The following is a 114,630-nucleotide window of genomic DNA, read 5'->3' as shown; positions in this document are numbered from 1 at the left end:
TCCCGGCCTGGCTCGCCGCGGCGCCGCTGCGCCCCCTGGACTCCTCACTCCCACCACGCCCCACGACGAAAGGCACGACATGATGACATTCGAGGTCGGCGAGACCCTGGTCTACCCGCACCACGGAGCGGTGACGATCACCGGGCTCGAGAAGCGCTCGGTCAAGGGCGTCGAGAAGACGTTCATGACGATGAACGTGCACACCAGCGAGCTCACCATCACCCTCCCCGTCGAAAACGCCGAGCTCGTCGGCGTCCGCGAGATCATCGACGACGCCGGAGTCCAGGCGGTCTACGACGTCCTGCGCAGCGACGTCGCGGAGGAGGCCAGCAACTGGTCCCGCCGCTTCAAGGCCAACCAGGAGAAGATGGCCAGCGGCAGCGTGTACCGCGTCAGCGAGGTCGTCCGCGACCTGTGGCGCCGCGAGCAGGCGGGCGGCGTCTCGGCCGGCGAGAAGCGGATGCTCCTCAAGGCGCGTCAGATCCTCGTGTCGGAGCTCTCGCTCGCCCTGAAGGGCACCGACGAGGAGGCCTCGGCCAAGCTCGACGAGGTCCTCGCCTCGGCGATCTGACCCCGCGTCGCGGCGGGTCGGCTCACTCGGGCCGGCACGCCGCGATGATCCTCGCGGCGACCTCGTCCTGCGAGGCGGAGCCGTCGATCCGCACCAGGAGCTCGCGCTCGTCGTAGACCTCCGCCAGAGGAGCCGTCTCGCGCTCGTAGACCTCGATCCGGTTCCGCACCACCTCGGGGTCGTCGTCGGCGCGGTCCTGCTCCTGCGCCCGCACGTGCAGCCGTTCGAGGACCACGTCCGCGTCGGCCGTCAGCAGCACGACGCACGAGAGCGGCGTGCCCCGCTCCTCGAGGAGCTCCGCCAGCGCGTCCACCTGGGCGAGCGTGCGCGGGTAGCCGTCGAGAATGAACCCGTCCCGGGCGTCCTCCTCGGCGATGCGCTCGGCGACCAGGGCGTTCGTCAGCTCGTCCGGCACGTACTCGCCGGCCTCCACGAGCGCCCTCAGACGCCGTCCGAGGTCGGTGCCGTCGGCGACGTGCGCGCGGAACAGATCGCCGGTGGAGATCGCCGGCACCCCCAGCTCGCGCGACAGCACAGCCGCCTGGGTGCCCTTGCCCACGCCGGGCGGGCCCATCATGATGACGCGCATCGCTCGTCCTCCTCGGTGTCGTCAGGCGATGCTAGCGGTGCGGAGCAGGGTGGCCGGTGCACACCGCGCCCGTAGGCTGGCGGGACGAGCCGAGGAGGAGCGATGCCCGCAGCACCCGGGGCCGAGCAGGCCGCCGCCGATCTGGCCGCGCTCCTGCGCGAGGTCTCCGCCGAGCTCGACGCCCGCGGCATCGCCGACCAGGCCGTCGCCGAGCTGCGGACGCCGCGCGCGATCCTCGGCTTCCGCCGCAAGCCGGTGATGGCGCCGGTGACCCGCGCCTGGCGCCTCGGCGTGGTGCTCCTCGGACGCGAGGGCGAGCTCCTCGCGACGGGATCGGTCACTCGTGCCGTCGCTCCGCTGCACGCCAACAACCAGTCCGAGTCGCAGGAGGCGCGCCGCGAGATCCGGCGCGCCGCCTTCGACGGTCCGTTCCAGGAGGGCGAGATCGTCAACTACGGCTGGCGGCGCCTCGCACTGGACGCCGCAGCGCTCGAGTCGGGCCAGGAGCCGCTGGCCCTGCGCGGCTCCGAGGTGCTCGTGCGCTGGGCGCCCGGTCTGGGCGAGCAGGGACTGATGCCGCTGCGCCGGTACCTGGCCGACCGCCTCGACCTCCTCGAGGCCGACTAGCGCCCGGTCACTCCTCCTCGGCCACCGGGTGGAACCACGGCGGGTAGACGGCGACGCGGGGAGAGGCGTCGATGCCCTCGAAGAGAGCCTTGACGCGGTTGCGGGCGGCGACCGACGCCACGCCGACCGTCGCGACGCCCTCGAGCGGGAAGCGCTCGGGCACGAGCGCCTCGGCGCTGCGCAGGGCCGGCTCGTCGACCAGGAGGCGCGCGAAGGTGCGCACGAGCGCGTCGCCCTCGGTGAAGCGCGTGAGGACGTGGGAGGCGTCGCCGTCGCTCAGGACCGGGGCGGAGGCGAGCGAGCCCACCAGGACGACGTACTGCGAAGCGGTGGTCTCGTGGGCGCTCGGCGACCAGTGCGGAGCGACCCGCTCGCCGCGCAGGTCGGCCCAGAGGGCGGCGTCGGGGGAGAGGAAGAAGGGCACGAAGCCGGCGACGCTGACGCCGTCCTTCACCTGCACGGCACGGCGGTGCTCGCGGGTGGTCTCGGCGCTGACGTCGATCGCGGGGCGCTCCTGGAGCTGCTGGTCCGCCAGGATCGCGCCGGCGGCGACGATCGCCTCGAGGTTGTCGAGGTGGGTGACGTGGTAGATCCGCTGCGCGGCGATGTCGACCTTCGGCAGGGGCTTCTCGCGCGCCGTGCCGCGGGCGGCGGCGCGGGCCGTGGCCGCACGGGAGGTCCCGGGCACGCGCGCGGGGGCGCGGGTGGCACGGCCGACCTGCTCGGGGAGCTTCTTCGGGGTGCAGACGTCGCAGAGCGCGATGTCGAGGCCGTGGATGCATTCGGTGGGCACTCTGGATTCCTTCTGCGCGCGGGCTCGGGGTTCCGCCGCAGGGACGACGTTACGCGACCGGGGCCCCCGCGCGTCCCGGCGGCGGGGATCTGCGGAGCCGCGGCGTCCGGCCGGGCATCCTCTGGGAGGCGCCGGAGCACCGCTCCCCGCCGCGTAGCGTGAGCGGGATGAAGCGCGTGCCGCCCGCCGAGGGCCAGGAATCCGTCTGGGACTACCCGCGACCCCCGAGGGTCGAGACCACCACCGAGCACGTGGTCGTGCGGCTGGGCGGCGTCGTCGTCGCCGAGTCCCGCGACGCTCTCCGCGTCCTCGAGACGAGCCACCCTCCCGTCTACTACCTCCCCGTGTCCTCGTTCGCGCCCGGGGCGCTCGAGCCCGCGCCCGGCCGCAGCATCTGCGAGTTCAAGGGCGCGGCCTCCTACCTGACCGTGCGCGGGGGAGGAGGAGCGGTCGCGGAGGCGGCGGGCTGGACGTACCCCGAGCCGATGGCCGGCTTCGAGGCCCTCGTCGACACCGTCGCCCTCTACCCCGGCCGGATGGACTCCTGCACGGTCGACGGCGAGGCGGTCCAGCCGCAGCCGGGCGACTTCTACGGCGGCTGGATCACCTCGCGCGTGGTCGGTCCGTTCAAGGGCTCGCCGGGCACGATGTTCTGGTGAATCAGACGGGGGAGGGCGGACCGAGCGGATCCTGGACGAGGACCGCTCGTGCGGCGTCGATCCCCGAGGCCTCCAGCGTCCATTCCGGCCGCACCAGGGTCTCCGGTGTGACGCGGAACCGCAGCTCCTCGACCGGCGCACCGTCCGGACCGACGATCCGGTGCGTCCCGTTCGGCCGGTAGCCGAGGGCCTCCGAGACCCGGATCGAGCGGGTGTTCCAGGCGAGAGCGGCGCTCTCGGCGACCTCGGCTCCGAGGTGGTCGAAGGCGAGGAGGAGCACGGCGGCGCGCATCTCCCGCCCGAGGCCGCGGCCCTGTGCCGAGCGGGTGAGCCACGAGCCCGAGGTCAGGGTGCGGGTGGCGGCGAAGGACTCGGCGACCACGTCCTGGCAGCCGACGACCCGGCCGTCCTCGACCACGGCGAACGCGACGCGCCACGACTCCCGCGTCGTCTGCGCGCGCTGCGACCAGTGGAAGCGGGCGAGCTCGCCGGGCAGGCGCTCCGCCGGCGCCTCGGCCCAGGGGGAGGGGAACGGCGAGCGGCCGCTCTCGTGCACGCCCGCGAGGGCTGCCTCGGCGAGAGGGCCGAGGTCGGCGTCGCGGACCGGATGCAGCTCGAGCCGCGGCGTGCGCAGCTCCAGCGAGAACAGGGGCCAGGGGTCGGTGCTCATCCGACGACGCTAGCGAGCGGAGGCGCGCACCGCGCGACCAGGCGGGTACCGGTGGTGGGACTCGAACCCACAAGCCCTCTCGGACAGAGCATTTTGAGTGCCCCGCGTCTGCCATTCCGCCACACCGGCTCATCACCAGCCCGTCGAGAATACCGTAGGCTCATCGGCGTGACTGACCAGGAACCCTCGTCGACCGCACCCCGTCGGGTCGTCGTCGCCGAAGACGAATCCCTCATCCGCCTCGACATCGTGGAGATCCTCCGCGACAACGGCTTCGAGGTCGTCGGCGAGGCCGGCGACGGCGAGACCGCTGTGGCCCTCGCCACCGAGCTGCGCCCCGATCTCGTCATCATGGACGTCAAGATGCCCCAGCTCGACGGCATCTCGGCGGCCGAGCGCCTCTCGAAGGCGCACATCGCGCCCGTCGTCCTGCTCACCGCCTTCAGCCAGAAGGAGCTCGTCGAGCGCGCCAGCGAGGCCGGAGCGCTCGCCTACGTCGTGAAGCCCTTCACGCCCAACGACCTGCTGCCCGCGATCGAGATCGCCCTCTCGCGGTACGCCCAGATCCTCACCCTCGAGGCCGAGGTCGCCGACATGGTCGAGCGCTTCGAGACCCGCAAGCTCGTCGACCGCGCCAAGGGCCTGCTCAACGAGAAGATGGGGCTCACCGAGCCCGAGGCGTTCCGCTGGATCCAGAAGGCCTCCATGGACCGCCGGCTCACCATGCACGACGTCGCGCAGGCGATCATCGAGCAGCTGAGCACGAAGAAGGCCTAGCGCGAGGCCGGGCCCGAGGGCCCACGGCCTCAGGGCCAGAGGCGGGTGCGCTCCCACGGGGAGCCGCCCGCCTCCTTCGTTCCCGGGCGGTACTCGAGACGGGTGTGATCCTGCTCCGGCGCGGTCGAGCCCTGCCAGAACTCGATGCGCCCGGGCACGACGCGGTAGACGGCCCACTCCCGGTCGAGCGTCGCGGGCGAGCAGCCCACGGCGACGCTGGTCTGGAGCGTGACGAGGCCGAAGTCCTGCGCGCTGCGCATCGGCTCGCTCTGGCGTCCGACGAGCAGGGCGGTGCGAGCGGCCTCGGAGCGGCGGCGGAAGTCGTCGGCCGACTCCTGCGCGGAGGCGCGCTCGACCCGGCCCTCGACCCGGACCTGACGGCCCTGGACCGGCCAGAAGAAGGTCAGCGCGGCGTGCGGGTTCTCCACCATGGCGCGTCCCTTGGGGCTGGTGGCATGGGTGGAGAACGCCCAGCCCGCCTCGTCGATCTCGCGCAGCACGAGCACGCGCGCCGAGACCGTGCCGTCGTCGGAGGCGGTGGAGAGCGTGGCGCCGTGGGGGAGGAGCTGGCCAGCGTCCTTCGCCTCCTCGAGCCACTGCGCGAACAGCTCGAGAGGATCGGCCGGAGCCGCCTCCGCATCGAACGAGGGCAGCTCGGAGGGCATGGACGGGAGGCTCTTGAGGAGATGGCGAAGGCTCATCCGCTCAGTGTCGCCCTTCGGGCACCACCGGGCACAGTCGCGCGCCGTCGCTTGACAGTGCCGCTCGCCGCGGTGCCGGGTCCCCGAGCGGCGCGGCCGACCGGTCGATCCCCCGTCGCTCGCAGGCGCGGGCGGTCCCGACGGCGGTCGCGGTCCTGGGCGCGGTCGTCGCCCTCCGCTCCCGCGAGGGGGACCCGTCCGCTCCCGTCAGCGGGCGTCGCGGATGATGTTGGTGATCCGCACGGTGGAGAGGCGGCGCCCCTCCTGGTCGCGCACGACGATCTCGTGGGTGGTGAGGGTGGACCCCAGGTGGATCGCGTCGCAGGTGGCGATCACGAAGCCCGAGTGGACCGAGCGGCTGTGGCTCGCGTTCAGCTCGATGCCCATCGCCAGGCGGCCCGCGCCGGCGTGCACGTTCGCCGCGATCGAGCCCATCGACTCGGCGAGCACGACGTGCGCGCCGCCGTGCAGGATGCCGACCGGCTGCCGGTTGCCCTCGACGGGCATCGAGGCCACCGAGTGCTGCGGGGTGAGCTCGTGCCAGAGGATCCCCATCCGCTCGGCGAGCTCGCCCATGCCGCGGCCGATCCCGGCGACCAGGTCGAGCGCGGGCGGGCGGATCCAGGCGGTCGTGGTGGGGGTCGGCTCGGTCACGTCGCTCCTCGCGCTGGAGCCTCGGAGCGGCCCTGACCGGCGGGCGCGAGCGGGCCGATCCGGTGTCGGAGGCGCTGTGTAGTCTGGCCCTGTGTCAGATCCGGAACAGCCTACCCTCCTGCTCGTCGACGGCCATTCCCTGGCGTTCCGGGCGTTCTACGCGCTCCCGGTCGACAGCTTCCAGACCCGCGAGGGCCAGCACACGAACGCCATCCACGGCTTCCTCTCGATGCTGATCCTGCTGCTGAAGAACGAGAAGCCGACCCACCTCGGCGTCGCGTTCGACATCTCCCGCTACTCGTTCCGCACGCGCGAGTACCCGGAGTACAAGGGCACCCGCGGCGAGACGCCGCCCGAGTTCAAGGGCCAGGTCCCCCTCCTCGAGGAGGCGCTGCACGCCATGAACATCCGGACCGTCTCGAAGGAGGACTTCGAGGCCGACGACATCCTCGCGACGCTCGCCCGCCAGGGGGCCGAGGCCGGCTTCCGCGTGCTGGTCGTCTCGGGCGATCGCGACACCATCCAGCTGGTGACTCCGGACGTCACCCTGCTCTACCCCTCCACCCAGGGCGTCTCGCAGCTCACCCGCTACGACCGCGACAAGGTCTTCGAGAAGTACGGCGTCGAGCCGCACCAGTACCCCGAGATCGCCGCGCTCGTCGGCGAGACCAGCGACAACCTGCCCGGCGTCGACAAGGTCGGCCCCAAGACGGCCGCGAAGTGGGTCAACCAGTACGGCACGGTCGCCGACATCATCGCCCACGCCGACGAGATCAAGGGCGTGGTCGGCGAGAAGCTGCGCGAGCAGAAGGAGAACGCGCTCCGCAACCGCCGCCTCAACCGGCTGGTGACGGACGTCGAGCTCCCCCTCGGGCCGCACGATCTGACGCGCCGTCCGATCGATCCCGACGCGGTCCGCGAGATCTTCAGCCGCCTCGAGTTCAAGACCCTGCAGGAGCGGGTCCTCACGATCGCCGCGGAGGAGGGCGTCGACGGCGCCGCCGCGGCCCTGGCGGGCGACGTGGTCACGACCTCAGCGCCCGCCGTCCGCACCCTGGTCGACGAGGAGCTCGCGCACTGGCTCGACCGCGTGTCGGCGAAGGGCACCGCGCCCGTCGCCGTGCAGGTCCTGCTCGGAGCCGGCGGGCTCGAGGGTGTGGGTCTCGCGGTCGAGAAGGAGACGGCGTTCGTCCCGTGGGCCGCCGAGCGGCCCGACTACACCGCGCTCGAGCAGTGGCTGGCCGGGCCCGCCCCCAAGTACTTCGCCGACGCGAAGCCCCAGATCAAGGCGCTGCGGAGGGCCGGACTCCCCGTCGCGGGGCTCGCGTTCGACACCCGCGTCGCCTCCTGGCTGGTGCAGCCCACCGGGCACCCGGCCACGCTCGCGGCGCAGGTCGCGCAGCACCTCGACGAGACCATGGCGCAGGGCGACCCGAACCAGCTGGTCCCCACCGTCGAGCCGATGGGGCCCGCCACCGAGGCCTGGTACGCGTACCGGCTCGTCGCTCCGCTGCGCGAGCGGCTGGGCGAGGGGATGCTCTCGGTGCTCGTCGACATCGAGCTGCCGATCGTCCAGGTCCTCGCGACGATGGAGCTCACCGGCGTCGCGATCGACGCCGACGTGCTGGCGCGCCTCCGCGCCGAGCTGACCGTCTCGGCCGCCGACCTCGCGAGCCGCGCGTTCGCCGAGATCGGCCACGAGATGAACCTCGGCTCGCCCAAGCAGCTGCAGCAGGTCCTCTTCGAGGAGCTCGACATGCCGCGCACCCGGGCCACGAAGACGGGCTATACCACCGACGCCTCCGCCCTCGCAGACCTGCAGGAGTCGCACCCGCACCCGTTCCTCGGGCTGCTCCTCGAGCACCGCGACGCGACCAAGCTCAAGCAGATCATCGAGACGCTCGAGAAGTCGGTCACCGCCGACGGCCGGATCCACACCAGCTACGACCAGACCGGCACGGCCACCGGCCGGATCTCCTCCAACGACCCGAACCTGCAGAACATCCCCGTCCGCAGCGAGGTGGGCCGCCGCATCCGCACCGCCTTCGTCCACGGAGCGGACGCGAGCACCCTCCTCACTGCCGACTACTCGCAGATCGAGATGCGGATCATGGCGCACCTGTCCGGCGACGCCGGGCTGATCGAGGCCTTCCACTCCGGCGAGGACCTGCACCGCTTCGTCGGGTCGCGGATCTTCGGCGTCGATCCGGGCGACGTCACCTCGGCCATGCGCAACAAGGTCAAGGCGATGTCGTACGGCCTCGCCTACGGCCTGAGCGCCTTCGGCCTGTCGAAGCAGCTGCGCATCTCGAGCGCCGAGGCGAAGCAGCTGATGACCGACTACTTCGTCCGCTTCGGCGCGGTGCGCGACTACCTCCGCAGCGTCGTCGAGCAGGCCCGCGAGACCGGCTACACCGAGACGATCTTCGGTCGCCGGCGTCCCTTCCCCGACCTGCAGAGCGCGAACCGCGTCCTCCGCGACAACGCCGAGCGGGCGGCGCTCAACTCGCCGATCCAGGGCTCGGCCGCCGACATCATGAAGCGGGCGATGATCGGCGTGCAGGCCGACCTCGACGAGCAGGGGCTCGGCTCGCGGATGCTCCTCCAGGTGCACGACGAGCTCATCTTCGACGTCGCCCCCGGCGAGGAGGAGCCGCTCGAGGCCATCGTCCGCGGCCGGATGGCGGGAGCCGCCGACCTGAGCGTCCCGCTCGAGGTGCAGGTGGGCCACGGGTCCGACTGGGACGTCGCCGCGCACTGAGCCGGCCGCAGCGCCTGGCTAGGCTCGGAGGCATGAGCACCGACACCCCCCGCGAGCCCACCGCCGTCGACGCCGTCGCCGAGCGCTGGGTCGACACGCTCGTCGACCTCGACCCCACCCTCGGCACCGCGATCGGACGCAGCGGCGCGAACGGCCGCCTGGGCGACTACTCGCCGGCCGGTCTCGAGCGCGCCCGGGCGGCGACCGCCTCGGCCCTCGCCGAGCTCGAGGCAGCCGACCCCGTGGACGACGTCGACCGCGTCACGGTCGCCGACCTCGGCGCCGAGCTCCGGCTCTCCCTGGAGGGGCACGACGCCGGTCTGCCGCTGCGGGACCTCAACGTGATCGCGTCCCCGGCGCAGGAGCTGCGCGACGTCTTCGACCTGATGCCGACGGACGAGGTCGCCGACTGGGAGGCGGTCGCCGAGCGGCTGCTGGCCGTGCCGGCCGCCCTCGAGGGCTACGCGGAGACCCTGCGCGAGGGGATGCGCACCGGCATCATCCCCGCCCGCCGCCAGGTCGAGCTCGTCGCCGAGCAGGCGCGGAAGATCGCCGCTCCCCGGGGGTTCTTCGCCGAGCTGGCCGCGGAGGCCGCTCCCGCCGCCGGATCCCTGCCCGCGTCGCTCGCTCAGCGACTGGAGGACGGCGCCCGCCGTGCCTCGGCCGCCTACGGGTCGCTCGCGCAGTTCCTCCGGGGCGAGCTCGCCCCCGCCGCGACCGAGCAGGACGCCGTCGGCCGGGAGCTGTACGCGCTGCACTCCCGCCGCTTCCTCGGCGCTGTCGTCGACCTCGACGAGACCTACGAGTGGGGGATCGAGGAGCTGGCCCGCATGACGTCCGAGCAGGAGGCGATCGCGCGCGAGATCCTGCCCGGCGCCTCCGTCGCCGAGGCGATCGCCCACCTCGAGGCGGACCCGGCCCGCACTCTGCACGGCGTCGACGCTCTGCAGGCCTGGATGCAGGAGACCAGCGACCGCTCCGTCCGCGAGCTCGCCGGCACCGCCTTCGACATCCCGGAGGAGGTGCGCCGCCTCGAGTGCAGGATCGCGCCGACCCAGGAGGGCGGCATCTACTACACCGGTCCGAGCGACGACTTCTCGCGCCCGGGGCGGATGTGGTGGTCGGTCCCGGCCGGAGTCACCGAGTTCGCCACCTGGCGGGAGCTGACCACGGTCTACCACGAGGGCGTCCCGGGCCATCACCTGCAGATCGGCCAGGCCGTCCACAACCGCGCCCGCCTCAACACCTGGCGCCGTCAGCTCGCCGGGACCTCCGGCCACGCCGAGGGCTGGGCGCTCTACGCGGAGCGGCTGATGGAGCGCTTCGGCTACCTCGACGACCCGGCCGACCGCCTGGGCATGCTCGACGGCCAGCGGATGCGCGCGGCGCGCGTCGTGCTGGACATCGGCGTGCACCTCCAGAAGCCGATGCCGGGCTCCGGCACCGTCTGGACCGCCGAGTCGGCCCTCGACTTCATGCGGGCCAACGTGAACATGGACGACGCGTTCGTGCGCTTCGAGGTGAACCGGTACCTCGGGTGGCCGGGGCAGGCTCCGTCCTACAAGATCGGGCAGCGGATCTGGGAGCAGCTGCGCGACGAGGCGGAGGTGCGCGAGGGCGCCGCGTTCTCGCTCGCGGCCTTCCACCGGAGGGCGCTCGACCTCGGCGGCGTCGGTCTCGACACCCTCCGCTCCTCCCTCGCCGGCTGACTCCGGAACCCGCGCCTGGACGGGCGCGGCGAGATTGCCGTGCGCCTCCCGGGGCGTCTAAGCTGGGGTGTCACATCTGTGGCGCCGCCGTGCCCGCGGCGCGCGAGGAAGGCCGGTCCTCCGGCCGGCCGAGCGCGGCTCCCGGGCCGGAGGCACATCCCTCACCACCGCAGTGGTCACCACTCCGCCGAGCCGCGAGGCCCGCAGGCGGCCGCCGCCCGAGACCCATCCATCCTGGAGCATCCCTTAATGACAACCGCAACGACCGACAAGGCAACCAAGCAGGTCGCGATCAACGACATCGGGTCTGCTGAAGACTTTCTTGCCGCGGTCGAAAAGACTCTGAAGTTCTTCAACGACGGAGACCTCATCGAAGGCACCGTCGTGAAGATCGACCGCGACGAGGTCCTCCTCGACGTCGGCTACAAGACCGAGGGCGTCATCCCCTCGCGCGAGCTCTCCATCAAGCACGACGTCGACCCCTCCGAGGTCGTCAACGTGGGCGACAGCGTCGAGGCCCTCGTCCTCCAGAAGGAGGACAAGGAGGGTCGCCTGATCCTGTCCAAGAAGCGTGCGCAGTACGAGCGCGCGTGGGGCGACGTCGAGAAGATCAAGGAGTCGGACGGCGTCGTCACCGGCTCGGTCATCGAGGTCGTCAAGGGCGGTCTCATCGTCGACATCGGCCTCCGCGGCTTCCTCCCGGCCTCGCTCATCGAGCTGCGCCGCGTCCGCGACCTCACGCCGTACCTCGGCCAGGAGATCGAGGCGAAGATCCTCGAGCTCGACAAGAACCGCAACAACGTGGTCCTGTCGCGTCGCGCGCTCCTCGAGCAGACCCAGTCCGAGAGCCGCACCACGTTCCTGAACAACCTGCACAAGGGTCAGGTCCGCAAGGGCGTCGTGTCGTCGATCGTCAACTTCGGTGCGTTCGTCGACCTCGGCGGCGTCGACGGTCTCGTCCACGTCTCCGAGCTCTCCTGGAAGCACATCGAGCACGCCTCCGAGGTCGTCGAGGTGGGCCAGGAGGTCACCGTCGAGATCCTCGAGGTCGACCTCGACCGCGAGCGCGTGTCGCTCTCGCTCAAGGCGACCCAGGAGGACCCGTGGCAGGTCTTCGCCCGCACCCACGCGATCGGACAGGTCGCGCCGGGCAAGGTCACGAAGCTGGTCCCGTTCGGTGCCTTCGTCCGCGTCGCGGACGGCATCGAGGGCCTCGTCCACATCTCCGAGCTGTCGGGCAAGCACGTCGAGCTCGCCGAGCAGGTCGTGTCGGTCGGCGAAGAGGTGTTCGTCAAGGTCATCGACATCGACCTCGACCGTCGCCGCATCTCCCTCTCGCTCAAGCAGGCGAACGAGAACGTCGACCCCGAGGGCACCGAGTTCGACCCGGCGCTCTACGGCATGGCCACGGAGTACGACGACCAGGGGAACTACAAGTACCCCGAGGGCTTCGACCCCGAGACCAACGAGTGGCGCGAGGGCTTCGAGTCGCAGCGCGAGGCCTGGGAGCAGGAGTACGCCGCTGCTCAGGCGCGCTGGGAGGCCCACAAGGCCCAGGTGGCCAAGTCGCAGGAGGAGGCGGCCACCGTCTCCGAGGGCGTCTCGGTCGGCGCCGGCTTCACCAGCGAGTCGACCACCGGCGGCACCCTCGCCGACGACGAGTCGCTCGCCGCGCTCCGCGAGAAGCTGTCCTCGAACAACTGATCGCGAGCACATCGCATCGAACGGCCGGTCCCCTCGGGGGCCGGCCGTTCGGCGTTCCGGGCGACGGCGCTGGGTAGGGTGGCCGGGTGCATCTCGTCGCCCTCACCGGAGGCATCGCCTCGGGCAAGTCCACCGTCGCCCGCCGTCTCGCCGAGCACGGAGCGGTGGTGGTCGACGCCGACGTCCTCGCGCGCGAGGTCGTCGAGCCGGGGGAGCCGGCGCTGGCGGCGATCGCCGAGCGCTTCGGCCCGTCCGTGATCGGCGCGGACGGCGCGCTCGACCGCCCGGCGCTCGGCGCGATCGTCTTCTCGGACGCGGCGGCCCGCGCCGACCTCAATGCGATCACCCATCCGGCGGTGACGCTCCGCTCGCAGCGGCTGTTCGCGGAGGCCGCGGCGGCGGACCCGGCAGCGGTGGTCGTCTACGACGTCCCCCTCCTGGCCGAGGGCCGCGGAGCGGGGGAGTTCGACGAGGTGGTCGTCGTGCACGCGCCGCAGCACCTCCGCATCGAGCGTCTCGTCGCCCTCCGGGGACTGACCGAGGAGGAGGCACGTGCGCGGGTCTCGTCGCAGGCGAGCGACGAGGAGCGCCTCGCCCTCGCCGACGTCGTGATCGACTCCTCCGGCACGCTGGAGGAGACGCTCGCTCGGACCGACGCACTGTGGGAGCGTCTCGCCCGCTGACGGTCCGTCCCGGACACCCGCCCTCGTGACCGAGCGGCCCGGCCGGAGAGCGCACCCCCGTTCGCCGCCAGCGCACGCGCCGTCCGGTGTCGGTGGTCGCGGCTACGCTTCGAACCATGGAGCCAACCCGTGCCGTGCACCCGTTCGAGGTCATCAGCGAGTACAAGCCGAGCGGTGACCAGCCCGGCGCGATCGCCGATCTGAGCGCCCGCATCAACGCCGGCGAGACCGATGTCGTCCTGCTGGGCGCCACCGGAACCGGCAAGTCCGCGACCACGGCCTGGCTCGTCGAGGCCGTGCAGCGCCCCACGCTCGTGCTCGCGCACAACAAGACCCTCGCCGCGCAGCTCGCCAACGAGTTCCGCGAGCTGTTCCCCAACAACGCCGTCGAGTACTTCGTCTCGTACTACGACTACTACCAGCCCGAGGCCTACGTCCCGCAGACCGACACCTTCATCGAGAAGGACAGCTCGGTCAACGCCGAGGTCGAGCGGCTGCGCCACTCCACCACGAACTCGCTCCTGAGCCGCCGCGACGTGATCGTGGTGTCGACCGTCTCCTGCATCTACGGCCTCGGCCAGCCCGAGCAGTACCTCGAGGCGATGGTGGCGCTCCAGGTCGGCCAGCGGGTCGACCGGGACCGCCTCATCCGCAAGTTCGTGTCGATGCAGTACGCGCGCAACGACGTCGACTTCGCCCGCGGCACCTTCCGGGTGCGGGGCGACACGATCGAGATCATCCCGATGTACGAGGAGCTCGCGATCCGGATCGAGATGTTCGGCGACGAGATCGAGGCGCTCTACACGCTCCACCCGCTCACCGGCGACATCGTCCGGAAGCTCGACTCCGTGTCGGTCTTCCCCGGCTCGCACTACGTCGCCAGCCAGGACGTCATGCACCGTGCGATCGACACCATCCAGCAGGAGCTCGAGGTGCGCCTGGCCGACCTCGAGAAGCAGAACAAGCTCCTCGAGGCGCAGCGCCTGCGGATGCGCACGACCTTCGATCTCGAGATGATGCAGCAGATCGGATTCTGCTCCGGCATCGAGAACTACTCCCGCCACATCGACGGCCGCGAGTCGGGCGAGGCCCCGCACTGCCTGCTCGACTACTTCCCGGACGACTTCCTCGTCGTGATCGACGAGTCGCACGTGACGGTGCCGCAGATCGGTGCGATGTACGAGGGCGACGCCTCCCGCAAGCGCACGCTGGTCGAGCACGGCTTCCGCCTGCCCTCGGCGATGGACAACCGGCCCCTGAAGTGGGAGGAGTTCAAGTCGCGCGTCGGCCAGACCGTCTACCTCTCGGCGACCCCGGGCCGCTACGAGATGGGCATCGCCGACGGCATCGTCGAGCAGATCATCCGTCCGACCGGCCTGATCGATCCCGAGATCGTCGTCAAGCCGACGAAGGGCCAGATCGACGACCTGCTCGAGGAGATCAAGCGCCGCACCGAGCGCGACGAGCGCGTGCTCGTCACGACGCTGACGAAGCGCATGGCCGAGGAGCTCACCGACTTCCTCACGGAGGCCGGCGTCCGGGTCCGCTACCTGCACTCCGACGTCGACACCCTGCGGCGCGTCGAGCTCCTCTCGGAGCTGCGAGCGGGCGTGTACGACGTCCTGGTCGGCATCAACCTGCTGCGCGAGGGGCTCGACCTGCCCGAGGTCTCGCTCGTGGCGATCCTCGACGCCGACAAGGAGGGCTTCCTCCGCTCGTCCACGTCGCTCATCCAGACGATCGGCCGTGCGGCGCGCAACGTCTCGGGCGAGGTCCACATGTACGCCGACAAGGTGACGGACTCGATGCGGCTCGCGATCGACGAGACCGACCGCCGACGCGAGAAGCAGGTCGCCTACAACCTCGACCACGGCATCGACCCGACGCCGCTGCGGAAGAAGATCGCCGACATCACCGACGCCCTCGCCCGCGAGGGGGCCGACACCGCCAAGCTGCTCGCCGGGCGCGACGCCAAGAAGAAGAGCCCCACGCCGAACCTGCGCCGTCAGGGTCTCGCCGCGAACGGCGGCAACGACCTCGAGGCGATCATCTCCGACCTCAACGGGCAGATGCTCCAGGCGGCGGGCGAGCTCAAGTTCGAGCTCGCGGCCCGGCTGCGGGACGAGGTCCAGGAGCTCAAGCGCGAGCTCCGCCAGATGGAGAAGGCCGGGCACCTGTCCTGATCGGAGGCGCTGATCCGCAAGGGGAGGGGCCCGCGGATCAGCGCCCAGCGAACGCCACGGGCGATGTCGGTGGCTCCGCATACACTTTCGGAGTGTCGATCCTGAACGCCGTTACGGACCCCTCCTCCACCCCCTCTCCCTCCTTCCACCGCTTCGTCTCCTCGCTCGACGAGTCGTCCTCGAAGCTGGTGGTGAGCGGCGCGCGGGTGCACAACCTGCAGAACGTCGACCTCGAGATCCCGCGCGACTCGATGGTGGTGTTCACCGGTCTCTCGGGCTCGGGCAAGTCCTCCCTGGCCTTCGACACGATCTTCGCGGAGGGCCAGCGGCGCTACGTCGAGTCCCTCTCCGCGTACGCCCGCCAGTTCCTCGGGCAGGTGGACCGGCCGGACGTCGACTTCATCGAGGGCCTCAGCCCCGCGGTCTCGATCGACCAGAAGTCGACGAACCGCAACCCGCGCTCGACCGTCGGCACGATCACCGAGATCTTCGACTACATGCGTCTGCTGTGGGCGCGCATCGGCGTCCCGCACTGCCCCATCTGCAGCGAGCGGATCTCCGCGCAGACCGTGCAGCAGATCGCCGACCAGCTGATGGAGCTCGAGACCGGTACCCGCTACCAGATCCTCAGCCCCGTCGTCTCCCAGAAGAAGGGCGAGTTCGTCGACCTCTTCAAGGAGCTGACCGCGGGCGGCTACTCCCGCGCCATGGTGGACGGGAAGCTCGTCCAGCTGAGCGAGCCGCCGGTGCTCAAGAAGCAGTACAAGCACGATATCTCCGTCGTGGTCGACCGGCTCGTGGCCGGCCCCGACATCCTCGGGCGCCTCACCGACTCGCTCGAGACGGCCCTGCGGCTCACCGACGGCATCGTGCAGATCAACTACGTCGACGGCGAGGGCGACGGCGCCTGGACCACCTACTCCGAGAAGCTGTCCTGCCCCAACAACCACCCGATCTCGCTGACCGAGATCGAGCCGCGGACCTTCTCCTTCAACGCGCCCTTCGGCGCCTGCCCGGAGTGCTCGGGCCTCGGCACGCGCATGTCGGTCGACGACGAGCTGCTGCTCGGTGACCCCGACCTGAGCATCGCCGAGGGCGTCATCATCCCCTGGACCACCCAGGGCAAGGGCCTGTTCCAGTACTACGAGAAGCTGCTCGACGGCCTCTCCCGCGACCTCGGCTTCACGCTCACCACCCCGTGGAAGCGCCTCAGCACCGAGGTGCAGCAGGCCGTCCTCCACGGCGACAACTTCGAAGTCAAGGTCAAGTGGAAGAACCGCTACGGCCGCGAGATGAGCTACACCTCGGGCTTCGAGGGCGTCGTGCCCTACATCGAGCGCCAGTTCGTCCAGGCCGAGACCGACGTCCAGCGCACCCGCTGGTCCGAGTTCCTCCGCGAGGTGCCCTGCCCCGTGTGCAAGGGCTCCCGCCTGAAGCCGGAGGTGCTCGCCGTGCTCGTGCACGGGGCGAGCATCGCGGACGTGGCCGACCTCAGCCTCGGCGACGCCCAGGACTTCATGAGCCGGCTCGAGCTGACCGACCGCGAGGCGCACATCGCCGCGCAGGTGCTGCGCGAGATCCGCGCGCGCATCGACTTCCTCATCGAGGTCGGGCTCAACTACCTCAACCTCTCGCGCGCCGCCGCCTCCCTGTCGGGCGGCGAGGCGCAGCGCATCCGCCTGGCGACCCAGATCGGCTCCGGGCTGACCGGCGTGCTCTACGTGCTCGACGAGCCGAGCATCGGCCTGCACCAGCGCGACAACCGCCGCCTGATCGACACCCTCATCAAGCTGCGCGACCTGGGCAACACGCTGATCGTGGTCGAGCACGACGAGGACACCATCCGCACCGCCGACTGGATCGTCGACATCGGCCCGGGCGCCGGGGTCAACGGCGGCAAGGTCGTGCACTCCGGCTCCTACGAGTCGCTGCTCGAGAACACCCACTCGCTGACCGGCGACTACGTCTCGGGCCGCAAGGCGATCGAGGTCCCGAAGAAGCGGCGGAAGATCGACCGCAAGCGGATGATCAAGGTCGTCGGGGCGAACGCCAACAACCTCCGCAAGGTCGACGCGGAGTTCCCGCTCGGCACGTTCGTCGCGGTCACCGGGGTCTCCGGCTCCGGCAAGAGCACCCTCGTCAACGACATCCTCTACCGCGTGCTCGCCAACCAGCTCAACGGCGCCCGCAAGGTGCCGGGCAAGCACACGCGCGTCACCGGCCTCGAGAACCTCGACAAGGTCGTGCACGTCGACCAGAACCCGATCGGCCGCACGCCGCGCTCGAACCCCGCCACCTACACGGGCGTGTTCGACCGCATCCGCAACCTCTTCGCCGAGACCACCGAGGCGAAGGCGCGGGGGTACCTGCCCGGACGCTTCAGCTTCAACGTCAAGGGCGGCCGCTGCGAGGCCTGCTCGGGCGACGGCACCATCAAGATCGAGATGAACTTCCTGCCCGACGTCTACGTGGCGTGCGAGGTCTGCGGGGGAGCGCGCTACAACCGCGACACACTGACCGTGCACTACAAGGGCAAGAACATCGCCGAGGTGCTCGACATGCCGATCGCCGAGGCGGCCGACTTCTTCGAGCCCATCACGGCGATCCACCGCTTCCTCCGCACGCTGGTGGAGGTGGGCCTCGGCTACGTCCGCCTCGGCCAGAGCGCGACCACGCTCTCCGGCGGCGAGGCGCAGCGCGTCAAGCTGGCCACCGAGCTCCAGCGCCGCTCCAACGGCCGCAGCGTCTACGTGCTCGACGAGCCGACGACGGGCCTGCACTTCGAGGACGTCCGCAAGCTCCTCCTCGTCCTCAACGGCCTGGTCGACAAGGGCAACACGGTGATCACCATCGAGCACAACCTCGACGTCATCAAGTCCGCCGACTGGCTGATCGACATGGGTCCCGAGGGCGGCGCCGGCGGCGGACAGGTGGTCGCGGTGGGCACCCCCGAGCACGTGGCGAAGGTCGAGGGCAGCCACACCGGCATGTTCCTCGCCGAGATCCTCGGCTGACGCGAGCGAGAGGCATGGCGCAGACAGTCGACTTCCGGCCGAAGCCGGGCGAAATCCCGACCCTCCCGGGCGTGTACCGCTTCACGGACGCCCGGGGGCGGGTGCTCTACGTGGGTAAGGCCAAGAACCTCCGCGCGCGGCTGAGCAACTACTTCGCCCCGCTGCCGAGCCTGCACGAGCGCACCCGGCGGATGGTCACCTCGGCCTCCGGCGTCGAGTGGACCGTCGTCGGCACCGACGTCGAGGCCCTGCAGCTCGAGTTCACCTGGATCAACGAGTTCGATCCACCCTTCAACGTCAAGTTCCGCGACGACAAGTCCTACCCCTACATGGCGGTGACGCTCGGCGACGAGGCCCCGCGGGTGATGGTCACGCGGAACGCCAAGATCAGGAAGGCCCGCTACTTCGGGCCCTACCCCAAGATCTGGGCGATCCACGAGACGATCGACCTGATGATCAAGGCGTTCCCGATCAGGACCTGCAACGACTCCAACTACAAGCGCGCCATGCAGAGCGGCAAGCCCTGCTTCGCGTCGCAGATCGGCCGCTGCGGCGGGCCCTGCTCCCACCGCGTCACCTTCGCCGAGCACCGCGAGATGGTCGACCGCTTCGTCGCCTTCATGGGCAGCCACGACCGCCGGATGATCGGCGAGCTCGAGAAGGAGATGCGCGAGGCCGCGGCGGCGATGGAGTACGAGCGCGCGGGGAAGCTGCGCGATCAGGCCGCCGCCCTCGACGCGGTCCTCGCCAAGAGCGCGGTCGTGCTCAAGGACAACGTGGACGTCGACCTCTACGCGATCGTCCACGACGAGCTCGCCGCCTCCGTGCAGCAGTTCCGGGTCCGCGGCGGGCGCATCCGCGGCGAGCGGGGCTGGGTCGTCGACAAGGAGCTCGACATGAGCACGGCGGAGCTCGTCGACACGGCACTCCAGGCCGCCTACGAGACCGGCGACGTCCCGCCCCGGGAGGTCGTCGTGCCGGAGCTGCCCGAGGACACCGAGGCGCTCGAGGAGTGGCTGAGCGGACTGCGCGGCACGAACGTGCGCCTCCGAGCGGCCCAGCGCGGAGACAAGGCCGCCCTCCTCGAGACGGCGACGCAGAACGCGAAGCACTCGCTGATGCTGTACAAGACCCGCCGCTCCGCCGACTTCACCGCTCGGACGCAGGCCCTGGAGGACATCCGCGACGCCCTCGGCATGAGCGAGGCGCCGCTCCGGATGGAGTGCTACGACGTCTCCCACCTCAGCGGCACCAACATCGTCGCCTCGATGGTGGTCTTCGAGGACGGGCTCGCGCGGAAGGACCAGTACCGGCGGTTCTCCATCGCGGAGTCGACGGACGACACCGAGTCGCTGCACCAGGTGCTCACCCGCCGCCTCGCGTACCTCCGCGAGCCGGTCGAGCCCGCGGCGGTCGACCCCGAGACCGGCGAGGCCAAGCGGCGCAAGTTCTCGTACCCCCCGCAGCTGCTGATCGTCGACGGCGGCCAGCCGCAGGTCGCAGCCGCGCAGCGCGCGCTCGACGAGTCCGGGGTGACCGGCATCACCCTCTGCGGGATCGCCAAGCGCCTCGAGGAGATCTGGCTGCCGGACTCCGACTTCCCCGTCATCCTGCCGCGCAACAGCGATGCGCTCTTCCTCTTCCAGCGCATCCGCGACGAGGCGCACCGCTTCGCGATCACCCACCAGAGGACGCGTCGCAAGCGCGACATCTCGTCGCAGCTGGCCGAGGTGCCCGGGCTCGGAGGCACGCGCGTCCGCGACCTGCTGAAGCACTTCGGATCCGTCGCCCGGCTCCGCGAGGCGGGCGAGGCCGAGATCGCCGAGGTCAAGGGCATCGGCCCGACGCTGGCGGGCGCGATCCACGCGCACCTGCATCCGGACGGGTCCGCCGTCGGGGGCACGCCCTAGGCTGGAGGCCCGCGCTCCGGGGGAGAGCGGCCGGTGCCCGGCACCGAGGACACGAGCAGACACGAGCACGGAGAGCGCATGAGCACGGAGAGCGAGCAGCAGGACGTGCTGATCGTCACGGGGATGTCCGGAGCGGGCCGGTCCACGGCCGCGAACGCGCTGGAGGACCTCGGCTGGTACGTCGTCGACAACCTGCCGCCGCAGATGCTGCGCCCGCTGGTCGACCTGGCGCAGCGTGCAGGGGACACGCTGCCGAAGATCGCGGCGGTCGTCGACGTCCGCGGACGCGACTTCTTCGAGGACCTCGGCGACATCGTCCGCGAGCTGCGCGCCGGGGTCGACCTCCGAGTGGTGTTCCTCGAGGCCACCGACGCCGCGCTCGTCCGCCGCTTCGAGCAGGTGCGCCGTCCGCACCCGCTGCAGGGCCGGGGGACCCTCCTCGACGGCATCTCCGCCGAGCGGACGCGCCTCGCTCAGCTGCGGGAGTCGGCCGACATCGTCATCGACACCTCGGACCTCAACATCCACCAGCTGGCCACCAGCATCACCGAGCGCTTCGCCGAGGCCGGCCGCGCGGGCCTCCAGGTCACGGTGATGAGCTTCGGCTTCAAGTACGGGCTGCCGACGGACGCCGACATGGTGGCCGACGCGCGGTTCCTGCCGAACCCGTACTGGATCCCGGAGCTGCGTCCGCACACGGGTCTCGACGAAGAGGTGAGAGACTACGTGCTGGCCCAGCAGGGCGCCGAGGAGTTCATCGACTCCTACTCCCGGGCCCTGCGCCCCGTGCTCGACGGCTACCAGCGCGAGAACAAGCGCCACGCGACCATCGCGATCGGCTGCACGGGAGGCAAGCACCGCTCCGTCGCGGTCGCGGGCCGTGTCGCGGCCCGTCTGGCCGAGCTGCCGGGCGTCGCCGTCAACGTGGCGCACCGCGACCTCGGCCGAGAATGATCCCCGCGCGCTCAGCCGCGCACCCGACGTAAGGAAGACTCCGTGGCCCTCACCGCAGACGTCAAGGGCGAACTGGTCGCGATCGTCTCGCGCAAGAACACCGTCCGTGCCGCCGAACTGGCGACCATCCTCCGCTTCTCCGGAGGACTGCACATCATCTCCAACCGCCTCGCGGTCGAGGTCGAGCTCGACTCCGCCCCGCTCGCGACCCGCGTGCGCCGCGACCTCGCCGAGCTGTACGGCGTCCGCAGCGAGGGCAGCATCGTCTCGGCCGGCGGATCCCGGAGGACCACGAGCTGGCTGGTGCGCGTCGTCGAGGGCGGGGACACCCTCGCCCGGCAGACCGGCCTCCTCGACCAGCGGGGCCGGCCCGTCCGCGGCCTGCCCAACCGCCTCACGACCGGCTCCCGCGAGGAGCTCGCCGCCCTGTGGCGCGGCGCCTTCCTCGCCCAGGGCTCGCTGACCGACCCGGGCCGCTCCGCGGCGCTCGAGATCATCTGCCCCGGCAACGAGGCGGCCATGGCGATCGTCGGAGCCGCCGGACGCCTGGGAGTCCAGGCCAAGTCCCGCGAGGTGCGCGGCGTCCACCGGGTCGTCATCCGCGACGGCGAGAGCATCAGCGCGATGCTCACCCTGATGGGCGCGACCGCGACCGTCGCGAGCTGGGAGGAGCTGCGCCAGCGCCGCGAGGTGCGGGCGACCGCGAACCGCCTCGTCAACTTCGACGACGCGAACCTCCGCCGCTCCGCCCAGGCCGCCGTCGCGGCGTGCGCCCGCGTCGAGCGCGCGATGGAGATCCTGGGCGACGACATCCCCGAGCACCTCCGCTACGCCGGGCGCCTGCGCCTCGCGCACCGCGACGCGAGCCTCGACGAGCTCGGCCACCACGCCGATCCGCCGATGACGAAGGACGCCGTCGCCGGCCGCATCCGCCGCCTCCTCGCGATGGCCGACAAGCGCGCGTCCGACCTCGACATCCCGGGCACCGACGCGAACCTCCCGGCAGAGCTGCAGGACCTGTAGGCCCGGCCGCACGGCGCGCCCCGCCCGGCGAACGCTGAGTGTCTCCTGGTCGAACAACGCAAGCCCTCCGAACGCGGAGGGGCCCCCTCGCTAGACTGATCGGGTCGCTCAGGACACTCCCGGCCCTCCTCCTCCGCCTCGCGGAGGACGCCGAGACGCCGGCGGGTCGCACGGGAGCGACGACCACGAACAGGAGATCGCACATGGCTGACTACACGCTCGCCGAACTGCCCTACGACTACTCGGCCCTCGAGCCGAACATCAGTGGGCGGATCATGGAGCTCCACCACGACAAGCACCACGCGACGTACGTGGCCGGGGCGAACACCGCCCTCGCCTCGCTGCAGGAGGCTCGCGACAGCGAGAACCTCGCGAACGTGAACAAGCTCCAGAAGGACCTCGCCTTCAACCTCGCCGGTCACGTGAACCACACCGTGTTCTGGAACAACCTCTCGCCGGACGGCGGCGACAAGCCCGTCGGCGAGCTCGCCGCGGCCATCGACGACAACTTCGGGTCGTTCGACAAGTTCCGCGCCCACTTCACCGCCTCGGCCCTCGGCATCCAGGGCTCCGGCTGGTCGATCCTCGCCTGGGACTCGCTCGGCGAGAAGCTCATCATCGAGCAGCTCTACGACCACCAGGGCAACCTCGCCGCGGCGACCGTCCCGGTCCTCCTCCTCGACATGTGGGAGCACGCCTTCTACCTCGACTACGTCAACGTGAAGGCCGACTACGTCAAGGCGTTCTGGAACATCGTGAACTGGGCCGACGTCTCCGCGCGCTTCGAGAAGGCCCGCGAGAAGACTTCGGGCCTGCTGCTACTGTCGTAGCGATCTCGGCGTCCCGGGCCCCGCGTCCGGGACGCCCTGTCGTCGGCTTCCACCCCTCCACTGCACCGTCGAGGTGCCTTTCCTCACCAGGAGATATCTGTGTCCGTCAAGATCGGCATCAACGGCTTCGGCCGTATCGGCCGTAACTTCTTCCGTGCAGCCCTCGCCAAGGGCAGCGACCTCGAGATCGTCGCGGTCAACGACCTCACCGACAACAAGGCCCTCGCGCACCTCCTGAAGTACGACTCCATCACGGGCCGCCTCGACGCGACCGTCGAGCTCGACGGCGACCGCATCGTCGTCAACGGCAAGCCGATCATCGTCCTCGAGGAGCGCGACCCCGCGAACCTCCCCTGGGGCGAGCTGGGAGTCGACGTCGTCATCGAGTCGACCGGCCGCTTCACCAAGTCGGAGGACGCGCGCAAGCACATCACCGCGGGTGCCAAGAAGGTCATCGTCTCCGCTCCCGCCACCGGCAGCGACGTCGCGACCCTGGTCCTCGGCGTGAACGAGAACACCTACGACCCCGCGACGCACGACATCATCTCGAACGCGTCCTGCACCACGAACTGCCTCGCGCCGCTCGCCAAGGTGCTGCTCGACAACTTCGGCATCGAGCGCGGCCTGATGACCACGGTCCACGCGTACACCGCCGACCAGAACCTCCAGGACGGCCCGCACAGCGACCTGCGTCGCGCCCGCGCCGCCGCCGTCAACATCATCCCGACCTCGACCGGTGCCGCCAAGGCGCTCGGCCTGGTCATCCCGGAGCTCGTCGGCAAGCTCGACGGCTACGCCCTCCGCGTCCCGGTCCCGACCGGCTCGATCACCGACCTCACCGTCGAGCTGACCAAGCCCGCCACCGTCGAGGAGATCAACGCGGCGTACAAGGCGGCCTCCGAGGGAGACCTCAAGGGCATCCTCAAGTACACTGAGGACCCAATCGTCTCGAGCGACATCGTGACCGACCCGCACTCGTCGATCTTCGACGCGGGCCTCACGAAGGTCATCGGCAGCCAGGTCAAGGTCGCCTCCTGGTACGACAACGAGTGGGGCTACTCCAACCGCCTCGTCGACGTCACCGAGTTCGTCGCCGGCAAGCTCTAAGGGCTGCGCGCAGTGACGCTCCGCACTCTGGACTCACTGGGCTCCCTCGCAGGCAAGCGCGTCGTCGTCCGCTGCGATCTGAACGTCCCCCTGAAGGACGGAACGATCACGGACGACGGCCGCGTGCGCGCGTCGGTGCCCACGCTCCAGCGTCTGGTCTCCGAGGGCGCCCGAGTCGTGGTCGTGAGCCACCTCGGGCGCCCCGAGGGGAAGCCCGAGGCGAAGTACAGCCTCGCTCCCGTCGCCGCCCGCCTCGGCGAGCTGCTCGACGCTCCGGTGGCCTTCGCCGAGGACACCGTCGGGGAGGCGGCCTCGGCCGCCGTCGACGCCCTCGAGGACGGCCAGGTCGTCGTCCTCGAGAACCTCCGGTTCAACGCCGGCGAGACGAGCAAGGACGAGGCCGAGCGCCGCACCTTCGCCGAGAAGCTGGCCGCCTATGGTGACGCCTTCGTCTCCGACGGGTTCGGCGTCGTGCACCGCAAGCAGGCGAGCGTCTACGAGCTCGCCGAGCTTCTCCCCAGCGCCGCCGGCACGCTGATCGCGGCCGAGCTCGAGGTGCTGGAGCGGCTCACCGAGAAGCCCGAGCGCCCCTACGCGGTCGTCCTCGGCGGCTCGAAGGTCTCGGACAAGCTCGGCGTGATCGAGCACCTGCTGCCGAAGGTCGACTCGATCCTCATCGGCGGCGGAATGCTCTTCACCTTCCTCAAGGCCCAGGGCCACGAGGTCGGCGCCAGCCTGCTGGAGGCCGACCAGGTCGACACCGTGCTCGGCTACCTCGCCAAGGCGAAGGAGCTGGGTGTGGAGATCGTTCTGCCGACGGACGTCGTCGTGGCGTCGGAGTTCGGCCCCGACGCCGAGCACCAGGTCGCCTCGGCCGACGCGATCGAGGGCACGCCCTTCGGTGAGAAGGGCCTCGGCCTGGACATCGGACCGGACACCGCCACGCACTTCGCCGAGATCATCGCGGCGTCCGAGACGGTGTTCTGGAACGGCCCCATGGGCGTCTTCGAGCTCGAGCCGTTCGCGGCGGGCACCAAGACCGTCGCGCAGGCGCTCACCGAGGTCGACGGTCTCAGCGTCGTCGGCGGAGGCGACTCCGCCGCGGCCGTCCGCGCCCTCGGGTTCCGCGACGACCAGTTCGGCCACATCTCGACGGGAGGCGGAGCGAGCCTCGAATTCCTCGAGGGCAAGCGCCTCCCCGGACTGGAGGTCCTCGGATGGTAGACACCACCGCCCGCACCCCGCTCATCGCCGGCAACTGGAAGATGAACCTGGACCACCTCCAGGCCATCGCCTTCGTGCAGAAGCTGGCGTGGAGCCTCAAGGACGCCGATCACGACTTCGACGGCGTCGAGGTCGCGGTGTTCCCGCCCTTCACGGACCTCCGGCCCGTGCAGATCCTCGTCGACTCGGACAAGCTGCCGCTCAAGTACGGTGCGCAGGACGTCTCGAAGTTCGACAGCGGCGCCTACACCGGCGAGATCTCGGGCCAGTTCCTGAAGCAGCTCGACTGCGACTACGTGATCGTCGGCCACTCGGAGCGTCGCACGCTCCACGGCGAGACGGACGCGGACATCGCCGCCAAGTCGGCTGCGGCCGTCAATCACGGCGTCGCTCCGATCATCTGCGTCGGCGAGACCGCGGAGGACCTCGAGAAGCACGGCCCGTCGGCTGTGCCGGTCGCCCAGCTGAAGGAGGCCCTCACCGGCCTCCCCGCGGACGCCGACCTCGTCGTCGCCTACGAGCCGGTCTGGGCCATCGGCTCCGGACAGGCCGCGACGCCCGAGCAGGCCCAGCAGGTCTGCAAGGCGCTCCGCGGAGTCGTCGCCGACGTCCTCGGCGCCGACACCGCCGCGAAGACCCGCATCCTCTACGGCGGCTCCGTGAAGTCCGGCAACATCGCCGGCTTCATGCGCGAGCCCGACGTCGACGGAGCACTCGTCGGAGGCGCCAGCCTCCAGGTCGACGAGTTCGCGGCGATCGCGCGATTCCGGAAGCACGTCGGGGTCTGAGCTGCTGCGACGAGAGGGCGGGCCCATCGGGCCCGCCCTCTCGTCGTCCACGCCGCTCCCTGCGCGGCGTGGCGCGGTCGGCTTTCCGACGGGGCGCGGCTCGGGGAGCGGGATGCGTTCAGCTACGTCGATCCGCTGGGACGCGGATCACCGGTTCGCCTCGCTGTCGTCCACGCCGCTCCCTGCGCGGCGTGGCGCGGTCGGCTTTCCGACGGGACGCGGTTCCGGGAGCGGGATGCGTTCGGCTACGTCGATCCGCTGGGACGCGGATCGCCTGTTCGCCTCGGAGATCCCACACCGGCATAACGCGTTGGCCGGTCCGGTGCCGTCAGCTCCTCGCGGGGTGCCCTCCGAGAGCGTGGCGCGTTCGGCTCGATCGATCCGAAAGTACGTGGATCACAGGCTCGCGGTCCGGCGACTGGAGAGGTTGTCGAGGGCATCGCGACGAGGCCACCCGCTCCGCCCCTCGACGGACACTCGTATACATCGCCCCGAACACGGGACGACGCATTCCTCGCGGATTCGCAGGCGCCGTTATACTCGTCGGGGCGCGCAACGCGCCAGAACTTCGAAAGGTACCGCGTGGACATCCTCCAGGTCGTGCTCCAGGTCATCCTGGGCATCACGAGCCTCCTGCTCACCATGCTGATCCTGCTCCACAAGGGGCGCGGCGGCGGACTGTCCGACATGTTCGGGGGCGGAGTCACCTCCAACCTCGGCGCGTCGGGCGTCGCCGAGCGCAACCTGAACCGCATCACCGTGATCCTGGGTGTCGTCTGGCTGGCCTGCATCGTGGTGCTCGGACTCATCACCAAGTTCACCACCGGAGCATAGGGGTACTCGCAATGGCATCAGGCGGCAGTGCAATCCGCGGTTCGCGCGTCGGCGCGGGACCCATGGGCGAGCAGGACCGGGGCTTCCACGCGGAGCGCGTCGCGGTCTCCTACTGGGACGCTCTCGGCAACGAGACGGTGCGCCACTTCTCGGCGGCCCTCCCCGAGGACGAGATCCCCGAGGTGATCGACTCGCCGCAGTCCGGTCTCCCCGCGGGCCGCGACCGGGCGAACCCGCCGCAGGTCGCGAAGACCGAGCCCTACAAGACGCACCTCGCCTACGTGAAGGAGCGCCGCACCGAGGCCGAGGCGGCTCAGCTCCTCGAGGAGGCGCTGCAGCAGTTGCGCGCCCGACGAGGCACCGCGACCCCGTCCTGATCCTCACCGGACGACGAACGACGGAAGGCCCGCCCCCTCGGGGGACGGGCCTTCCGTCGTTTCCGGACCGTGCTCAGTAGCTCGGAGCGATGAGCGACTCGGGGACCTCGGCCGCTGCCTCCTGGTCGACGAAGAACACCGTGCGCTTGCGACCGAACGCGCCCGACGCGGGCACCTCGTTCGTGCTGGCACCCGCGAGCGCGAGGCCCAGGGCCGAGGCCTTGTCGGCGCCGGCGAGCACCATCCAGATGCGGTCCGACTGGTTGATCAGCGGCAGCGAGAGGGTGAGGCGTTCGGGCGGCGGCTTCGGCGAGTTGCGGACGGCGAGGACGCCGGGCGTCGTGGAGCGGATCGCGGAGCGCTCGGGGAACAGCGACGCGATGTGCCCGTCCGGCCCGACGCCGAGGAAGGTGATGTCGAAGCGCGGGTAGTCGCGCCCCTCGGAGGCGTGCTCGCGCAGCTCCGCGTCGTAGGCAGCGGCGGCGCCGTCGAGGTCCAGGCCCTCGTCCGAGGCCGGGTAGGAGTGCACGTTCGCCGCCGGCACATCGAGGACGCTGAAGAGGTCCCCGGCCTGGACGTCGTTGCGGTCCTCGTGGCCGCGGGGCACCCAGCGCTCGTCGCCCCACCAGAAGTGCACGCGCGACCAGTCCACGTTGCCGGCGGCGGAGGAGGAGCCGATCTCCTTGAGCGTGGCGGCTCCCATCGTCCCTCCGGTGAGCACGACGTTCGCCGAACCCAGGTCGTCGAGGACGTCGATCGTCTTGGTGAGGAACCGGGCGGCGACCGAGCCGGCGAGGGTCTGCTTGTCGCGGTGGACCAGCACGCGGCGTTCGGTGGTCATCTCAGGGGACTCCTTCGGGTTCGGGTGCCGATCGGCGGGGTTCGGCTCCGTGTCGGGAAGCTCTGAGGTGCGGGCGCCCTGGACGGGCGCCCACACCTCAGGAGGCGCTGCGGGCCTCGGCCTTCTCAGTGAGCATGTCGACCCCGCGCGAGATCACTTCACCGTACAGGTCATCCGGGTCGAGTCGGCGCAGCTCCTCCGCCAGGCAGTCCCGGAGGCTGCGGCGGGGGAGCGAGATGTCGTGGACCGGCTGATCGGGCTGCGTGAGCGTCGCGACGTTGGGCACCGAGCGCTCGAGCTCGATCACTCCGGAGTCGCGGATGAGCCGCACGCCGTGGATCCCGCTGGACCCGGTGGCGCTGATCGTGAGCTCGTGGTCGACGGGGATGTCGAGCTCGAGCTGCAGCCAGGCGGCGAGCAGGATCGTCGAGGGGGAGTCGGGCGCGCCCGAGACCTCGACGGCCGTGATCGGCTCGTAGGGCGGCTGGTCGAGCACGGCGGCGAGCTGCGCGCGCCAGAGGGTGAGTCGGGTCCAGGCGAAGTCGGTGTCGCCGGGGGCGTAGGTGGACGCGAGGTGGTGCAGCGCCTCCGCCGGGTTCGACTGGGCCGACGCGTCGGTGATCCGCCGAGTGGCGATCCGGCCGATCGGGGACGCGGAGGCGTTGTCCGGAGCGCTGTTCGGCCACCAGGCCACGACGGGGGCGTCGGGGAGGAGCAGGCCCGTGACCAGGCTCTCCTCGTCCTCGGCCGCGTCTCCGTAAGGACGGAGCACGACGACCTCGCTCGCGCCGGCGTCGCCTCCGACCCGGATCTGCGCGTCGACCCGCGCCGTCGCGTCGACCGGCACCGTGGTGGTGCCGTCGTCCTTCGAGACCACGATGACGCGCATCGGGTGCTCGCGGGACGCGTCGTTCGCGGCCTCGATGGCCTCCTCCTCGTGACCCCGCGAGGTCGCGATGATGAGGGTGAGGACGCGGCCGAGGGCGACGGCGCCGCCCTCCTCGCGGATCTTGACGAGGGTCTTCGAGACCTCGCTCGTCGTGGTGTCGGGCAGATCGACGATCATGGACGCCTCCAGGTGCGGCCGTCGCGGGCGAGGAGCTCGTCGGCGGAATCGGGGCCCCAGGTTCCGGGGCGGTACTGCTCGGGCTGGCCCTGCGTGGCCCAGAACTCCTCGATCGGGTCGAGGATCTTCCAGGACAGCTCGACCTCCTCGTGCCGTGGGAAGAGCGGCGGCTCGCCCAGGAGGACGTCGAGGATGAGGCGCTCGTAGGCCTCGGGGCTCGCCTCGGTGAACGCGTGACCGTAGCCGAAGTCCATCGTCACGTCGCGCACCTGCATGCCGGCGCCGGGCACCTTCGAGCCGAAGCGCATGGTGACGCCCTCGTCGGGCTGGACGCGGATGACGAGCGCGTTCTGGCCCAGCGACGTGGTCTGGCTCTCGGCGAAGAGCTGCTTCGGTGCCCGCTTGAACACGACCGCGATCTCGGTGACGCGGCGGCCGAGGCGCTTGCCGGCCCGCAGGTAGAACGGCACGCCGGCCCAGCGTCGGGTGCCGATGTCCAGGCGCATGGCGGCGTAGGTCTCGGTGGTCGAGGTGGGGCTCATGCCGTCCTCCTCGAGGAAGCCGAGCACCTTCTCGCCGCCCTGCCAGCCGCCGGCGTACTGCCCGCGGGCGGTAGAAGTGGAGAGGTCGGCGGGGAGGCGGACGGCCGCGAGGACCTTCTCCTTCTCCGCACGGAGGTCGGCCGCGTCGAACGAGATCGGCTCCTCCATGGCGGTCAGGGCGAGCAGCTGCAGCAGGTGGTTCTGGATGACGTCGCGCGCCGCTCCGATGCCGTCGTAGTAGCCCGCGCGCCCGCCCACGCCGATGTCCTCGGCCATGGTGATCTGCACGTGGTCGACGTAGTTCGAGTTCCAGAGCGGCTCGTACATCATGTTGGCGAAGCGGAGGGCCAGGATGTTCTGGACCGTCTCCTTGCCGAGGTAGTGGTCGATCCGGAAGACGGAGTCGGGCGGGAAGACCGACTCGACGACGTCGTTCAGCTCGCGGGCCGTCTTCAGGTCGCTGCCGAACGGCTTCTCGATGACGACGCGGCGCCACTGGCCGTCCTTCTGCTCGGCGAGGCCGGAGCTGCGCAGCTGCTCGGTGACCTGCGGGAAGGACTTCGGGGGGATGGAGAGGTAGAAGGCGAAGTTGCCGTTCGTGCCGCGCTCGCGGTCGAGGTCGTCGACGGTCGTCTTCAGGCGGGCGAACGCCTCGGGGTCGTCGAACTCGCCCTGCACGAACCGGATGCCCTGCGCGAGCTGCGCCCAGACCTCCTCGTGGAACTCGGTGCGGGCGTGCTTCTTCACGGAGTCGTGGACGACCTGCTCGAAGTCCTGGTCGTCCCAGTCGCGCCGGGCGAATCCGACGAGGGCGAAGCCGGGAGGCAGGAGGCCGCGGTTGGCGAGATCGTAGACCGCGGGCATGAGCTTCTTGCGGGAGAGGTCGCCGGTCACGCCGAAGATGACGAGGCCGCTGGGCCCGGCGATCCGGTTCAACCGGCGGTCGAAGCTCAACCTCAACGGGTTGAACTCGGGGGTGATGTCCACAGACATGTGCAGTGTCCTTCTGTGTGCCGGTGGGACCGGCGCACTGCTATCGGTGAGGGAGGGGGAGGAGCGGGCGGACCCGGCTGCTGCCCCGGGAAGTGGTCGCGGGACGACCGCGGGCACGCCGCCGCGCGCTCGAGAGCGCAGCGGCGGCGTGCCCGTCGGATCAGGTGTTGAGGGCCTCGAAGAGCGCCTCGAGGTCGGCCTCGGGGTCGGTCAGCGTGAGGGTCAGCACCGGCCGGCCGTGCTCGGCGAGCACGCTCGCGTCGCCGGCGGCCTGCGCCAGGATGAGCTGGCCGAAGGTGAACGGGCTGTCCGGGATCTCGAGGTCCACGTCGGAGCGCTCGGTGATCTGGAGGAACACGCCGGTCGGCGCCCCGCCCTTGTGGTACTGCCCGGTCGAGTGCAGGAAGCGCGGGCCCCACCCGAAGGTGACGGGGCGCTGGGCCTGCGCGGCGAGGAGGTCGCGCACGCCCTCGAGCTGCGGGAGCGCGAGGCGGTCGACGTACGCCTGGATCGAGACGTAGCCGCCGTCGCCCAGCTGCGCGAGGAGGCGGTCGACAGCGGCGGCGACGGTCGAGACGCCCTCGGTGACGCTGCTGCTGCCGGTGACCTCGATGCCCGCGTCGGTGAACGCGGGCGCCTCGGGCTCGGGGCGCTTCTCGAGCAGGGCCCGGGTCGCGACCTTCGCCGACTCGACGTCGGGCTGGTCGAACGGGTTGATGCCCAGGAGGCGACCCGCGACGGCGACGGCGTACTCCCACGTCAGCATCTGAGCGCCGAGCGAGCCGGAGAGGAGGATCTCGCCCTCGTGGCGGTCGCGCGGGAACAGGTGCAGCGCCGTGGCGTCCTCGACCAGGCGGACGACCTGCACGTCGGGCAGGTCCTCCGAGAGCTCGGGGGCCAGCGTGCCGAGGACGACGGGGAGGATGCCCGTGCCGTCCTTGCCGGTGGACTCGGCGATGAGCTGCTCCGCCCAGTCGGCGAAGCCGACGATGTCGGTCCCGTCGGCGACGATCGCGAGCTTGTCGCGGCGCGGGCTGGTCGCGGCGATCGCCGCTCCGAGGATCAGGCCCGGGTTCTCGGGGGAGTCCACGGCGAGCCCGAGGGAGGCCTCGGCCGCCTCGTCGAGGAGGGCCTCGATGTCGGCGCCGGCGAGCCCGGACGGCACGAGGCCGAACGCGGAGAGCGCCGAGAAGCGCCCGCCGATGTTCGGGTCGGCGTTGAACACACGGTAGCCGGCCTCGCGGGAGGAGGTGTCCAGGGGCGAGCCCGGGTCGGTCACGATGACGATGCGGTCGAGCGGATCGATGCCCGCCTCCGTGAACGCCTTCTCGTAGGCCTTCTTCTGGCTCGCGGTCTCGACGGTCGAGCCGGACTTCGAGGAGATGACGACCGCGGTCGACGCGAGCCGGTCGTTCAGGGCCGCGAGCACCTGGCCGGGCGCCGTCGAGTCGAGCACGGTGAGCTCGACGCCGGCGGTGCGGGTGATGACCTCGGGCGCGAGCGAGGAGCCGCCCATGCCGCCGAGGACGATGTGGTCGACGCCCTTGGCCTGGAACTCCTCGCGCAGGGCGAGGATCTGGGGGATCAGGGGGCGGGAGACGGTGGTCGACTCGGTCCACCCGAGGCGCTTGGCCGCCTCCTCCTCCGCCGCGGCGCCCCACAGGGTGGGGACCTGGGCGGTGATGCCGGACGCGACCTCGTCGGCGACGAGCTCCGGGACGACGCGGTCGACGGCCTTCTCGGCGTCTCCGCTGACGTGGATCTGGATGGCCATGATCAGGCCTGCGCCTTCGCGCCCTCGAGCGCCGCGGTGACGGTGTCGAGCAGCTCGTTCCAGGAGACGATGAACTTCTCCACGCCCTCCTTCTCGAGCAGCTCGGTGACGTCGGCGTACGAGACGCCCTGCGCCGCGACGGCGTCGAGGACGGCGTTCGCGTCGGCGTACGAGCCCGTGACGGTGTCGCCGGTGATGACGCCGTGGTCGAAGGTCGCCTCGAGGGTCTTCTCGGGCATCGTGTTGACCACGCCGGCCGCGACGAGCTCGGTCACGTAGAGGGTGTCGGGGAGGTCGGTCGACTTGACGCCGGTCGAGGCCCAGAGGGGGCGCTGGCGGTTGGCGCCGGACTCCTGGAGCAGCAGGGCGCGCTCGGTGGCGAACGCCTCGACGAAGACCTCGTAGGCCAGCTGCGCGTTGGCGACGCCGGACTTGCTCTTGAGGGCGCGGGCCTCGTCGGTGCCGACGGCCTCGAGGCGCTTGTCGATCTCGGTGTCGACGCGCGAGACGAAGAACGAGGCGACGGAGTGGATGGTCGACAGGTCGATGCCGGCGTCCTTGGCCTTCTCGAGGCCGGCCAGGTACGCGTTGATGACGGCGCGGTAGCGGGCGAGCGAGAAGATCAGGGTGACGTTCACCGAGATGCCGGAGCCGATGACCTCCGTGATGGCCTCGAGGCCCTCGACGGTCGCGGGGATCTTGATCATCGCGTTGGGGCGGTCGACCTTGGCCCAGAGGGCCTTGGCCTGCTCGATGGTGCCCTGGGCGTCGTGCGCCAGGCCGGGCTCGACCTCGATCGACACGCGGCCGTCGTAGCCGTTGGTCGCGTCGTAGATCGGGCGGAAGATGTCGGACGCCGCGGCGACGTCGTCGGTGGTGATCTCGAAGACGGCGTCGGTCACCGAGGTGCCGGCGGAGGCGAGCTCGCGCACCTGGGCGTCGTAGGACTCGCCGTTGGTCAGGGCCGCGGCGAAGATCGTGGGGTTCGTGGTGACTCCGACGACGTTCTTCTCCTCGATGAGCTTCTGCAGCCCTCCGGTGGAGATGCGCGAGCGGGAGAGGTCGTCGAGCCAGATGCTGACGCCGGCGGCGGAGAGCTCTGCGGTGGGGGTGTTCTCGGTCATGTCTCTTCTTCTTCTGCGTAGGTGGTGCGTGGTGTGAGGGGGAGCCGCTGCTCCGACGGCGAAGGCCGCGTCCGTGGTGGACGCGGCCTTCGGGTCAGGAGGCTGCGAGCGACTCCTTGGCGGCGGACAGTGCCGCCTCGGTGGTGATCCCGAACTCGCGGAACAGGGTCTTGTAGTCGGCCGAGGCGCCGAAGTGCTCGATCGAGACGGAGCGGCCGGCGTCGCCGACGTACTTCTGCCAGCCCAGGCTCAGGCCGGCCTCGATCGAGACGCGCGCCTTCACCGAGGAGGGCAGGACCTTCTCGCGGTACTCGGCGTCCTGCTCCTCGAACCACTCGAGGGACGGAGCCGAGACGACGCGGGCGTTGACGCCCTCGCTCCTCAGGGCCTCGCGCGCCTCGACGGCGATCTGGACCTCGGAGCCGGTCGCGATGAAGATCACGTCCGGGGTGCCGCCCGGCGCCTCGGCCAGGATGTAGGCACCACGGGCGACGTTCGCGGCGGAGGCGAAGGTCTCGCCCTCCGCGTCGCCCTCGCCGCGCTCGAACACCGGGATGTTCTGACGGGTGAGCGCGAGGCCGGCGGGGCCCTCGCGGCGCTCGAGGATGGTCTTCCAGGCGTAGGCGACCTCGTTCGCGTCGCCGGGGCGGACGACGTCCAGGCCCGGGATCGCGCGGAGGGTCGACAGCTGCTCGACCGGCTGGTGCGTCGGGCCGTCCTCGCCGAGCGCCACGGAGTCGTGGGTCCAGACGTAGATGGCCGGCGCCTTCATGAGCGCGGCGAGACGGACCGCCGGGCGCATGTAGTCGGAGAAGATCAGGAAGGTGCCGCCGAAGGGGCGGGTGTTGCCGTGCAGGACGATCCCGTTGAGGATCGCGCCCATGGCGTGCTCGCGGATGCCGAAGTGCAGCACGCGGCCGCCCTTCTTCCCGGTCCACTCGTGGGTCGAGAACTCCGTCGGGACGAAGGAGCCGGCTCCCTCGATCGTCGTGTTGTTCGACTCGGCGAGGTCGGCGGAGCCGCCCCACAGCTCGGGGATCACGCCGGCGAGGGCGTTGATGACCTTGCCGGACGCGGCGCGGGTCGAGACCTCCTTGCCGGGCTCGAAGACGGGGAGCGCCTCCTGGACGCCCTCGGGCAGCTCGCCCGAGAGGACCCGGTCGAGCAGCTCCTTCTTCTCGGGGTTCGCGGACGCCCAGGCGGCGAGCTGCTCGTCCCACTCGGCGTGCTGGGCCTGGCCGCGCTCGACGGCCTTGCGGGTGTGCTCGATGACCTCGTCGGCGACGTCGAAGGTCTTCTCGGGGTCGAAGCCGAGCACCTCCTTGAGTCCGCGGAGCTCGTCGGCGCCCAGGGCGGAGCCGTGGATCTTGCCGGTGTTCTGCTTCTTCGGCGACGGCCAGCCGATGATGGTGCGCAGGATGATGAGCGACGGCTTGTCGGTCTCGCCCTTCGCGGCCTCGATCGCGGCGTGCAGCTCGGCGACGTCCTCGTGGTACTCGCCGGTCTTCTTCCAGTCGACGACCTGGACCTGCCAGTCGTAGGCCTCGTAGCGCGCCTTGACGTCCTCGGTGAAGGCGATGTTGGTGTCGTCCTCGATCGAGATCTGGTTGGAGTCGTAGATGACGACCAGGTTGCCGAGCTTCTGGTGGCCGGCCAGCGAGGAGGCCTCGCTGGTGACGCCCTCCTGCAGGTCGCCGTCGCCGGCGATCACGTAGACGAAGTGGTCGAACGGGGAGGTGCCCGCGGCGGCCTCCGGGTCGAACAGGTCGCGCTCGAAGCGCGAGGCGTAGGCGAAGCCCACGGCGGAGGCGAGGCCCTGGCCGAGCGGCCCGGTGGTGATCTCGACGCCGTCGGTGTGGCCGTACTCCGGGTGGCCCGGGGTCTTCGAGCCCCAGGTGCGCAGCGCCTTGAGGTCGTCGAGCTCGAGTCCGTAGCCGCCCAGGTAGAACTGGACGTACTGGGTCAGCGAGGAGTGGCCGACCGACAGGATGAACCGGTCGCGGCCGATCCAGGTCGCGTCGGACGGATCGCGGCGCATGACCTTCTGGAACAGGAGGTAGGCGGCGGGCGCGAGGCTCATGGCGGTTCCGGGATGGCCGTTGCCGACCTTCTCGACCGCATCCGCGGCGAGAACCCTCGCCGTGTCGACTGCCTTCTCGTCAATGGATTCCCATTGCAGTTCTGACACTTGGTACTGACCCTTCTCGAGACGTGGGGCAGACGGGGACCGTCCGCCCTCTCGCATGGTGGAGCACGCCGCATGACGACTTCGACACGATGCTCCGGCGACGGCCCTCTCGGCCCCGTGCCGACGATCGTCGGGCGGGCTCGGGTGCGTGCCGGGCGCTCTGGCGAGCAGTCCCGAGTATACGGAGGGGGGTGCGCCGCCGACCGGGGGTTGCGTGGTCGCATATGTCTGCGTCCGATTGGACAAGCGTGCACGCCGGGCCCGGCTCCCGGACGGGCGCATTACACTCGTTCGGGATCATCGAATCGTTAGAGGAGCAATGGACGCAGTCGTGGAGACCACCGCCGTCGAGCGGGACGGGGCGTCGCCGACGACCCTCTCGCGCAAGGTGAAGGCCTTCGTCGCTCTGACGAAGCCGCGCGTGATCGAGCTGCTCCTCGTGGTGACCGCTCCGACGATGATCCTGGCGCAGGGCGGGATCCCGAACCTGCTGCTGGTCCTCAACGTCCTGATCGGCGGCGCCCTGAGCGCCGGGTCGGCGGGCGCGTTCAACTGCTACTTCGACCGCGACATCGACCGGATCATGAACCGGACGAAGAACCGGCCGCTCGTGACCGGGGAGATCTCGGACCGGTCCGCGCTCGTCTTCGCGACCACGATCGGCGTCCTGTCGATCGTCTGGCTCGGCCTCACGGCCAACTGGCTCTCCGCGGGCCTCTCGCTCGCCGCGATCCTGATCTACGTCGTGTTCTACACGCTCTTCCTCAAGCGCCGGACGCCGCAGAACATCGTGTGGGGCGGCATCGCGGGCTGCATGCCGGTGCTGATCGGCTGGGCGGCGGTCACCGGCTCGCTCGACTGGGCCCCCGTCATCCTCTTCTCCGTCATCTTCCTCTGGACGCCGCCGCACTACTGGCCGCTGTCGATGAAGTACCGGGACGACTACCAGGCCGCCGGCGTGCCGATGCTGGCCGTCGTGCGCGGACGCACGATCGTCGGGCTCCAGGTCATCCTCTACGCCTGGGCCACCGTCGCCTGCTCGCTCCTGCTGATCCCCGTCGCCGGCATGGGGGTGCTCTACACGGTGGTCGCGCTCGGCAGCGGAGTCTGGTTCATCGCCGAGACGCACCGCCTCTACAGCCTCGCGATCCGTCACGAGCACGTCTCGCCGATGCGGGTGTTCCACGGGTCCATCGGATACCTCACCCTGCTCTTCCTCGCCGTCGGCATCGACCCGCTGCTGCCCTTCTGATGGTGACGCCGTTCTCCTTGCTCGCCGAGCGGGTGACCCTCGGTCCGCGCGCACTGCGCTGGGGGACCACCGCGGCGCTCGTCGCGAGCATCCTGATCATCTTCTTCGGGGGCGTCGTCCGGCTGACCGGCTCGGGCCTCGGCTGCCCCACCTGGCCGGCGTGCGAGCCGGGCTCGCTCACCTCGACCCCAGAGCTCGGGATCCACGGCTTCATCGAGTTCACGAACCGCGCGTTCACCGGCGTCCTCGTGGTCGCGGTGGGCTGGGCGATCACGGCCGCGCGCCTGCAGAAGCCGCGCGACCGCACCATGACCCGGCTCGCCTGGTCGCAGTTCTGGCTCGTCGTCGCGAACGCCCTCGCGGGCGGCGCGACCGTGCATTCGGGCCTCAACCCGTACATCGTGGCCGGGCACTTCGTTCTCGCCATCGCCCTCCTCACCACCACCGCACTGACGTGGCACCGCGCCCACCGCTCGCAGTCCGTGGCCTTCGAGCCGGACCGCGCGACGCGGGCGCTCAGCATCGGGCTCGTCGGCCTGACGCTCCTCGTGATCCTCGTGGGGACCCTCGTGACGGGGACCGGTCCGCACGCCGGCGACTCCGCGGAGGTGCCCCGCATGCAGTTCCACTGGGAGAGCGTGACCGTCGTGCACGGCGTGCTCGGCACAGCGGTGCTCGTCGTGGGCGCCGCGCTGCTCCTACGCCTGTCGCGGGCGGCGGGCTCGGAGCTCGCCCGGCGGCGCGTGATCGCCTTCCTCGTGGTCGTCGTGCTGCAGGCGCTGGTCGGGGTGGCGCAGTCGCTCACCGCGCTGCCCGAGACGCTCGTCGCGGTGCACCTCCTCGGCTCGGCGCTCATCTGGGTCGGCGCGGTCCGCGTGCTGCTCGACGTGAACCCGAGGCTGTTCACCGTGCGCGCCCAGCGCCGGGACGCCGCCCAGGAGCTCCAGCCCGCCGCCTGACCGCGGGCTCCGGCTCGGCGGAGAGCAGGTGCCGCCGGAGGCGCAGGAGAACGCGGGGGAGCGCCCGCAGCGGGAGGTCGGCCGCGATCGCGCGGGCGAGAGGGCCGAACGCCCGTGCGGGTCCGGCCGGCAGGCGGGCGCCCACCAGTGCGGTCACGAGTCGGGCGGGGATCGGGGTCGATGCGTTGTTCGTCATGGCGGAACCGAATCACGGACCACCGACATCGGTATGGCCATGCGCGTGTGGAGGTGCGCCGCCGGCGCCCGGCCGACACCCAGGTGAGGAGGTTCCGCTGAACGGCGGACGCCGGTAGAATGAGAAGCTGGTCACGGTTCGACGCACCCTGCGCACGTGATCCGCACACGGCCCGATGGAGCGCCGACGCACACCTCCGGAATCCAGGGACGCACATCATCCGCTCCGCGCATCAGATCGATCGCGCGACCGGCCGGAGAGCACCCGCGGGCCACCCCCGGGGGAATGACTCCGGGACCCGACCGGTTAGCAGTGGGTAGGAAACGAGGTACACATGTCAGACATCCTGATCGACCGCCCCGAGCTCGAGAGCCTGGGCGTCTACGAGTTCGGCTGGTCCGACTCGGACTCCGCCGGAGCCTCCGCACGACGCGGCATCTCGCCCGAGGTCGTCTCCGACATCTCCGCGCTCAAGAACGAGCCCGCCTGGATGCGCGACCGCCGCATGAAGGCCCTGAAGCTCTTCGAGCGCAAGCCCATGCCGACGTGGGGCGCCGACCTGTCGGACATCGACTTCGACAACATCAAGTACTTCGTCCGCTCCACCGAGAAGCAGGCGCAGACCTGGGACGACCTCCCGGACGACATCAAGAACACGTACGAGAAGCTCGGCATCCCGGAGGCGGAGCGCCAGCGCCTCGTCGGCGGTGTCGCGGCCCAGTACGAGTCCGAGGTCGTCTACCACCAGATCCGCGAGGACCTGGAGGAGCAGGGCGTCATCTTCATGGACACCGACACGGCGCTGCGCGAGCACCCCGAGATCTTCGAGGAGTACTTCGGCACCGTCATCCCCGCGGGCGACAACAAGTTCGCGGCGCTGAACACCGCGGTCTGGTCCGGCGGCTCCTTCGTGTACGTCCCCAAGGGCGTCCACGTCGACATCCCGCTGCAGGCCTACTTCCGGATCAACACCGAGAACATGGGCCAGTTCGAGCGGACCCTGATCATCGCGGACGAGGACAGCTACGTCCACTACATCGAGGGCTGCACGGCTCCGATCTACAAGTCGGACTCGCTGCACTCGGCCGTGGTCGAGATCATCGTGAAGAAGAACGCCCGCGTGCGCTACACGACGATCCAGAACTGGTCGAACAACGTCTACAACCTCGTCACCAAGCGCGCGATCGCGCACGAGGGCGCGACGATGGAGTGGATCGACGGCAACATCGGCTCGAAGGTCACGATGAAGTACCCGTCGATCTTCCTGGTCGGCGAGCACGCCAAGGGCGAGACCCTCTCCGTCGCGTTCGCGGGCCCCGGCCAGCACCAGGACGCCGGCGCGAAGATGGTCCACATGGCGCCGTACACGCAGTCGTCGATCGTCTCGAAGTCGATCGCCCGCGGCGGCGGTCGCGCCGGATACCGCGGCGAGGTCCGGGTGGACGCGAACGCGCACCACTCGGCGAACACCGTGCGCTGCGACGCCCTCCTGGTCGACACCATCTCGCGCTCCGACACCTACCCGGCGATCGACATCCGCGTCGACGACGTGCAGCTCGGCCACGAGGCGACGGTGTCGAAGGTCAGCGAGGAGCAGCTCTTCTACCTGATGTCGCGCGGCCTGCCGGAGGACGAGGCGATGGCCATGATCGTCCGCGGCTTCATCGAGCCGATCGCGCGCGAGCTGCCCATGGAGTACGCCCTCGAGCTGAACAAGCTCATCGAGATGGGGATGGAGGGCAGCGTCGGTTGACGCCCGCCTCCCCCCTCGAAGGGGCGCCCGGACGGGGCGCCCCGCACCCATCGAAAGGAACCACCGCCAGATGACGGTCCCCACGAGCGCCGCGACCCCCGAGATCGACGGCACGGCCGCCGCTGAGCGCCTGGGCATCAGCGCCCACTCCGACGGGGCGTTCACGCCCGTGCAGACGCGCTCCGAGCGCTTCGCGTCGGTCGACGTCGAGGCCTTCGAGGCCGTCACCGGCCGCGAGATCGCCTGGAAGCTGACGCCCGTCGCCCGCCTGGGCGATCTCATCGACGGCGCGCTCGACGGCTCGCCCGCCCCGGTCGAGCACACGCCGGTGGACGGTGTCGACGTCTCGTGGGTCGGCCGCGACGACCAGCGGATCGGCACCGCCGGCCTCCCCGAGGACCGCGCCGCCGCGAACGCCTGGTCGAGCTTCGAGAAGGCCCTCGCCGTCCGCGTGACGGGCGAGGACGAGAAGGTCGCCACCCTCGTCCGCTCGGGCCTCGGCTCCGCACCCCGCGCCGCGCACACGATCATCGAGGCGGCGCCCTACGCCCGCGCCGTCGTCGTGCTGCAGAACGAGGGGGAGGCCTCCCTCGCGGAGAACGTGGAGATCCTCGTCGGCGAGGGCGCGCAGCTCACCGTCGTCACCGTGCAGGAGTGGGCGGACGACGCCCGGCACCTGGCCAACCACTTCGTGCGGGTCGGACGCGACGCGAAGGTGAAGCACATCGTGGTCACGCTCGGCGGCTCCATCGTCCGGGTGAACCCCTCGGCGCACCTCGTCGAGCGCGGAGCGGACGGCGAGCTCTTCGGCCTGTACTTCGCCGACGGCGGCCAGCACCTCGAGCAGCAGGTGTACGTCGACCACGACGCCCCCGACACCCGCAGCCGCGTGACCTACAAGGGCGCGCTGCAGGGCGAGGGCGCGCGCACCGTCTGGATCGGCGACGTCCTGATCCGCAACAGCGCCACCGGCACCGACAGCTACGAGCAGAACCGCAACCTGGTCCTCTCGGACGGCACGCGCGCCGACTCCATCCCGAACCTCGAGATCGAGACCGGTGACATCGCCGGAGCGGGGCACGCCTCGGCGACCGGCCGCTTCGACGACGAGCAGCTCTTCTACCTGCAGTCCCGCGGGATCCGCGAGGACGAGGCGCGACGCCTGGTCGTGCGCGGGTTCCTCAGCGAGATCGTGCAGCAGATCAAGGTCGCCGAGCTCGAGGACCGCCTGCAGCTCGCGATCGAGGCGGAGCTCGCCGGGAGCGCCGGCCAGACCGGCTCCTCCCGCGGAGCTGCGGTCAGCGCATGAGCAACGCCGCGATGATCTGCTCGGTCTCCGAGCTGATCCCCAACCAGGCCATGCGTGTCGAGGTCGACGGAGTCGCGATCGCGGTCGTGCAGGACTCCGCCGGCGAGATCCACGCCATCGGCGACACCTGCACCCACGGCGAGATCTCGCTCTCCGAGGGCTTCGTCGAGGGCGACAGCCTCGAGTGCTGGGCGCACGGCTCCCAGTTCTCCCTCCGCACCGGCACCCCGCTGAACCTCCCGGCCTACGAGCCGGTCCCCGTCTTCGTCGTCGAGATCATCGACGGCGACGTCTACATCGACCCGACCGTCACGAAGGAAGTCTGAATGTCCGTTCTCCAGATCAGCGATCTCCACGTCAGTGTCGAGACCGAGCAGGGGACCAAGCAGATCCTCCGCGGTGTCGATCTCACCATCAACCAGGGTGAGATCCACGCGATCATGGGCCCCAACGGGTCCGGCAAGTCCACCCTCGCGTACACGATCGCGGGACACCCCAAGTACCACGTCGACGGCGGCTCGATCACCCTCGACGGCGTCGAGGTCCTCGACATGTCCGTCGACGAGCGCGCCCGCGCGGGACTCTTCCTCGCCATGCAGTACCCGGTCGAGATCCCCGGTGTGACCAACACCAACTTCCTCCGCACCGCCAAGACCGCGATCGCCGGCGAGGCGCCCGCGATCCGCACGTGGACGAAGGACGTCAAGTCGGCGATGGCGAACCTCCGCATGGACTCGTCCTTCGCGGCGCGCAACGTCAACGAGGGCTTCTCGGGCGGCGAGAAGAAGCGCAACGAGATCCTCCAGCTCGAGCTGCTCGCCCCGCAGTTCGCCGTCCTCGACGAGACCGACTCCGGCCTCGACGTCGATGCGCTCAAGATCGTGTCGGAGGGAGTCAACCGCGCCCACCAGAGCACCGGTCTCGGCGTGCTGCTGATCACGCACTACACGCGGATTCTCCGCTACATCCAGCCCGACTTCGTCCACGTCTTCGTCGCCGGCCGCGTCGCCGAGCAGGGCGGCAAGGAGCTCGCCACCCGGCTCGAGGACGAGGGCTACGACCGCTTCCTGACCTCGGCGACGGTCTGATCATGGCGGTCACCACTCTCGAGCCGAAGCTCTTCGACCAGGTCGAGGAGGCCCTCAAGGACGTCATGGACCCCGAGCTCGGGGTCAACGTGGTCGACCTGGGACTCATCTACGACCTGGGCTGGGACGACGAGAACGACGCCCTCGTCATCCACATGACCCTCACCTCGGCGGGCTGCCCGCTGACCGACGTGCTCGAGGAGCAGACCGCCGAGTCGCTCGACGGCATCGTCGAGGCGTTCCGGATCAACTGGGTCTGGATGCCGCCGTGGGGTCCCGACCGGATCACCGAGGACGGGCGCGACATGATGCGCGCACTGGGCTTCTCGATCTAGCCGCTGCACACCGACGCTGAAGGGCCGGGAGGAGTCGTCCTCCCGGCCCTTCGGCGTCTCTGTCGTCTCCAGCCGGTCGCAGTCCGTCGCGGAGTCGGAACGGCCGGACGGGTCGACTCCGGCGTCGAGGGCCGTCGTGGCCCCCGCCGGTCGAGTAGGTGGAGGTGCCCACCGAGGTCGAGCAGGTGGACCGGGCGGCTCGACCTCTGCCGGACGCCCGAAGGGCCGGGAGGAATCGTCCTCCCGGCCCTTCGGCGTCCGTGCGACCGCTCAGCGCGAGCGGCGCGAGAGCATCGCCCAGGTGGTGGGGAGCAGCGCGGCAGCGACCAGCGCCTTGAGCGCGTCGCCGACCAGGAAGGGCACGAGTCCCGCGGAGAGGACGGAGCCGAGGTCGGCTGGCAGCCCCAGCGAGGCGAGGGCGGCGGCCAGCCAGGGCAGGCCGACGAGGTAGATGGTGGCGGTGCCGGCGAGGAAGGTCACCAGCGTGCCGAGGACGCGACGGTCCCACTGCCGCTGGGCGAGCCACCCGGTGACGATCGACGCGAGGACGAAGCCGACGATGTAGCCGCCGGTGGGACCCGCGAGGACCGCCCAGCCGTGCGAGCCCTCGGTGAAGACCGGGGCGCCGAGAGCGCCGACGAGCGCGTACACGAGCATGGACAGCGCGCCGCGGAGTGCGCCGAGCGTCGTGCCGACCAGGAGGACCGCGAAGGTCTGGCCCGTGAAGGGGACCGGCCACATCGGGATGAACAGCTGCGCCATCGCTGCGGTGAGACCCGCACCCGCGAGCACCAGCAGGGCGTCGGTCGCGACGGAGCGGGTGACGAGCCGGTCGGCGAGGACCGGGCGCGGGAGGGCGGAAGAGGAAGGGGACATGGGTGATCTCCGAGAGTCCTGGTCGCCCGAGAGCGAGGAGCGAGCGCGTCCGCGGTGAGCGGACGTGGATCCGCCCCGCGGCTCAGGAAATATACTAGGGGGCTGCCGCATCGCGGCCCCTTGCCCCACTCCTCCCGAACCGAACGCCATTTCTTGGCGGGAACGGACAGCACTGTGCTCAGCGTGCACGACCTCGAACTCCGAGTCGGCGCCCGACTCCTGATGGAGAACGTCTCCTTCCGGGTGGGCGACGGCGACAAGGTCGGCCTCGTCGGCCGCAACGGGGCGGGGAAGACGACGCTGACCAAGGTCCTCGCGGGCGACCTCATCGCCTCGAAGGGCACGGTCGACCGCGGCGGCGAGATCGGCTACCTCCCTCAGGACCCGCGCTCCGGCGACCCGGAGGAGCTCGCGCGCACCCGCATCCTCGACGCCCGCGGGCTGGGGCAGCTGGTGCTCGGCATGCAGGAGGCGACGGTCGCGATGTCGAGCAGCGACACCTCCGTGAGCGAGGCCGGCATGAAGAAGTACGGCAACCTCACGGACCGCTTCCTCTCCCTCGGCGGATACGCGGCTGAGGCGGAGGCCGCGTCGATCGCGAGCAACCTCAACCTCCCCGACCGGATCCTCGACCAGCCGCTCAAGACGCTCTCCGGTGGCCAGCGGCGCCGCATCGAGCTCGCGCGCATCCTCTTCTCCGACGCGAGCACGCTGATCCTCGACGAGCCGACGAACCACCTCGACGCCGACTCCGTCGTCTGGCTCCGCGAGTTCCTCAAGAACTACCGCGGCGGCTTCATCGTGATCAGCCACGACATCGAGCTGGTCGGCGAGACCGTGAACCGCGTCTTCTACCTCGACGCCAACCGCCAGGTCATCGACGTCTACAACATGAACTGGAAGAACTACCAGCGCCAGCGCGCCGCCGACGAGGAGCGCCGCAAGAAGGAGCGGGTCAACGTCGAGAAGAAGGCCGGCGCCCTCCAGCTGCAGGCCGCGAAGTTCGGCGCGAAGGCCTCGAAGGCCGCAGCGGCGCACCAGATGGTCGCGCGTGCCGAGCGCATGCTCAGCGGGCTCGAGGAGGTCCGTGCGGTCGACCGCGTCGCGAAGCTCCGGTTCCCGACCCCGTCCGCCTGCGGTCGCACCCCTCTGCAGGCTCAGAACCTGTCGAAGAGCTACGGCTCACTCGAGATCTTCACCGCCGTCGACCTCGCGATCGACCGCGGCTCCAAGGTCGTCATCCTGGGGCTCAACGGAGCGGGCAAGACGACGCTCCTGCGCATCCTGGGCGGCGTCGACCAGCCCGACACCGGAGTGATCGAGGCCGGGCACGGCCTCCGGATCGGCTACTACGCGCAGGAGCACGAGACGATCGACGTCAAGCGCTCGGTGCTCGAGAACATGGTCTCCTCCAGCCCGAACCTCACCGAGACCGAGGCCCGCCGGGTCCTGGGCTCGTTCCTGTTCACCGGCGACGACTCGCACAAGCCGGCCGGGGTCCTCTCCGGCGGGGAGAAGACCCGTCTCGCCCTGGCGATGATCGTGGTCTCGGGCGCGAACGTGCTCCTGCTCGACGAGCCCACCAACAACCTCGACCCCGCGAGCCGCGAGGAGATCCTCGACGCGCTCGCGCACTACGAGGGCGCGGTCGTCCTGGTCAGCCACGACGAGGGAGCCGTCGAGGCGCTGAACCCCGAGCGCGTCCTGATCATGCCGGAGGGCACCGAGGACCACTGGGCGGCCGACTACCTCGACCTGATCACGCTCGCCTAGCGGGCGTCGAGCAGCTCGTCCTCGACCTCGGAGTCGCTGCGGCCGCGGCGTCGGCGGCGCTCCTCACGCCGCTCCTCGGCCGCCACGACCTCGGGGTCGTCGGCGTTGCGGATGCGGTACTCGTGGCGGATCGCCCATCCGAGCCCGCCGAAGCCCATGACGGCGAACAGCACCCACTGGATGGCGTAGCTGATGTGCAGGCCCTCGTCGGCGACCGGCTTGATCGCGGGCAGCGGTGGAGCGTCTACCGGCGCCGGCGCCTCGGCGACCAGCAGGCCGTACGCCGAGGTCCGCAGGGGCTCGTCCAGCTGCGTCGACAGGTCGTCGAGCTGGATCGTGGCGATCTGGCCGGCCGGTGCGGAGCGTCCGTCGATCCGTCCCTCCGCGGGCTTCAGGCGGGCGACGACGGTCACCTCTCCCTCGGGCGGCGCGGGGATCGCGTCGGGGGAGTCCTGGGTCGAGCCGACGGGGACCCAGCCGCGGTCGACGACGAACACGCTGCCGTCGTCGAGCCGCAGCGGCGTCAGGATCTCGAAGCCGGGGTTGCCGTTGTAGGGCCGGTTGCGGACGAGGGTCTGCCCCTGCGTCTCGTAGACGCCGGTGATCTCGACCGGGCGGTACTCGAGCGCGTCGTCCCACGTGGAGTCGGCGGGGAGCAGGCCGTCGAGCGCCACCGGGTCGGCGGTCCAGTTCGCGGTGACCAGCCGGTTGGTCGAGGCGGCCTGGTCGAGCCGCGCGACCTGCCAGCGTGAGAGCAGCACGCAGGCGACGGCGAAGACGATCGCGAGAGCGAGGTAGCCGAACCAGCGTCGCGAGAAGACGAAGCGCCAGGAGGGACGGGGCGCGTCGCCGCTCATCGTTCCGCTCCGCGATCGACCGTGTAGAGCGGCTTCACCTCGAGCGGGAAGTCGCGGGCGAGGAGGAACTCGCGCAGGAACTCCAGGTGCTCGCCGCAGGCCAGCCAGGTCTTCCGACGGTCCTCCGCGTGGATCCTCGGGTTCCGCCACTCGATCGCGAATGTCGCCGTCCGCGGGCAGCCCGCTCGGGAGCAGGCGTGCGCGTCGGGGACCCGGCCGAGCGGGATCACGGCCGGTCTCCCCGCGGGCGGCGGGACCGGCCGGGAGAGGACGATCGCACCCGGCCGCTCGACATTGCCGCGCTCGCCCGCACTGCCGACGTTGGCCAGCACGACGGCGAAGTAGGGCAGGACCACGGCGCCGATGGCGAAGAACAGCAGCCACCAGCCGTGGGCGAAGAGCAGGCAGATGACGCAGAGCATTCTGATGCCCATGGCGATCGAGTACTTGATCGCGCGGGAGCGCCGCTCGGCGCTCGGCGACGGCGGTAGGGAGGTGAGTGTCTCGCGTGGTTTCACAGCCCTGCAAGCCTACGTCGCGGCGGGCGGGTGCAGGCCGGGAGGGCCTCATCCCGGAATCTGTTGCGCGACGCGCCTCTAGGATGTACGGGTCGCCCGGCGCCGCACGAGCGCCGGCAGGAGGGACACCATGACCACGCCGCGCACCGTCCTCGTCACCGGGGGCAACCGGGGGATCGGCTTCGCCATCGCCCAGGAGTTCGTGGCCGCCGGTCACCGGGTCGCCGTGACCGCGCGCTCGGGCTCCGGCCCGGAGGGCTCCCTCACCGTCGTCGCGGACGTGACCGACTCCGCCTCCATCGACGCCGCGTTCACGCAGGTCGAGGCCGAGCTGGGCCCGGTCGAGATCCTGGTGGCGAACGCGGGCATCACCCGCGACACCCTGCTGCTGCGCATGACGGAGGAGGACTTCACGTCCGTCGTCGACACGAACCTCACCGGGGCGTTCCGCGTCGTCAAGCGCGCATCGAAAGGGATGCTCAAGCAGCGCTTCGGCCGCGTCGTCCTCATCTCCAGCGTGGTCGGCCTCTACGGGTCGCCGGGCCAGATCAACTACTCCTCGTCGAAGGCCGCCCTCGTGGGCTTCGCCCGCTCGCTGACCCGCGAGCTCGGCGCCCGCAACATCACCGCCAACGTCGTCGCTCCCGGCTTCATCGAGACCGACATGACCGCGGAGCTCGCCCCGGAGCAGCAGGCGGAGTACCGGAAGAGCATCCCGCTCGCCCGCTACGGCACCGCTGCCGAGGTCGCGAAGGTCACGCGCTGGCTGGCCGGCGACGAGGCCGCGTACATCTCGGGTGCCGTGATCCCGGTCGACGGCGGCCTCGGGATGGGCCACTGACCGATAAGCCCTGGGCTTATATCCGACGGATATAAGCTCTAGGCTTATGCGATGACCTCCTCTGATGTCGTCGCCGTGCTCCTGGACCTGGTGACCTCCCGCTCCCTCGTCGACCGCGCGGGTGCTCAGCGCGAGATCGAGCGGGGCTTCGCCGAGGTGGAGGCCGCGGTCCCGGCGATCCAGCCCCTGCACCCGACGGTCGGCGACGAGTTCCAGGCGATCTACCCCTCCGTCCACGCCGCGCTCCGGGCGACGCTGCAGGCGCGCCTCTCGCTCCCGGCCGGCGTCGACTGCCGCGCGGGCATCGGCCTGGGCGAGGTCCGGGTGGTCGGATCGGGGATCGCCGGGGACCTCGAGGACGGGTCCGGCTGGTGGCGCGCGCGCGAGGCCATCGATCGCGCCCACGCGCTCGAGGACGGTGCCGTGCCCACGGCCCGCGGATGGTTCGTCGCCGGGGACGCCGACGGGGACTCCGGCGAGGCGGCGGTCAACGCCTACCTCCTCTCCCGCGACGCCCTGGTCGGAGCGCTCAGCGCGCGCGATCGCCGACTCGTGCTGGGGAGCCTGCGCGGAGCGTCGCAGAAGGAGCTGGGCGAGCAGGAGTCGATCTCGCAGCCCGCCGTCTCGCAGGCGCTGCGGCGCGCGGGAGCGGGCGCCCTCCTCGCCGGCGCCCGCCTGCTGGAGGAGACGTGCTGACGGCGCTGCTGCTCGCCGTGATCGGACTCGGCGACCTCGCGCGCACGCACCTCCGCCGCCGTGCGGCCCTCCTCGCGATCCCCGTGCTCGCCGCCGCAGCCGTGACCGCAGCGCTCCTCGTCGGAGCCCCGCCGCTCGGTGCGGCGATCGTCGTCGTCCTGGCCGGAGCCTGGCTGCTGACGACCACGACCGTCGAGAACGCGCGGCCGCCCGGGGGTCTGCGTCCGGCCGTCGCCCTCGTCGCGGCGGTCCTGGTGCTGACCGCTGTCGACCGCGCCGCCGGCGTCCCGACGGGGCCGCTCGCGCCGACCACCGTCGCGAGCACGCTCCCTCCGATCGAGCAGCTCGCTCTGGCGGTCGGAGCCGGGCTCTTCCTGCTGGAGAGCGGCAACGTGATCGTGCGGGCGGCGCTGTTCCGCGAGCTCCCGCAGGCCGAGCCCGCGCCGCGTCCGCGCTGGAGCGAGCGGTTCGCGCGTCGGGAGCCGGCCGACGCCCGCCTGCCGGACCTCCAGGGCGGGCGCACGATCGGACCGCTGGAGCGGCTGCTGATCGCCGGTCTCACGCTCGCCGGAGCGATCGGCCTCGCCGGTGCCGTGCTCGCGGCCAAGGGGATCGTGCGCTTCCCCGAGATCTCCCGCGACGGCGGCAGCGGCGAGAAGGCGGAGTACTTCCTGGTGGGCTCGCTCGTCAGCTGGGCGCTGGCGCTCGGCTGCGCCGGACTCGTCGCGATCGCGGGCCGCTGACCTCCCTGAGGCCGGGGGAGGCGGGCCTCAGCCGCGGAGGCCGAGGACAGGCAGCAGCTGCGACAGGTCGAGGCCGCCGACGACGAGGTCGGCGCGCTCGCGCACCAGGGGCTTGGCGTTGAAGGCGACCGCGAGGGAGGCGACCGCCATCATCTCCAGGTCGTTCGCACCGTCGCCGACGGCGATCGTGCGCTGCGGCGGGACGCCCGAGACCGCCGCCCACTCGCGGAGCGCCTCCGCCTTGGCCGCGGCGTCGATGACCGCCCCGTCGACCGCTCCGGTCAGCAGGCCGTCCCCGCAGCAGAGGCGGTTGGCCCGGACGAAGTCGAGGCCGAGCGCACCGGCGACCGGGTCGAGGACCTCGTGGAACCCTCCGGACACCACACCGATGCGGCCGCCGGCGGCGTGGACGCCGGCCACGAGCTCGGCGGCGCCGGGCGTGACGCGTACGCCCGAGCTCACACCGGGGAGCACCGACTCCGGGACCCCGGCGAGAGTGGCGACCCGCTCGCGGAGGCTCTCGCCGAAGTCGAGCTCGCCGCGCATCGCCCGCTCCGTGACGGCGGCGACGCGCTCCTCGGAGCCGGCGTGCACCGCGAGGAGCTCGATCACCTCGTCCTGGAGGAGGGTGGAGTCCGCGTCGAGGACGACGAGGAATCGGGCAGGCGTCGCAGGACGCTCACTCATGGGCCGGTCCGATCGGTCGGGTGGGCGCGCCGGGGCGCAGAGCTCGACCCGCGGGGGTGCTACGGGTGGACGACGACGCCCTTGCCGACGACGGTGATGCCCGACTCGGTGACGGTGAACCCGCGCTCGCGATCGCGGTCGTGGTCCACGCCGACTCGAGCACCGGGCTCGACGACGACGTCCTTGTCGAGGATAGCGCGGACGACCAGCGCGTCCGGGCCGATGCGGACCTTGTCGAAGACCACCGAGTCGGTGACCGTCGCGTTCGACTCGATGACCGTCCAGGGCCCGACGACGCTGCGCTCGATGTGCGCGCCCGAGATCACGGTGCCGAGCGAGACGACCGAGTCGACCGTCGATCCCATGTTGCCCTTGCCGTCGCGGACGATCTTGGCCGGAGGGGAGTTCAGCTGCGACGAGAAGATCGGCCACTGCTGGTTGTAGAGGTTGAAGACCGGCAGCGCCGAGATGAGGTCCTGGTGGGCCTCGAAGAAGGAGTCGATGGTGCCGACGTCCCGCCAGTAGTAGCGGTCGCGGTCGGTCGAGCCGGGGACGTCGTTGAGCTTGAGGTCGTAGACGCCGGCCTCGCCGCGCGCGACGAAGTCGGGGATGATGTCGCCGCCCATGTCGTGGTCCGACGTGGAGGACTCGCCGTCGCGGATGACCGCGTCGATCAGGGCGTCCGCGTCGAAGACGTAGTTGCCCATGGAGGCGAGGACCTCGTGCGGGGAGTCCGCCAGGCCGACCGCGTCCTTGGGCTTCTCGAGGAACTCGGAGATCATCGTCGGGACGATGCCGTCGCCCGCCTCGTCACCGGCGAGCTGGATGACGCCGAACTGGTCCGCGAGCTCGATCGGCTGGCGGATGGCCGCGACGGTCGCCTTCGCACCGGACGTGATGTGCGCGTCGATCATCTGCGAGAAGTCCATGCGGTAGACGTGGTCGGCGCCGACCACGACGACGATGTCGGGCTTCTCGTCGCGGATCAGGTTGAGGCTCTGCAGGATCGCGTCGGCCGAGCCGCTGAACCAGCGCTTGCCCAGGCGCTGCTGCGCGGGGACCGAGGCGACGTAGGAGTTCAGGAGCCCGGAGAGGCGCCAGGTCTGCGAGACGTGGCGGTCGAGCGAGTGCGACTTGTACTGCGTCAGCACGACGATCTGAGTGAGACCGGAGTTGATCAGGTTGGACAGCGCGAAGTCGATCAGCCGGTACTGCCCGCCGAACGGCACCGCGGGCTTGGCCCGGTCCGCCGTGAGGGGCATGAGGCGCTTTCCCTCGCCGCCGGCGAGGACGATGCCGAAGATCTTCTTTGACTGCATGGCACCACAGTAGGGGCTCGGGCTTCCCCGTGGACCCCGGCTGTCGCCGGGGGAGCGCCCTGTACTACGGTTCGGGGGTGCGAGTCGATCTGCTGACCAAGGAATACCCGCCCGAGGTGTACGGGGGAGCCGGTGTCCACGTGGCCGAGCTCACCAAGGCGCTGCGCAGCGACCTGGAGGTCGTGGTGCGCTGCTTCGGCGCGCCGCGCGAGGAGGAGGGCACGTTCGCGTACTCCGTCCCCGCGGAGCTCGCCGAGGCGAACGGCGCGCTGCAGACCCTCGGGGTCGACCTGCAGATCGCGCAGGACGCGGCGGGGGCCGACCTGGTCCACTCCCACACCTGGTACGCCAACGCCGCGGGGCGTCTCGCCCAGCTCCTGCACGGCATCCCGCACGTGGTCTCGGCGCACAGCCTCGAGCCGCTGCGTCCGTGGAAGGCCGAGCAGCTCGGCGGCGGCTACCGCGTCTCGAGCTGGATCGAGCGGGAGGCGTACGAGAACGCCGACGCCGTGATCGCAGTGTCCGGCGGCATGCGCGAGGACATCCTCCGCTCCTACCCGGCCCTGGACCCGGCGAAGGTCCACGTGGTCTACAACGGCATCGACCTCGACGCCTGGCACCCGGTCGAGGACGAGGCCGTCCTCGCCGAGCTGGGCATCGACCCCTCGCGCCCCTCCGTGGTCTTCGTCGGCCGCATCACCCGGCAGAAGGGCCTGCCCTACCTGCTCCGCGCCGCGGCGACCCTGCCTCCCGAGGTGCAGCTCGTGCTCTGCGCGGGCGCCCCCGACACCCCCGAGATCATGGCCGAGGTCACCTCCCTCGTCCGCAGCCTCCAGGAGGAGCGCACCGGCGTCGTCTGGATCGACCGGCACCTACCGCGCCACCAGCTCTCCGCGGTCCTGACGAACGCGACCACGTTCGTCTGCCCCTCGATCTACGAGCCCCTCGGCATCGTCAACCTCGAGGCGATGGCCTGCGGTGCGGCGGTCGTCGGGACGGCGACCGGCGGCATCCCGGAGGTCGTCGACGACGGCGTGACCGGCCGTCTCGTCCCGATCGAGCAGGTCACCGACGGCACCGGCACCCCCGTGGACCCGGAGCGCTACGTCGCCGACCTGGCCGCCGCCCTCGCCGAGGTCGTCGCCGACCCGGAGACGGCGAAGCGGATGGGCGCCGCGGGCCGCGAGCGCGCGCAGAGCCACTTCAGCTGGACGCAGATCGCGCGGGACACCCGGGCGATCTACGACTCGCTCGTCTGAGCCTCCCGGCCGCCTCCTTTAGAATGGCTCCCATGCCCAGCGTTGTCTCGTTCGTCGATGTGTCCTTCGTCCGGAACGGCAAGCGGATCCTCGACCACGTGTCGTGGGACGTGGCCGAGGACGAGCGCTGGGTGATCCTCGGCCCCAACGGGGCGGGCAAGACCTCGATCCTGCAGATCGCCGCCGCGCAGAACTACCCCTCGACCGGTGCCGCGCACCTGCTCGAGGAGACCCTCGGCCGGGTCGACGTGTTCGAGCTGCGCCCGCGCATCGGCTACGCCTCGACCGCGATGGCGCGCCGCCTCCCGGCCGGCGAGAGCGTGCTCGACGTCGTGATGACCGCCGCCTACGCCGTCACCGGCCGCTGGAACGAGGGCTACGACGCGATCGACGAGCGCCGCGCCCGCCGCGTGCTGTCCGAGTGGAAGCTCGAGCACCTCGCCGAGCGCACCTTCGGGACGCTCTCGGACGGCGAGCAGAAGCGCGTCCAGATCGCCCGCGCGATCATGACCGACCCCGAGCTGCTCCTGCTCGACGAGCCGGCAGCGAGCCTCGACCTCGGCGCCCGCGAGGAGCTCGTCCAGCTGCTGGGCGGCTTCGCGAAGGACCCGGCGTCGCCCGCGATCGTGATGGTGACCCACCACGTCGAGGAGATCCCCGACGGCTTCACCCACGCCCTGCTCCTCCGCGACGGAGCGGTGGTGGCGGCGGGCCCGCTGGCCGAGTCCCTGACCGAGGCGACGCTCGCCGAGACCTTCGGGCTCGACATCGCTCTCACCCGCGAGAACGGGCGCTTCTCGGCCCGCGCCCGCGGCTGACCCCGGCTCCGGGATCCGGGCGCGGCGCGACTTCTGCGCGCGCTGCCGGTCTGGTATTCTCGGTAGCTGGTTCGGGCCCGTTCGCGGTGCGCCCGCCCTCATCCACCCGTTCCCGTCGACGACAGGTGCGGTTCAGGACCATCGACGACAGGACACGACCATGAAGACCGACATCCACCCCGAGTACTCCGCGATCGTCTTCCGCGACCTCGCGTCCGGTGAGACCTTCCTCACCCGCTCGACCGCGAAGAGCAGCAAGACGATCGAGCTCGACGGCGTGACCTACCCCGTCATCGACGTCGAGATCTCCTCCGCCTCGCACCCGTTCTACACGGGCAAGCAGCGCATCATGGACTCGGCCGGCCGCGTCGAGAAGTTCAACAGCCGCTACAAGAACTTCGGCAAGTAGCACTCCTCGAAGGGCCCTCGACCTCACGGTCGGGGGCCCTTCATCGTTCCCGGGGGGCGGTCCTCAGTAGCGGTAGAAGCCCTCTCCGGTGGCCGTTCCGAGGCGGCCGCGATCGAGGTACTCCGTCTTCAGGTGGGCGGCGAAGGCCTGGGAGGCCTCGTCCGGGGCCGCGGCGGCGATGTTGTAGGCGGTCCGCAGACCGACGACGTCGAAGATCTGGAAGGGTCCGAGCGGGGCGCCGGTGCCGATCCTCCAGGTCTTGTCGATGGTCTCGTGGTCGGCGTAGCCGCCCATGAGCAGCCCCGACGCGGCGTTGAGGAGCGGCACCAGCAGCGAGTTCAGGACGTAGCCGGCCTTCTCCTTCTGCAGCCTGATGGGCTCGAGGCCGCTGGAGACGGCGAACTCCACGACGGCGTCGACCACGGCGGGGTCCGTGTCCACCGTCCCCATGATCTCGGCCGTGTTCTGCGCCCAGACGTGGTTGGCGTAGTGCAGCGCGAGGAACCGATCGGGTCGGCCGGTCGAGGCCTTCAGGTCGCTGGGGAGCAGCGTGGACGAGTTGGTCGCGAAGACCGTGCGCTCGGGAGCGAGCGCACCCAGGCGGCCGTACAGCTCCTGCTTCAGGCCCAGGTCCTCGGGGACGGCCTCGATCACGAGGTCGGCGTCGGCGACAGCCTCCGCGAGGTCGGAGGTGAGGCGGAGGGAGTCGAGCGCCTCCTGCGGTCCGCCGGCGACGCCGCCGGGCACCGACTCGTAGACGCCCGCGAGACCGCGGAGCCGCTCGCGCGCCGACTCGAGGACGTCGTCGGAGAGGTCGTAGACGGTGACGGCGAAGCCGTGGAAGGACGACTGGAAGGCGATCTGGGAGCCGAGCACTCCGCTGCCGAGGACGGTGACCGTGCGGATCGTGGGCATGACTTCTCCTTGCGAGAGGGGGGGAGGGGGAACACGTGCTCACCCGATCCCACAGCGCCGCGGTCCGCGGAGCGAGGGCTTGCGCCGACGGGCGGGCCGTGGCCGTCGGGGAGCCGGCGCGGTAGCGTCCCGGCATGGTGTCCTTCGCCGACAAGCCGATCCTGCCGTTCACGACTCCCGAGGAGTGGGACGCCTACCTCCGCGGCGAGCCCGACCCGGACGGAGTCCGGCTGAAGCTGCGGAAGAAGGCCGCCGTGGATCCGGGGATCACCTACGCTGAGGCGCTCGACATCGCGCTCTGCCACGGCTGGATCGACGGTCAGGCGGGAGCCTTCGACGAGCAGTTCAAGCTCCAGGCCTTCACCCCGCGGCGTCGCGCGAGCCCGTGGTCCAAGGTCAACCGCGATCATGTCGCACGGCTGCTGGCGGAGGGTCGGATGCTGCCGGGCGGGCTGGCCGAGGTCGAGCGGGCACGTGCCGACGGGCGCTGGGACGCGGCCTACCGGCAGCGCGATGCGGAGGTGCCGGACGACTTCCAGCGGGCGCTCGACGCGGATCCGCAGGCGCTGGCCTTCTTCGCGACCGTCGGCGGGCAGAAGCGCTTCGCGTTCCTCTTCCGCCTCTCGCAGCTGAAGCGGGCGGCGACGCGGGAGCGGCGGATCGCGGAGTACGTGGCGCTCCTGCGCGAGGGGCGCACGCTGATCTGAGGGGTCAGTGGCGGACCGGCCAGCCCCCGTCGGCGACGAAGGACTCGTCGCGGACGCGGCGCATGTACTCCTGGAAGGACTCGGCCTGGGTGCGGCACCAGTCGACCTGGAGCGCGTGCAGGGCCTCCGCGCCGACTCCGAGCTCGTCCGCGAAGGCGCGGCCCAGCGCCTGGGCGACGCGGCCCGCCGCGATCGCGTCCGCGCCCGCGTCGTGTGCCTCGGTGAGGGCGACGCCGTAGTGCTCGGCTGCGAGGGTCAGGGTGCGCTTGCCCTTGCGGTAGCGGTCCACCGCCTTGTCGATCACGAGCGGATCGACGACGGGGCTCGGGTCGAGCAGCACGGGCACGCCCCAGCGGCGCGCCTCGTGGGCGAGGAGTGAGAGGTCGTAGGGGGCGTTGTAGACGACGACCGGGATGCCGCGGGCGAGGAGCGAGCGCAGCGCCTCGGAGATCTCGGCCACGACCTCGCCGGCGGGGCGGCCGTGCGCGCGGGCGTGCTCGGTGCTGATCCCGTGGACGGCGGAGGCGCCGGCCGGGATCTCGACCCCGGGATCGGCGAGCCAGGTCGTGCCCTCGATCGGCTCGCCCGCCGCGTCGATCACGCCGACGTGCGCGGTGACGATGCGGCTCGTGCGGACGTCGATGCCGGTGGTCTCGAGGTCGAACACGGCCAGCAGATCGAACCACCGCGCCCCCTCGGAGGGGACGAGCTCCTGCTCGGCGTCGTCGAACAGCATCGGCTCGGTCTGCGTCTCGGTCGTTCCGGTGGTGCTCACGCCGACAGCCTAAAGGGGGCCTCCGACATCGGCCGGAGGCCCCTCGGCGTGCTGCCGGGTCAGCGGGCCTCGTGCGCCTTGGCGACGTGGAGCCAGAAGAAGCCCTGCGTGCCGAGTGTCATCGTCAGCGTGCCGTCGTCCGAGAATCCGGGGAAGCGGCCGCCGCCGAACAGGTCGCTGAGCGTCGATCCGGGGTTCTCCGGGTCCGTGATCGTGACCGAGACCGGGTTGTGGTTGAAGCTGAAGACGCAGAGCACCTCCTCGGGCTGGTCGCCCATCTCGGAGCCCGAGCCGGCGTAGTCCCGCACGAAGGCGAGCACCGACTCGTGGTCCGTCTCGAGGACGCGCATCGACCCGAGGCCGAACGCCGGGTGGCCGCGGCGCACGTGCAGGACGTTCCGCATCCAGTGCAGCAGGGAGCGGGACTGCGCCAGCTGCGCCTCCACGTTGACCTGGTTGTAGTGGTAGACGAGCGACTGGACGATCGGCTGCACGAGCTTGCCGGGGTCGGCGGCCGAGAAGCCGGCGTTGCGGTCGGGCGTCCACTGCATCGGCGTGCGCGACGCGTCGCGGTCGTTGAGCCAGATGTTGTCGCCCATGCCGATCTCGTCGCCGTAGTACAGGAACGGGCTGCCGGCGAGGGAGAAGAGCAGGGCGTTGATCAGCTCGAGCTCGGCGCGCGAGTTGTCCAGAAGCGGCGCGAGCCTGCGGCGGATGCCGATGTTGGAGCGCATCCGCGGGTCGTAGGCGTACCAGCCGTACATGGCCTGGCGGTACTCCTCGGACACCATCTCGAGCGTGAGCTCGTCGTGGTTGCGGAGGAACACGCCCCAGGCGGCGCCGCTGGGGATGTCGAACGTCTCGGAGAGCACCTTCTTCAGCTCGTTCGCCGTCTGCGCGCGGAGGGAGTAGAAGATGCGCGGCATGACCGGGAAGTCGAACGCCATGTGACACTCGGGCTCCTCCTCCGTGCCGAAGAACGCGGCGACCTCCCGCGGCCACTGGTTCGCCTCGGCGATCAGGATGCGGCCGGGGTAGTCGCGGTCGACCATGGTGCGGAGGTTCTTGATGAACTCGTGGGTGGGCGGCTCGCCCTCTCCGTTGCCCTCGTCGGACTCGTAGAGGTAGGGGATCGCGTCGAGCCGGATGCCGTCGACGCCGAGGTCGAGCCAGAACTTGACCACGTCGTGGATCGCCTCGTGCACGGCGGGGTTCTCGAAGTTGAGGTCCGGCTGGTGCGAGAAGAAGCGGTGGAAGTAGAACTGGCGGCGCTCGGCGTCGAAGGCCCAGTTCGAGTCCTCGGTGTCGACGAAGATGATGCGGATGTCCGGCCACTTGTCGTCGGTGTCGTTCCAGACGTAGAAGTCGCCGTAGGGGCCCTCGGGGTCGGACCGGGACTGCTGGAACCACTCGTGCTGGTCGCTGGTGTGGTTGAGCGGGAAGTCCATCACGATGCGCATGTTGCGCTCGTGGGCCTTCCGCACGAGGTCGCGGAAGTCCTCCATCGTGCCGAACTCGGGGAGGATCGCCTTGAAGTCGGAGACGTCGTAGCCGCCGTCGCGCAGAGGCGACATGTAGAACGGCGGGAGCCAGAGGGCGTCGATCCCGAGCCACTGCAGGTAGTCGAGCTTGGAGGCGAGCCCGTTGATGTCGCCGGCGCCGTCGCCGTTGGAGTCGTAGTACGACCGGATCATCACCTCGTAGAACACCGCCCGGCGGTACCACTGGGGGTCGAGGGCGAGTCCGGGGAGTTGGATCGGCGACGTGAAGCTCACGGTGCTCCTTCTGCTGCTGCCTGAGCGGATGACCGTCTCGCGAGACGGGTGGGCGGTGCGCCGTGTTGCGAGCGCGTGATCATGCTCCCGGCTCGGATCGAGGCCACGCAAGGCGTTGCGGCCAGATCTTCGACGGGCTTTCCCTACGATAAGGAACGCGATGACCACTCCCTCCCCCTACGCCTCCGATCTCGGCCGTGTCCCCGTCCGCGAGGCCGCGGTGGACGTCGCCGGATCCCGCACCGCCTACTGGACCTACGGCGCTCCGGACGCCTCGACCGTCCTCGTGCTGGTGCACGGGTTCCGCGGCGAGCACCACGGCCTCGAGCCCGTCGTCGCCCGTCTGCTCGCCGGGGGAGCGGACGTGCGGGTCGTCGCTCCCGACCTGCCCGGCTTCGGCGCCTCGACCCCCATGACGCGCCTGCCGCACGACGTGGACGGCTACGCCTCCTGGCTCGGCTCCTTCCTCGACGCGCTGGGGCTCCGCGGTGAGGCGGCCGTCCTCGGCCACTCCTTCGGCTCGATCGTCGCGGCCGCGGCCGTCGCCGACGGGCTGCCCGCTCCGCTCCTGGTGCTGGTCAACCCGATCGGCGCGCCCGCCCTGCAGGGTCCGCGCGGCGTCCTGACCAGGCTCGCCGTCCTCTACTACCGGCTCGGCGCGCTCCTGCCGGGGCCCCTCGGACGCCGCCTGCTCAGCGACCCGCTGATCGTGCGGGTGATGAGCCTGGCGATGGTGAAGACGAAGGAGCCGGCGCTGCGACGCTTCGTGCACGACCAGCACGACCGCTACTTCAGCGCCTTCGCCTCCCGCGACACGGTCCTCGAGGCGTTCCGCGCCTCCGTCTCGCACGACGTCGGCGAGTACGCCTCCCGGATCCGGGTGCCGACGCAGCTGATCGCCGCGGCGCAGGACGACATCACTCCGCTCTCGGCGCAGTACCGCCTGCTCGAGAGGCTGCCGCACGCCCGCCTGCACGTCATCGACGGAGTCGGCCACCTGATCCACTACGAGACGCCGGACGAGGCCGCCGCCGTGCTGCGGACGGCCCTCGAGGAGGGGATCGACCGATGAGGATCGTCGTCGACTGCCGGTACACCCGGCTCGAGCGGCACGACGGGATCAGCCGCTACACCGCGGAGCTCGTCCGCGAGCTCGCGAAGCTGCACGACGTGACCATGCTGATCAGCGACCGCCGCCAGCTCGCGATGCTCCCGTCGCTCCCGTGGGAGCGCGTGACCGGGCCGACCAGCCCGTTCGAGCCGTTCGTCGCGCTGCTGGTGAACCGGCTGCGGCCCGACGTGGTCTTCTCGCCGATGCAGACCATGGGCTCGCTCGGCCGCCGCTACCGGCTCGTCCTGACCGTGCACGACCTCATCTACTACCGCCACCGCACTCCGCCGCGCGACCTGGCCGCTCCCGTGCGCGCGCTCTGGCGGCTCTACCACCTCGCCTGGTGGCCGCAGCGGAGGCTCCTTCAGCGCGCCGACGCGGTCGTCACCGTCTCGGAGACCACCCGCGACCTGATCCGCTCCCACCGCCTCACCATCCGGCCGGTGGTCGTCGTCCCGAACGCGGCGACCGAGCCCGACGAGGCGAGCGCCGCTCTGGCGGGATCGCTGCCGGACCGGTCGGCCGCGCGCTCGCTCGTCTACATGGGCTCGTTCATGCCCTACAAGAACGTCGAGACGCTCGCGCGCGCGATGCGGCTGCTGCCCGACTACGAGCTGCACCTGATGAGCCGGGCGAGCGACGAGACCGTCGAGACGCTCCGGGCCCTGGCGCCGACCGCGAAGCTGGTGTTCCACCAGGGGGCGCCGGACGCGGAGTACCGTGCGGTGCTCGCGCGGGCGACCGCTCTCGTGACGGCGAGCAGGGACGAGGGCTTCGGGATCCCGCTGGTCGAGGCGATGGCGCTCGGGACGCCGGTCGTGGTGAGCGACATCCCGATCTTCCGCGAGATCGCCCAGGACGCCGCCGTGTACGTCGACCCGTCGAGCGCGAAGGGCATCGCGGACGGCGTGCGGTCGCTCGAGGACGGCGCCGTGTGGCGGACGCACTCGGCCCGGGCGAGGGAGCGGGCCGCGGCCTTCTCCTGGCGCGACTCCGCCCGGGTGCTCTTCGGGCTCCTGCAGGACCTCGGCCGGCGCTGACGCGGTCCGGCGATCGGACCGCCTCCGGGAGGCGGGCCGTCAGGCTCCCGGGGCCGGGCTGAGCACGTCGTCGAGGTCGACGTCCGCCACGACCACGTCGCCGGAGTCGTCGACGCCGACGATGCGCAGTGCCCCGTCGACGATCGCGAAGTCGTGCCGGGAGCCGTTGCCGACCGAGACGCCGTGTACGGGGAGGTCCTCGCTGCTGAGCGCGCGGATCAGGCTGCCGATGACCGCACCGTGCGTGGCGACGACGACGGACGCGCCGGGAAGCGCTCGGCCACCTCGCGCAGCGCGGCGGTCGCCCGCTCGACGACCTCGGCGCGGGTCTCGCAGCCGGGGATCGGCGCGCGCTCGATGCCTCCGGGGAAGCGCTCGGCGAGCTCGGGACCGGTCATCCCCTCCGCCTCGCCGTAGGCGCGCTCGGCCAGGCCCGGCACCGCCAGCGGCTCGTCGAGGCCGAGACCGCGCGCGATGATGGCTCCGGTGTCGAAGGCGCGCTGCAGCGGACTGGCGACCACGGCGTCGAAGCGCCGGTCGGCGAGCAGCCGCGCCGCCGCCCGCGCCTGGGCGCGCCCGGTCGCATTGAGCGGGATGTCGCTCCTGCCCTGGATGCGCCGGGCGGCGTTCCAGTCGGTCTGGCCGTGGCGGACGAGGGTGAGCTGGGTCACAGGGGCCTCTCGGGAGGTCGGGTGCGGAGCGGGCGGGAGCTCAGAGGGCGGCGGTGCGGCGCGCGGGCAGGCGCTCGGCGAGCTCGCGGAGCACCTCGCTGGTGCCGCCGTCGATCTTGATGCTCGCGCGCGAGTCGCCCTTGGTGGTGCCGCGGTTGACGATCACGATCGGCATCCGGGCGCGACGGGCGATCTCGAGGAAGCGGATGCCGGAGTTGACCACGAGCGACGAGCCGGCCACGAGCAGCGCGTCGGCGCCCGCGACGATGGCGCGCGCCTCCTCGAACCGCTCGGTCGGGATGAACTCGCCGAAGAAGACGATGTCCGGCTTCAGGATCCCGCCGCAGACCGTGCACTCGGGGACGGTCATCGCCGAGACGTCGTGGACCTCGGCGTCGCCGTCGGGGTTGAGGGAGGAGACGTCGGGGTCGTCGAGCCAGGGGTTGAGCGCCTCGATCCGCTCGGCCACCGCGTCGCGGGCGAAGTACTGGCCGCAGGTCATGCAGCGCACACGGTCCGCCGAGCCGTGCAGATCCACCACGCGGCGCGAGCCGGCTCGGACGTGCAGGCCGTCGACGTTCTGCGTGACGACGCCCGTGAGCAGGCCGCGCTCCTCGAGCCGGGCCAGGGCCCGGTGGCCGTCGTTGGGGAGCGTGCTGGTGAAGCGGCGCCAGCCGAGCTGGCTGCCGGCCCAGTACCGGCGGCGGTAGTCGGGATCGGCGACGAACTGGGAGTAGGTCATCGGGCTGCGCACCGGTGCCCCGGCTCCGCGGTAGTCGGGGATGCCCGAGTCGGTGCTCATGCCCGCGCCGGTGACGGCGGCGATGCGGCGCCCGCTGAGGAGTTCGACGGCCTGCTCGACCGCGAGCGCCTCGGGGCCCTCGGCGACCGGTGTCGGACTCGACTCCATCCGCGCCTCCTTCGAGGGCCGTTCGAGCGGCCCCTGGACGAGTTTAGTCCGCGCCGTGCCCTAGATTGCCGGGATGCCGATCGTGCACATCACCGACCTCGACCACCCGCTCCTCGCCGACTACCACCGCCTCACCGACGTGGCGCTGCGGCGGGTGCTGGAGCCGGAGGGCGGTCTGTACATCGCCGAGTCGGCCAAGGTGATCGAGCGGGCGCTCGACGCCGGGCACCGTCCCCGCTCGGTCCTGGTGCAGGAGAAGCGGCTGCCGGACGCGGCCGGGGTGCTCGAGCGTCATCCCGAGGTGCCGGTCTTCGTGGCGCCGGATCCGCTGATCGAGGAGCTGACCGGGTTCCACCTCCACCGCGGAGCGCTCGCCTCGATGCACCGTCCGCCGCTGCGGCCGATGGCCGAGCTGCTGGAGGGCGCGCGCCTCGTCGTGATCCTGGAGGACCTGGTCGACCACACCAACGTCGGCGCCGTCTTCCGCGCCGCGGCCGGCATGGGCGCGGACGCGGTGCTCGTGACGCCGCGGTGTGCGGACCCCCTGTACCGGCGCAGCGTCCGGGTGAGCATGGGCACGGTCCTGCAGGTGCCGTGGACGCGCACCCCCGAGTGGGCACCGGCCCGCCGCGCTCTGGAGGAGGCCGGGTTCTCGGTCGCCGCGCTGGCGCTCGCTCCGGACGCGGTGCCGCTCGACGAGTACGCGGCGGCTCGCCCCGAGCGCGTCGCGATCGTCCTGGGCGCCGAGGGGGACGGGCTCAGCCGCGCGGCGCTGGACGCCTCGGACACCGTCGTCACCATCCCGATGCTGCACGGCGTCGACTCGCTCAACGTGGCCTCGGCGAGCGCCGTCGCACTGTGGGCGCTGACCCGCGGGCGCTGACCGCCGGGCTCCAGCGCTCGGCGGCCCGGTGGTGACCCGCCGCTGACGCTCGCGACGCGGGATCGGGGTCGGTGCCGCGCGTCACCCGCCGCGTCCGACGACGGGGCGGCGTCCGGGACGGGTGAGAGGCCCGCCCGTACGATGACGGGGTGACCTCCCCGACCCGATCCGACGACGCCCTCGACCTGTTCGGGGAGCCCGCCGCGCCGGAGCCGCGACCGCGTCGACGGCGCGGGGCGGTCGTCGCCGGTCTCGTCGCTGCGACCGTGCTGGTCGGTGGAGGCGGTGCCTACGCGACCAACGCGGCGACCGCGGAGCTGCCGACGGCGAGCGCCGTCGCGGTGGACCCCGTCTCGAGCACCGTCGACGCGCCCGCTCCGGCCTGGCCGGCCTACGGCTCCGGCGCCGTGGCGGCCGTGGGCATCGACGGGACGGAGGAGGACGGGCTGCTCGCCCGCTACGGCTCCACCGGAACCGTGCCGACGGGGAGCATCGCCAAGGTCGTCACCGCTCTCGTCGTCCTCGCGGCGAAGCCGATCGCAGAGGGGACGGACGGGGAGACCATCACCTTCACGAGCGCGGACGTGCAGTACTACAACGACACCCTGGCCGAGAACGGCTCGAACGCTCCGGTCACCGCGGGTCTGCAGCTGACCGAGCGGGAGGCGCTGACCGCCATGATGCTCCCGTCCGCGAACAACTACGCGAAGTCCCTCGCGATCTGGGCGTACGGCTCGGAGGACGCCTTCCTCGCCGCGGCGCGCGGCTGGCTCGACGGGCAGGGGCTCGAGCGGACCTCCCTCGCCGACACCAGCGGGCTCTCGCCGGCGACGGTCAGCACGACGGCCGAGATGGTGCGCCTGGGCGAGCTGCTGATCGCGGACCCGGTGCTCGCTCCGATCGTCGCGACGCCGACCGCGGTCATCCCGGGGGTCGGCGAGGTCGACAACACCAACTCGCTCCTCGGCCGCTCGGGAGTGGACGGTATCAAGACGGGGACGACCGACGAGGCGGGCTCGTGCCTGCTGTTCTCGCTCGACGCGACCGTCGAGGGCCGGCCGGTCACCCTCGTCGGCGTGGTGGTGGGCGCGCGCACGCACCCGCAGCTCGCCGCGGACGTGCTGACCCTCGTCCCGACCGTCGAGGCGGGCTTCCGGACCGTCCCGCTGACCGTCGAGGGCCAGGACTACGGCACCCTCACGAGCGCCTGGGGAGAGACGGCGACGGCCGAGACCGCGGAGGCGCGGTCCGTGCTGGTGTGGGGTGCGGTCTCGACGACGACCACGGTCGCCCTCGATCCGCTCGAGACCGTCGCCGACGGCGAGCGCGTGGGGACCGCGACCGTCGACGTCAACGGCACCCCGTACGAGCTTCCCCTCGTCGCCGACGGGTCGATCGAGGACCCGGGCTTCGCCTGGCGCCTCGGCCACCCGGCCGAGCTGTTCGGCTGAGCGCGGGGCGAGCCGCCGCCTCCCGGGAGCGGATCAGGCCAGGGGATCCGCGGCCCGGTCGTCGATGATCCGCACGCCCGCGGTCGCGATGTCCTCGGCGACCTCCTCCGGCGTCGCGTTGCCCGGCACGACCGAGCCCGGCTCCGAGGCCGCGGGATCGGTGCTCCAGCGCTCGGCGGAGGGCCGCTTGGCGGTGATGAAGTCGCCGGAGGACTGGTGGCGGACGCGGCGCAGCACCCACGGCACGAGGTACTCCCGCGCCCACTGGATGTCCTCCGTGCGGGCGGCACGCCAGGTGCGGGCGTGCAGCGGCTCCGGGGCCAGGGGGCGCAGGTCGTTCTCGACGTTCAGCGACTCGAGGACCATGCGCGCGACCTCGTGGTGGCCGTGCGGGTTGAGGTGCAGGCGGTCCGGCGCCCACATCCGCACGTCCTGGATCTCCTGGAGGGACCACTGGTCGGCGACGATGCAGTCGTACCGCTTGGCCAGCGACCGCAGGTTCTCGTTGTAGATCGCGACCTTCCCGCGGATCCGTCCGAACACGGGGGAGAAGCCCACATCCACTCCGGTGAAGAGGACGACGGTCGCCCCGTCGGAGCGGAGCCGGGCGAGGCCCGACTCGAAGCGGGACGCGATGTCGTCGGGGTCGGTCCCCGGGCGGATGACGTCGTTCCCGCCCGCGGAGATGGTGATGAGGTCGGGGCGCAGCTCCAGGGCGGGCTCGACCTGCTCGTCGACGATCTGCTGCAGGAGGCGGCCGCGGACCGCCAGGTTGGCGTAGGCGAAGTCCTCGTTCTGGCTGCCCAGGACCTCCGCCACGCGGTCCGCCCAGCCGCGGTGCCCGCCGGGGCTGCCGGGCTCGGGATCGCCGATCCCCTCGGTGAAGGAGTCGCCCAGGGCGACGTAGCGGGACCACGGATGACGCTGCTCGACCATCCCTCCATCATGCTCCGCACCCGGCCGCCGGTGGCACGGCGCGACACGCCGTGCGCCTCCCGGCGGGCCGCGGAGACCGAGCCGCTGTCGGAGGCGTCGGCTAGATTCGGTCCACGTGAACAGTCCCTCGAGCTTCGGTCATCAGGTCGGCACCTCCGCCGCTGAGCACCTGTCCCCGTCGTTCCCGGGCAGGGCACCGTGGGGTACCGCGAACAAGCTCCGCGCCTGGCAGGCGGAGGCGCTCGAGGCCTACTTCCAGCACGAGCCGCGCGACTTCCTGGCTGCCGCGACCCCGGGCGCGGGCAAGACCACCTTCGCGCTGCGGCTGGCCGCCGAGCTGCTGCACAACCGCACGGTCGACCGGATCACCGTGGTCGCTCCGACGGAGCACCTCAAGCGCCAGTGGGCCGAGGCCGCGCACCGCGTCGGCATCCGCCTGGACCCGACCTTCACCAACCGCATGGGCCGCCACGCCCGCCACTACCACGGCGTCGCCGTCACCTACGCGCAGGTCGCCGTCCGCGCCGAGCTCCACCGCGAGCTCACCCTGTCCGGCCGCACCCTCGTCATCCTCGACGAGGTGCACCACGCCGGCGACGCCCTCAGCTGGGGCGACGCGGTGCGCGAGGCCTTCGAGCCCGCGGTCCGCCGGCTCTCGCTGACCGGGACGCCGTTCCGCTCGGACACGGCGGCGATCCCGTTCGTCAGCTACCTGCCGGACGAGGAGGGCATCCGCACCTCGCTCACCGACTACGCCTACGGCTACGGCCGCGCGCTCGCGGACGGCGTCGTCCGGCCGGTGCTGTTCATGGTCTACGCCGGGCAGATGCGCTGGAAGTCGAAGGCCGGCGACGAGATGGAGGCGCGGCTCGGCGAGGGCAACACCAAGGACATCACCTCGCAGGCCTGGCGGACCGCGCTGGACCCGAAGGGCGACTGGATCCCCTCGGTCCTCCGCGCCGCCAACACCCGCCTCACCGAGGTGCGGCGCGCCGTGCCCGACGCCGGCGGCCTGGTCATCGCGACCGACCACTACACCGCGCGCGCCTACGCCGCGATGCTCCGCGAGATCAGCGGCGAGACCGTCACCGTCGTGCTCTCCGACGAGAAGGAGGCGAGCGACCGGATCGAGGAGTTCGCGAAGGACACCAGTCGCTGGATGGTCGCGGTCCGCATGGTCTCCGAGGGCGTCGACGTGCCGAGGCTCGCCGTCGGCGTCTACGCGACATCGGCGTCGACTCCTCTGTTCTTCGCCCAGGCGATCGGCCGCTTCGTGCGCGCGCGGCGCCGCGGCGAGACCGCCTCGGTGTTCCTCCCGAACGTGCCCGGCCTGCTCGCGCTGGCGGGCTCGATGGAGCTGCAGCGCGATCACGCCCTCGACCGCAGGACCTCCGACGACGAGGAGTACCCCGAGGCCGACCTGATGGCCGACGCCGAGCGCAGCGACAAGGCGTCCTCCGATCTCCTGGAGGAGGGCCGCTTCGAGTCGATCGGCTCGGCCGCCACCTTCGACCGCGTCGTCTACGAGGGCGCCGAGTTCGGGATGGAGGTCGAGGTCGAGAGCGAGGAGGAGCTCGACTTCATCGGCCTGCCGGGGCTCCTCGAGCCCGACCAGGTGCGGGAACTGCTCCAGCACCGGCAGCAGCGGCAGGCCAAGCGCGCCGGCAGCCGCGCGGGCGCGGCGGCCCCGGCCGAGCCGGCGAGCGAGATCCCGGCGCCGCTCTACCGCACGCTCAAGGAGCAGCGCAGCCTGCTCAACTCCCTGGTCGGCCTGTGGGCACGGGGGACGGGCGAGTCGCACGGCCAGGTGCACACCGAGCTGCGCCGGCTCTGCGGCGGACCCGCGGTGGCGCAGGCGAGCGTGACCCAGCTGCAGGCGCGGATCGATCTCCTGCGGCGCAGGCTCGGCTCGCACTGATCGCGGTGCGGCGCCCCGGTCCGTGGCGACGTGGCCCTGACGACGGGGCCGATCGCTGCTCCCGCCCAGCCCGGCCGGCCCCTCCGCGTGCGCCGGACAGTCCCTCCGGCGCGTTCTAGCCGATGCACCCGGCGCGGCGCCAGCCCTCCCCGGCGGACCGGGCGCGACCGTACTGTTCGAGAGTGACCCACCGGAACGACCTGCCCGCTCACGCGCCCGCAGGACGAACCGGACGGGGGTTCCGGCCGCCGGTCGTGACCACCGGAGGAGGACCGCGCGATGAGCGCTGACCGTCAGGGGAATGCTCGAGACACGCTCGCTAAGCTGAGCAGTCGGTCCGTCGCGGAAGTGACGGACCATCACCCCCGACGTCGGGCATCCGCAGACCGCACATCGGCGTCTCCCGGACTGCCCGAGAACAATCCCCTGAGGAGTCTCGTGGAGACCTGGCCCGGAACCGCCTACCCGTTGGGCGCGACGTTCGACGGAAGCGGCACGAACTTCGCCCTGTTCAGCGAGATCGCCGAGCGCGTCGAGCTGTGCCTCTTCGAGGAGGACGGCACCGAGACGCGCGTCGAGATCCAGGAGTCGGACGCCTACGTCTGGCACTGCTACCTCCCGCAGGTCCAGCCGGGCCAGCGCTACGGCTTCCGCATCCACGGACCGTACGACCCCGATGCCGGCCACCGCTGCAACCCGAACAAGCTGCTGCTGGACCCCTACGCGAAGGCGATCTCGGGGGAGATCGACTGGGACCAGTCCCTCTTCTCGTACACCTTCGGCGACCCGGACTCGACGAACGACGAGGACTCGGCGCCGCACATGATGATGGGCGTCGTCATCAACCCCTTCTTCGACTGGGCCGGTGACCGCCGCCCGCGCACCTCCTACGACAGCACCGTGATCTACGAGGCGCACGTGAAGGGGCTCACCAAGACGCACCCCGACGTGCCGGAGGAGCTCCGCGGCACCTACGCCGGAGTCGCCCACCCCGCGGTGATCGACCACCTCAAGCACCTGGGCGTCTCGGCGATCGAGCTCATGCCCGTGCACCAGTTCGTGAACGACTCCACGCTGATGGACAAGGGCCTCTCGAACTACTGGGGCTACAACACGATCGGCTTCTTCGCACCGCAGAACACCTACTCCTCCACGGGCGACCAGGGCCAGCAGGTCCAGGAGTTCAAGAGCATGGTGAAGGCGCTCCACGCGGCCGGCATCGAGGTCATCCTCGACGTGGTCTACAACCACACGGCGGAGGGCAACCACCTCGGCCCCACCCTGTCGTTCCGCGGCATCGACAACGAGGCCTACTACCGCCTCGTCGACGACGACAAGCGCTACTACATGGACTACACCGGCACCGGGAACACCCTGAACGTGCGCCACCCGCACTCGCTCCAGCTCATCATGGACTCGCTGCGCTACTGGGTGACGGAGATGCGCGTCGACGGCTTCCGCTTCGATCTCGCCTCGGCGCTGGCACGCGAGTTCTACGACGTCGACCGGCTCTCCACCTTCTTCGAGCTCGTCCAGCAGGACCCGGTGGTCTCGCAGGTGAAGCTGATCGCCGAGCCGTGGGACGTCGGGCCCGGCGGCTACCAGGTGGGCAACTTCCCGCCCCAGTGGACGGAGTGGAACGGCAAGTACCGCGACACGGTCCGCGACTTCTGGCGCGGCGAGCCGTCGACGCTGGGGGAGTTCGCCTCGCGCCTCACCGGCTCGGCCGACCTCTACGCGCACTCGGGCCGCTACCCGGTCGCCTCGATCAACTTCGTCACGGCGCACGACGGCTTCACCCTCCGGGACCTGGTCTCGTACAACGAGAAGCACAACGACGCCAACGGCGAGGACGGCAACGACGGCGAGTCGCACAACCGCTCCTGGAACCACGGCGTGGAGGGGCCCACGGACGACCCGCGGGTGCTCGCGCTCCGGGCGCGCCAGCAGCGGAACTTCCTCGCGACGATGCTGATCTCCCAGGGCGTCCCGATGATCCTCCACGGCGACGAGCTGGGCCGGACCCAGAACGGCAACAACAACACCTACGCCCAGGACAGCGAGCTGACCTGGATCGACTGGGCGCACGCCGACCGGCCGCTGCTCGAGTTCACCGCGGCGCTCATCCGCCTGCGCGCCGAGCACCCGACCTTCCGCCGCATGCGCTTCTTCGACGGCCGCCCCGTCCTGCGCGGCGACGGCGAGCCCCTGCCCGACATCGTCTGGTTCACCGCCGCCGGCACCGAGATGTCCCCGTCCGACTGGGACTCCGGTCTCGGCCGATCGGTGGGCATCTACCTCAACGGCAACGGGATCCGCGAGCGCGACCAGCGCGGGCGCCCCGTCACCGACGACAGCTTCCTCCTGTACTTCAACGCCGACGACGTCGACGTCGAGTTCGCGATCCCGAGCGACGAGTACGCGCTCGAGTGGAGCGTCCTCGTCGACACCGCCGGCGCCGAGGCGGACTCGATCCCGCGTCCGGCGGGGGCGATGCTCACCGTCCAGGCGAAGTCGCTCGTCATCCTCCAGGAGCACAGCACGCCCGAGCCCGAGGTCGACCACTCGGTCGCCGCCTCGCTCGCGTCCCTGGCCGCCACTTCGGCCATCCCGATCGTCTCCTCGACGGGACCCACCAGCCCCCACGCCGAGTCGACCGACTCCGCGACCGCACCCTCGACAGGAGCCTGACGTGCGTCTGCCCGCCTCCACCTACCGCCTCCAGATCCGGTCGGCGTTCGACCTCGACGACGCCGCCCGCGTCGCCGACTACGTGCGCGCGCTCGGAGCGGACTGGCTGTACTTCTCGCCGCTGCTGAAGGCCGAGCCCGGCTCGGACCACGGCTACGACGTGGTGGACCACACCGAGGTCGATCCCGACCGCGGTGGCGCGGCCGGCCTGGCGAACGCCTCGGCCGCGGCGCGGGCGGAGGGCCTCGGCGTCCTCATCGACATCGTCCCCAACCACATGGGCGTCGCGACCCCGAGCGAGAACTCGTGGTGGTGGGACCTGCTGAGGAACGGGAAGTCCTCCCGCTACGCCACCGCCTTCGACATCGACTGGGAGGCGGGGGGCGGGAAGCTGCGCGTGCCGATCCTCGGCGACGGTGCGAGCGAGGGAGACAGCGACAGCGAGCTCGACGCGCTCGAGGTCGTCGGCGACGAGCTGCACTACTACGAGAACCGCCTGCCGATCGCGCCCGGCACCGCCGAGCCCGGCGACTCCGGCCGCACGGTGCACGAGCGCCAGAGCTACGAGCTCGTGAACTGGCGCCGCGCCGACGCCGAGCTGAACTACCGCCGCTTCTTCGCGGTGAACACCCTCGCCGCCATCACGGTCGAGCGGCCCGAGGTGTTCGACGCCTCGCACGCCGAGATCGTCCGCTGGTTCACCGAGGGGCTCGCAGACGGCCTGCGCGTCGACCACCCGGACGGCCTGGCCGACCCGGGCGGATACCTCGACGACCTGGCCCGCGCGATCGGCGGCGCCCCGGTCTGGGTCGAGAAGATCCTCGAGGGCGACGAGGAGCTCCCGCCGCACTGGGCGACCGTCGGCACCACGGGCTACGACGCCCTGGCCGACGTCGACCGCATCCTGGTCGACCCCGACGCCCGCCCCGTGCTGGAGGGCCTCGACGCCGAGCTCACGGGAAAGGGCGCCCCGCTGCAGTGGGCCGACCTCATCCACGACACCAAGCGCGGCATCGCCGACGGCATCCTCCGCTCCGAGGTCCTGCGGCTGGCCCGCCTGATCCCCGGCATCGAGGGAGCGGACGACGCGCTGGCGGAGCTCCTGGCGACCTACCCGGTCTACCGCAGCTACCTCCCCTACGGAGCGGAGCACCTCGAGCACGCCCGCGTCGACGCCGTGCGCCGCCGCCCCGAGATCCGCGCGACCATCGACGAGGTCGCCGCGGCGCTCGGCGAGACCGGCACGCCGGTGTCCGTGCGCTTCCAGCAGACCTCCGGCATGGTGATGGCGAAGGGCGTCGAGGACACGGCGTTCTACCGCTTCAGCCGCCTCACCTCGCTGAACGAGGTCGGAGCGGACCCGGACGAGTTCGCGATCGACCTGGTCGAGTTCCACCGCCGCCAGGCCGTGCGCCAGGCCTCGTTCCCCGCCTCGCTCACCACGCTCTCGACCCACGACACGAAGCGCGGCGAGGACACCCGTGCCCGCATCACCGCACTGGCCGAGGACCCGGAGGCGTGGGCGGCGACGCTCCGCGAGCTCCACGCCCTCGTCGGCTTCGGCGACGGCCCGATCGAGCACCTGCTCTGGGAGGCCGTCGTGGGGACCTGGCCCGCGAGCCGCGAGCGCCTGCACGCCTACGCCGAGAAGGCGTCGCGCGAGGCCGACGACTCGACGCACTGGACCGCTCCTGACGAGCAGTTCGAGAAGCGGATGCACTCGGCGATCGACGCGGCGTTCGACGAGCCCGCCGTCCGCCGGCTGGTCGAGCAGACCGTCGAGCGGGTGTCGGCCGCCGGCTGGTCGAACGGCCTCGCCGCGAAGCTCGTGCAGATCACCGCCCCGGGCATCCCGGACGTCTACCAGGGCAGCGAGCTCTGGGAGACCTCCCTCGTCGACCCGGACAACCGCCGCGAGGTCGACTTCGGGCAGCGTCGAGCGCTGCTGGAGCGGATCGACGGCGGCTGGAAGCCCGCGATCGACGCCGAGGGAGCCGCGAAGCTCCTCGTCACCTCGCGCGCCCTCCGGCTCCGCCGCGACCGCCCCGAGCTGTTCACCCGCTATGCCGCCGTCCCCGCGATCGGGCCGGCCGCCGAGCACGCGATCGCCTTCGACCGCGGCGGCGCGCTGACCGTCGCGACCCGGCTCCCCGAGGGCCTCGCCGCTTCGGGCGGGTGGAACGGCACGGTCGTGGTCCTGCCCGGGCACCCGATGGAGGACGTCCTCACCGGCCGCACCTTCGCGGGAGGAGTGACTCCGGTCGCCGAGATCCTCGCCGACTACCCCGTGGCACTGCTCGCCCCGGTCTCCTGACCGGTTCCGCCACCGCACCGCAGACCGATCCGACCCCTCCTGGAGACAGCAGTGATCAGCACGACTCCCTACCGCTACGCACTCCCGACGACCGGGCCCGAGCGGTTCGACGTCTGGGCCCCCGAGGCCTCGACGGTCGAGCTCCTTCTCGGCGACGACTCGTCGCTGACGATGACCCGCCACGGAGACGACGGATGGTGGCGGGCGCCCGCGTCGGCCCCGGCCACCGGCGAGGTCGACTACGGGTACCGGGTGGACGGCAGTGGTCCGCTGCCGGATCCCCGCTCGCGCCGCCAGCCGAAGGGCGTGCACGAGCTCTCGCGCACGTTCGACCCCTCGGCGCACGAGTGGGGCGACTCCGCCTGGACCGGGCGCGAGCTCGCCGGCGCCGTCATCTACGAGCTGCACCTCGGCACGTTCACACCCGAGGGCACCCTGGACGCGGCGGCGGAGCGCTTCGAGCACCTGCGCTCGATCGGCGTGGACTTCATCGAGCTGCTGCCGGTCAACGCGGTGAACGGAATGCACAACTGGGGCTACGACGGCGTCCTCTGGTACGCCGTGCACGAGCCGTACGGCGGACCCGAGGCGTACCAGCGCTTCGTGGACGCCGCCCACCGCGCCGGCCTCGGCGTGGTCCAGGACGTCGTCTACAACCACCTCGGCCCGAGCGGCAACTACCTGCCGGAGTTCGGCCCCTACCTCAAGAACGAGAAGGCCAACACCTGGGGCAGCTCGATCAACCTGGACGGCGAGGGTTCGGACACCGTCCGCGGGTACATCATCGACAACGCTCTGATGTGGCTGCGCGACTACCACGTCGACGCCCTGCGCCTGGACGCGGTGCACGCCCTCTCGGACGAGCGGGCCGTGCACGTGCTCGAGGAGATGGCGAGCGAGGTGGCCGTGCTGTCGGCCCACGTCGGGCGCCCTCTGACGCTGATCGCCGAGTCCGACCTCAACGACCCGACGCTGATCACTCCGCGGGAGGCGCACGGCTACGGGCTCGACGCGCAGTGGAGCGACGACTTCCACCACGCGGTCCACGTCGCGCTGACCGGGGAGACCACGGGCTACTACGAGGACTTCGCGCCGCTCGGCGCCCTCGCGAAGGTGCTGACGCGGGGCTTCTTCCACGACGGCACCCTCTCGACGTTCCGCGGCCGCCACCACGGCCGTCCGGTGGACACCGAGCACATGCCGACCTGGCGCCTGGTGGTCTGCAGCCAGAACCACGACCAGATCGGCAACCGGGCGGTCGGCGACCGTCTGACGGCGACCCTCGACGAGGGGCGCCTCGCGATCGCCGCGGCTCTGACGCTGCTGGGCCCTTTCACTCCCATGCTGTTCATGGGGGAGGAGTGGGCGGCGTCGACCCCGTGGCAGTTCTTCACCTCGCACCCGGAGAAGGATCTGGGCGAGGCGACGGCGAAGGGCCGCATCGAGGAGTTCGCGAAGATGGGCTGGGACCCGGAGGTCGTGCCCGACCCGCAGGACCCGGAGACGTTCCTGCGCTCGCGGCTCGACTGGTCCGAGGTCGGGGAGGGGCGTCACGCCCGCACCCTCGAGGTGTACCGCGAGCTGGCGGTGATCCGCCGCCGCTACCCCGAGCTGACGGACCCGCGCTTCGGGTCGCTCCGCGTGGAGTTCGACGAGGAGGCCCGCTGGCTGACTCTCGGCCGCGGTCGGGTGACCGTGGCGATCAACGTCGGCGAGTCCGCCGCCCGCATCGCCCTGCCGGAGGTGGCGGAGACGCTGCTCGGCGTCGGGGAGTACGCGGTGCAGCCCGGGGACACCGAGGTGGATCTCGGCGGTTCCTCGCTGCTGGTGACGCTGAGCGCCTGAGCGCCTGAGCGCCTGAGCGCCTGAGCTCCTGAGCGCCTGAGCTCCGTGGCGGCAGGCTGTTCAGGTGGCCGGCCGCCGATGTCCTGAACGGCCGCCTGGGGCCCGAGAGCTCAGAGCGTGACCGCGGCGTACTCCGTCGCGGTCACGACCCGCACTCCCTCGTCGTGGACGAGCAGGAGCGCGCGGAGGGGGATGGCCCGCTTGTGGCACGCCGCCGCTAGGTGACGGGCGAGGACCCGGTCGGTCTCGCCGAGGAAGGCGCGCCCGGGACGTTCCAGGGCGAAGGCGAGCGAGCCCACGTCCTGGTGCGCCACGGCCTTGGCGAGGGTGGCGACGATCCGCTCGGTCTTCTCCTCGTCGGGGTGCACGGGGAGTCCGTCCACCGGGTAGAGGATCGGCAGCTGCACGCCGTCGCGGTCGAGGAAGATCGGCCACAGGGCCCGGCGGTAGGCCGGTCCGATCAGCGAGGAGACCCGCTCGCGCAGCTCGCGGTCGTTCAGGAGCGGCGCATCGAGGTGCGGAGCGGGAGCGGCGTGGTCGAGAGTGGTCATGGTGTCGCTTTCTCGTGGGGAGAGCGGGCGGTGCCGCTGAGGAGTCATCGGAAGTTGCGGGAGGTGGTGCGAGCGCCGACCCTTAGGGTCTCGAACCTGTCGGCGAGGAGGTTCGTCACCCCCTCGTCGGAGCGCTCGAGGATCCCCCTGACCAGCAGGGCGGGTGCCTCGCGGGCCACGCGGCGGTAGCGGTTCCATACTCCGACGGAGCAGATCACGTTGAGGATCCCGTGCTCGTCCTCGAGGTTGAGGAAGGTCACTCCACCGGCTGTGGAGGGACGTTGGCGGTGGATCACGACCCCGCCGACCTCGATCCGGGTCCCCGAGGGGATTGCGGGGAGATCGGCCGAGGAGCGGGCGCCGCGGCGAGCGAGTCCCTCGCGGAGGTGGCGCAACGGATGGTCGTCGGGCGAGATGCCGGTGGCCCAGAAGTCGAAGACCACGCGCTCCTGAGGGGAGAGCATCGGCAGGAGCGGGGGCTGCACGACGACCGTGGAGCCGGCGAGGAACTCCTCGCGGTCGCCTGCGGCGGTGCCGGCCTCCCAGAGCGCCTGCCGGCGCTGCAGACCGAGCGAGTCGAAGGCGCCCGCGGCGCCGAGGGCCTCCAGCTGAGCCGCGGTCGTGCCGACCCGACGCGAGAGGTCGGCCATGCTCGCGTAGGGTCCGCCGCGCTCGCGCTCGGCGACGATGTGCTCGGCGAGCGGGGTGCCGATGCCCTTCACCCCGGCCAGCCCGAGCCTGATCACGAAGCCGCTGTCGCGCCTGTGGTCGTCCGTGTGGAAGTGCTCGGTGCGGTCGAACAGCCCCGTGGGCGGCTGATCGGCGCGGAGGCAGTCGTCGCTCCCGTAGGCGGCGCCGCCCCTCCGGCGTGCGGGGGCGTCCTCCTTCGCCTCGAGCCCGGGAGGCGCCAGGGAGCGGTTGACGTCGGCCGAGACGATCTCCACTCCGTGACGCCGGGCATCGGCGACCAGGGTGTGCGGGGCGTAGAAGCCCATGGGCTGCGCCCTCAGCAGCGCGGCGGTGAACGCGGCGGGGTAGTGCAGGCGGAGCCAGGCGCTCGCGTAGACCAGCAGGGCGAAGCTGATCGCATGGCTCTCGGCGAAGCCGAAGTTCGCGAAGGCCTGGATCCGGAGGTAGATGTCGTCCGCGACCTCGCCCGTGATGCCGTTGCGGGCCATCCCCTGGTAGAGCCGCTCGCGGAGGGTCTCGATCTTCTCGGTCCCGCGCTTGGACCCCATCGCCCGGCGCAGCAGGTCGGCGTCCTCCGCGTTGCAGTCGCCGACGGCCACGGCCACCTGCATGAGCTGCTCCTGGAAGAGCGGCACGCCGAGGGTGCGCTTGAGCGGCGTCACGAGGAGGGGGTGCTGGTACGTCACCGGCTCCTCGCCGAGCTTGCGGCGGATGTAGGGGTGGACCGCACCGCCCTGGATGGGGCCGGGGCGGATGAGCGCGACCTCGATCACCAGATCGTAGAAGCGGCGCGGCTGCAGCCGGGGGAGGGTGCCCATCTGCGCCCGGCTCTCGACCTGGAACACCCCGATGGAATCGGCGCGGCAGAGCTGGTCGTAGACGCCCTTCTCCTCCCGGGGAAGGGTGGAGAGGTCCCACTGCTCGCCGACGTGCTCGGCGACGAGGTCGAACGTGTACTGCAGGGCGGCGAGCATCCCGAGCCCGAGGAGGTCGAACTTGACCAGGCCCATCCAGGCGCAGTCGTCCTTGTCCCACTGCAGGACGGTGCGGTCCTCCATCCGGGCGGGCTCGATCGGGCAGACCTCGCCCACGGGCCGGTCGGTCAGCACCATGCCGCCGGAGTGGATGCCCAGGTGCCGGGGCGTGCCCAGCACCCGGGTGGTCAGGGCGACCACGTCCTCGGGGATGTCGTGGTCGGTGCTCTCGGTGACGGACCCCCACCGCTCGACCTGCTTCGACCAGCCGTCCTGCTGCCCGGCGCTGTATCCGAGGGCCTTGGCCATGTCGCGCACGGCGAACTTGGGCCGGTAGGTGATGACGTTGGCGACCTGGGCCGCGTTCAGACGTCCGTACTTCCGGTAGACGTACTGGATCACCTCCTCGCGCCGCTCCGAGTCGAAGTCGACGTCGATATCGGGCTCCTCGTCGCGGATGCTGGAGAGGAACCGCTCGAACGGCAGGTCGTAGAAGATCGAGTCGACCGCCGTGATGCCCAGGACGTAGCAGACCGCCGAGTTGGCGGCCGAGCCGCGTCCCTGGCAGAGGATGCCGTTCCGCTTGGCGTAGTGGACGATGTCGTGGACGATCAGGAAGTAGCCCGGGAAGTCCTTCTGCTCGATCACCGCGAGCTCCTTCTCGAGGCGCGCGAGGACGTCGGCGTCGGCGCGGGGGTACTTGGCCGGCACGGCCTCGCGCACGAGCTCGCGCAGCCAGCTCATCGAGGTGTGCCCCTCGGGGACCTCCTGGCGCGGCAGCCGGGGCCGGACTCGGCCGAGCTCGAAGGCGATCTCGTCGGCGACGCGCACCGTGTTCTCCACGGAGCCGGGGTAGCGGCCGAAGCGCTCGGCCATCTCGGCGCCGGAGCGCAGGTGGGCGCCGCCCGCTGCGGGGAGCCAGCCGTCCATCTCGTCGAGGCTCCGGCGTGCTCTGACCGCGGCGAGGGCCGTCTGGAGGGGGCGCTCCTCCGGCCGGGCGTAGTGCACGTTCCCGGTGGCGACCGTCCGCAGCCGGAGCTTCTCGGCGATCGCCGCCAGCTGGTCGTTGGCGCGCGAGGCGAGGGGATCCCCGTGGTCGTACAGCTCCACGAGGACGTTGGCGGGACCGAAGAGCCGGACGAGCTCGCGGACCTCCTGCTCGGCCGCGGCCACTCCTGCGGCGGCGAGCGCTTGACGGACCGCTCCCTTGCGGCAGCCCGTCAGCACGATCCAGTGGCCGTCGGCGGCGCGCGCGAGCTCCTCGAGGTCGTAGCTCGGCTTGCCCTTCTCGGCTCCGGCGAGCTGGGCGGTGGTGATCGCACGGGCGAGGCGGTGGTAGCCCTCCTCGCGGCGCGCGAGGACGAGCAGGTGGGTCCCCTCCGGATCGGCGACCCCGTTCTGAGGCGAGGTGAGCCCGATCGAGAGCTCGGCTCCGAAGGCCGTGCGGACGGCGTGCCCCTGCGCGGCCTCGGCCATCCTCACGATGCCGTAGAGGCCGTCGTGGTCGGTGAGCGCGAGAGTGTCGATGCCGAGCCGGACCGCCTCCTCGACCAGCTGCTCCGGCTTGCTCGCCCCGTCGAGGAAGCTGAAGTGGGAGTGGGCGTGCAGCTCGGCGTAGGGCACCGGATGAGCCGGCGGCCGGACGTCGTCCCCTGCCACATAGGCGGGGCGCTTGTGCGACCAGGCCGGACTGTCGCCGCCGTCGCCCCGGACGACCGTGCCGTCGGCGCGCTTGCCGCTGGAGAGGCGGCGCTCGAACTCCGACCAGGGGATCGGCGGGTTGTTCCAGCCCATCGGGGCTCCTTCGGTGCTCGTTCGCGGTGGTGGAGGGATGCTCCGGTTCAGTCGTAGCGGGCCTCTGCTGCCCAGACCCCGTCGAGGCAGAGCAGCAGCCAGGCGACACCGGCGGCGTCGACCACCTGGAAGCGGTCGTAGCGGACGGCGGTGCTCGGATCCCACCAGCGCTCGTCGATCGGCCAGGGACCCGCCCATCCGGCGAGGGGCTCCAGGCGTGCCTGAGAGGTCCCGGGGGTGAAGTAGGCGGGCACGGAGCTGAGGGCGCCGCGCTCGTCGACGGCGACGGGTTCGCCCCTCGGTCCGCGGACCAGCACGGCCGCGGGCTCCGCGAAGACCGTCGGCGGAAGGGGCGGCGGCAGGGAGCCGGGCCAGGGCAGGGTCCTCGGCCGTGCGTCGCCCGGCTCCCGGTCGCCCCAGGGGATCAGATGCTGGCGGTCGCGGAGGGATCGACCCCCTCCGATCGACGCGGTCATCACGGCCTCGTGCCCGAGCATGCTCTGCACGCGGCTCAGCCCGTGGTGGACGCGCTCCTCCGGAGCGGTGCCCCAGAGACCCTGCTCGTGGTTGCCGATCGCGTCGACCGCCTCGGGCTCGACGCACAGCCGCGAGATCGGAGCTCCGAGACCGGTGTCGATCTCCCCGCTGCCCTGCAGCTGCCAGCGGACCCGGTCGAGCACGTCGCCCGGGGTGAACCATCTCGGGTGCAGCCAGCTCCGGGAGGAGACCTCACCGCGCTCGCTGACGACCTCGATGCGGATGGCGGTCGCGACCAGCTGTGCGCGGGTGAGCCCGGCGACGAACTCCTCCGCGGGGACGCGGAAGGCGAAGGCGGCCTGGTCGATGCGGTCCAGAGGGGGCTCGAACTCCATCGCCCGGTCGAGACGCTCCGGCGGGAGCCGGGGCACCACCGTCTCCGACTCCGCACCGGCGGCGAGGAGGTGCGCGTGGGCGCCCTCCGGTCCGAACCGGGCGACGACGTCCTCGCGAGGGAGGGCGGCGAAGGCGCCGAGGGTGCGGACGCCGAGTCTGCGCAGGAGCGCCACCAGGTCGTCCCCCCGGCGGGGAGCACGGGCAGGGGCTGCGACGGACTCGGTCTCGAGGGCGTCGAGCGGGAGAGGAGCGAGGAAGCCTGCCGCTGCTCCTGGGGGCACGACGGCGACGGGGCGGCCGGAGTGCTTCGCGGCGAGCTCGGAGGCGAAGAGCCCGTCGGCGATCCCGATGCGGGCGTCGGGGAGACCCAGCTCGGCCAGCCGCTGCAGGATCGCCTCGGCCGCGCTCTGCTCGCTCCCGTAGTAGCGGCGCGGACCGCGGGCGCGGATCGCGCACAGACCGGGCCGGATCAGCTGGACGCCCGGGGTGATCTCCTCGAGCGCCTGGATGAGCGGCTCGAACGCCCGGTGGTCGAGCACCGGGTCGTACGGGAGGACGGCGAGACCCGTGCAACGGGACTGCGCCTCGCGCACGCGCATGCCCCGCCGGACCCCCTCCGCCCGGGCAGCGGGGGAGGAGGCGAAGACCAGGCTCTTCTCCGTGAGGGCCAGGGGGTGCTCGTCGCCGAGGCCGGCGTCGGCGGCGGCCGCGAGGAGGGGCCAGTCGGGGCACCAGACGAGGATCGTCCGCCGCAGCTCGGGTGCGCTCGCCATCTCAGACCGCCCGCTCGTGCAGGCGGCCGTGCTCGACCCGGGAGCCGAAGGCGCTCTCGACGCCGGGCATGCTCATCCGCACCGTGCGCACCCGGGTGCCGGCCCGGCCGACCACATCGACCATCGCCTCCCGGGAGCGCAGGTAGCCGTGGCCGTCGCCGAGCCCCTCCCAGCGGCTGCTGCGGATGCTGAGCCGCGCCTCGGCCTGGGGCCACTCGCCGAGGACCACGAGCGCGGCACCCCGCTGGCGCAGTCGTGCTCCCAGACGCGAGACGTCGGCCGAGGAGACGGAGGCGGGCGGACGGGTGAGCACGACGGTCAGCACATCGACCAGAGCGGCGGTGACGGTGAGCCAGTGCTCGGCCGGTGCGGGCACGAGCACCAGGCGCTCGAGGTCGATCCCCATGCCGGCCGCGGCCTCGGCCCCGAACTCCGGGACGCCCACCACGCCGCACCACGAGCCCTCGGCGGACGGGCCGGCGAGCAGCCCCATCGCCAGACTCATCGAGCCCTCCACCGAGTAGGCGGCACCCTGCTTGAGCGAGCCGCCCGGGAGCACGGAGGAGAAGGCCGGCAGGGTGGCGAGGCTCCTGGTCTCGAGAGTGGTCGCCTGCATGTCCCGGATGCGGGACTGCAGCTCCTTCACCGACGCGAGCTGCCGCAGAAGGGGCTCTGCGGCCTCGGCCGTCTCCGCGGAGACGAGGGGTGAAGGGGGGCTCATCTGCCCATGTTCGAACATGTGTTCGAGTATGTCAATCGCCACCGACATCCACCGGCGAGCCGCTCGGACCCCTCCGCGACCGCCCGGCGAAGCGCACTGAGGAGGAGGTTCCAGACGTCCCGGGCAGTCTCGCATCCGCCTCCGACATCCCCGTCCGGGGGCGTTCTCCACCGGGTCTCGGCGAGGGAGGGCCTCCTGCCGCGCCTCTACCATGGGAGCCATGTCCGACGCCCTGCTCGACCCCGCCGACTCCGACGCCACCGCCCCGGCCGCGCCGCGCAGAAGGACCCTCGTGGTCAAGATGGGGTCCAGCTCGGTCACCAAGCAGTCGGGTCCGGATCCCGTTCTCCTGGCCAGCGCGCTCGAGAGCGCCTTCGCCGCCCGCGCGCTGGGCTGGGACGTCGTGCTGGTCTCCTCCGGCGCCGTCTCCTCGGGCCGGGCGCTCTTCGCCCGCTCGCAGGAGGAGCCGATCAGCGCCCGCCTGGCGGCAGCGGTGGGCCAGACCGTCCTGATGGGCTTCTACCGCTCGGTGGCCGAGCTCTCGGGCGCCCTGGTCGCGCAGATCCTCATCGGCGAGTCCGACCTCGCCTCTCCCCGGCAGATGGCACACGTCGCCGAGGCGATCCGCCACGCCCTCGACGCCGGAGTCGTGCCCGTGGTCAACGGCAACGACACGATCGACTCCGCCGGCTCGGACAACGACGGCGTCGCCGGCGGATTGGCGATGCTCCTCGGCGCGGACCTGCTGCTGCTGCTCACCGACGTCCCCGGCGTCTTCGCCGGCAGCATCGCCGAGGGCGTGCACCTCGAGGAGCTGGGCATCTCGGAGCTGCGCCGCATCGGCGTGCAGAAGGGCGGTACCGGCCGAGGGGGCATCCGCTCCAAGCTGCGGGCCGCCGAGCTCGCCGCGCACAACGGCGTCTCGACCAGGATCGCCGGGGCGCGCACCCCCGAGGTCATCCTGGGCGCCCTGGGAGGGCCGGGCCCGGGCACCCTCGTCCGCGCCGTGCACGCGCATCCGCCCGTGGAGCAGCGCTGGATCTCCGGAGTGGCCACCGGCCGCGGCCGCGTCGAGATCAACCTCGAGGCCGAGCGGAGCATCGGAGCCGGCTCGAGCCTGTTCGCCTCGGGCATCAAGCGCGTCTCCGGCGAGTTCGGCGGCGGCGACGTGATCGAGGTGCGCGCCCTCAGCGGAGAGCTCCTCGCGCGCGGCGTCTCCCGCGTCTCCTCGCGTCTGCTGACCTTGGTCCGCGCACTCCGGGTCGACGAGATCGCTCGCGTCTTCGTGGCGGTCCTCGGGCATGCCGCCACGACGGCACCGTCGGCGAGTCCGGAGGGGGAGGAGAGGCCGCAGCTGACCCGCGCTCTGGAGTACGCGCGCACTCTCTCGTCCGAGCACGCGCGGGCCGTCGCGATGGAGATCGTCTCCCTCTTCCCTGCCGAGAGCATCTCGGCCCTGCTGGGACAGGGCGCGGGGGAGGGCGAGCTCGTCGAGCGCTACACCCGCCTCGTCCGCACCCTCGCCATCGTGGAGAACGAGAACCTGGCCGTCTTCCGCTCCTGACCGCCGGTGGCGCGCCACGTCTCAGTGCATTTCGCGCCTTCGCGTCATGATCGCCGTTCTCCGGTGTCTTCCTGGTGATGGCGCCGCTCCTGGGCGCCCCCGACGGAACGGATCATCGATGAGCGTCCCCACTTCCACAGCCGGCCACTTCCGCGAGTCCGACATCACGCCCGAGAGCTTCGAGACCGAGAGGCTCGAGCGGCGGCTCGCCCTGCTCGAGGCCTCGATCGCCCAGGGGGAGCGGGCACTGCTGAGCCGGGTCGACCCGAGCAGCGGAGCTCCCCTCCCAGGCGCCTGCGGGGGCCATCGAGCCCAGCTGGTCAGCAACCTGACGACGGAGCGGGCCCTCGCCGACCGCATCCGGGAGATGCTCGCCGCTCGGAGCTGACGGGGTGCGTACGGCACGATGGGGCCATGGTCACCATCACCGTCGCCGGTCTCGCCCAGCACTTCCACCCCGCCGAGCGGGGCACCGTCCGCCTCGAGATCCGGCGCGAGTCGCGATCCCGGCCCCAGGCGCTCGCCGAGGTCACCGCCCTGCACGCGCGGGTCCGTGAGGAGGCGGCCGCCGAGCAGGCGTCCGGCGCCGCCACCTGGTGGTCCTCCGATCAGATCTCGGTCTCCTCGATCCGCCGGTACATCAAGGACTCGGACGTCACGCAGCTGTTCCATGTCGCGGCCGCCGGGGTCCGGGTGAAGTACCGGGACTTCGCGGCTCTCGGGCGCTGGGTCGGCTCGATCTCGGAGGTGCCGGGGATCCAGATCTCGGGGGTCGACTGGGACGTGACGGCGGCACGACGTGCGGGCATCGAGCGCGAGGTCCGCACCGCTGCCGTCCGCGACGCGCGCGAGCGGGCCGAGGCCTATGCGGCGGCCCTCGGCCTGACCGAGGTGCGGGTGCTGACCCTCTTCGAGCCGGGACTGCGGCCGCACACGCGCATCGAGGGCGGCTCGGCGATGATGAGCCGCGCCAAGGCGTTCTCCTCTCCTGAGGAGCCGTTGGCCCTCAAGCCGGAGGACATCGAGGTCACCGCCTCGGTCTCCGCCGACTTCGAGGCGCACTGACGCGAAGACGCGACCGGACGACCGGTTCCGCTGCGGACGGAGAGCGCCTGCCTGCACCTGCGACCCGCTGATCGTCTGCATGGCGACCCCGAGAGTCGCCCCGAGGCGACCGACCATCGGCTCCACGACGACCCCTCTCCGCCCCGATCAGCGGGCACGCGACCACCATACGTGTATTGAGGACTCCTCGGGAGCGCTGTCGCGGTTCGGCGACCGCCGTGCACACCCTCCGGGAATAGCGGGGGACCCCCGGGCGCTGAGGCAGGCATGGTCTCGCGCATCGGCTTCCTCTCCTTCGGCCACTACCAGTCCGTCCCCGGGTCTCAGACCCGCTCTGCTCGCGACGTCCTCCTCCAGACGATCGAGCTCGCGGAGGCGGCGGAGGAGATCGGCATCGACGGCGCCTACGTCCGCGTGCACCACTTCGCGCCGCAGCTCGCCTCGCCGTTCCCGCTGCTGGCGGCGATCGCCGCGCGCACCCGCCGCATCGAGATCGGCACCGGGGTCATCGACATGCGCTACGAGAACCCGCTCTACATGGCGGAGGAGGCGGCCGCCACCGACCTGATCTCCGACGGCCGGCTCGAGCTCGGGGTCAGCCGGGGATCGCCCGAGACGGCCCTGCGCGGGTCCGAGGCGTTCGGCTTCGTCCCCCCGGAGGGGATGACCGACGCCGACCTCGCCCGGCAGAAGGTGCGGATCCTCCGGGAAGCGCTCGCCGGGGCGCCGGTCGCGCAGTCCGATCCTGCGATGACGCGCCAGTCGCTCCCGCTCTCGATCGAGCCGCGCTCGCCCGGCCTCGAGGACCGGATCTGGTGGGGTGCCGGCAGCTTCGCGACCGCGCGCTGGGCGGCCGAGCAGGGCATGAACCTGCAGTCGTCGACCCTGCTCCTGGAGGAGGAGGGCGTGCCCTTCGACGAGCTGCAGGCCCGCCAGATCCGCGAGTACCGCGCCGCGTGGAGCGAGGCGGGCTGGGAGCGCACCCCGCGCGTCTCCGTGTCGCGCAGCGTTCTTCCGATCACGACCGATCTCGACCGGCTGTACTTCGGCGGCCGCGGCGAGCAGGACCAGGTCGCCACCCTCGAGGGCGTCCGCGCCCGATTCGGCCGCAGCTACACGGGCGAGCCGGACGCCGTCGCCGCCGAGCTCGCTGCGGACGCCGCCGTGCAGGAGGCGGACACGCTGCTGCTCACCGTTCCCAACCAGCTCGGGGTCGAGTACAACGCGCGGCTCCTGCGCACTGTCGTGGAATCGATCGCTCCGGCTCTCGGCTGGTCGCCGGCGACAGCAGGCGTCTGACGCCGAGGCACGGTCTGTGCAGGAGCGCCCGTGCGGTGCAGGAGCGCCCGTTTACTGCAGGAGACGCCCCGCCTCTTCGGGAAAGAGCGGGGCGTCTGCTCTTTCCGCCCGCCGCATCCCTCCCACCGATACGAGGAGGGAGGTGCCGGAAACGACGGAACCCCCCGCCTCTCCGAAGAGAGACGAGGGGTTCCGATCAGTGTGTCCGAGGGGGGACTTGAACCCCCACGCCCTATACGGGCACTAGCACCTCAAGCTAGCGCGTCTGCCATTTCCGCCACCCGGACGAGTGTTTCCTTCGACCTGCGTTTCCGCGGCCGAAGAAGACATTAGCACGGTTCCGGAACCTCTCACGCCACCTCGCGGCCCACCGGCCTCCGCGCGTCGCCGAGCCCGCGCCGGTACCGTTGCCCGCATGTCCGACAGCATCGACAGCGCGCCCGTGACCGACAGCACCCTCGACGAGACGGCGCTCATCGCGCGCGATCTCATCCGCTTCGACACCAGCAACTACGGCGACGGGAAGGCGGAGCCGGAGCGCCCGGCCGCGGAGTACGTCGCGGCGAAGCTGCGCGACCTCGGCCTCGAGCCGGAGCTGATCGACTCCGACCCGGGGCGCACGAGCGTCGTGGCGCGGGTCGCGGGGGAGGACCGCGAGCGCGGCGCCCTCGTCGTCCACGGGCACCTCGACGTGGTGCCCGCCATCGCCGACAACTGGAGCGTCGACCCGTTCGGCGGCGAGATCAAGGACGGCATGCTCTGGGGCCGCGGCGCGGTCGACATGAAGAACATGGACGCGATGATCCTCGCCTCGCTCGGCGACATCCTCCGCGAGGGGAGGCGCCCCTCCCGCGACCTCGTCATCGCCTTCTTCGCCGACGAGGAGGCGGGCGGCGTGCGGGGATCGGGATTCCTGGCCCGTGAGCGGCCCGAGCTGTTCGCCGGAGCGACCGAGGCGATCAGCGAGGTCGGCGGCTACTCGATCGAGCTGGCCGGCAAGCGCGCCTATCTCGTGCAGACGGGCGAGAAGGCGCTGATGTGGCTGACCCTCCGCGCGCACGGCACGGCGGGGCACGGCTCGCAGATCAACTCCGAGAACGCCGTCACCCGGCTGGCGCAGGCGATCGCCCGCATCGGCAGCGAGGAGTGGCCCACCCGCCTCACCGACACCACGCGCGAGCTGCTCGACGAGGTCGCCCGCCTGCTCGGCCACGACCCTCAGCGCAGCACTCCGGAGGAGCTGGCACTCGCCACCGGCACCGCCTCGCGCTTCATCGCCGCGACGCTGCGCACCACCGCCAATCCGTCGATGCTGTCGGCCGGCTACAAGGCCAACGTCATCCCGGACACCGCGGAGGCCACCATCGACGTGCGCGTCCTCCCCGGCGAGGAGGATTCCGTGCTCGAGCGGCTGAAGGTCCTCGCGGGCGAGCACGTCGACATCCTCGTCCAGCACCGCGACATCGGACTCGAGGTGCCCTTCGCCGGCCCCCTCGTCGAGAGCATGGCCGCCTCGATCCGCCGGTTCGATCCGGGCGCCGAGGTCCTCCCGTACCTGCTCTCCGGAGGCACCGACAACAAGGCGCTCTCGACGCTCGGCATCACCGGATACGGGTTCGCGCCGCTCCAGCTGCCGTCGACCCTGGACTTCCCGGCGCTGTTCCACGGGGTCGACGAGCGCGTTCCACTGGACGCACTAGTGTTTGGCAGGAAGGTCCTGACCGATCTCCTGCTGAGCTCCTGACGGCGCCGCGGACCGGGTCAGCACCGACCGATCCCGACCGACTGCTGGCCGACGACGCCCCAGCCCTCCTCGAAAGTGACGCATGGGCCTGCTCGACGCGCTGATCCTGGGACTCGTCCAGGGTCTGACCGAATTCCTCCCCATCTCCTCCAGCGCCCACCTCCGGATCGTCAGCGAGCTGCTGCCCGGTCTCGGCGGCCGTGACACCGGAGCCGCGTTCACCGCGATCACGCAGCTGGGCACCGAGACCGCCGTCATCATCTACTTCTGGCGCGACATCGTGCGGATCGTGTCGCACTGGGCGCGCTCCCTCGTCGGCCGGATCCCGCGCTCGGACCCGGACGCCCGCATGGGCTGGCTCATCATCCTGGGCAGCCTCCCGATCATCGTCCTCGGCCTCGTCTTCCAGGACGCGATCGAGACGACCCTCCGCTCCCTGTGGGTGGTGGCCACCACCCTCATCCTCTTCGGCATCCTGCTCGGCATCGCCGACGCGGTCGGCGCGAAGAAGCGACGCCTGCGCGACCTGGGCGTCCGCGACGGCCTGATCTTCGGAGGCGCGCAGGCGCTCGCCCTGATCCCCGGCGTCTCGCGCTCGGGAGGCACCATCACCGCCGGCCTCTTCCTCGGCTACGAGCGCAAGGCGGCGGCGCGCTACTCCTTCCTCCTCGCGATCCCCGCGGTGTTCGGCAGCGGTCTCTACCAGCTGTACAAGAGCATCAGCGACCCGGTCGTGCTCCCGAACCAGGTCCAGGTCGGCGGGCTCGAGACCCTCGTGGCGACCATCGTCGCGTTCGTGGTCGGCTTCGTCGTGATCGCGTTCTTCATGAGCTACATCTCCCGCCGCAGCTTCCTCCCGTTCGTCGTGTACCGCATCGTCCTCGGCGTCGTCCTCATGGTCGCGCTCGCCACCGGCCTGATCGCCGCCTAGATGCGCGCCTGGACCGCCGCCGACGTCCCCGCCCTGCCCGGCCGGGGGAGCGCACCGCGCCTGCACGACACCGCGACCGCCGGCCCCGTCGAGCTCGACGCGCCCAGCGGAGTCGCGAGCCTCTACGTCTGCGGCATCACGCCCTACGACGCCACCCACCTCGGGCACGCGTCGACCTACCTCGCCTTCGACACGGTCCAGCGCGTCTGGCTCGACGCGGGCTACACGGTCGAGTACGCCCAGAACGTGACCGACGTCGACGACCCGCTGCTCGAGCGTGCGACGGCCACCGGCGTCGACTGGCGCGACCTCGCCGAGGAGCAGGTCGAGCTGTTCCGCGGCGACATGGCCGCCCTGCGCGTCCTGCCTCCGCAGCACTACGTCGGAGTCACCGAGACCGTGGATCCCATCGCGGAGGCGGTCGCCCGCCTGGAGCGCGACGGCGTCGCCTACCGCGTCGCTGCTCCGGACGCGGCGGAGGAGGGCGCGAGCGACCTCTACTACGACATCGCCGCGGCCGAGAGCGCCGTCTGGCACCTGGGCAGCGAGAGCCGGCTCGACGCGGAGTCGATGGCCCGCTTCTCGGCGCTGCGAGGGGGCGACCCGGAGCGCGCCGGCAAGCGCGACCCCCTCGATCCGCTGCTCTGGCGGGCCGAGCGCGCCGGCGAGCCCGCCTGGGACGCCGAGGTCGGCCGCGGCCGTCCGGGCTGGCACATCGAGTGCTCGGTGATCGCCCTCGACCGGCTCGGACCCGAGTTCACCCTGCAGGGCGGCGGCAGCGACCTGGTCTTCCCGCACCACGAGTTCAGCGCCGGCCACGCCGCTTCGCTGTCCGGCCGTCCTCTGGCCCGCGCCTACGCGCACGCCGGAATGGTCGCCTACCAGGGCGAGAAGATGAGCAAGTCGCTCGGGAACCTGGTGCTGGTCTCCCGTCTGCGGAGCGAGGGCGCGGACCCGCGGGCGATCCGCCTCGCGCTCCTCGCGCACCACTACCGCTCCGACTGGGAGTGGCTGCCCGAGGACCTGCCGTCGGCCGAGGCGCGCCTGGCGCGCTGGGAGTCGGCCCTCGCCGCCGTCGGACCGCGCTCGGCGCTCGAGGTGCTGGCGCAGCTGCGCGAGGCGCTGGCCGACGACCTCGGCACTCCGGCCGCCCTCGCCGTCGTCGACGCCGCACTGACCGAGGGCGTGGACGACCCGTCGCTCCTGCGCGACGCGGTCGACGCCCTGCTCGGGGTGCGCCCGGCCTGAACCCCGTCAGGCTCAAGTCCCGTAAGCCTCGAGTCCCGGACGGCTCGAGTCCCGAACGGCTCGAGTCCCGTCAGGGCGGCCGGGAGGGTCATCGGTCGGGAACAGTCCAGTGATCGACGACCGTCTCGGACGAGCGGGCGCCGGCCGAGGCTACGGCCGCCAGGGCTCCTCGCCGGAGCGGCCGTCGCCGCGGCGGCGCAGGTAGCGCTCGAACTCCTGGGCGATCGCCTCGCCGCTCGCCTCCGGCGAGTCGACGGTGTCGCGCGCCTGCTCGAGCTGGGCGATGTACGACGCCATCTCCTCGTCCTCGGCGGCGAGGGCGTCGATGCCGCGCTCCCACTCCTCCGCCTCCTCGACGAGGTCGCCGCGGGGGATCGCCAGGCCGACGACCTCCTCGAGCTTCTCGAGCAGCGCCAGCATCGCCTTGGGCGAGGGCGCGTTGTGCACGTAGTGCGGGACGGAGGCCCAGATCGAGACGGCGGGGATGCCGACCTTCTGCGCGGCCTCGCCGATCACGCTGAGGATGCCGACCGGCCCCTCGTAGCTGGAGCGCTCGAGCTCGAACGAGCTCCGCAGCTCCGCGTTCTCGCTCGAGGCGAAGATGGAGATCGGCCGGGTGTGCGGGACGTCGGCGAGCATCGCGCCGAGGAAGACGACGGCGGAGATGTCGATCGCGAGCATGGCGTCGACGACCTCGGCGGCGAAGCTCTTCCAGCTGCGCGAGGGCTCGGTGCCGATCATGAGGTACAGCGCGCTCTCGGCGTCGACCGAGGTGTCGGCCGGGCCGAAGATCTGGGTGCCGGGCCAGGCGAGGCTGCGGCGGCCGTCCTCGCCGATCGAGAGCATGGGGCGGGTGTACTGGAAGTCGTAGTACTGCTCGGCGTCGACGGCGAAGAGGGGCACGTACTCCCCGGCGTCCTTGACCAGCCGCAGCGCGCCGCTGGCGGCGTCCCCGGCGTCGTTCCAGCCCTCGAAGGCCACGACCAGGACGTTCCCCGTGATCACGTTCATAGGCAGGATCTCCGCGTTCGGCTCGATGTGCGGGGAGCGCACACCGCGCCTGTCCCTCCGTCCAGGATAGGACCGCCCCCGGCCCTGCCCGTCCCGTCCGGCGGGATCGGCCGCGCTGTTCGCTCTCGGCCCGCGGCCGGGGAAGGGCGCGGCCCTGCCGGTACCATGGTCGCTCGTGACTCCCGAGACCTCCGCCCGGCCGCTGTCCTCCGAGCCGCTCGGAGGAGCGTCCGCCCCCGCCGCCGTCCTCTGGGACATGGACGGGACGCTCGTCGACACCGAGCCGTACTGGATGGCGTCGGAGCACGCGCTCGTCTCCTCCTTCGGCGGAGTGTGGACCCACGAGGACGCGATGGGACTCGTCGGCTCGGGCCTGCCCGCCGCCGCCCGCATCCTGCAGGGCAAGGGCGTCGACCTCTCCGTCGACGTGATCATCGACCGGATGACCGACGAGGTCGTCGACCAGCTGGCCGTGAGCATCCCGTGGCGACCGGGCGCGCTCGAGCTGCTGCACGCGGTGTCCGAGGCGGGCGTGCCGCAGGCGCTGGTCACGATGTCGATCTCGCGGATGGCCGCGGCCGTCGTGGACCGGATCCCGTTCCCCGCCTTCGCCGCCGTCGTCAGCGGCGACATGGTCGAGCGCAGCAAGCCCCACCCCGAGGCGTACCTCCTCGCCGCGAGCACCCTCGGCGTCGACATCGCCGCCTGCGTCGCGATCGAGGACTCCCTCACGGGCCTCGGCGCGGCCGTCGCCTCCGGAGCCGCGGCGATCGGCGTCCCGCACCAGCTGGAGCTCGACCCCGCCGCCCCCTACGCCCTCTGGCCCACCCTCGCGGGCCGCACCGTCGCGGACCTCGCGACGGTGTCCTCCGAGCACCGCGGCTCCGGCCCGGCCACGACCGAGACGGAGGCCCGCCGATGACCGGTGAGGCACTGCAGCATTCCGGACCCTTCCGCGCGGGGGACCGCGTCCAGCTGACGGGACCCAAGGGGCGGATGAACACCATCACGCTCGTTCCCGGCAAGGTGTTCCACACGCACCGGGGCGGCATCGAGCACGACACGGTGATCGGGCTGCCCGACGGCTCGGTGGTGACCAACACCGTCGGCGTCGAGCACCTCGCGCTGCGACCCCTCCTCGCCGACTTCGTGATGTCGATGCCCCGCGGCGCGGCGATCGTGTACCCGAAGGACGCGGCCCAGATCCTCGCCCTCGCCGACGTCTTCCCCGGCGCCCGCGTGGTCGAGGCCGGTGTCGGCTCCGGCGCGCTCTCGCTCTGGCTGCTGCGGGCGGTCGGTCCGACCGGCCGGCTGTCGTCGTTCGAGCGGCGCGAGGAGTTCGCGGATGTCGCACGGGCGAACATCGAGACCTTCCTCGGCTACACGCCCGACAACTGGAGCGTCACCGTCGGCGACCTCGTCGAGGCGCTGCCCGGCACGGTCCCGTCCGGCGAGGCCGACCGCGTCGTGCTCGACATGCTCGCGCCCTGGGAGTGCCTCGACGTCGCCGCCGAGGCTCTCACGCCCGGGGGAGTGCTCCTCTGCTACGTGGCCACCGTCACGCAGCTCTCGCGGACGGCGGAGGCGATCCGCGCCTCGGGCCTGTTCACGAACCCGTCGTCGAACGAGACCATGGTCCGCGGCTGGCACGTCGAGGGCCTCGCGGTCCGGCCGGACCACCGGATGATCGGCCACACCGGCTTCCTCATCACCGCGCGTCGGCTCGCTCCGGACACCGTGCTCCCCGAGCTCAAGCGCCGCCCGTCGAAGACGGACTTCAGCGACGAGGACGTGGAGGCCTGGACCCCCGGCGCGCTCGGCGAGCGCGCCGTGAGCCCCAAGAGCCTGCGCAAGCGGGTCCGCGAGTCCGCCACCAGCGCCGAGCTCTCCCGGGCCCGCGGGTTCGGCGAGGAGACCGCGGAGCCCGACGACGAGGGCATCCTCTAAGCTGTTCCCGGCCTCCGGGCCGTCTCCACCCCGGGCGTCACCGCTCCCCTTCTCTCGAATCGAGGACCCGTGCGCAGGACCACCGCGCTCATCGCCGGCATCGGCATCGTCGCCGCTCTCACCGGATGCACCGCGTCCTCCTCGCAGGCGGACTGCGACGCTCCGTTCTCCTCCGGCGACTCCTCGGCGGCGGTCAGCGCCACGGGCGACTTCGGAGCGAAGCCGGACGTCAGCGTCCCGACACCGCTGAAGGCGGACGGCACGCAGGTCAGCACCCTCATCGAGGGCTCGGGCGCACCGCTCGAGAAGGGCCAGCTCGTCACCATCGACTACACCCTGGTCAACGGAGCGGACGGCACGGTCCTCGAGACCTCGCCCTACGACGGGTCGAGCACCGCCCGCTTCGGCGTCGGCGGAGCCGGGCTCGTCGGCCTGAACGAGGGCCTCCTCTGCACGCAGGTCGGCTCGCGCGTCGCCATCGCGATCGCCCCCGAGGACGGCTTCGGCCAGTCCTCGTCGCAGCTCGGCATCTCGGAGGACGACACGCTCGTGCTCGTCGCGGACGTCCGCGAGGCCTCGCTGGCCCGCGCGAACGGCGCCGTCCAGCCCGCGCCCGACGGCTTCCCGACGGTGACGCTCGGCGACGACGGACGCCCGGGGCTCGCGAAGCCCTCGGGCGACGCGCCGTCCGACCTCCGCATCGCCCAGCTCAAGAAGGGCGACGGCGACGTCGTCGCCGAGGGCGACCAGGTCGTCGTGGCCTACACCGGCTGGCAGTGGAGCGACGGGAAGGTGTTCGACTCCAGCTGGGAGAAGGGCGCTCCCGCCGTCTTCACGGCCGCCGACGGCTCGACCACCCAGGGCGGAGTCATCGCCGGATTCGCCGACGCCCTCATCGGCCAGCCCGTCGGATCCCAGGTCATCGCGGTCATCCCGCCGGACCAGGGCTACGGCGACCAGGGCTCCCCGCAGGGCGGGATCCCCGGCGGCGCGACGCTGATCTTCGTCGCCGACATCCTCGGAAAGGTCTGACCGGGCCCGGCCCTAGACTGGAGGGCGTGCCTTCCGACGCCCCGTCCTCGAGCCGCGTCCCGGCCGAGGAGCGTCTGTTCAACCTCGTGCTCGCGCTCGTCGCGGCCGAGAACGGACTGACGAAGGCCGACGTCCTCTCCACGGTGCAGGGCTACCGGCAGCGGGTGGGCCGGGGCGACCGGACCTCGCTCGAGCGCCAGTTCGAGCGCGACAAGGACGACCTGCGCGAGCTGGGCATCCCGATCGAGACGGTCGACGCCCCGGGCGACCCGGGCAACACCCAGACCGTCCGGTACCGCATCGCGAAGCGCAGCTACGACCTCCCGGCCGACCTGACCTTCGATCCAGAGGAGCTCGCGCTGCTCCGCCTGGCCGGGGCGGTCTGGCGCGAGGGGACGCTCTCGGCGGAGTCGCGGCGCGCGCTGATCAAGCTGCGCTCGATCGGGGTCGAGTCCGTCGACCCCGTCATCGGCATCAGCCCCTCGATCCGGGTCCGCGAGGCCTCGTTCGAGCCGCTCAACGCCGCGCTCGACCGCGGCCAGGTCGTCCGCTTCCCCTACCTGAAGCCCGGCGGCGAGGAGCCGCGCGTGCGCACCGTGCAGCCCCGCGCCCTGGTGAACCACCAGGGGCGCTGGCACCTCCACGGCTGGGACGAGGGCGCCGAGGGCACGCGGACCTTCCTCCTGTCGCGGATCGTCGGGCCGGTCGCGTCCACCGGCCGCACCGCGCCTCCCGCGGCGGGGGACCACGCGGCGACCGCTCTCGCCCAGCTCGACGAGATCCTGCAGCGCAACAGCGCGCTCCTGCGCGTCGCCCCCGACTCCGACGCCGCCCTCCGTCTCGGCGGGCGTGCCGAGGCCGAGGGCGAGGGCCAGGGCCTGCTGCGCCTGCACTACACCGACCCGGACGTGCTCGCGGACGAGCTCGCCGGTCACGGTCCCGAGGTGCGGGTGCTCGAGCCGGAGGAGCTCCGCCGACGCGTCCTCGACCGCCTCCGCCGCACCCTCGACGACCATGGAGGGGACTCTCATGGCTAGACCCCGCTCCCTGCAGGCGCGCGACCGCCTGGCCGTCCTCCTCTCCCTCGTTCCCTACCTGCTCGACCGGGGCCGCGTCTCCGTCGCCGAGGTCGCCGCGCACTTCGAGATCCCGGAGGAGGAGGTGCGGCGCGCGGTGCGCCTCATCGCCGTCTCGGGCATCCCCGGCGAGACCGCGCAGTACCAGGCGAACGACCTCTTCGACATCGGCTGGGACGACTTCGAGGAGAACGACCACGTCGTCCTCACCCACCAGGTCGCGATCGACGACTCGCCGAGGTTCTCGGCGCGGGAGGCCGCCGCCCTCATCGCCGGCATGCAGTACCTCGCAGCGCTGCCCGAGAACCAGGGCAACGACCGGATCGCCTCGCTGATGGGGAAGCTCGCGCGCGGCGCCTCCTCGGCCCCGAGCGCGGTGGCGGTCTCGCGCGGCACGGGCGCGGACAGCGCTGTGGCGCTCCTGCGGACAGCGATGGGCTCGGCGACGCAGGTCGCTTTCGACTACCGCAGCGCCCGCGGCGAGACCGAGTCCCGGCTCGTCGACCCCTTCGTGCTCGAATCGGTCGACCGGGACTGGTACCTGCGCGGATGGGACCACCTCCGCGAGGGCGTCAGGACGTTCCGGGTCGACAGGATGCGCTCCCTCCGCGACACGGGGACGCCGATCGTCCGGCGCCGCAACGAGGTGACCCTCTCGGAACGGCTCTTCGAGGCCTCCGCCTCCGATCTCGTCGTGGACCTGCGCGTCGCTCCCAGCGCCGTCGTGCTGCTGGGCGACTACGCGGCCGACGCCGAGTTCCCCGATCCCGTGCCGGGGGAGGAGGACCACGGTGTCCTCGTCCGTCTCCGCGTCGCCCATCTGGAGGGACTGACGCGCCTGGTGGCGTCGTTGGCGGGTCTCGTCACCGTGGTGGCACCCCCCGAGGCGCGCACCGCGGTCGCGCACTGGGCGGCCTCCGCGCTCGCCGCGAACGAGGGGGAGCCGTCGTGACCTGGTGGTCGTGGATCCTGATCTGGCTCGGCCTCGCGCTGGGCGCTCTGGCGATGCTGGTCCTCTTCGCCCTCTCCTACTGGCGCAAGGGGAAGGTGCTCCTCGGGCAGCTGTCCGAGGTCACCGCGAAACTCGAGACACTGAGTCCTGGAGTGACGGACGACCTGCCGCCCCGTCCGCCCTCGTCGTTGTTCGCCGATCGCGACGACGTGAGGCGTGCGCACGAGGGCCGGCGTGACGCACGTCGCGACAGGATCGATCTCCGCCGGTCAGGACGGGTCGAACGGGGTAAGCTCCTCGTACACCGCAACCGACAAGTGAAGTGAGTCTGCAATGTTCGCTGGCCTCCAGGGGTGGCACCTCCTCATCATCCTCGCCGTGATCCTCCTCCTGTTCGGTGCGCCCAAGCTCCCGCAGCTGGCCCGCAGTGTCGGGCAGTCGATGCGGATCTTCAAGAGCGAGGTCAAGACCATGAAGGACGAGGACGGCACCGAGCGCCGTGAGTCGACCGAGGGGACCACCGGCACCGTCGCCGGATCCACCGGCACGACCACCGGCACCGGCACCACCACGCCGCCCGAGTCCCCGCTCAAGTAATGACGTCCGTGGCACCGAAGAAGCCACGGACGAAGCGGACGAAGAACCCCGACGGGCGCATGTCGCTCGGGGCGCACCTCGTCGAGCTTCGCAACAGGCTCTTCAAGTCGGCGATCGCGATCGTCATCGCGTGCGTCGCGGGGTGGTTCGTCTCGGAGTGGGTCTTCGAGGCCCTCAAGGCTCCGATCTCCGAGGTGGCCTCCACCCAGGGCAAGGAGGCGATCCTCAACTTCCCGACGATCGCCGGTGCCTTCGACCTGCGGCTGCAGATCGCCATCACGGTGGGCATCGTCCTGGCGAGCCCGGTCTGGCTCTACCAGATCTGGGCGTTCCTCGTCCCGGGCCTGACCCGCAAGGAGATGCGGTACGGCCTCGGCTTCATCCTCACCGCCATCCCGCTGTTCTTCGCGGGCTGTGCGGCCGGCTGGTTCGTGTTCCCGCACATCGTGGAGCTCCTGACGAGCTTCACCGGCAGCAACGCGGCGAGCTTCCTCGACGCCAAGATCTACTACGAGTTCGTTCTCAAGCTCGTGCTGGTCGTCGGCATCGCCTTCGTGCTGCCCGTCTTCCTGGTGCTCCTCAACTTCCTCGGCATCCTCCCCGGCATGCTGATCCTCAAGTCGTGGCGCATCGCGATCATGGCGATCGTGCTCTTCACGGCGATCGCGACCCCCGCGGCCGACCCGATCTCGATGTTCCTCCTGGCCATCCCGATCATCTTCCTGTTCTTCCTCGCCTGCGGGATCGCGATCCTGCACGACCGGCGCGCCGCCAAGCGCCAGCTGGTGTTCGACGGCAGCCCCTCCGATCTGCCCGCGTGACCGGACCGTCTCCCGCCGAGCGGTTCGCCGCGTTCCGGACGCGCCAGGGCCACGCGAGGGTCGAGGCGTTCCGCTCGACCCTCGCGTTCGACCTCGACCCCTTCCAGTACGAGGCCTGCAGCGCTCTCGACGACGGCCACAGCGTCCTCGTCGCCGCGCCCACCGGCGCCGGCAAGACGGCGGTGGCCGAGTTCGCGATCCACCTGGCCATGCAGGACCCGACGGCCAAGGTCTTTTACACGACGCCGATGAAGGCGCTGAGCAACCAGAAGTTCCAGGAGTTCGTCGAGGACTACGGAGCCTCCGAGGTCGGTCTGCTGACCGGCGACTCCAACGTCAACGCGCGCGCCCGCATCGTCGTGATGACGACCGAGGTGCTGCGCAACATGCTGTACGCCGACTCGGACCTCCTGCGCGACCTCGCCTACGTCGTGATGGACGAGGTGCACTACCTCGCCGACCGCTTCCGCGGCGCCGTCTGGGAGGAGGTCATCATCCACCTCCCGCAGCGCGTGCGGCTGGTCTCGCTCAGCGCGACCGTGTCGAACGCCGAGGAGTTCGGCGACTGGCTCCAGACCGTCCGGGGCGAGACCGAGGTCATCGTCTCCGAGGAGCGGCCCGTCCCGCTCGACCAGCACGTCCTGGTGGGCGGCAAGCTGGTCGACCTCTTCGACTCCTCCGGTCGGGCGGCGACGAACCGGGTGAACCCCGAGCTCGCCCGCATGGCCCAGGGCGGCTCCCGGGTCGAGCGCGGCGGCAGGGGCGGCCGCAACGGCCGAGGCGGTCGCGGCCGCTACCCGGAGCAGCGCACCGAGGAGCTCGTGCTGCGCTCGGAGGTCGTCGAGATCCTCCGCGGCAAGAACCTCCTCCCCGCGATCTTCTTCGTCTTCAGCCGTGCGGGCTGCGACCAGGCCGTGCGCCAGGTGCTGCGGTCGGGCGTGCGCCTCACCGAGCGCCACGAGCGCGACGAGATCCGCGCGATCGTCGAGGAGCGGTGCCGGACGATCCGCGACGAGGACCTCGCGGTGCTCGGCTACTGGGAGTGGCTCGACGGACTCCAGCGGGGCGTCGCCGCGCACCACGCCGGGATGCTCCCCGCCTTCAAGGAGGTCGTCGAGGAGCTGTTCCTGCGCCGGCTCGTGCGCGTGGTCTTCGCGACCGAGACGCTCGCGCTCGGCATCAACATGCCGGCCCGCACGGTCGTCCTCGAGAAGCTCGAGAAGTTCAACGGCGAGGCGCGCGTCCCGATCACACCGGGGGAGTACACCCAGCTCACCGGCCGGGCGGGCCGACGCGGCATCGACGTCGAGGGCCACTCGGTGATCCAGTGGCGCGGCGGGATGGACCCTCAGGCGGTCGCGTCCCTCGCCTCCCGGCGGACCTACCCGCTCAACTCCAGCTTCCGCCCCAGCTACAACATGGCCGCGAACCTGATCGAGCAGTTCGGGCGGGTGCGCACGCGCGAGATCCTCGAGTCGTCGTTCGCGCAGTTCCAGGCCGACCGGTCCGTCGTCGATCTCGCCCGCCGGGTCCGCCAGCAGGAGGAGTCGATGGCGGGCTACGTCACGGCGATGCAGTGCCACCTGGGCGACTTCGAGCAGTACGCGGCGATCCGCCGTGAGATCGGCGACCTCGAGCGCCGGGGCGCGGTGCGCGGCGAGTCGGCCTCCCACGCCGAGCGCGAGAAGCGCCAGGGACAGCTCACGAGCCTGCGGCGTCGGATGAAGGCGCACCCGTGCCACGCCTGCTCCGACCGCGAGCAGCACGCGCGCTGGGCCGAGCGCTGGTGGAAGCTGCGCCGCGAGACCGACGAGATCGAGCGCCAGATCCGCTCGCGCACCGGCGCCGTCGCCCGCATCTTCGACCACATCACGGACGTGCTGCTCGAGCTCGGCTACTTCCGCCGGGACGAGGTCGGCGAGCTCTCGCTGACGCCCAACGGTCGCACGCTCCGCCGGATCTACGGGGAGCGGGACCTGCTCGTCGCCGAGTGCCTCCGGAAGCAGGCGTGGACGGAGCTCGATCCGGCCGGCCTCGCGGCGATGGCGTGCTGCCTGGTCTTCGAGCCGCGACGCGAGGAGGGGACGCTCGGCGAGCAGTTCCTGCCCCGCGGCGCGTTCCCCGAGGCGCTGGAGAGGACCCAGCTTCTGTGGGCCCGGCTCGACGACGTCGAGCGGGAGCACCGCTTGCCGGGCAGCAACCCGATCTCGACGAGCCTGGCGCTGTCCATGAACATGTGGGCCAAGGGCATGCCGCTCGACATGGTGCTCCGCGAGTCCGACATGGCCGCCGGCGACTTCGTGCGCTGGGCGAAGCAGACCATCGACCTCCTCGACCAGCTCTCCGTCGTCGCCGAGGGCAAGGTCGGCCGCGCGGCCCGGACCGCCCTCGACCTGGTCCGCCGCGGCATCGTCGCGTACTCGACGGTCGCATGACGCCGATCGCTCCTCCGCCCGACGGGCGGACCGTTCCGCTGTGGGTGGCGCTGCCCCTCGCCGCCCTCGGCGGCGCCGTGCTCGACCGCGGCTTCCCCGACTCCGACGTCTGGCCGCTGGCGATCGTGGGCGCCGCGGCGATCCTGTTCGCGCTGGCGGGGCGCGGCTTCTGGAGCGGGAGCCTCGTCGGCCTCGTCGGCGGAGCGGTCTTCTGGGGCGTCCACATCGAGTGGCTGACCCTCTACCTCGGCCCGGTCCCGTGGGCGGCCCTCGCCGGCCTGCAGGCGATCTTCTTCGCGCTCTCCGCGGGGCTGATGGCGGTCGTCTCCACGCGCGGCCACCGCGTCTGGACGGGACCGCTCGGCCGGATGGTCGGCCTCCCCGCCCTCCTGGGGGCGCTCTGGATCGGGCGCGAGTCGATCACCAGCGTCTGGCCCTACGGCGGCTTCGCCTGGGGCCGCCTCGCGATCTCGCAGTCCCTCGGCCCGCTCGCCGGTCTCGCGGCGTGGATCGGCTTCGCCGGCCTCGGCTTCGTGGTGGCGTTCCTCGCGGCCGTGCTCGCGCAGGCCGTCCGCGAGATGTCCGTCCCGGCCTCCTCTCGCGTCAGCGCTCTCGCGGGCTTCGCGATCGTGGCGCTGGTGTTCCCCGCCTGGCCGGCACCGACGGAGGGCACGACCCGGATCGCCGCCGTCCAGGGCGACTCCGATGCGGGCCTGTTCTCGCAGAGCTACCGCGGGCAGATCCTCGAGGACCACACCTCGGCGACGCTGCCGATCCTCGATCAGGACGTCGACATGGTGGTGTGGCCCGAGAACGGCGTCGACATCGATCCGACCCGGAACGCCCAGTCGGCCGCCGTCCTCGACTACCTCAGCCGGACGATGGACGCGCCGTTCGTCGTGGGCACGATCACGAACCCCTCGGACGACGTCTTCTACAACAGCTCGCTGCTCTGGAAGGCGGGGGAGGGGGCGACGCAGGTCTACGACAAGGTGCATCCCGTCCCGTTCGCCGAGTACATGCCGGACCGGGCGTTCTGGCGGATGTTCGCTCCGGACCTGGTCGACCTGGTGAGCCGCGACTACTCGATCGGCACCCGTCCCAACGTCTTCGACGTGAACGGCGTGCTCGCAGGCATCGCGATCTGCTTCGACATCTCGGACGACGCGCTGACGAACGCGATGGTCGACGGGGGAGCCCAGGTCATCCTCGGGCAGACCAACAACGCCGACTTCGGCCGGACCGACGAGAGCGTCCAGCAGCTCGCGATCGCTCGCCTGCGGGCCATCGAGACCGGGCGCAGCGTGGTCAACATCTCGACCGTCGGGACGAGTGCGATCATCGGGCCGGACGGCGCGACGATCGACTCCCTGACATGGTTCGAGCCGGGTGCCATGGTGGACGAGGTCCCCCTCAGCTCCACCACGACCCCGGCTCTGGTGTGGGCGCGAGACCTCGGCTGGTACTTCCTGGCCGCCGGTCTCATCGGCATGGTCTCGTTCGTCCTCAGGACGCGCGAGCCGCGACGCCGTTACCGCTGACCGGCGCTACGCGCCGATCTTGTGCTCGCCGCGCCTGGCGCGCAGATAGGCGAGCCGCTCCTCGAGCAGCTCCTCCAGCTCCGCGCGGGTCCGACGCTCGAGCAGCATGTCCCAGTGGGTGCGCGGAGCCTTCTGCTCGCCCTTGTCCACGACGACCGGCTTCGAGTCCACCATCAGAGTGGCCTCGTGACCGCAGGAGCGGCACTCCCAGGTCTCCGGTGCTTCCGCGTCGGCCGAGAACACCATGTCGGTGTCGTGGCCGCAGTTCGCGCAGTGGTACTCGTACGTCGATCGCGGGGAGAAGACGACGCCTTCTTCGCTCTGCAGGCTCTGGGATCCGAGCCGCATTCCTCGCAGGCTTCGATCTGCCATTGTGTGGTCTCCTCTCGCTGTGCTTCCCCAGTGTCAACGTCGTACCTGGAGGTGGTCTTCCCGTCCCTGCCATTGCCAGAGAATCCTCAGGTCGGAGGCGTATTCCGCGGTTCCTGAGGGCGTGGCTGACGGGCGCTGAGGAAGGCGTCGACGGCCGCTCGGGCGAGGTCGGTGCGGTCGGTCACGAGCCCGTCGATCCCGAGCGCGAGGAGCTGCTCCATCCGCTCCGGATCGTCGATGGTCCAGAGGTGGATCTCGCAGCCGGTCACCCGCAGCCGGGCGAGGATCCGCGGCTCGGCGACGCGGAGGCCGAGCGCGCGCTCGGGCACCTGGAGCGCGTCGATGCCGCGGAGAGCGAGACGCACGGGGAGGGCGGCGCCGAGGTGGGCGGCGACCAGGGCGACGACGAAGCGGACCGCCGACGCCGAGGTCGCGGCGCCGGGAAGACGGCGGAGGGCCGCTGCTCGACGGATCTCGGAGAACGAGGTGATCAGGACGCGCTCCGCGGCGGCGGCGCCGGACACCGCCGCGACGACCGGGTCGATCGCGTCCCGCGACTTCACGTCGATGTTGAAGCGCGCGCGGGGGAGTGCGGCGAGGGCCTGCTCGAGAGAGGCGAGCCGGGCGCCGCCCGCCAGTCGGAGATCGGCGAGCTCCTCCCACCGGGTGGCGGCGACGACGTGGCGGCGGCCGGAGCGGTCGATCACCTCGGCGTCGTGGACGAGCACGGCGACCCCGTCGAGGGAGGCGCGCGCGTCCGTCTCGAGGAGGTCCGCACCCGCGGCGAGGGCGCGTTCGAAGGCGGCGAGCGTGTTGCCCTCGGCCTGCGGGCCGAACCCGCGATGCGCGATCACCCGGGGGGTCGGCCCGCTCAGGGCGAGGGGTCGCTCAGGGGTGCGCATCGCGGACCGGGTCCGCGGCTAGACGGCCGGCGGCGGGGGAGTGGGCGCCGAGCCGGGGGCTCCGTCGGTCGTCGCGGGCGCCACGGGGGCGGACGTGTCGGATCCGGGCTCGACAGGAGTGGAGCCGACGGACCCGGATGCGGCAGGCGCGAACGCCGCAGGCGCCGACGGGGGTGCCGCGTCCTGCGGGCGGACCGCCGAGGCGGACTGGCCGCGCTGGCCGAGCGCGCCTCCGATGCCCTTCAGCGCCTCGGTGAGCTCGCTCGGGATGACCCAGAGCTTGTTCGCGCTGCCCTCGGCGATCTTGGGGAGTGTCTGGAGATACTGGTACGCGAGGAGCTCGCTGTCGGGGCGGCCCTCGTGGATGGCGTGGAAGACGGTGGTGATCGCCTTGGCCTCACCCTCGGCCCGCAGGACCGCCGCCTTCGCCTGGCCCTCCGCAGCGAGGATCGCGGCCTGGCGCTGACCCTCGGCGTTCAGGATCTGGGACTGCTTGGTGCCCTCGGCGGTGAGGATCACGGCTCGACGGTCGCGCTCGGCGCGCATCTGCTTCTCCATCGAGTCCTGGATGGAGAGGGGCGGGTCGATGGCCTTGAGCTCCACGCGTCCGACGCGGATGCCCCACTTGCCGGTGGCCTCGTCGAGGACGATGCGCAGCTGCCCGTTGATGTTGTCGCGGGAGGTCAGCGCCTCCTCGAGGTTCAGGCCGCCGACGACGTTGCGGAGCGTGGTGGTGGTCAGCTGCTCGACCGCGCCGAGGTAGTTGGCGATCTCGTAGGTCGCCGCGCGGGCGTCCGTCACCTGGAAGTAGACGACCGTGTCGATCGAGACGACGAGGTTGTCCTCCGTGATCACGGGCTGGGGCGGGAACGAGACGACCTGCTCGCGCAGATCGATCAGCGGGCGGACCCGGTCGATGAACGGCACGACGAGATTGAGGCCCGGCAGCAGGGTCTTGTGGTACTTGCCGAGGCGCTCCACGACCCCGGCGGTGGCCTGGGGGATGATGCGGACCGCTCGGAAGAGGACGACCAGGGCGAAGAGGACGACGGCGGCGACGACGACGATCGTCACGACGGAGGACGGTGTCACGGTGTGCTCCTTTCGGCGGGGACGACGACCGCGGTCGCGCCCTCGATGGCGGTGACGACGACTCTCTCGCCGACTCCGAGTGTGCGGTCCTCGACGAGCGGGGACAGGCGGACGGTCCAGGTCTCGCCGTTGGCGAGCTTGACCTGGCCGGCTCCGGGGGCGGCGAGGACGACGCTGCCGGAGAGCCCGAGGAGAGCGTCCGCTCCGCTGGGGGTGGGATCGCCGCCCCGCTTCAGCAGCCGCAGCAGCGGCGGACGGACGGTGAACAGCAGGAGGGCGGCGAGGACGGCCGCGACGGGGACCTGGACCCAGAAGGGAGCCCCGACCAGCCCGGTCAGCAGTCCGCCGATGCTGCCGACGGCGAGCATCAGGAACGTGAACTCGAGAGTGATCATCTCGACGATCACGAAGATGAGGATCAGCGCGAGCCAGAGGATCCACGCGTACTGGGTGACAGCGTCCATGCTGTGTGCTCCTTCCCCTCGACGAGCATTCCCAGGCTATCAACGCCCCCCGGACGAGGGCTGGGAGAGGGGGTGCGCCGACGGTCTCGAGGCCCTTGGTAGACTCCTCCGTCGGGCCGTGGCCCGTCATCGTGCCCGATCCGGTCTCCGAGCCGGCGTCCTGGAGGAATACCCGTGTCCAATCCCCTCGCCCCCGGCTCCTTCGACGGCAAGCGCGCTCTCGTCACCGGGTCGTCCCGCGGCATCGGCGCCGACACGGTCCGCTACCTGGCCGAGGCCGGAGCCCGCGTCGTCGTCAACTACCGCTCGAAGGCGCCGCGCGCCGACAAGCTCGTCGCGCAGATCGTCGAGGCCGGCGGCACCGCCGTCGCCGTCGGAGCCGATCTCACCGACGCCGACTCGCGCGCCGAGCTCTTCTCCCGCATCGAGAAGGAGTACGGAGGACTGGACGTGCTCGTCCTGAACGCCTCCGGCGGCATGGAGAGCAACATGGGGGAGGACTACGCGATGGTCCTCAACCGCGACTCGCAGGTCGCCGTGCTCGACGCGGCGCTGCCGCTGCTCTCCGAGGGCTCTCGTGTCGTGTTCGTCACGAGCCACCAGGCGCACTTCATCCGGACCACGCCCACGATGCCCGAGTACGAGCCCGTCGCGCTCTCCAAGCGCGCCGGCGAGGACGCCCTGCGCGAGCGGATCGGCGAGCTCGCCGAGCGCGGGATCGAGTTCGTCGTCGTCTCGGGCGACATGATCGAGGGCACCATCACCGCGACCCTGCTGGAGCGCGCGAACCCGGGCGCGATCAGCTCGCGTCGCGAGTCGGCCGGCAAGCTCTACAACGTGCAGGAGTTCGCGGCCGAGGTCGCTCTGGCGGCCGTCGAGCCGATCCCCGCGGACAACACCCGCCTCGTCGGCGACATCTCCGACTTCGCCTGATCCTGTCCGGGGGCTGACGCCGGCGCACGGGTCTGCGCTCCTCGACGGATGACCCCGGTCGACGGCAGCGGACCGGCATCGGGGGAGTCCGATGCCGTCGTGGGCGCAGTCCGTCCGTCGGCGGACACCGGGCGGCGTGAGCATCCTTCTCGATGCAGCCGCGGTGATGGTGAACCTGCGGGAGCGCTCGCAGGGCCGCTGACGCGCGTTACCGCAGGCGCCCGAGAGGATCGGGCCGACGACGGCGTCCGCGCCACGATGACCGTCGATCCGCAGCTGCGGCTGGTCACGCGCTTCGACACTCCGACCGAGACGTGCTGGTACGAGGACGTCGAGGCGTGGGTGGAGCATTCGCCGATCCGCTGATGACGTGCCGGACCGTCGGGCGGCCTCAGTCCCGGTCCGTCCGGCCCCTCCGCCGTTATCCGATAATGCACATTATGTCAGTTCGACCGAAGTCCCGTTCTGCAGGGATGGCGATCGGCTCCCCTCAACGCTCCTGCGACAGGACGTCATCGATCGCCGCCGCGCTCCGATGGCAGACCGGGCGCTTCGACGGTGAGGCCTCGGATCACCGCGGCGACGACCATGCGCTGCGTGAGTTCGGCGCTGGTGTCCACGGGCCACTGGCTCACCGACCCGACGTGCGCCGCGACGACCGCCTTCGCCAGGACGGCGGACTCGACGGCGGGGACGCGGCCGTGCACGGCGGCGAGGGCGGCGAAGCGCTCGCCCAGCTCGCGCGAGACGCGGTCGTCGTCGATCATCATCCGCTCGGCGAACTCCGGGTCCGCGGCAGCGCGTGCCAGGAGCACCGACCGCAGGGAGAACCACTCGCGGCTGGACGGGAGCGCGTCGAGGAGGGAGCGTACGGCGCCGTCGAGGGTCGCCGCGCGGTGCTCCTCCTGCAGCTGGACGTCGAGGGCCTCCTGCAGGCTCCCCCACACTCTCGCGGCCTGCTCCTCGTGGAGTGCGAGGAAGAGCTGGTCGACACCGGCGAAGTTCGAGTAGAACGCGCCGCGGGTGAAGCCCGCCTGCGCGCAGATGTCCTCGACGCGCTGGCCGATGGTGCCCGTGCTCTCGAAGAGCTCGGCGGCCGCGGCGAGGAGACGTCGTCGCGTCTCGCTCCTCCGCCGGACCGGAGCCTGCTCGCCTGTGACCACGCCCCCAGCCTATTCGGATCCTTGCGCTGGATGGGCCTTTTCAGTACGTTTCGTTTCCAATGCATACCGTATCGAGAACTGGAACGCCCGAACCTCGACGGCGACGGTCCCGGTGGCTGCCGACCGCGACCGTCGTGCTCATCGGGGCGGTCCTCGCCTGGCTGAACCGGGTGGAGTGGTGGGGGTGGCTCGTCGTCGCGGCGGCCGCGGTCCTGATCGCGGCCGTCTCGAGGAGCTGGCGGCACCGGCACTGGATGCTGCGTACGGCGGCCTGGGTCGCGTCCGCAGGGCTCGTCGGAGCCGTCGCCCTCGCCGCGGGTCCTCTCCCGGCGACGCGGACGCTCGCCGGTCCGCACACCGCCCCGGTCACGACCCGGCAGGGCGACGTCGTCGGTGTGCACGACGCCGCGGCCGGGGTCGACGCCTTCGCGGGGATCCCCTACGCCGCTCCCCCGGTCGGCCCGCTGCGCTGGGAGGCGCCCCGCCCGGCCCCGCAGCGGTCGGCGACCCTCGTGGCCGACGACTTCGGCCCCTCCGCCGTTCAGCCGGAGCCGACGTTCCTCTCCCGAGCGGCGACCCGCGTGCTCGACCTGCCGCTGGAGGAGACGCTCCTCGGCGGGTACGCGACGGACGAGGACAGCCTCCGCCTGAACATCTGGACGCCGGCCGGCGGGGCGGGCGACTCCAGCCCGGTCCTCGTCTACCTCCACGGCGGCGCGTTCGTCTCGGGGTCCGGCGCCCTCCCCGCCTACGACGGCGCGGCGCTCGCCTCCCGGGGCGCGGTGGTCGTCACCGTCGCCTACCGTCTGGGCGTCCTCGGTTTCCTCGCCGGTGATGTGCTCGGCGGCGGCACCCCGGGGAACCAGGGACTGCTCGACCAGGTCGCCGCTCTGCAGTGGGTGCAGGACAACATCGCCGCTTTCGGCGGGGACCCGGGGCGGGTGACGGTCGCCGGCCAGTCCGCCGGCTCCGGCAGCGCCTGCATCCTCGGGGCCTCGCCCCTCGCGGCCGGCCTCCTCCACGGGATCATCGGGGAGAGCGGAGGATGCCTGGGGTCGGCGGGAGATCGCGAGGCCGGCGACCTCTACGACGACGCCGCCACCGCACGGGAGGCGGCTGCGCGCCTGAGCGAGGCCCTCGGCGGGGCGAGCCTGGCCGAGATGCGGGCCCTGCCGGCCGAGCGCATCGTCGCGGCCGCCGCGGGCCTCTCGCAGCACTGGTGGCCCTCGATCGACAGCGTCGTCCTCCCCGACACGCCGCTCGCCGTCTACGAGGCCGGTCGGCAGAACGACGTCCCCCTCCTGCTCGGCAGCAACTCCGACGAGACCTCGCTCGATCTGCTGGGAGGCGTCGACCCGGATCCGGACGCCTACGAGCAGGAGGTGCGCCGGGAGCACGGAGACGACGCGGACCGCTTCCTCGCGCTGTACCCGGGTGCCGTCGAGGACCAGGTCGTCGACTCCCGGCTGCGCGCCGGCAGCGACCGGACGATGACCGCCCCGATGCGGCTCTGGGCGCTGACGGCCGCCCGGACCGGGCGGGCGCACGTCCACGCCTACATCTTCACGCGCACTCCCCCGGAGAGCGGACTCGAGCGGTTCGGCGCGTACCACGGCGCCGAGGTGATGTACGCGTACGGGAACCTCGGGGCGGACGGCGACGCCGACTACACGGACGTCGACCGCCGGCTCGAGCAGGAGATGACCGCGCGCTGGCTCGCGTTCGTCTCCCACGGCGATCCGGACGCCGCCGGCCGCGAGCGGTGGCCGGCCGTCCAGGAGGATCCGGACAGCGTGCTCGAGTTCGGCGACGTCGTCCGGGTCGCCGGGCGCCCGTCCCCCGACGCGGTCGACTTCTGGCTCGCGGGGACGGGCTGACGCGGGGCGCTCCTCGCGGCGGAACCCTCCGGTCAGCGGGGAGCCTCCGCTCAGAGCTGCCCGACGAGGTGCGCCTGCCGGCCGTCGCGCGCGAAGACCGGGATGACGGCCAGCGGCGCGTCGGCGACGATCCACTGCCCGCCCTCGTGCTCGGCGCCCGTCGAGAGCTCCGTCCAGCGCGCCCCGGCGGGCAGGTAGACCCGTCGGGAGACGTCTCCGGCGTGCGTGACCGGAGCCACCAGCAGGTCCGAGCCGAAGAGGTACTGGTCGGCCAGATCCCAGGCCTCCGGGTCCCCCGGGAACTCGTGGAACACCGCGCGCAGCACGGGCTGGCCCAGCTCGTGCGCCTCCCGCATCGCCTCGCGCGTGTACGGGCGCAGGGTCTCGCGCAGATGCAGCAGGCGGGTGAGGATCGGCGTCGCCTCCTCGCCGAAGCTCCACACCTCGTTCGCGGCTCCGGTCGCGGCGCGGCGGCTCCCGTCGGCGGCCGTGACCGGGGCCGACGGCGCACGGTCGCCGTGGAGGCGCATCACCGGGCTGAACGCGCCGAACTGGAACCAGCGCACGAGGAGCTCACGGAACTCCGGATCCGACGGGTCTCCCCCGGCGAATCCTCCGATGTCGGTCGTGAACCACGGGATCCCCGCGACGCCCATGTGGATGCCGGCCGTGATCTGGTGGCGCAGGTCCGCGAAGGTCGAATGGATGTCGCCCGACCACACGAGCGCGCCGTAGCGCTGGCTGCCCGCCCACGCGGTGCGGACGAGGTTGACGATCGCGGTCTCCCCGCCCTCGCTCTGCCCCTCGAAGAAGCCGCGGGAGAACGCCTGCGGGTAGAGGTTGCCGACCTGGACGGCGGGGCCGGCGGCGTAGCGGTAGTTGTCGAAGTCGTAGACGCCGTACTCGGGCTCGGCCTCGTCGAGCCAGAAGAGCCGGATCCCGTGCTCGCCGTAGTTGCGCCGGCACGCCTCCCAGACGAACCTCCGGGCGGCGGGGCTCGTCGCGTCGTAGAACGCGCTCGGACCCTCGAACTGCATGTGCAGGTCCAGGCCCCGCTCTGCCTTGACGAGGAGGTTCCCCTTCTTCATCGCGATGTAGTTCTCGGACTCGACCGACACCTGCGGCCAGACCGAGACCATCAGCTCGATCCCGAGCTCGCGCAGCTCGGCGACCATGGCGGACGGATCCGGCCAGAACTCCTCCTCGAAGCGGAAGTCGCCCATGTGCGGCCAGTGGAAGAAGTCGGCCACGATCACGTCCATCGGCAGGCCGCGGCGCCGGTGCTCGCGGGCGACCTCGAGCAGCTGCTCCTGGTTCCAGTAGCGCAGCTTGCACTGCCAGAAGCCGAGGCCGTGCTCGGGCATCATCGGGACGTGCCCGGTCGCGTCGGCGTAGGCCCGGGTGATGTCGGCCGGGGTCTCCCCCGCGGTCACCCAGTAGTCGAGCTGCTGGGAGGACTCGGCGGACCACTCCGTGCGGTTGGCCGCGAAGGTCGCGCGGCCGATCGCGGGGTTGTGCCAGAGGAAGCCGTAGCCGCGGCTCGACAGCACGAACGGGACGCTCGACTGGGAGTTGCGGTGCGCGAGCTCGAGCGTGCAGCCCTTCAGATCGAGGATGTCCTGCTGGTACTGCCCCATCCCGTACAGCTTCTCGTCGGGGGACGTCTCGAACAGCGCGGTCAGCCGGAAGTCGCCGCCCAGGTGCGGACGCTGCTCGCGGGCGCGCAGCTTGAGCGCTCCCCCGCTCCCGAGCTCCCGGAAGAGCAGCTCCCCCCGACGGTCGTAGAAGGAGAGGGAGCAGGAGAGCTCGTGGTAGCCGGTCTGGTACCCGTAGCCCTCCTGCTGCTCGAGGACGACGGTGATGCCGCCGGCGCGCAGCGTCGCCCGCGGTCCCTCGATCGAGACCTCCGGCGCGTGGCGCTCGGGGGCGATCAGCGCCCAGTCGGTGTCGAGGACCTCCCCGGACCGGCGGGCGCGGACCCGGACGCTGTCCCTCCCCCACGGCTCGACGACGACGGTCTCGCCGTCGCCGCGCCAGACGAGGCGGTCCCCCTCGAGCGCGAACGCGTCGGTGTCCATGTGCTCCTGCTTCCTCGAGTCGGGCACGGCGCTCAGTCCTTGACCGCGCCGGCGGTGACCCCGGCGGCGACGTAGCGCTGGGCCACGATCAGCAGCACGGCGGCCGGGATGGAGGCGATCACGGCGGTCGCCATGATCCCGTTCCAGTTGGTGGTGGTCGATCCGATGTAGCGGTAGAGGCCGAGGGTGAACGGCACGATGCTGTTGCCCGAGGTGAGCGAGTTCGCGTTGAGGAAGTCGGCCCAGGCGAACAGGAACGAGAACAGGCCCGCGGTCACGATCGAGTTCCGGCTCAGCGGGATGACGATCGAGACGAAGGAGCGCCAGTTGCTCGCACCGTCGATCCGCGCGGCCTCGATCAGCTCGTCGGGGATGCCGAGCATGAAGGCCCGGAGGATGATCACCGCGAACGGCACGGAGGCGGTCGCGTCGGCGAGGATCAGGCCCGGATAGGTGTTGAGCAGCCCCAGCGCGTTGTAGATCGCGAACAGCGCGGTGACCAGGACGATCCCGGGGATCATCTGGGCGAGGAGGAACACGAACATCACGACGCCGGTCCCCCGCACCCGGAACTTCGCCATCGCGAAGGCGGCGGGCAGGGCGATCGCCAGCGTCAGGATCACGCAGCCGATCGAGATCACGAGGCTCGTGATGAGGTTCGGCAGCTGCGTCGAGAACGCCTGCACGTACCCGTCGAGGGTCGGGTCGCCGGGGAACAGGCTCGGCGGGGTCTGGATCAGGTTCTGCGGCTTGGTCAGCGAGACGTTGACCATCCAGTAGAGCGGGAAGAGGAGGAAGCCGCAGAGCACGATCGCGATGACCACGTCGATCCCGCGGCGCAGCCCTGTGGTGTGCCGGTTCATCCGAGGTCCTCCTTGCGCTGGGCGCGGATGTAGATCACGCCGAAGACGAGGGCGACGATCACGAGGATCTGGCCGGCCGCCGCACCGACTCCGAACTGCAGGTCGGTGAAGGACTGCTCGTAGGCCCAGGTCGCGAGGGTGTGCGAGCTGTTGGCCGGGCCTCCCTTGGTGAGGATCCAGATGACGTCGAACACCTTGATCGTGTAGACGAGGCCGAGGAGGAGCGTGACGGAGGTCACCGGTCGCAGCAGCGGCCAGGTGATGCTCCAGAAGGACCGCCAGCGCGAGGCGCCGTCCAGTGCCGCGGCCTCGTAGAGGCTCTCGGGGATGCCCTGCAGGCCTCCGTGCAGCAGCACCATGTTGAACGGGATGCCCAGCCAGATGTTGGCGATGATGACCGCCCACAGCGAGACGGACGGATCGGTCAGCCAGCCGACCGGCGTGCCGATCGCGGCGTTCAGGATGCCGAACTGCTGGTCGAAGATCCAGCGCCAGGCCGTCGCCGAGACGATCAGCGGCAGGAGCCACGGCAGCAGGATGAGGGAGCGGAACGTCGCCGAGAGCGGGAAGCGGCGGCTGAAGAACAGCGCCAGGGCCATGCCGATCGTGAACTGGCCCACCAGCGAGACCACGGTGAAGACCACGGTGTGCCAGGCGATGCTCGCGAAGATCGGATCGGTGACGACCGTGACGTAGTTGTCGAAGCCGACGAAGGGGGCGATCCCGGTCACGAAGGACGACGGTCCGAAGTCCTGGAGGCTGAGGACGACGCCGCGGATGATCGGGTAGACGAAGAAGACGGCGAGGAAGATCACCACGGGCGCCATGAAGGCGGCGGCGGCGAGGCGGAGGTGGGAGCGGGGTCGGCGGCGGGCGGGCGGCCTGGTGGCCGCCCCGCCCGCGACCGGCGCCGTGAGCACGGCGGGGTCGGTCATGCGGCCGCTACTTCAGGCTCGCCGCGGCGTCGTCGAGGGCCGCCTGCGGCGTCTTCGAGCCGGTCAGCGACTCCTGGATCGCGGTCCAGAGCGCCTTCGAGGTGTCGGGGTAGGCGACGCCGAGGTCGCTGGTGCGTCCCTGCGCGACCGAGATGGCCTCCACCCACGGCTGGAGCGCGGGGTCCTCGGTCGCCTGCTCGGCGGCCGCGTCGGCGTACGGCATGATGTACGACTGGCCGGCCGCCCAGGCCTTCAGGCTGTCGGGCTGGATGACGCACTGCGCGAACTCCGTGGCGAGCGTCTGCTTCGCGGCGTCGGAGGCGACCACCTCGACGAACTCGCCGCCGAGCGGGCTCGGTGCCGCTCCCCCGTCCTTCGCCGGGATCGGCACGACGCCGTAGTCGATGCCCGCCTCGTCGAGGGCGGAGAGCTGCCAGGTGCCGTTGACCATCATCCCGAGCTTGCCTGCGAGGAACTGGTCGCGGACGTCCTGCTGGTTGGCGTTGACGTTCGCCTGCGAGGCCGAGCCGCTCTTCACCAGGTCGGTCCAGAGTGCGAGCGCCGAGACGGCGTCGTCGGAGGAGATGTCCTCGAGGGTCGCACCGGAGCCCCAGAAGAAGGGCAGGAACTGGAAGGTGCCCTCCTCGGTGCCGATCGCGGAGAAGCCGAGCCCGGTGACGTCGCCCGCGGTGAGGGCTTTCGCGGCGGTGGTCAGCTCGTCCCAGGTCGTCGGCGGAGTGACGCCGGCTGCCTCGAAGAGCGCCTTGTTGTAGAAGAGCGCGAGGGTGTTCGAGCCGATCGACGAGCCGTAGGTCTTCCCGTCCAGCTGGCCGGCGGCGAGCACGTTCGGGAGGACGTCGCTGGTGTCGAGCCCGGAGGCGGCGTTGTCGACGAGCAGGCCGGTGTCGGCGAACTTCGCGACGTTGGGGTTGTCGAGGACGACCAGGTTCGGCGTGGTCTTCGACGCGGCCGACTGCAGGAGCTTGGTGGTGAGGTCGGGGTCGGAGGTGCGCTCGAGGGTGATCCCGGTCGAGGCCTCGCAGCCGGCCAGGAGCTGGCCGTAGGGGGAGGACGCGTCGTACTGGGTGAAGCTGTCCCAGAGGGTGAGCGACTTCGACGAGTCGTCGCCCGCTCCCTGTGCGCTGCACGCGCTGAGGGCGACTCCGGCGATGAGGACGAGGGAGGCGGCGCCTGCGGCCCGTCGGATGCTGTTCTTCACGGTATTCCTCTCTGAATACGGTCGGAACGAGCGGAGCGCTCGCGCCGGGAAGACCCTCCGGGGGCGCCCGCTGGGGCGGTCCGTCCGGAAGTCGTGGCGAGCCTAACCGAGTCGGAGAACCGGTTCAATAGATTTCGGAGAACCGGTTCACCGATCGCCCGGGGAACGCCCCCGGCGACCCGGTCGACGTCAGCCGCGCGCCCGCCGCCACGAGGGGACGACGCCCCGGCTGGTGCCCGGCGAGAAGGGCGCGGTGGTGCCGAGGTCCACGACCACCGCGGGCAGCAGCTCCGTCACTCCCGGAGTCGCGGTGCCGGCGAGCTCGTCGAGCACCAGGTCGACCGCCCGCGAGACCATCTCGTCGCCGGGCAGGTCCACCACGGTGACCGGCTGGTCGGCGTGCCGCATCACCGCCTCCGGGGCGATGGTCATGATCGAGCAGTCCTCCGGGACGCGCAGGCCCAGGCCACTGAGGCGCTGCAGGAACGGCTCGAGCACGCCCGGCCCGTGCGTGACCACGGCGCTCAGGCCGGGGAGCTGCTCCTGCGCCTGCTCGAACCAGTCGTCGACGTCGTCGGTGCTGGGGATGACGGCTCCCCGCACGCCGCGCAGGCGGCACTGGTCGAGGAAGCCCTCGCGGAACCGCAGGGCGAAGGCGTAGCCGCTCTCGTAGGCGTCGGGGCCCATCCCGAGGACCGCGATCTCGACGTGCCCGAGGTCGGCGAGGTGGTCGACGGCGACCCGCGCCGCGCCGTCGAAGTCGAGGTCGATCGCGCTGAACGGGCTGCCCTCGCCCGGGTAGCCGACCAGCGCGGTCGGCAGGCCGATGCTCGCGAGGACCGGCAGCCGGGGGTCGTCCCGGCGGATGTCCATCACGACGAGCGCGTCGGCGAGGACGTCGCGCGCCAGCTCCCCCTCGCCCGTGCCCATCATCAGCAGGTCGAAGCCGCGGGCGCGGGCCGCGTACATCGCCGCCCGCACGAAGCGCATGAAGACGTCGACATCGGTCTGCCGCGACTCCGGATCGACGGAGGCGAAGAAGCCGAGGATGTTCGTGCGCCGCAGCGCCAGGGCCCGCGCCATCGGGTCGGGCCGGTAGCCGAGCCGCTCGACGCTCGCGAGCACGCGCAGCCGGGTCGCCTCCGGGAGCTTCTTGTTGCCGGAGAGCACGTAGGACACCGTGCTGCGGGCCACCCCCGCATCGGCCGCGACGTCGCGAATGGTCACCATGGGCTCAGCGTAGTGAGGGCCCGGCGACGGGAGGGCCCGCCGGCGACCCCCTCGACCGGCGGGCAGCAGCGTGCGCACCCGGGCGGTCCGGCCGTCCCGCCGTGGGGGGAGAGCCGTCCAGGCGAGCCGCGCGACGGCGCCGACGGACGCAGGCCGCGGACGAGCAGTCGGTCACGGTTGCGCACGGGTCCGACGGGCACGTACGGTCGACCCGTACCTCGTCGCGAGCCGCGACGTCGGTGCGGCCGCCACACCGGCCGATCCAGCGGCTCGCGGTCACGGGGGCTCCCCGCACGGAAGACGGACTCTTGCGCCCCAGCACCGGTACTGCGTCCACGACGCAGCAGCTGCTCTCGCACTGACGTCCCCCGTGCCCGCCCCTCAGGGGCGAGCCGTTGCTCCTTCGGAGCCCGGTGGTCGTCGTGCGCCGACACCGACCCCTGGAGCACCGTGCCCTCCACTTCCCGCACCACCCCGCCCGCCGTCGTCCTCCACGACTGCACGTTCGCCTGGCCCGACGGCTCCGTCGTCCTCGACCGCGTGACCACTGCGTTCGGCCGCGGGCGCACCGGTCTCGTCGGCGCGAACGGCGCCGGCAAATCCACCCTCGTCCGCCTCGTCACCGGCGGCCTCTCCCCCACCGCCGGGAGCGTCTCGACGACGGGACCCGTCGACCTGCTGCCCCAGCGCCTCCGGCGAGGGCCCGACGACACCGTCGCCGATCTCCTCGGGATCCGGCAGCGCCTGGACGCTCTGCACGCGATCCTCCGCGGCGACGCGGATCCGAGGCACTTCGAGGTGCTCGCGGACGACTGGGACCTCGAGGCCCGGGCGCTCGCCGCACTCGGCGACGCCGGTCTCGACCTGGAGGAGGCGGACCTGCTGCGGCCGGTCGCGACCCTCTCCGGAGGGCAGGCCGTCCTCACGGCCGTGACCGGCGTCCGGCTGCGCGGCCGGCCGATCGCCGTGCTCGACGAGCCGACGAACGACCTCGACCGGCGCTCCCGAGGGCTTCTGCTCGACCTGGTCGACCGGTGGCGCGGGACGCTCGTGCTCGTCAGCCACGACCGGGAGCTGCTCGAGCACGTCGACGAGATCGCGGAGCTGCGCGACGGGGCCGTCCGCACCTCCGGCGGGACGTTCTCGGCGTTCGAGGAGCGGCTCGCCCTCGAGCAGGCGGCCGCGGAGCGCGATCTGCGCGACGCCGACCGGCTTCTCCGCGCCGAGCGGCGGCAGCGCATCGAGGCCGAGACGACCATCGCCCGTCGGGCGCGGGCGGGGGCGCGATCGGCGGAGTCGATGCCCGCGATCCTCGCGAACGCGCGGAGAGGACGCGCCGAGGCGACCGCGGGACGGCTGCGCTCCGGGCACGGGGCCGCGGAGGCGCGGGCGCGCGAGCAGGTCGACGCCGCGTCGCGGGCAGTCCGGGACGACGACCGGGTCCGCCTCGACCTGCCGGACCCCGGGGTCGCGGCCGGGCGCCGTCTGGCGGAGGTGACGGTGCGCGGCCGGACGACGGTGCTCCAGGGGCCGGAGCGGATCGCCGTGGTCGGCGCGAACGGGACGGGGAAGACCACCCTGCTCGAGCACCTCGTCGGGGCGCCGGGTGCGCGGGAGCATCCGCTCGCCGGCACCACGGCCCGAGCGCTGACGGAGCGGGTCGGCTGGCTCCCCCAGCGCCGCGAGGGACTCCTCGACGAGGAGGCCACCGTGCGGGAGCACGTCTCCCGGGCCGCGCCGGATCGTCCGGCGGTCGAGCTGCGGAACGCCCTCGCGCGGCTCCTGGTGCGCGGCGACGTGGTCGATCGGAGGATCGCGTCGCTCTCGGGCGGCGAGCGGTTCCGCGTCGCGCTCGCCGGGCTCGTGCTGGCGCAGCCCGCTCCGCAGCTGCTCGTGCTCGACGAGCCGACGAACGACCTCGATCTCGCCACGACCGACCACCTCGTCGACGTTCTCGCCGCCTGGCGGGGCGGCCTGGTCGTCGTCAGCCACGACGAGGCGTTCCTCGACCGGCTCGGACTCCACTCCCGAGTGGTGCTCGACGCGGAGTGACGGCTGGTCCCCCGGCCCCCGGCGGTTCTGGCCTCGACCGGGCCCCTGCCGCCGGGGAGACTGGCCGGGCCCCTCCCGCCCCCAGCGAACGGACCGACGTGCTCACCGGACTCAGCGCCTTCCCCCTCACACCGCTCCGCGACGACAGCATCGACGAGCGGTCGTTCGCCGCTCTCGTCGAGCGGCTCGCGCGGGCGGGAGTCGACTCGATCGGCGCCCTGGGCTCGACCGGCTCGGCTCCGTACCTGGACCGCGGCGAGCGCCGGCGCGCCGCCGAGATCGCCGTCCGCAGCGCCGGCCCGGTGCCGGTCGTGGTCGGGATCGGGGCGCTGCGCACCTCGCAGGTGCTGGCGCTCGCCGAGGACGCGCAGAGCGCCGGGGCGAGCGCGGTGCTCCTGGCGCCGCTCGGCTACCAGCCGCTGACGGACGAGGACGTGCTCGGGCTCTACGAGGACGTGACGGCTCAGCTCTCGGTGCCGCTCGTCGTGTACGACAACCCCGGGACGACGCG

Annotated in this window: 101 protein-coding genes and 2 tRNA genes (2 of these 103 running past the window's edge); 64 read left to right on the top strand and 39 right to left on the bottom strand. The window is 71.6% G+C overall.

The window, feature by feature from the left end; all coding sequences use genetic code 11:
- A protein-coding gene (locus C5D50_RS12925) for a TetR/AcrR family transcriptional regulator (RefSeq protein ID WP_104221877.1) crosses the window boundary here: on the top strand, positions 1-83 show its final stretch. 601 nt of this gene lie to the left of the window's left edge; the window shows 83 of its 684 coding nt (coding positions 602-684); the start codon falls outside the window, past its left edge; it ends in the stop codon at positions 81-83.
- Positions 83-571, top strand: coding sequence for a CarD family transcriptional regulator (locus tag C5D50_RS12920; RefSeq protein ID WP_068257183.1), 489 nt, complete (start codon positions 83-85; stop codon positions 569-571). The genes C5D50_RS12925 and C5D50_RS12920 overlap by 1 nt, the downstream gene beginning before the upstream one ends.
- 22 nt (positions 572-593) lie before the next feature.
- Here C5D50_RS12920 and C5D50_RS12915 read toward each other — a convergent pair whose 3' ends face one another.
- On the bottom strand, positions 594-1,160 hold the full coding sequence (locus C5D50_RS12915) for an adenylate kinase (RefSeq protein ID WP_104221879.1): 567 nt from the start codon (positions 1,158-1,160) through the stop codon (positions 594-596).
- 102 nt (positions 1,161-1,262) lie between these two features.
- On the opposite strand from C5D50_RS12915, the gene C5D50_RS12910 reads away from it, so the two are divergent.
- On the top strand, positions 1,263-1,787 hold the full coding sequence (locus C5D50_RS12910) for a hypothetical protein (RefSeq protein WP_104232649.1): 525 nt from the start codon (positions 1,263-1,265) through the stop codon (positions 1,785-1,787).
- A 7-nt stretch (positions 1,788-1,794) separates the two neighbouring features.
- On the opposite strand, the gene C5D50_RS12905 is transcribed toward C5D50_RS12910, so the two are convergent.
- Positions 1,795-2,580, bottom strand: a complete 786-nt coding sequence (locus tag C5D50_RS12905; RefSeq protein ID WP_104221883.1) for a DarT ssDNA thymidine ADP-ribosyltransferase family protein — start codon at positions 2,578-2,580, stop codon at positions 1,795-1,797.
- A gap of 167 nt (positions 2,581-2,747) precedes the next feature.
- On the opposite strand from C5D50_RS12905, the gene C5D50_RS12900 reads away from it, so the two are divergent.
- Positions 2,748-3,239, top strand: coding sequence for a DUF427 domain-containing protein (locus C5D50_RS12900; RefSeq protein WP_104221885.1), 492 nt, complete (start codon positions 2,748-2,750; stop codon positions 3,237-3,239).
- A 1-nt stretch (position 3,240) separates the two neighbouring features.
- On the opposite strand, the gene C5D50_RS12895 is transcribed toward C5D50_RS12900, so the two are convergent.
- On the bottom strand, positions 3,241-3,909 hold the full coding sequence (locus C5D50_RS12895; protein ID WP_104246795.1) for a GNAT family N-acetyltransferase: 669 nt from the start codon (positions 3,907-3,909) through the stop codon (positions 3,241-3,243).
- 46 nt (positions 3,910-3,955) lie between these two features.
- Positions 3,956-4,038: transfer RNA gene (locus tag C5D50_RS12890), tRNA-Leu, on the bottom strand.
- A 39-nt stretch (positions 4,039-4,077) separates the two neighbouring features.
- Between C5D50_RS12890 and C5D50_RS12885 the strand changes: the two genes are divergently transcribed.
- Positions 4,078-4,686, top strand: coding sequence for an ANTAR domain-containing response regulator (locus tag C5D50_RS12885; RefSeq protein WP_104221889.1), 609 nt, complete (start codon positions 4,078-4,080; stop codon positions 4,684-4,686).
- 29 nt (positions 4,687-4,715) lie between these two features.
- Here the strand turns inward: C5D50_RS12885 and C5D50_RS12880 are convergent, their stop codons facing one another.
- Positions 4,716-5,387: a pyridoxal 5'-phosphate synthase gene (locus tag C5D50_RS12880; protein ID WP_104283678.1), complete on the bottom strand. Its 672-nt coding sequence runs from the start codon at positions 5,385-5,387 to the stop codon at positions 4,716-4,718.
- Between the two features lie 207 nt (positions 5,388-5,594).
- Positions 5,595-6,041 (bottom strand): PaaI family thioesterase, encoded by a 447-nt coding sequence (locus C5D50_RS12875; RefSeq protein ID WP_374953047.1) that lies wholly within the window; start codon positions 6,039-6,041, stop codon positions 5,595-5,597.
- A gap of 91 nt (positions 6,042-6,132) precedes the next feature.
- On the opposite strand from C5D50_RS12875, the gene polA reads away from it, so the two are divergent.
- The 15 genes from polA (at position 6,133) to C5D50_RS12800 (ending at position 27,142) form a co-directional block, all read left to right on the top strand.
- Entirely contained in the window at positions 6,133-8,802 is a 2,670-nt protein-coding gene (gene polA, locus C5D50_RS12870) for a DNA polymerase I (RefSeq protein ID WP_104273125.1), read from the top strand.
- A 32-nt stretch (positions 8,803-8,834) separates the two neighbouring features.
- Complete coding sequence (locus tag C5D50_RS12865; RefSeq protein ID WP_104283677.1) at positions 8,835-10,511, top strand: DUF885 domain-containing protein; 1,677 nt, start codon at positions 8,835-8,837, stop codon at positions 10,509-10,511.
- 249 nt (positions 10,512-10,760) lie between these two features.
- Positions 10,761-12,215 (top strand): 30S ribosomal protein S1, encoded by a 1,455-nt coding sequence (gene rpsA, locus C5D50_RS12860; RefSeq protein WP_104221897.1) that lies wholly within the window; start codon positions 10,761-10,763, stop codon positions 12,213-12,215.
- Positions 12,216-12,301: 86 nt separating this feature from the next.
- A complete protein-coding gene (gene coaE, locus C5D50_RS12855) occupies positions 12,302-12,898 on the top strand; it encodes a dephospho-CoA kinase (protein WP_104232641.1) in 597 nt (198 codons plus the stop codon).
- Positions 12,899-13,014: 116 nt separating this feature from the next.
- A complete protein-coding gene (gene uvrB / locus C5D50_RS12850) occupies positions 13,015-15,081 on the top strand; it encodes an excinuclease ABC subunit UvrB (protein ID WP_104221901.1) in 2,067 nt (688 codons plus the stop codon).
- 188 nt (positions 15,082-15,269) lie between these two features.
- Positions 15,270-18,095 carry an excinuclease ABC subunit UvrA gene (gene uvrA / locus C5D50_RS12845; protein WP_244229661.1) on the top strand — a complete coding sequence of 942 codons (2,826 nt, stop codon included), beginning with the start codon at positions 15,270-15,272 and terminating at the stop codon, positions 18,093-18,095.
- A gap of 14 nt (positions 18,096-18,109) precedes the next feature.
- On the top strand, positions 18,110-20,005 hold the full coding sequence (uvrC, locus tag C5D50_RS12840; protein ID WP_104268633.1) for an excinuclease ABC subunit UvrC: 1,896 nt from the start codon (positions 18,110-18,112) through the stop codon (positions 20,003-20,005).
- A 78-nt stretch (positions 20,006-20,083) separates the two neighbouring features.
- Positions 20,084-20,959 carry an RNase adapter RapZ gene (gene rapZ, locus C5D50_RS12835; protein ID WP_097166020.1) on the top strand — a complete coding sequence of 292 codons (876 nt, stop codon included), beginning with the start codon at positions 20,084-20,086 and terminating at the stop codon, positions 20,957-20,959.
- Positions 20,960-21,001: 42 nt separating this feature from the next.
- Entirely contained in the window at positions 21,002-21,982 is a 981-nt protein-coding gene (gene whiA / locus C5D50_RS12830) for a DNA-binding protein WhiA (RefSeq protein WP_104221905.1), read from the top strand.
- A gap of 203 nt (positions 21,983-22,185) precedes the next feature.
- Entirely contained in the window at positions 22,186-22,812 is a 627-nt protein-coding gene (locus C5D50_RS12825; protein ID WP_104221907.1) for a superoxide dismutase, read from the top strand.
- 99 nt (positions 22,813-22,911) lie between these two features.
- Positions 22,912-23,919, top strand: a complete 1,008-nt coding sequence (gene gap, locus C5D50_RS12820; RefSeq protein ID WP_104221909.1) for a type I glyceraldehyde-3-phosphate dehydrogenase — start codon at positions 22,912-22,914, stop codon at positions 23,917-23,919.
- A 12-nt stretch (positions 23,920-23,931) separates the two neighbouring features.
- A complete protein-coding gene (locus C5D50_RS12815) occupies positions 23,932-25,143 on the top strand; it encodes a phosphoglycerate kinase (RefSeq protein ID WP_104289017.1) in 1,212 nt (403 codons plus the stop codon).
- Entirely contained in the window at positions 25,137-25,931 is a 795-nt protein-coding gene (tpiA, locus tag C5D50_RS12810; RefSeq protein ID WP_104283675.1) for a triose-phosphate isomerase, read from the top strand. The genes C5D50_RS12815 and tpiA overlap by 7 nt, the downstream gene beginning before the upstream one ends.
- A gap of 582 nt (positions 25,932-26,513) precedes the next feature.
- Entirely contained in the window at positions 26,514-26,765 is a 252-nt protein-coding gene (secG, locus tag C5D50_RS12805; RefSeq protein WP_104221915.1) for a preprotein translocase subunit SecG, read from the top strand.
- Positions 26,766-26,776: 11 nt separating this feature from the next.
- Entirely contained in the window at positions 26,777-27,142 is a 366-nt protein-coding gene (locus tag C5D50_RS12800) for an RNA polymerase-binding protein RbpA (protein WP_055791968.1), read from the top strand.
- A gap of 73 nt (positions 27,143-27,215) precedes the next feature.
- Here C5D50_RS12800 and pgl read toward each other — a convergent pair whose 3' ends face one another.
- The 6 genes from pgl to tkt all read right to left on the bottom strand — a co-directional run bounded on the left by pgl (position 27,216) and on the right by tkt (position 35,670).
- The gene (gene pgl, locus C5D50_RS12795) at positions 27,216-27,983 is read right to left on the bottom strand and encodes a 6-phosphogluconolactonase (protein WP_104283674.1); all 768 of its coding nucleotides are present in this window, start codon (positions 27,981-27,983) and stop codon (positions 27,216-27,218) included.
- Positions 27,984-28,080: 97 nt separating this feature from the next.
- Positions 28,081-29,049 carry a glucose-6-phosphate dehydrogenase assembly protein OpcA gene (locus tag C5D50_RS12790; protein WP_104232638.1) on the bottom strand — a complete coding sequence of 323 codons (969 nt, stop codon included), beginning with the start codon at positions 29,047-29,049 and terminating at the stop codon, positions 28,081-28,083.
- A complete protein-coding gene (gene zwf / locus C5D50_RS12785; RefSeq protein ID WP_104225293.1) occupies positions 29,046-30,584 on the bottom strand; it encodes a glucose-6-phosphate dehydrogenase in 1,539 nt (512 codons plus the stop codon). The genes C5D50_RS12790 and zwf overlap by 4 nt, the downstream gene beginning before the upstream one ends.
- A 160-nt stretch (positions 30,585-30,744) precedes the next feature.
- Positions 30,745-32,358: a glucose-6-phosphate isomerase gene (locus tag C5D50_RS12780; protein ID WP_104221922.1), complete on the bottom strand. Its 1,614-nt coding sequence runs from the start codon at positions 32,356-32,358 to the stop codon at positions 30,745-30,747.
- Positions 32,359-32,360: 2 nt separating this feature from the next.
- Positions 32,361-33,482: a transaldolase gene (gene tal, locus C5D50_RS12775; protein ID WP_104221924.1), complete on the bottom strand. Its 1,122-nt coding sequence runs from the start codon at positions 33,480-33,482 to the stop codon at positions 32,361-32,363.
- 94 nt (positions 33,483-33,576) lie between these two features.
- Complete coding sequence (gene tkt, locus C5D50_RS12770; RefSeq protein ID WP_104255364.1) at positions 33,577-35,670, bottom strand: transketolase; 2,094 nt, start codon at positions 35,668-35,670, stop codon at positions 33,577-33,579.
- 319 nt (positions 35,671-35,989) lie between these two features.
- Between tkt and C5D50_RS12765 the strand changes: the two genes are divergently transcribed.
- The 7 genes from C5D50_RS12765 to C5D50_RS12735 all read left to right on the top strand — a co-directional run bounded on the left by C5D50_RS12765 (position 35,990) and on the right by C5D50_RS12735 (position 42,562).
- The gene (locus C5D50_RS12765) at positions 35,990-36,922 is read left to right on the top strand and encodes a heme o synthase (protein ID WP_104232635.1); all 933 of its coding nucleotides are present in this window, start codon (positions 35,990-35,992) and stop codon (positions 36,920-36,922) included.
- Positions 36,922-37,881, top strand: a complete 960-nt coding sequence (locus C5D50_RS12760) for a heme A synthase (protein ID WP_104250364.1) — start codon at positions 36,922-36,924, stop codon at positions 37,879-37,881. Before C5D50_RS12765 ends, C5D50_RS12760 begins: the two co-directional genes overlap by 1 nt.
- Before the next feature lie 530 nt (positions 37,882-38,411).
- A complete protein-coding gene (gene sufB / locus C5D50_RS12755; RefSeq protein WP_104221933.1) occupies positions 38,412-39,830 on the top strand; it encodes a Fe-S cluster assembly protein SufB in 1,419 nt (472 codons plus the stop codon).
- Between the two features lie 70 nt (positions 39,831-39,900).
- Entirely contained in the window at positions 39,901-41,139 is a 1,239-nt protein-coding gene (gene sufD, locus C5D50_RS12750; RefSeq protein ID WP_104283672.1) for a Fe-S cluster assembly protein SufD, read from the top strand.
- Entirely contained in the window at positions 41,136-41,465 is a 330-nt protein-coding gene (locus C5D50_RS12745) for a non-heme iron oxygenase ferredoxin subunit (RefSeq protein ID WP_077222834.1), read from the top strand. Before sufD ends, C5D50_RS12745 begins: the two co-directional genes overlap by 4 nt.
- Positions 41,466-42,227, top strand: coding sequence for a Fe-S cluster assembly ATPase SufC (sufC, locus tag C5D50_RS12740; protein WP_104221937.1), 762 nt, complete (start codon positions 41,466-41,468; stop codon positions 42,225-42,227).
- Positions 42,228-42,229: 2 nt separating this feature from the next.
- Positions 42,230-42,562: a metal-sulfur cluster assembly factor gene (locus C5D50_RS12735; RefSeq protein ID WP_104221939.1), complete on the top strand. Its 333-nt coding sequence runs from the start codon at positions 42,230-42,232 to the stop codon at positions 42,560-42,562.
- Positions 42,563-42,832: 270 nt separating this feature from the next.
- On the opposite strand, the gene C5D50_RS12730 is transcribed toward C5D50_RS12735, so the two are convergent.
- A complete protein-coding gene (locus tag C5D50_RS12730; RefSeq protein WP_104232632.1) occupies positions 42,833-43,438 on the bottom strand; it encodes a biotin transporter BioY in 606 nt (201 codons plus the stop codon).
- A 174-nt stretch (positions 43,439-43,612) separates the two neighbouring features.
- Here C5D50_RS12730 and C5D50_RS12725 point away from each other — a divergent pair, with 174 nt between their 5' ends.
- Positions 43,613-45,211, top strand: coding sequence for an ABC-F family ATP-binding cassette domain-containing protein (locus C5D50_RS12725; protein WP_104221943.1), 1,599 nt, complete (start codon positions 43,613-43,615; stop codon positions 45,209-45,211).
- On the opposite strand, the gene C5D50_RS12720 is transcribed toward C5D50_RS12725, so the two are convergent.
- Both C5D50_RS12720 and C5D50_RS17020 read right to left on the bottom strand, forming a co-directional pair.
- Positions 45,208-46,068 (bottom strand): SURF1 family protein, encoded by an 861-nt coding sequence (locus C5D50_RS12720; RefSeq protein ID WP_104283671.1) that lies wholly within the window; start codon positions 46,066-46,068, stop codon positions 45,208-45,210. The genes C5D50_RS12725 and C5D50_RS12720 overlap by 4 nt on opposite strands.
- Positions 46,065-46,586 (bottom strand): DUF3099 domain-containing protein, encoded by a 522-nt coding sequence (locus C5D50_RS17020; RefSeq protein ID WP_374955383.1) that lies wholly within the window; start codon positions 46,584-46,586, stop codon positions 46,065-46,067. The genes C5D50_RS12720 and C5D50_RS17020 overlap by 4 nt, the downstream gene beginning before the upstream one ends.
- Before the next feature lie 130 nt (positions 46,587-46,716).
- On the opposite strand from C5D50_RS17020, the gene C5D50_RS12705 reads away from it, so the two are divergent.
- From C5D50_RS12705 to C5D50_RS12695, 3 genes are read left to right on the top strand one after another with little or no spacing between them, the layout of a single operon-like run.
- Entirely contained in the window at positions 46,717-47,427 is a 711-nt protein-coding gene (locus tag C5D50_RS12705; RefSeq protein ID WP_104283664.1) for a beta-ketoacyl-ACP reductase, read from the top strand.
- Between the two features lie 51 nt (positions 47,428-47,478).
- Positions 47,479-48,123, top strand: coding sequence for a SatD family protein (locus C5D50_RS12700; RefSeq protein ID WP_104221954.1), 645 nt, complete (start codon positions 47,479-47,481; stop codon positions 48,121-48,123).
- A complete protein-coding gene (locus tag C5D50_RS12695) occupies positions 48,117-48,866 on the top strand; it encodes a hypothetical protein (RefSeq protein WP_104283663.1) in 750 nt (249 codons plus the stop codon). Before C5D50_RS12700 ends, C5D50_RS12695 begins: the two co-directional genes overlap by 7 nt.
- A 27-nt stretch (positions 48,867-48,893) precedes the next feature.
- Here the strand turns inward: C5D50_RS12695 and serB are convergent, their stop codons facing one another.
- Positions 48,894-49,553: a phosphoserine phosphatase SerB gene (gene serB / locus C5D50_RS12690; protein WP_104246808.1), complete on the bottom strand. Its 660-nt coding sequence runs from the start codon at positions 49,551-49,553 to the stop codon at positions 48,894-48,896.
- 59 nt (positions 49,554-49,612) lie between these two features.
- The gene (locus C5D50_RS12685) at positions 49,613-50,872 is read right to left on the bottom strand and encodes a glucose-1-phosphate adenylyltransferase (protein ID WP_104221960.1); all 1,260 of its coding nucleotides are present in this window, start codon (positions 50,870-50,872) and stop codon (positions 49,613-49,615) included.
- Positions 50,873-50,949: 77 nt separating this feature from the next.
- Between C5D50_RS12685 and glgA the strand changes: the two genes are divergently transcribed.
- The 3 genes from glgA (at position 50,950) to C5D50_RS12670 (ending at position 53,358) form a co-directional block, all read left to right on the top strand.
- Positions 50,950-52,131, top strand: coding sequence for a glycogen synthase (gene glgA / locus C5D50_RS12680; protein WP_104225282.1), 1,182 nt, complete (start codon positions 50,950-50,952; stop codon positions 52,129-52,131).
- Positions 52,132-52,163: 32 nt separating this feature from the next.
- Positions 52,164-52,949, top strand: a complete 786-nt coding sequence (locus tag C5D50_RS12675; protein WP_104221964.1) for an ABC transporter ATP-binding protein — start codon at positions 52,164-52,166, stop codon at positions 52,947-52,949.
- Positions 52,950-53,109: 160 nt separating this feature from the next.
- Positions 53,110-53,358, top strand: coding sequence for a type B 50S ribosomal protein L31 (locus tag C5D50_RS12670; protein WP_068253003.1), 249 nt, complete (start codon positions 53,110-53,112; stop codon positions 53,356-53,358).
- Positions 53,359-53,421: 63 nt separating this feature from the next.
- On the opposite strand, the gene C5D50_RS12665 is transcribed toward C5D50_RS12670, so the two are convergent.
- On the bottom strand, positions 53,422-54,273 hold the full coding sequence (locus tag C5D50_RS12665; RefSeq protein ID WP_104283662.1) for a 3-hydroxyacyl-CoA dehydrogenase: 852 nt from the start codon (positions 54,271-54,273) through the stop codon (positions 53,422-53,424).
- Between the two features lie 134 nt (positions 54,274-54,407).
- Between C5D50_RS12665 and C5D50_RS12660 the strand changes: the two genes are divergently transcribed.
- Complete coding sequence (locus C5D50_RS12660) at positions 54,408-54,980, top strand: YdeI family protein (RefSeq protein ID WP_104237473.1); 573 nt, start codon at positions 54,408-54,410, stop codon at positions 54,978-54,980.
- A 4-nt stretch (positions 54,981-54,984) separates the two neighbouring features.
- Here C5D50_RS12660 and C5D50_RS12655 read toward each other — a convergent pair whose 3' ends face one another.
- Positions 54,985-55,716, bottom strand: coding sequence for a 3'-5' exonuclease (locus tag C5D50_RS12655; RefSeq protein WP_104222136.1), 732 nt, complete (start codon positions 55,714-55,716; stop codon positions 54,985-54,987).
- 98 nt (positions 55,717-55,814) lie between these two features.
- Positions 55,815-57,530, bottom strand: a complete 1,716-nt coding sequence (treS, locus tag C5D50_RS12650) for a maltose alpha-D-glucosyltransferase (RefSeq protein WP_104221970.1) — start codon at positions 57,528-57,530, stop codon at positions 55,815-55,817.
- Positions 57,531-57,690: 160 nt separating this feature from the next.
- Here treS and C5D50_RS12645 point away from each other — a divergent pair, with 160 nt between their 5' ends.
- Positions 57,691-58,602, top strand: a complete 912-nt coding sequence (locus tag C5D50_RS12645; protein WP_104283661.1) for an alpha/beta fold hydrolase — start codon at positions 57,691-57,693, stop codon at positions 58,600-58,602.
- Positions 58,599-59,681 carry a glycosyltransferase family 1 protein gene (locus C5D50_RS12640; protein WP_104283660.1) on the top strand — a complete coding sequence of 361 codons (1,083 nt, stop codon included), beginning with the start codon at positions 58,599-58,601 and terminating at the stop codon, positions 59,679-59,681. The genes C5D50_RS12645 and C5D50_RS12640 overlap by 4 nt, the downstream gene beginning before the upstream one ends.
- Before the next feature lie 218 nt (positions 59,682-59,899).
- Here C5D50_RS12640 and C5D50_RS12635 read toward each other — a convergent pair whose 3' ends face one another.
- On the bottom strand, positions 59,900-60,352 hold the full coding sequence (locus C5D50_RS12635; protein ID WP_258069624.1) for a histidine phosphatase family protein: 453 nt from the start codon (positions 60,350-60,352) through the stop codon (positions 59,900-59,902).
- Positions 60,353-60,392: 40 nt separating this feature from the next.
- On the bottom strand, positions 60,393-61,262 hold the full coding sequence (locus C5D50_RS12630; protein ID WP_104250355.1) for a Sir2 family NAD-dependent protein deacetylase: 870 nt from the start codon (positions 61,260-61,262) through the stop codon (positions 60,393-60,395).
- 73 nt (positions 61,263-61,335) lie between these two features.
- On the opposite strand from C5D50_RS12630, the gene C5D50_RS12625 reads away from it, so the two are divergent.
- Both C5D50_RS12625 and C5D50_RS12620 read left to right on the top strand, forming a co-directional pair.
- Complete coding sequence (locus C5D50_RS12625; RefSeq protein WP_104232619.1) at positions 61,336-62,145, top strand: RNA methyltransferase; 810 nt, start codon at positions 61,336-61,338, stop codon at positions 62,143-62,145.
- A 149-nt stretch (positions 62,146-62,294) separates the two neighbouring features.
- Positions 62,295-63,596 (top strand): D-alanyl-D-alanine carboxypeptidase family protein, encoded by a 1,302-nt coding sequence (locus C5D50_RS12620; protein WP_104283659.1) that lies wholly within the window; start codon positions 62,295-62,297, stop codon positions 63,594-63,596.
- A gap of 33 nt (positions 63,597-63,629) precedes the next feature.
- Here the strand turns inward: C5D50_RS12620 and C5D50_RS12615 are convergent, their stop codons facing one another.
- Positions 63,630-64,532 carry an SGNH/GDSL hydrolase family protein gene (locus C5D50_RS12615; protein WP_104283658.1) on the bottom strand — a complete coding sequence of 301 codons (903 nt, stop codon included), beginning with the start codon at positions 64,530-64,532 and terminating at the stop codon, positions 63,630-63,632.
- Between the two features lie 115 nt (positions 64,533-64,647).
- On the opposite strand from C5D50_RS12615, the gene C5D50_RS12610 reads away from it, so the two are divergent.
- From C5D50_RS12610 to treZ, 4 genes are all read left to right on the top strand, one after another.
- Positions 64,648-66,450, top strand: a complete 1,803-nt coding sequence (locus tag C5D50_RS12610; RefSeq protein ID WP_104237466.1) for a DEAD/DEAH box helicase — start codon at positions 64,648-64,650, stop codon at positions 66,448-66,450.
- Positions 66,451-66,888: 438 nt separating this feature from the next.
- On the top strand, positions 66,889-69,141 hold the full coding sequence (glgX, locus tag C5D50_RS12605; protein ID WP_104237465.1) for a glycogen debranching protein GlgX: 2,253 nt from the start codon (positions 66,889-66,891) through the stop codon (positions 69,139-69,141).
- Between the two features lies 1 nt (position 69,142).
- A complete protein-coding gene (gene treY / locus C5D50_RS12600; protein WP_104283657.1) occupies positions 69,143-71,455 on the top strand; it encodes a malto-oligosyltrehalose synthase in 2,313 nt (770 codons plus the stop codon).
- Between the two features lie 51 nt (positions 71,456-71,506).
- The gene (gene treZ / locus C5D50_RS12595) at positions 71,507-73,300 is read left to right on the top strand and encodes a malto-oligosyltrehalose trehalohydrolase (RefSeq protein ID WP_258069623.1); all 1,794 of its coding nucleotides are present in this window, start codon (positions 71,507-71,509) and stop codon (positions 73,298-73,300) included.
- A 110-nt stretch (positions 73,301-73,410) separates the two neighbouring features.
- Here treZ and C5D50_RS12590 read toward each other — a convergent pair whose 3' ends face one another.
- Genes C5D50_RS12590 through C5D50_RS12575 form a run of 4 tightly spaced genes read right to left on the bottom strand, consistent with a single transcriptional unit; the run spans position 73,411 to position 79,676 of the window.
- Positions 73,411-73,851, bottom strand: a complete 441-nt coding sequence (locus C5D50_RS12590) for a hypothetical protein (RefSeq protein ID WP_104221992.1) — start codon at positions 73,849-73,851, stop codon at positions 73,411-73,413.
- A 44-nt stretch (positions 73,852-73,895) separates the two neighbouring features.
- The gene (locus tag C5D50_RS12585; protein WP_104283656.1) at positions 73,896-77,309 is read right to left on the bottom strand and encodes an error-prone DNA polymerase; all 3,414 of its coding nucleotides are present in this window, start codon (positions 77,307-77,309) and stop codon (positions 73,896-73,898) included.
- 47 nt (positions 77,310-77,356) lie between these two features.
- A complete protein-coding gene (locus C5D50_RS12580; protein ID WP_104283655.1) occupies positions 77,357-78,955 on the bottom strand; it encodes a DNA polymerase Y family protein in 1,599 nt (532 codons plus the stop codon).
- Between the two features lies 1 nt (position 78,956).
- Complete coding sequence (locus tag C5D50_RS12575; RefSeq protein ID WP_104225270.1) at positions 78,957-79,676, bottom strand: hypothetical protein; 720 nt, start codon at positions 79,674-79,676, stop codon at positions 78,957-78,959.
- A gap of 220 nt (positions 79,677-79,896) precedes the next feature.
- On the opposite strand from C5D50_RS12575, the gene proB reads away from it, so the two are divergent.
- The 4 genes from proB (at position 79,897) to C5D50_RS12555 (ending at position 83,604) form a co-directional block, all read left to right on the top strand.
- A complete protein-coding gene (proB, locus tag C5D50_RS12570) occupies positions 79,897-81,240 on the top strand; it encodes a glutamate 5-kinase (RefSeq protein ID WP_181065651.1) in 1,344 nt (447 codons plus the stop codon).
- Positions 81,241-81,358: 118 nt separating this feature from the next.
- Positions 81,359-81,628 (top strand): hypothetical protein, encoded by a 270-nt coding sequence (locus tag C5D50_RS12565; protein WP_104250347.1) that lies wholly within the window; start codon positions 81,359-81,361, stop codon positions 81,626-81,628.
- A 26-nt stretch (positions 81,629-81,654) separates the two neighbouring features.
- The gene (locus tag C5D50_RS12560) at positions 81,655-82,305 is read left to right on the top strand and encodes an SIMPL domain-containing protein (RefSeq protein WP_104225267.1); all 651 of its coding nucleotides are present in this window, start codon (positions 81,655-81,657) and stop codon (positions 82,303-82,305) included.
- 267 nt (positions 82,306-82,572) lie between these two features.
- Positions 82,573-83,604, top strand: coding sequence for an LLM class flavin-dependent oxidoreductase (locus tag C5D50_RS12555; protein WP_104283654.1), 1,032 nt, complete (start codon positions 82,573-82,575; stop codon positions 83,602-83,604).
- A gap of 202 nt (positions 83,605-83,806) precedes the next feature.
- Here the strand turns inward: C5D50_RS12555 and C5D50_RS12550 are convergent.
- Positions 83,807-83,891, bottom strand: a tRNA-Leu gene (locus C5D50_RS12550).
- A 128-nt stretch (positions 83,892-84,019) separates the two neighbouring features.
- Between C5D50_RS12550 and C5D50_RS12545 the strand changes: the two genes are divergently transcribed.
- The 3 genes from C5D50_RS12545 to mshC all read left to right on the top strand — a co-directional run bounded on the left by C5D50_RS12545 (position 84,020) and on the right by mshC (position 87,527).
- The gene (locus C5D50_RS12545) at positions 84,020-85,348 is read left to right on the top strand and encodes a M20/M25/M40 family metallo-hydrolase (protein ID WP_181132764.1); all 1,329 of its coding nucleotides are present in this window, start codon (positions 84,020-84,022) and stop codon (positions 85,346-85,348) included.
- An 82-nt stretch (positions 85,349-85,430) separates the two neighbouring features.
- Positions 85,431-86,279, top strand: coding sequence for an undecaprenyl-diphosphate phosphatase (locus C5D50_RS12540; RefSeq protein WP_104222008.1), 849 nt, complete (start codon positions 85,431-85,433; stop codon positions 86,277-86,279).
- Positions 86,280-87,527, top strand: coding sequence for a cysteine--1-D-myo-inosityl 2-amino-2-deoxy-alpha-D-glucopyranoside ligase (gene mshC / locus C5D50_RS12535; protein ID WP_104222010.1), 1,248 nt, complete (start codon positions 86,280-86,282; stop codon positions 87,525-87,527).
- 150 nt (positions 87,528-87,677) lie between these two features.
- Here the strand turns inward: mshC and C5D50_RS12530 are convergent, their stop codons facing one another.
- The gene (locus tag C5D50_RS12530; RefSeq protein WP_104222142.1) at positions 87,678-88,538 is read right to left on the bottom strand and encodes a proteasome assembly chaperone family protein; all 861 of its coding nucleotides are present in this window, start codon (positions 88,536-88,538) and stop codon (positions 87,678-87,680) included.
- 175 nt (positions 88,539-88,713) lie between these two features.
- On the opposite strand from C5D50_RS12530, the gene C5D50_RS12525 reads away from it, so the two are divergent.
- From C5D50_RS12525 to lnt, 10 genes are all read left to right on the top strand, one after another.
- Positions 88,714-89,460: an HAD family phosphatase gene (locus C5D50_RS12525; RefSeq protein WP_258069622.1), complete on the top strand. Its 747-nt coding sequence runs from the start codon at positions 88,714-88,716 to the stop codon at positions 89,458-89,460.
- Complete coding sequence (locus C5D50_RS12520) at positions 89,457-90,485, top strand: tRNA (adenine-N1)-methyltransferase (protein WP_104222012.1); 1,029 nt, start codon at positions 89,457-89,459, stop codon at positions 90,483-90,485. The genes C5D50_RS12525 and C5D50_RS12520 overlap by 4 nt, the downstream gene beginning before the upstream one ends.
- A 69-nt stretch (positions 90,486-90,554) precedes the next feature.
- On the top strand, positions 90,555-91,517 hold the full coding sequence (locus C5D50_RS12515; protein ID WP_104283653.1) for an FKBP-type peptidyl-prolyl cis-trans isomerase: 963 nt from the start codon (positions 90,555-90,557) through the stop codon (positions 91,515-91,517).
- A 26-nt stretch (positions 91,518-91,543) separates the two neighbouring features.
- Entirely contained in the window at positions 91,544-92,554 is a 1,011-nt protein-coding gene (locus C5D50_RS12510; protein ID WP_104283652.1) for a YafY family protein, read from the top strand.
- Positions 92,547-93,545, top strand: coding sequence for a YafY family protein (locus C5D50_RS12505; protein WP_104283651.1), 999 nt, complete (start codon positions 92,547-92,549; stop codon positions 93,543-93,545). Before C5D50_RS12510 ends, C5D50_RS12505 begins: the two co-directional genes overlap by 8 nt.
- Entirely contained in the window at positions 93,542-93,871 is a 330-nt protein-coding gene (locus tag C5D50_RS12500; protein WP_104232604.1) for a hypothetical protein, read from the top strand. The genes C5D50_RS12505 and C5D50_RS12500 overlap by 4 nt, the downstream gene beginning before the upstream one ends.
- A gap of 7 nt (positions 93,872-93,878) precedes the next feature.
- Positions 93,879-94,142: a Sec-independent protein translocase subunit TatA gene (gene tatA / locus C5D50_RS12495; protein WP_104222022.1), complete on the top strand. Its 264-nt coding sequence runs from the start codon at positions 93,879-93,881 to the stop codon at positions 94,140-94,142.
- Positions 94,142-94,963, top strand: coding sequence for a twin-arginine translocase subunit TatC (gene tatC, locus C5D50_RS12490; protein ID WP_374952911.1), 822 nt, complete (start codon positions 94,142-94,144; stop codon positions 94,961-94,963). Before tatA ends, tatC begins: the two co-directional genes overlap by 1 nt.
- Complete coding sequence (locus C5D50_RS12485) at positions 94,960-97,398, top strand: RNA helicase (protein ID WP_104222026.1); 2,439 nt, start codon at positions 94,960-94,962, stop codon at positions 97,396-97,398. The genes tatC and C5D50_RS12485 overlap by 4 nt, the downstream gene beginning before the upstream one ends.
- Positions 97,395-98,939: an apolipoprotein N-acyltransferase gene (lnt, locus tag C5D50_RS12480; RefSeq protein ID WP_104283650.1), complete on the top strand. Its 1,545-nt coding sequence runs from the start codon at positions 97,395-97,397 to the stop codon at positions 98,937-98,939. The genes C5D50_RS12485 and lnt overlap by 4 nt, the downstream gene beginning before the upstream one ends.
- Positions 98,940-98,945: 6 nt before the next feature.
- Here lnt and C5D50_RS12475 read toward each other — a convergent pair whose 3' ends face one another.
- The 4 genes from C5D50_RS12475 to C5D50_RS12460 all read right to left on the bottom strand — a co-directional run bounded on the left by C5D50_RS12475 (position 98,946) and on the right by C5D50_RS12460 (position 101,769).
- Positions 98,946-99,311, bottom strand: a complete 366-nt coding sequence (locus C5D50_RS12475; protein WP_068207052.1) for an RNA polymerase-binding protein RbpA — start codon at positions 99,309-99,311, stop codon at positions 98,946-98,948.
- A gap of 86 nt (positions 99,312-99,397) precedes the next feature.
- The gene (locus C5D50_RS12470; protein WP_104232600.1) at positions 99,398-100,213 is read right to left on the bottom strand and encodes a glycerophosphodiester phosphodiesterase family protein; all 816 of its coding nucleotides are present in this window, start codon (positions 100,211-100,213) and stop codon (positions 99,398-99,400) included.
- Between the two features lie 18 nt (positions 100,214-100,231).
- Positions 100,232-101,287 carry an SPFH domain-containing protein gene (locus C5D50_RS12465; RefSeq protein ID WP_374955349.1) on the bottom strand — a complete coding sequence of 352 codons (1,056 nt, stop codon included), beginning with the start codon at positions 101,285-101,287 and terminating at the stop codon, positions 100,232-100,234.
- Between the two features lie 14 nt (positions 101,288-101,301).
- On the bottom strand, positions 101,302-101,769 hold the full coding sequence (locus tag C5D50_RS12460) for an NfeD family protein (RefSeq protein WP_104283648.1): 468 nt from the start codon (positions 101,767-101,769) through the stop codon (positions 101,302-101,304).
- Between the two features lie 174 nt (positions 101,770-101,943).
- Between C5D50_RS12460 and C5D50_RS12455 the strand changes: the two genes are divergently transcribed.
- The gene (locus tag C5D50_RS12455; protein ID WP_104250337.1) at positions 101,944-102,702 is read left to right on the top strand and encodes an SDR family oxidoreductase; all 759 of its coding nucleotides are present in this window, start codon (positions 101,944-101,946) and stop codon (positions 102,700-102,702) included.
- 512 nt (positions 102,703-103,214) lie between these two features.
- Here C5D50_RS12455 and C5D50_RS12450 read toward each other — a convergent pair.
- Positions 103,215-103,865 carry a TetR/AcrR family transcriptional regulator gene (locus C5D50_RS12450; RefSeq protein ID WP_104283647.1) on the bottom strand — a complete coding sequence of 217 codons (651 nt, stop codon included), beginning with the start codon at positions 103,863-103,865 and terminating at the stop codon, positions 103,215-103,217.
- A 134-nt stretch (positions 103,866-103,999) separates the two neighbouring features.
- Here C5D50_RS12450 and C5D50_RS12445 point away from each other — a divergent pair, with 134 nt between their 5' ends.
- Positions 104,000-105,742, top strand: coding sequence for a carboxylesterase/lipase family protein (locus C5D50_RS12445; protein ID WP_219814719.1), 1,743 nt, complete (start codon positions 104,000-104,002; stop codon positions 105,740-105,742).
- A gap of 50 nt (positions 105,743-105,792) precedes the next feature.
- Here C5D50_RS12445 and C5D50_RS12440 read toward each other — a convergent pair whose 3' ends face one another.
- The 5 genes from C5D50_RS12440 to C5D50_RS12420 form a co-directional block, all read right to left on the bottom strand.
- Positions 105,793-107,820 carry a TIM-barrel domain-containing protein gene (locus C5D50_RS12440; RefSeq protein WP_104283666.1) on the bottom strand — a complete coding sequence of 676 codons (2,028 nt, stop codon included), beginning with the start codon at positions 107,818-107,820 and terminating at the stop codon, positions 105,793-105,795.
- Between the two features lie 32 nt (positions 107,821-107,852).
- Positions 107,853-108,683, bottom strand: coding sequence for a carbohydrate ABC transporter permease (locus C5D50_RS12435; RefSeq protein WP_104222044.1), 831 nt, complete (start codon positions 108,681-108,683; stop codon positions 107,853-107,855).
- Positions 108,680-109,618 carry a carbohydrate ABC transporter permease gene (locus C5D50_RS12430; protein ID WP_104225253.1) on the bottom strand — a complete coding sequence of 313 codons (939 nt, stop codon included), beginning with the start codon at positions 109,616-109,618 and terminating at the stop codon, positions 108,680-108,682. The genes C5D50_RS12435 and C5D50_RS12430 overlap by 4 nt, the downstream gene beginning before the upstream one ends.
- A gap of 7 nt (positions 109,619-109,625) precedes the next feature.
- A complete protein-coding gene (locus tag C5D50_RS12425) occupies positions 109,626-110,837 on the bottom strand; it encodes an extracellular solute-binding protein (RefSeq protein ID WP_104222048.1) in 1,212 nt (403 codons plus the stop codon).
- 189 nt (positions 110,838-111,026) lie between these two features.
- Entirely contained in the window at positions 111,027-112,067 is a 1,041-nt protein-coding gene (locus tag C5D50_RS12420) for a LacI family DNA-binding transcriptional regulator (protein ID WP_104222050.1), read from the bottom strand.
- A 450-nt stretch (positions 112,068-112,517) separates the two neighbouring features.
- Here C5D50_RS12420 and C5D50_RS12415 point away from each other — a divergent pair, with 450 nt between their 5' ends.
- Together C5D50_RS12415 and C5D50_RS12410 are read left to right on the top strand one after the other, a co-directional pair.
- Positions 112,518-114,119 carry an ABC-F family ATP-binding cassette domain-containing protein gene (locus tag C5D50_RS12415; protein WP_104283643.1) on the top strand — a complete coding sequence of 534 codons (1,602 nt, stop codon included), beginning with the start codon at positions 112,518-112,520 and terminating at the stop codon, positions 114,117-114,119.
- A gap of 98 nt (positions 114,120-114,217) precedes the next feature.
- On the top strand, positions 114,218-114,630 hold the beginning of the coding sequence (locus tag C5D50_RS12410) for a dihydrodipicolinate synthase family protein (RefSeq protein ID WP_104283642.1). It continues 487 nt past the right edge of the window; only the first 413 of its 900 coding nucleotides appear in the window; the start codon lies at positions 114,218-114,220; its stop codon lies beyond the right edge, outside the window.

Source organism: Rathayibacter sp. RFBD1, assembly GCF_002932915.1.
Lineage (GTDB): Bacteria > Actinomycetota > Actinomycetes > Actinomycetales > Microbacteriaceae > Rathayibacter.
The sequence above is the reverse complement of the archived record's forward strand: the minus strand, read 5'-3'. Positions and strand labels throughout refer to the sequence as shown.

Excerpts from the sequence above, each read along its gene's own strand:
- C5D50_RS12720 (WP_104283671.1), bottom strand. The coding sequence starts at position 46,068 with ATGAGCGGCGACGCGCCCCGTCCCTCCTGGCGCTTCGTCTTCTCGCGA.
- C5D50_RS12685 (WP_104221960.1), bottom strand. The coding sequence starts at position 50,872 with ATGCAGTCAAAGAAGATCTTCGGCATCGTCCTCGCCGGCGGCGAGGGA.
- C5D50_RS12575 (WP_104225270.1), bottom strand. The coding sequence starts at position 79,676 with ATGAGCCCCCCTTCACCCCTCGTCTCCGCGGAGACGGCCGAGGCCGCA.
- C5D50_RS12730 (WP_104232632.1), bottom strand. The coding sequence starts at position 43,438 with ATGTCCCCTTCCTCTTCCGCCCTCCCGCGCCCGGTCCTCGCCGACCGG.
- uvrC (WP_104268633.1), top strand. The coding sequence starts at position 18,110 with ATGGCGCAGACAGTCGACTTCCGGCCGAAGCCGGGCGAAATCCCGACC.
- C5D50_RS12760 (WP_104250364.1), top strand. The coding sequence starts at position 36,922 with ATGGTGACGCCGTTCTCCTTGCTCGCCGAGCGGGTGACCCTCGGTCCG.
- C5D50_RS12865 (WP_104283677.1), top strand. The coding sequence starts at position 8,835 with ATGAGCACCGACACCCCCCGCGAGCCCACCGCCGTCGACGCCGTCGCC.
- C5D50_RS12430 (WP_104225253.1), bottom strand. The coding sequence starts at position 109,618 with ATGACCGACCCCGCCGTGCTCACGGCGCCGGTCGCGGGCGGGGCGGCC.
- C5D50_RS12660 (WP_104237473.1), top strand. The coding sequence starts at position 54,408 with ATGGTGTCCTTCGCCGACAAGCCGATCCTGCCGTTCACGACTCCCGAG.
- C5D50_RS12780 (WP_104221922.1), bottom strand. The coding sequence starts at position 32,358 with ATGGCCATCCAGATCCACGTCAGCGGAGACGCCGAGAAGGCCGTCGAC.
- tal (WP_104221924.1), bottom strand. The coding sequence starts at position 33,482 with ATGACCGAGAACACCCCCACCGCAGAGCTCTCCGCCGCCGGCGTCAGC.
- C5D50_RS12540 (WP_104222008.1), top strand. The coding sequence starts at position 85,431 with ATGGGCCTGCTCGACGCGCTGATCCTGGGACTCGTCCAGGGTCTGACC.
- C5D50_RS12560 (WP_104225267.1), top strand. The coding sequence starts at position 81,655 with ATGGTCACCATCACCGTCGCCGGTCTCGCCCAGCACTTCCACCCCGCC.
- C5D50_RS12505 (WP_104283651.1), top strand. The coding sequence starts at position 92,547 with ATGGCTAGACCCCGCTCCCTGCAGGCGCGCGACCGCCTGGCCGTCCTC.
- tatC (WP_374952911.1), top strand. The coding sequence starts at position 94,142 with ATGACGTCCGTGGCACCGAAGAAGCCACGGACGAAGCGGACGAAGAAC.
- sufC (WP_104221937.1), top strand. The coding sequence starts at position 41,466 with ATGTCCGTTCTCCAGATCAGCGATCTCCACGTCAGTGTCGAGACCGAG.
- C5D50_RS12745 (WP_077222834.1), top strand. The coding sequence starts at position 41,136 with ATGAGCAACGCCGCGATGATCTGCTCGGTCTCCGAGCTGATCCCCAAC.
- C5D50_RS12895 (WP_104246795.1), bottom strand. The coding sequence starts at position 3,909 with ATGAGCACCGACCCCTGGCCCCTGTTCTCGCTGGAGCTGCGCACGCCG.
- C5D50_RS12800 (WP_055791968.1), top strand. The coding sequence starts at position 26,777 with ATGGCATCAGGCGGCAGTGCAATCCGCGGTTCGCGCGTCGGCGCGGGA.
- pgl (WP_104283674.1), bottom strand. The coding sequence starts at position 27,983 with ATGACCACCGAACGCCGCGTGCTGGTCCACCGCGACAAGCAGACCCTC.
- lnt (WP_104283650.1), top strand. The coding sequence starts at position 97,395 with ATGACGCCGATCGCTCCTCCGCCCGACGGGCGGACCGTTCCGCTGTGG.
- C5D50_RS12420 (WP_104222050.1), bottom strand. The coding sequence starts at position 112,067 with ATGGTGACCATTCGCGACGTCGCGGCCGATGCGGGGGTGGCCCGCAGC.
- serB (WP_104246808.1), bottom strand. The coding sequence starts at position 49,553 with ATGAGTGAGCGTCCTGCGACGCCTGCCCGATTCCTCGTCGTCCTCGAC.
- sufD (WP_104283672.1), top strand. The coding sequence starts at position 39,901 with ATGACGGTCCCCACGAGCGCCGCGACCCCCGAGATCGACGGCACGGCC.
- C5D50_RS12705 (WP_104283664.1), top strand. The coding sequence starts at position 46,717 with ATGACCACGCCGCGCACCGTCCTCGTCACCGGGGGCAACCGGGGGATC.
- C5D50_RS12910 (WP_104232649.1), top strand. The coding sequence starts at position 1,263 with ATGCCCGCAGCACCCGGGGCCGAGCAGGCCGCCGCCGATCTGGCCGCG.
- C5D50_RS12625 (WP_104232619.1), top strand. The coding sequence starts at position 61,336 with ATGCCGATCGTGCACATCACCGACCTCGACCACCCGCTCCTCGCCGAC.
- C5D50_RS12920 (WP_068257183.1), top strand. The coding sequence starts at position 83 with ATGACATTCGAGGTCGGCGAGACCCTGGTCTACCCGCACCACGGAGCG.
- C5D50_RS12675 (WP_104221964.1), top strand. The coding sequence starts at position 52,164 with ATGCCCAGCGTTGTCTCGTTCGTCGATGTGTCCTTCGTCCGGAACGGC.
- C5D50_RS12670 (WP_068253003.1), top strand. The coding sequence starts at position 53,110 with ATGAAGACCGACATCCACCCCGAGTACTCCGCGATCGTCTTCCGCGAC.
- C5D50_RS12460 (WP_104283648.1), bottom strand. The coding sequence starts at position 101,769 with ATGGACGCTGTCACCCAGTACGCGTGGATCCTCTGGCTCGCGCTGATC.
- rpsA (WP_104221897.1), top strand. The coding sequence starts at position 10,761 with ATGACAACCGCAACGACCGACAAGGCAACCAAGCAGGTCGCGATCAAC.
- C5D50_RS12545 (WP_181132764.1), top strand. The coding sequence starts at position 84,020 with ATGTCCGACAGCATCGACAGCGCGCCCGTGACCGACAGCACCCTCGAC.
- C5D50_RS12735 (WP_104221939.1), top strand. The coding sequence starts at position 42,230 with ATGGCGGTCACCACTCTCGAGCCGAAGCTCTTCGACCAGGTCGAGGAG.
- C5D50_RS12640 (WP_104283660.1), top strand. The coding sequence starts at position 58,599 with ATGAGGATCGTCGTCGACTGCCGGTACACCCGGCTCGAGCGGCACGAC.
- C5D50_RS12900 (WP_104221885.1), top strand. The coding sequence starts at position 2,748 with ATGAAGCGCGTGCCGCCCGCCGAGGGCCAGGAATCCGTCTGGGACTAC.
- C5D50_RS12880 (WP_104283678.1), bottom strand. The coding sequence starts at position 5,387 with ATGAGCCTTCGCCATCTCCTCAAGAGCCTCCCGTCCATGCCCTCCGAG.
- C5D50_RS12915 (WP_104221879.1), bottom strand. The coding sequence starts at position 1,160 with ATGCGCGTCATCATGATGGGCCCGCCCGGCGTGGGCAAGGGCACCCAG.
- C5D50_RS12585 (WP_104283656.1), bottom strand. The coding sequence starts at position 77,309 with ATGGGCTGGAACAACCCGCCGATCCCCTGGTCGGAGTTCGAGCGCCGC.
- mshC (WP_104222010.1), top strand. The coding sequence starts at position 86,280 with ATGCGCGCCTGGACCGCCGCCGACGTCCCCGCCCTGCCCGGCCGGGGG.
- proB (WP_181065651.1), top strand. The coding sequence starts at position 79,897 with ATGTCCGACGCCCTGCTCGACCCCGCCGACTCCGACGCCACCGCCCCG.
- sufB (WP_104221933.1), top strand. The coding sequence starts at position 38,412 with ATGTCAGACATCCTGATCGACCGCCCCGAGCTCGAGAGCCTGGGCGTC.
- tatA (WP_104222022.1), top strand. The coding sequence starts at position 93,879 with ATGTTCGCTGGCCTCCAGGGGTGGCACCTCCTCATCATCCTCGCCGTG.
- rapZ (WP_097166020.1), top strand. The coding sequence starts at position 20,084 with ATGAGCACGGAGAGCGAGCAGCAGGACGTGCTGATCGTCACGGGGATG.
- C5D50_RS12700 (WP_104221954.1), top strand. The coding sequence starts at position 47,479 with ATGACCTCCTCTGATGTCGTCGCCGTGCTCCTGGACCTGGTGACCTCC.
- C5D50_RS12435 (WP_104222044.1), bottom strand. The coding sequence starts at position 108,683 with ATGAACCGGCACACCACAGGGCTGCGCCGCGGGATCGACGTGGTCATC.
- C5D50_RS12475 (WP_068207052.1), bottom strand. The coding sequence starts at position 99,311 with ATGGCAGATCGAAGCCTGCGAGGAATGCGGCTCGGATCCCAGAGCCTG.
- C5D50_RS12615 (WP_104283658.1), bottom strand. The coding sequence starts at position 64,532 with ATGGTCGAGCAGCGTCATCCGTGGTCCCGCTACGTCGCCCTGGGCGAC.
- zwf (WP_104225293.1), bottom strand. The coding sequence starts at position 30,584 with ATGTCTGTGGACATCACCCCCGAGTTCAACCCGTTGAGGTTGAGCTTC.
- C5D50_RS12440 (WP_104283666.1), bottom strand. The coding sequence starts at position 107,820 with ATGGACACCGACGCGTTCGCGCTCGAGGGGGACCGCCTCGTCTGGCGC.
- C5D50_RS12555 (WP_104283654.1), top strand. The coding sequence starts at position 82,573 with ATGGTCTCGCGCATCGGCTTCCTCTCCTTCGGCCACTACCAGTCCGTC.
- C5D50_RS12645 (WP_104283661.1), top strand. The coding sequence starts at position 57,691 with ATGACCACTCCCTCCCCCTACGCCTCCGATCTCGGCCGTGTCCCCGTC.
- C5D50_RS12580 (WP_104283655.1), bottom strand. The coding sequence starts at position 78,955 with ATGGCGAGCGCACCCGAGCTGCGGCGGACGATCCTCGTCTGGTGCCCC.
- C5D50_RS12630 (WP_104250355.1), bottom strand. The coding sequence starts at position 61,262 with ATGGAGTCGAGTCCGACACCGGTCGCCGAGGGCCCCGAGGCGCTCGCG.
- C5D50_RS12825 (WP_104221907.1), top strand. The coding sequence starts at position 22,186 with ATGGCTGACTACACGCTCGCCGAACTGCCCTACGACTACTCGGCCCTC.
- C5D50_RS12765 (WP_104232635.1), top strand. The coding sequence starts at position 35,990 with ATGGACGCAGTCGTGGAGACCACCGCCGTCGAGCGGGACGGGGCGTCG.
- C5D50_RS12665 (WP_104283662.1), bottom strand. The coding sequence starts at position 54,273 with ATGCCCACGATCCGCACGGTCACCGTCCTCGGCAGCGGAGTGCTCGGC.
- C5D50_RS12520 (WP_104222012.1), top strand. The coding sequence starts at position 89,457 with ATGACCGGTGAGGCACTGCAGCATTCCGGACCCTTCCGCGCGGGGGAC.
- C5D50_RS12790 (WP_104232638.1), bottom strand. The coding sequence starts at position 29,049 with ATGATCGTCGATCTGCCCGACACCACGACGAGCGAGGTCTCGAAGACC.
- C5D50_RS12470 (WP_104232600.1), bottom strand. The coding sequence starts at position 100,213 with ATGCGCACCCCTGAGCGACCCCTCGCCCTGAGCGGGCCGACCCCCCGG.
- tpiA (WP_104283675.1), top strand. The coding sequence starts at position 25,137 with ATGGTAGACACCACCGCCCGCACCCCGCTCATCGCCGGCAACTGGAAG.
- uvrB (WP_104221901.1), top strand. The coding sequence starts at position 13,015 with ATGGAGCCAACCCGTGCCGTGCACCCGTTCGAGGTCATCAGCGAGTAC.
- C5D50_RS12530 (WP_104222142.1), bottom strand. The coding sequence starts at position 88,538 with ATGAACGTGATCACGGGGAACGTCCTGGTCGTGGCCTTCGAGGGCTGG.
- C5D50_RS12590 (WP_104221992.1), bottom strand. The coding sequence starts at position 73,851 with ATGACCACTCTCGACCACGCCGCTCCCGCTCCGCACCTCGATGCGCCG.
- C5D50_RS12565 (WP_104250347.1), top strand. The coding sequence starts at position 81,359 with ATGAGCGTCCCCACTTCCACAGCCGGCCACTTCCGCGAGTCCGACATC.
- C5D50_RS12655 (WP_104222136.1), bottom strand. The coding sequence starts at position 55,716 with ATGCTGTTCGACGACGCCGAGCAGGAGCTCGTCCCCTCCGAGGGGGCG.